This is a genomic window from Isoptericola sp. NPDC019693, from assembly GCF_044389085.1.
Taxonomy (GTDB): domain Bacteria; phylum Actinomycetota; class Actinomycetes; order Actinomycetales; family Cellulomonadaceae; genus Isoptericola.
The window spans coordinates 111,177-221,701 of the sequence record NZ_JBIRXP010000007.1; the positions used below are offsets into that span (position 1 = coordinate 111,177).

95 protein-coding genes are annotated in these 110,525 nt (G+C 74.0%); 42 read left to right on the plus strand and 53 right to left on the minus strand.

All coding sequences use genetic code 11. The annotated features are described in order from the left end of the window. The first annotated feature begins 165 nt into the window (after positions 1 to 165). From ACH436_RS18930 to ACH436_RS18945, 4 genes are read left to right on the plus strand one after another with little or no spacing between them, the layout of a single operon-like run. A complete protein-coding gene (locus ACH436_RS18930; protein ID WP_430561752.1) occupies positions 166 to 1,665 on the plus strand; it encodes a branched-chain amino acid ABC transporter permease in 1,500 nt (499 codons plus the stop codon). A 13-nt stretch (positions 1,666 to 1,678) separates the two neighbouring features. Beyond that, positions 1,679 to 2,680, plus strand: coding sequence for a branched-chain amino acid ABC transporter permease (locus ACH436_RS18935; RefSeq protein ID WP_430561753.1), 1,002 nt, complete (start codon positions 1,679 to 1,681; stop codon positions 2,678 to 2,680). Beyond that, positions 2,670 to 3,677, plus strand: a complete 1,008-nt coding sequence (locus ACH436_RS18940; RefSeq protein WP_430561754.1) for an ABC transporter ATP-binding protein — start codon at positions 2,670 to 2,672, stop codon at positions 3,675 to 3,677. Before ACH436_RS18935 ends, ACH436_RS18940 begins: the two co-directional genes overlap by 11 nt. Beyond that, the gene (locus ACH436_RS18945; protein WP_430561755.1) at positions 3,674 to 4,456 is read left to right on the plus strand and encodes an ABC transporter ATP-binding protein; all 783 of its coding nucleotides are present in this window, start codon (positions 3,674 to 3,676) and stop codon (positions 4,454 to 4,456) included. Before ACH436_RS18940 ends, ACH436_RS18945 begins: the two co-directional genes overlap by 4 nt. A gap of 640 nt (positions 4,457 to 5,096) precedes the next feature. Here the strand turns inward: ACH436_RS18945 and ACH436_RS18950 are convergent. Both ACH436_RS18950 and ACH436_RS18955 read right to left on the minus strand, forming a co-directional pair. Beyond that, positions 5,097 to 6,386, minus strand: coding sequence for an ABC transporter substrate-binding protein (locus ACH436_RS18950; protein WP_430561756.1), 1,290 nt, complete (start codon positions 6,384 to 6,386; stop codon positions 5,097 to 5,099). A 161-nt stretch (positions 6,387 to 6,547) separates the two neighbouring features. Continuing rightward, positions 6,548 to 7,402 carry an aldo/keto reductase gene (locus ACH436_RS18955; RefSeq protein WP_430561757.1) on the minus strand — a complete coding sequence of 285 codons (855 nt, stop codon included), beginning with the start codon at positions 7,400 to 7,402 and terminating at the stop codon, positions 6,548 to 6,550. A 280-nt stretch (positions 7,403 to 7,682) separates the two neighbouring features. Here ACH436_RS18955 and ACH436_RS18960 point away from each other — a divergent pair, with 280 nt between their 5' ends. After that, positions 7,683 to 7,886 (plus strand): transcription antiterminator/RNA stability regulator CspE, encoded by a 204-nt coding sequence (locus ACH436_RS18960; RefSeq protein ID WP_079576569.1) that lies wholly within the window; start codon positions 7,683 to 7,685, stop codon positions 7,884 to 7,886. 131 nt (positions 7,887 to 8,017) lie between these two features. After that, positions 8,018 to 8,794 (plus strand): hypothetical protein, encoded by a 777-nt coding sequence (locus tag ACH436_RS18965; protein ID WP_430561758.1) that lies wholly within the window; start codon positions 8,018 to 8,020, stop codon positions 8,792 to 8,794. Here ACH436_RS18965 and ACH436_RS18970 read toward each other — a convergent pair. Together ACH436_RS18970 and ACH436_RS18975 are read right to left on the minus strand one after the other, a co-directional pair. Next, complete coding sequence (locus ACH436_RS18970; protein WP_430561759.1) at positions 8,791 to 12,507, minus strand: TM0106 family RecB-like putative nuclease; 3,717 nt, start codon at positions 12,505 to 12,507, stop codon at positions 8,791 to 8,793. The two genes, ACH436_RS18965 and ACH436_RS18970, sit on opposite strands and share 4 nt — an antisense overlap. 44 nt (positions 12,508 to 12,551) lie before the next feature. Next, positions 12,552 to 13,787, minus strand: coding sequence for a hypothetical protein (locus ACH436_RS18975; RefSeq protein WP_430561760.1), 1,236 nt, complete (start codon positions 13,785 to 13,787; stop codon positions 12,552 to 12,554). Positions 13,788 to 13,873: 86 nt separating this feature from the next. On the opposite strand from ACH436_RS18975, the gene ACH436_RS18980 reads away from it, so the two are divergent. The 3 genes from ACH436_RS18980 (at position 13,874) to ACH436_RS18990 (ending at position 16,873) form a co-directional block, all read left to right on the plus strand. Then, positions 13,874 to 14,566: a GntR family transcriptional regulator gene (locus ACH436_RS18980; protein ID WP_430561761.1), complete on the plus strand. Its 693-nt coding sequence runs from the start codon at positions 13,874 to 13,876 to the stop codon at positions 14,564 to 14,566. After that, the gene (locus ACH436_RS18985) at positions 14,563 to 15,753 is read left to right on the plus strand and encodes an MFS transporter (protein ID WP_430561762.1); all 1,191 of its coding nucleotides are present in this window, start codon (positions 14,563 to 14,565) and stop codon (positions 15,751 to 15,753) included. The genes ACH436_RS18980 and ACH436_RS18985 overlap by 4 nt, the downstream gene beginning before the upstream one ends. A 106-nt stretch (positions 15,754 to 15,859) precedes the next feature. Continuing rightward, positions 15,860 to 16,873, plus strand: a complete 1,014-nt coding sequence (locus tag ACH436_RS18990) for an excalibur calcium-binding domain-containing protein (protein ID WP_430561763.1) — start codon at positions 15,860 to 15,862, stop codon at positions 16,871 to 16,873. Between the two features lie 19 nt (positions 16,874 to 16,892). On the opposite strand, the gene ACH436_RS18995 is transcribed toward ACH436_RS18990, so the two are convergent. Both ACH436_RS18995 and ACH436_RS19000 read right to left on the minus strand, forming a co-directional pair. Next, positions 16,893 to 17,672 (minus strand): hypothetical protein, encoded by a 780-nt coding sequence (locus ACH436_RS18995; protein ID WP_430561764.1) that lies wholly within the window; start codon positions 17,670 to 17,672, stop codon positions 16,893 to 16,895. Further along, positions 17,669 to 18,202, minus strand: a complete 534-nt coding sequence (locus ACH436_RS19000) for an RNA polymerase sigma factor (protein WP_430561765.1) — start codon at positions 18,200 to 18,202, stop codon at positions 17,669 to 17,671. Before ACH436_RS19000 ends, ACH436_RS18995 begins: the two co-directional genes overlap by 4 nt. A 121-nt stretch (positions 18,203 to 18,323) precedes the next feature. On the opposite strand from ACH436_RS19000, the gene ACH436_RS19005 reads away from it, so the two are divergent. After that, positions 18,324 to 19,067: a hypothetical protein gene (locus tag ACH436_RS19005; protein ID WP_430561766.1), complete on the plus strand. Its 744-nt coding sequence runs from the start codon at positions 18,324 to 18,326 to the stop codon at positions 19,065 to 19,067. Between the two features lie 27 nt (positions 19,068 to 19,094). Further along, positions 19,095 to 19,523, plus strand: a complete 429-nt coding sequence (locus ACH436_RS19010; protein ID WP_430561767.1) for a hypothetical protein — start codon at positions 19,095 to 19,097, stop codon at positions 19,521 to 19,523. Positions 19,524 to 19,538: 15 nt separating this feature from the next. Here ACH436_RS19010 and ACH436_RS19015 read toward each other — a convergent pair whose 3' ends face one another. From ACH436_RS19015 to ACH436_RS19025, 3 genes are read right to left on the minus strand one after another with little or no spacing between them, the layout of a single operon-like run. Next, positions 19,539 to 20,354 (minus strand): amino acid ABC transporter ATP-binding protein, encoded by an 816-nt coding sequence (locus ACH436_RS19015; RefSeq protein ID WP_430561768.1) that lies wholly within the window; start codon positions 20,352 to 20,354, stop codon positions 19,539 to 19,541. Further along, complete coding sequence (locus tag ACH436_RS19020; protein ID WP_430561846.1) at positions 20,351 to 21,307, minus strand: amino acid ABC transporter permease; 957 nt, start codon at positions 21,305 to 21,307, stop codon at positions 20,351 to 20,353. The genes ACH436_RS19015 and ACH436_RS19020 overlap by 4 nt, the downstream gene beginning before the upstream one ends. A gap of 16 nt (positions 21,308 to 21,323) precedes the next feature. Next, entirely contained in the window at positions 21,324 to 22,253 is a 930-nt protein-coding gene (locus tag ACH436_RS19025; protein ID WP_430561769.1) for an ABC transporter substrate-binding protein, read from the minus strand. Between the two features lie 275 nt (positions 22,254 to 22,528). Between ACH436_RS19025 and ACH436_RS19030 the strand changes: the two genes are divergently transcribed. Both ACH436_RS19030 and ACH436_RS19035 read left to right on the plus strand, forming a co-directional pair. Then, positions 22,529 to 23,254 carry an EamA family transporter gene (locus tag ACH436_RS19030; RefSeq protein ID WP_430561770.1) on the plus strand — a complete coding sequence of 242 codons (726 nt, stop codon included), beginning with the start codon at positions 22,529 to 22,531 and terminating at the stop codon, positions 23,252 to 23,254. Between the two features lie 52 nt (positions 23,255 to 23,306). Then, positions 23,307 to 23,732, plus strand: a complete 426-nt coding sequence (locus ACH436_RS19035; protein WP_430561771.1) for a hypothetical protein — start codon at positions 23,307 to 23,309, stop codon at positions 23,730 to 23,732. Positions 23,733 to 23,839: 107 nt separating this feature from the next. On the opposite strand, the gene ACH436_RS19040 is transcribed toward ACH436_RS19035, so the two are convergent. The 7 genes from ACH436_RS19040 to ACH436_RS19070 all read right to left on the minus strand — a co-directional run bounded on the left by ACH436_RS19040 (position 23,840) and on the right by ACH436_RS19070 (position 31,751). Next, positions 23,840 to 24,007, minus strand: a complete 168-nt coding sequence (locus ACH436_RS19040) for a methionine/alanine import family NSS transporter small subunit (protein ID WP_430561772.1) — start codon at positions 24,005 to 24,007, stop codon at positions 23,840 to 23,842. After that, positions 24,004 to 25,587, minus strand: a complete 1,584-nt coding sequence (locus ACH436_RS19045) for a sodium-dependent transporter (RefSeq protein ID WP_430561773.1) — start codon at positions 25,585 to 25,587, stop codon at positions 24,004 to 24,006. The genes ACH436_RS19040 and ACH436_RS19045 overlap by 4 nt, the downstream gene beginning before the upstream one ends. A gap of 112 nt (positions 25,588 to 25,699) precedes the next feature. Further along, complete coding sequence (locus ACH436_RS19050) at positions 25,700 to 26,977, minus strand: FAD-binding protein (protein WP_430561774.1); 1,278 nt, start codon at positions 26,975 to 26,977, stop codon at positions 25,700 to 25,702. Between the two features lie 90 nt (positions 26,978 to 27,067). Continuing rightward, positions 27,068 to 28,228 carry a winged helix DNA-binding domain-containing protein gene (locus ACH436_RS19055; RefSeq protein ID WP_430561775.1) on the minus strand — a complete coding sequence of 387 codons (1,161 nt, stop codon included), beginning with the start codon at positions 28,226 to 28,228 and terminating at the stop codon, positions 27,068 to 27,070. 4 nt (positions 28,229 to 28,232) lie between these two features. Next, on the minus strand, positions 28,233 to 28,601 hold the full coding sequence (locus tag ACH436_RS19060; RefSeq protein ID WP_430561776.1) for an STAS domain-containing protein: 369 nt from the start codon (positions 28,599 to 28,601) through the stop codon (positions 28,233 to 28,235). Between the two features lie 121 nt (positions 28,602 to 28,722). Further along, the gene (locus ACH436_RS19065; RefSeq protein ID WP_430561777.1) at positions 28,723 to 29,283 is read right to left on the minus strand and encodes an aminoacyl-tRNA deacylase; all 561 of its coding nucleotides are present in this window, start codon (positions 29,281 to 29,283) and stop codon (positions 28,723 to 28,725) included. Continuing rightward, the gene (locus ACH436_RS19070) at positions 29,280 to 31,751 is read right to left on the minus strand and encodes a PASTA domain-containing protein (protein ID WP_430561778.1); all 2,472 of its coding nucleotides are present in this window, start codon (positions 31,749 to 31,751) and stop codon (positions 29,280 to 29,282) included. The genes ACH436_RS19065 and ACH436_RS19070 overlap by 4 nt, the downstream gene beginning before the upstream one ends. Before the next feature lie 226 nt (positions 31,752 to 31,977). Here ACH436_RS19070 and ACH436_RS19075 point away from each other — a divergent pair, with 226 nt between their 5' ends. Both ACH436_RS19075 and ACH436_RS19080 read left to right on the plus strand, forming a co-directional pair. Continuing rightward, a complete protein-coding gene (locus tag ACH436_RS19075; RefSeq protein ID WP_430561779.1) occupies positions 31,978 to 32,754 on the plus strand; it encodes a LamB/YcsF family protein in 777 nt (258 codons plus the stop codon). Between the two features lie 2 nt (positions 32,755 to 32,756). After that, positions 32,757 to 34,460: a carboxyltransferase domain-containing protein gene (locus ACH436_RS19080; RefSeq protein ID WP_430561780.1), complete on the plus strand. Its 1,704-nt coding sequence runs from the start codon at positions 32,757 to 32,759 to the stop codon at positions 34,458 to 34,460. 23 nt (positions 34,461 to 34,483) lie between these two features. Here ACH436_RS19080 and ACH436_RS19085 read toward each other — a convergent pair whose 3' ends face one another. After that, entirely contained in the window at positions 34,484 to 35,227 is a 744-nt protein-coding gene (locus tag ACH436_RS19085) for an ankyrin repeat domain-containing protein (protein WP_430561781.1), read from the minus strand. A gap of 190 nt (positions 35,228 to 35,417) precedes the next feature. On the opposite strand from ACH436_RS19085, the gene ACH436_RS19090 reads away from it, so the two are divergent. Continuing rightward, complete coding sequence (locus ACH436_RS19090; RefSeq protein WP_430561782.1) at positions 35,418 to 35,957, plus strand: DUF4822 domain-containing protein; 540 nt, start codon at positions 35,418 to 35,420, stop codon at positions 35,955 to 35,957. Between the two features lie 66 nt (positions 35,958 to 36,023). On the opposite strand, the gene ACH436_RS19095 is transcribed toward ACH436_RS19090, so the two are convergent. After that, positions 36,024 to 36,767 carry a class I SAM-dependent methyltransferase gene (locus ACH436_RS19095; protein ID WP_430561783.1) on the minus strand — a complete coding sequence of 248 codons (744 nt, stop codon included), beginning with the start codon at positions 36,765 to 36,767 and terminating at the stop codon, positions 36,024 to 36,026. A 297-nt stretch (positions 36,768 to 37,064) separates the two neighbouring features. Here ACH436_RS19095 and ACH436_RS19100 point away from each other — a divergent pair, with 297 nt between their 5' ends. From ACH436_RS19100 to ACH436_RS19130, 7 genes are all read left to right on the plus strand, one after another. Next, the gene (locus ACH436_RS19100; protein WP_429734823.1) at positions 37,065 to 37,154 is read left to right on the plus strand and encodes a potassium-transporting ATPase subunit F; all 90 of its coding nucleotides are present in this window, start codon (positions 37,065 to 37,067) and stop codon (positions 37,152 to 37,154) included. Next, positions 37,154 to 38,827 (plus strand): potassium-transporting ATPase subunit KdpA, encoded by a 1,674-nt coding sequence (gene kdpA / locus ACH436_RS19105; protein WP_430561784.1) that lies wholly within the window; start codon positions 37,154 to 37,156, stop codon positions 38,825 to 38,827. Before ACH436_RS19100 ends, kdpA begins: the two co-directional genes overlap by 1 nt. A 1-nt stretch (position 38,828) precedes the next feature. Continuing rightward, positions 38,829 to 40,997 (plus strand): potassium-transporting ATPase subunit KdpB, encoded by a 2,169-nt coding sequence (kdpB, locus tag ACH436_RS19110; RefSeq protein WP_430561785.1) that lies wholly within the window; start codon positions 38,829 to 38,831, stop codon positions 40,995 to 40,997. Between the two features lie 23 nt (positions 40,998 to 41,020). After that, positions 41,021 to 41,647, plus strand: coding sequence for a potassium-transporting ATPase subunit KdpC (gene kdpC, locus ACH436_RS19115; RefSeq protein WP_430561786.1), 627 nt, complete (start codon positions 41,021 to 41,023; stop codon positions 41,645 to 41,647). Between the two features lie 2 nt (positions 41,648 to 41,649). After that, positions 41,650 to 44,181: an ATP-binding protein gene (locus ACH436_RS19120; protein ID WP_430561787.1), complete on the plus strand. Its 2,532-nt coding sequence runs from the start codon at positions 41,650 to 41,652 to the stop codon at positions 44,179 to 44,181. Next, positions 44,178 to 44,876 carry a response regulator gene (locus ACH436_RS19125; RefSeq protein WP_430561788.1) on the plus strand — a complete coding sequence of 233 codons (699 nt, stop codon included), beginning with the start codon at positions 44,178 to 44,180 and terminating at the stop codon, positions 44,874 to 44,876. The genes ACH436_RS19120 and ACH436_RS19125 overlap by 4 nt, the downstream gene beginning before the upstream one ends. 73 nt (positions 44,877 to 44,949) lie before the next feature. Further along, positions 44,950 to 45,441 (plus strand): hypothetical protein, encoded by a 492-nt coding sequence (locus ACH436_RS19130; protein WP_430561789.1) that lies wholly within the window; start codon positions 44,950 to 44,952, stop codon positions 45,439 to 45,441. Between the two features lie 74 nt (positions 45,442 to 45,515). Here the strand turns inward: ACH436_RS19130 and ACH436_RS19135 are convergent, their stop codons facing one another. Then, positions 45,516 to 46,988, minus strand: a complete 1,473-nt coding sequence (locus tag ACH436_RS19135; protein WP_430561790.1) for a dicarboxylate/amino acid:cation symporter — start codon at positions 46,986 to 46,988, stop codon at positions 45,516 to 45,518. A gap of 440 nt (positions 46,989 to 47,428) precedes the next feature. On the opposite strand from ACH436_RS19135, the gene ACH436_RS19140 reads away from it, so the two are divergent. Continuing rightward, the gene (locus ACH436_RS19140; protein WP_430561791.1) at positions 47,429 to 48,355 is read left to right on the plus strand and encodes an arginase family protein; all 927 of its coding nucleotides are present in this window, start codon (positions 47,429 to 47,431) and stop codon (positions 48,353 to 48,355) included. A gap of 4 nt (positions 48,356 to 48,359) precedes the next feature. On the opposite strand, the gene ACH436_RS19145 is transcribed toward ACH436_RS19140, so the two are convergent. From ACH436_RS19145 to hutH, 6 genes are all read right to left on the minus strand, one after another. Beyond that, positions 48,360 to 48,923 carry a TetR/AcrR family transcriptional regulator gene (locus ACH436_RS19145; protein ID WP_430561792.1) on the minus strand — a complete coding sequence of 188 codons (564 nt, stop codon included), beginning with the start codon at positions 48,921 to 48,923 and terminating at the stop codon, positions 48,360 to 48,362. Further along, entirely contained in the window at positions 48,920 to 49,714 is a 795-nt protein-coding gene (locus ACH436_RS19150; protein ID WP_430561793.1) for an ABC transporter permease, read from the minus strand. Before ACH436_RS19150 ends, ACH436_RS19145 begins: the two co-directional genes overlap by 4 nt. 22 nt (positions 49,715 to 49,736) lie before the next feature. Next, positions 49,737 to 50,666 (minus strand): ABC transporter ATP-binding protein, encoded by a 930-nt coding sequence (locus tag ACH436_RS19155; protein WP_430561794.1) that lies wholly within the window; start codon positions 50,664 to 50,666, stop codon positions 49,737 to 49,739. Positions 50,667 to 50,765: 99 nt separating this feature from the next. Continuing rightward, a complete protein-coding gene (hutI, locus tag ACH436_RS19160; protein ID WP_430561795.1) occupies positions 50,766 to 52,043 on the minus strand; it encodes an imidazolonepropionase in 1,278 nt (425 codons plus the stop codon). A gap of 1 nt (position 52,044) precedes the next feature. After that, positions 52,045 to 53,730, minus strand: coding sequence for a urocanate hydratase (gene hutU / locus ACH436_RS19165; protein WP_430561796.1), 1,686 nt, complete (start codon positions 53,728 to 53,730; stop codon positions 52,045 to 52,047). A gap of 34 nt (positions 53,731 to 53,764) precedes the next feature. After that, a complete protein-coding gene (hutH, locus tag ACH436_RS19170; RefSeq protein WP_430561797.1) occupies positions 53,765 to 55,528 on the minus strand; it encodes a histidine ammonia-lyase in 1,764 nt (587 codons plus the stop codon). Between the two features lie 167 nt (positions 55,529 to 55,695). Here hutH and ACH436_RS19175 point away from each other — a divergent pair, with 167 nt between their 5' ends. Together ACH436_RS19175 and ACH436_RS19180 are read left to right on the plus strand one after the other, a co-directional pair. Further along, positions 55,696 to 56,454 carry an IclR family transcriptional regulator gene (locus tag ACH436_RS19175; protein WP_430561798.1) on the plus strand — a complete coding sequence of 253 codons (759 nt, stop codon included), beginning with the start codon at positions 55,696 to 55,698 and terminating at the stop codon, positions 56,452 to 56,454. Between the two features lie 76 nt (positions 56,455 to 56,530). Further along, positions 56,531 to 57,007: a hypothetical protein gene (locus tag ACH436_RS19180; RefSeq protein ID WP_430561799.1), complete on the plus strand. Its 477-nt coding sequence runs from the start codon at positions 56,531 to 56,533 to the stop codon at positions 57,005 to 57,007. 43 nt (positions 57,008 to 57,050) lie between these two features. Here ACH436_RS19180 and ACH436_RS19185 read toward each other — a convergent pair whose 3' ends face one another. After that, entirely contained in the window at positions 57,051 to 58,085 is a 1,035-nt protein-coding gene (locus tag ACH436_RS19185; protein ID WP_430561800.1) for an L-idonate 5-dehydrogenase, read from the minus strand. After that, positions 58,082 to 59,470 carry an MFS transporter gene (locus ACH436_RS19190; protein WP_430561801.1) on the minus strand — a complete coding sequence of 463 codons (1,389 nt, stop codon included), beginning with the start codon at positions 59,468 to 59,470 and terminating at the stop codon, positions 58,082 to 58,084. Before ACH436_RS19190 ends, ACH436_RS19185 begins: the two co-directional genes overlap by 4 nt. 166 nt (positions 59,471 to 59,636) lie before the next feature. Here ACH436_RS19190 and ACH436_RS19195 point away from each other — a divergent pair, with 166 nt between their 5' ends. Next, positions 59,637 to 60,347: a GntR family transcriptional regulator gene (locus ACH436_RS19195; protein WP_430561802.1), complete on the plus strand. Its 711-nt coding sequence runs from the start codon at positions 59,637 to 59,639 to the stop codon at positions 60,345 to 60,347. Positions 60,348 to 60,391: 44 nt separating this feature from the next. On the opposite strand, the gene ACH436_RS19200 is transcribed toward ACH436_RS19195, so the two are convergent. The 4 genes from ACH436_RS19200 to ACH436_RS19215 form a co-directional block, all read right to left on the minus strand. After that, complete coding sequence (locus tag ACH436_RS19200; RefSeq protein WP_430561803.1) at positions 60,392 to 61,240, minus strand: siderophore-interacting protein; 849 nt, start codon at positions 61,238 to 61,240, stop codon at positions 60,392 to 60,394. 12 nt (positions 61,241 to 61,252) lie between these two features. Then, on the minus strand, positions 61,253 to 61,687 hold the full coding sequence (locus ACH436_RS19205; RefSeq protein WP_430561804.1) for a type II toxin-antitoxin system VapC family toxin: 435 nt from the start codon (positions 61,685 to 61,687) through the stop codon (positions 61,253 to 61,255). After that, positions 61,684 to 61,968, minus strand: coding sequence for a FitA-like ribbon-helix-helix domain-containing protein (locus ACH436_RS19210; protein ID WP_430561805.1), 285 nt, complete (start codon positions 61,966 to 61,968; stop codon positions 61,684 to 61,686). The genes ACH436_RS19205 and ACH436_RS19210 overlap by 4 nt, the downstream gene beginning before the upstream one ends. Before the next feature lie 80 nt (positions 61,969 to 62,048). Further along, positions 62,049 to 63,185, minus strand: a complete 1,137-nt coding sequence (locus ACH436_RS19215) for an epoxide hydrolase family protein (RefSeq protein WP_430561806.1) — start codon at positions 63,183 to 63,185, stop codon at positions 62,049 to 62,051. A 130-nt stretch (positions 63,186 to 63,315) separates the two neighbouring features. Between ACH436_RS19215 and ACH436_RS19220 the strand changes: the two genes are divergently transcribed. Together ACH436_RS19220 and ACH436_RS19225 are read left to right on the plus strand one after the other, a co-directional pair. Then, positions 63,316 to 64,266, plus strand: a complete 951-nt coding sequence (locus ACH436_RS19220; RefSeq protein ID WP_430561807.1) for a helix-turn-helix transcriptional regulator — start codon at positions 63,316 to 63,318, stop codon at positions 64,264 to 64,266. A 42-nt stretch (positions 64,267 to 64,308) separates the two neighbouring features. Continuing rightward, positions 64,309 to 64,743, plus strand: coding sequence for a hypothetical protein (locus tag ACH436_RS19225; RefSeq protein ID WP_430561808.1), 435 nt, complete (start codon positions 64,309 to 64,311; stop codon positions 64,741 to 64,743). 16 nt (positions 64,744 to 64,759) lie between these two features. On the opposite strand, the gene ACH436_RS19230 is transcribed toward ACH436_RS19225, so the two are convergent. Next, complete coding sequence (locus ACH436_RS19230) at positions 64,760 to 65,701, minus strand: D-2-hydroxyacid dehydrogenase family protein (RefSeq protein WP_430561809.1); 942 nt, start codon at positions 65,699 to 65,701, stop codon at positions 64,760 to 64,762. A gap of 94 nt (positions 65,702 to 65,795) precedes the next feature. Here ACH436_RS19230 and ACH436_RS19235 point away from each other — a divergent pair, with 94 nt between their 5' ends. Beyond that, the gene (locus ACH436_RS19235; protein WP_430561810.1) at positions 65,796 to 66,578 is read left to right on the plus strand and encodes a class I SAM-dependent methyltransferase; all 783 of its coding nucleotides are present in this window, start codon (positions 65,796 to 65,798) and stop codon (positions 66,576 to 66,578) included. Between the two features lie 12 nt (positions 66,579 to 66,590). Here the strand turns inward: ACH436_RS19235 and ACH436_RS19240 are convergent, their stop codons facing one another. The 6 genes from ACH436_RS19240 to ACH436_RS19265 are packed head-to-tail and all read right to left on the minus strand — an operon-like array spanning position 66,591 to position 73,499. After that, positions 66,591 to 67,298 carry a ferredoxin-NADPH reductase gene (locus ACH436_RS19240; RefSeq protein ID WP_430561811.1) on the minus strand — a complete coding sequence of 236 codons (708 nt, stop codon included), beginning with the start codon at positions 67,296 to 67,298 and terminating at the stop codon, positions 66,591 to 66,593. 7 nt (positions 67,299 to 67,305) lie between these two features. Next, the gene (locus tag ACH436_RS19245) at positions 67,306 to 68,199 is read right to left on the minus strand and encodes a carbohydrate ABC transporter permease (RefSeq protein WP_430561812.1); all 894 of its coding nucleotides are present in this window, start codon (positions 68,197 to 68,199) and stop codon (positions 67,306 to 67,308) included. Next, positions 68,199 to 69,134 carry a carbohydrate ABC transporter permease gene (locus ACH436_RS19250; RefSeq protein WP_430561813.1) on the minus strand — a complete coding sequence of 312 codons (936 nt, stop codon included), beginning with the start codon at positions 69,132 to 69,134 and terminating at the stop codon, positions 68,199 to 68,201. Before ACH436_RS19250 ends, ACH436_RS19245 begins: the two co-directional genes overlap by 1 nt. 56 nt (positions 69,135 to 69,190) lie before the next feature. Further along, a complete protein-coding gene (locus tag ACH436_RS19255; protein WP_430561814.1) occupies positions 69,191 to 70,471 on the minus strand; it encodes an ABC transporter substrate-binding protein in 1,281 nt (426 codons plus the stop codon). A gap of 35 nt (positions 70,472 to 70,506) precedes the next feature. After that, on the minus strand, positions 70,507 to 72,492 hold the full coding sequence (locus tag ACH436_RS19260) for a DUF2264 domain-containing protein (protein ID WP_430561815.1): 1,986 nt from the start codon (positions 72,490 to 72,492) through the stop codon (positions 70,507 to 70,509). Continuing rightward, a complete protein-coding gene (locus ACH436_RS19265; protein WP_430561816.1) occupies positions 72,489 to 73,499 on the minus strand; it encodes a hydroxyacid dehydrogenase in 1,011 nt (336 codons plus the stop codon). The genes ACH436_RS19260 and ACH436_RS19265 overlap by 4 nt, the downstream gene beginning before the upstream one ends. A 208-nt stretch (positions 73,500 to 73,707) precedes the next feature. Between ACH436_RS19265 and ACH436_RS19270 the strand changes: the two genes are divergently transcribed. Then, entirely contained in the window at positions 73,708 to 74,811 is a 1,104-nt protein-coding gene (locus tag ACH436_RS19270) for a substrate-binding domain-containing protein (protein ID WP_430561817.1), read from the plus strand. 10 nt (positions 74,812 to 74,821) lie between these two features. Here ACH436_RS19270 and ACH436_RS19275 read toward each other — a convergent pair whose 3' ends face one another. Beyond that, complete coding sequence (locus tag ACH436_RS19275) at positions 74,822 to 76,522, minus strand: acyltransferase (protein WP_430561818.1); 1,701 nt, start codon at positions 76,520 to 76,522, stop codon at positions 74,822 to 74,824. Positions 76,523 to 76,648: 126 nt separating this feature from the next. Between ACH436_RS19275 and ACH436_RS19280 the strand changes: the two genes are divergently transcribed. The 4 genes from ACH436_RS19280 to ACH436_RS19295 all read left to right on the plus strand — a co-directional run bounded on the left by ACH436_RS19280 (position 76,649) and on the right by ACH436_RS19295 (position 84,047). Beyond that, a complete protein-coding gene (locus tag ACH436_RS19280; protein WP_430561819.1) occupies positions 76,649 to 77,770 on the plus strand; it encodes a LacI family DNA-binding transcriptional regulator in 1,122 nt (373 codons plus the stop codon). A 309-nt stretch (positions 77,771 to 78,079) separates the two neighbouring features. Continuing rightward, positions 78,080 to 78,424 (plus strand): VanZ family protein, encoded by a 345-nt coding sequence (locus tag ACH436_RS19285; RefSeq protein ID WP_430561820.1) that lies wholly within the window; start codon positions 78,080 to 78,082, stop codon positions 78,422 to 78,424. Positions 78,425 to 78,438: 14 nt separating this feature from the next. Continuing rightward, positions 78,439 to 82,941, plus strand: a complete 4,503-nt coding sequence (gene hrpA / locus ACH436_RS19290) for an ATP-dependent RNA helicase HrpA (RefSeq protein WP_430561821.1) — start codon at positions 78,439 to 78,441, stop codon at positions 82,939 to 82,941. A 176-nt stretch (positions 82,942 to 83,117) separates the two neighbouring features. Then, on the plus strand, positions 83,118 to 84,047 hold the full coding sequence (locus ACH436_RS19295) for a lysostaphin resistance A-like protein (RefSeq protein WP_430561822.1): 930 nt from the start codon (positions 83,118 to 83,120) through the stop codon (positions 84,045 to 84,047). Positions 84,048 to 84,063: 16 nt separating this feature from the next. Here ACH436_RS19295 and ACH436_RS19300 read toward each other — a convergent pair whose 3' ends face one another. Next, positions 84,064 to 84,927, minus strand: coding sequence for an endo alpha-1,4 polygalactosaminidase (locus ACH436_RS19300; RefSeq protein ID WP_430561823.1), 864 nt, complete (start codon positions 84,925 to 84,927; stop codon positions 84,064 to 84,066). Positions 84,928 to 84,979: 52 nt separating this feature from the next. Here ACH436_RS19300 and ACH436_RS19305 point away from each other — a divergent pair, with 52 nt between their 5' ends. The 4 genes from ACH436_RS19305 (at position 84,980) to ACH436_RS19320 (ending at position 88,442) form a co-directional block, all read left to right on the plus strand. After that, entirely contained in the window at positions 84,980 to 85,900 is a 921-nt protein-coding gene (locus tag ACH436_RS19305; protein WP_430561824.1) for an aminoglycoside phosphotransferase family protein, read from the plus strand. Positions 85,901 to 85,996: 96 nt separating this feature from the next. Next, positions 85,997 to 86,245 carry a PspC domain-containing protein gene (locus tag ACH436_RS19310; protein WP_430561825.1) on the plus strand — a complete coding sequence of 83 codons (249 nt, stop codon included), beginning with the start codon at positions 85,997 to 85,999 and terminating at the stop codon, positions 86,243 to 86,245. Between the two features lie 39 nt (positions 86,246 to 86,284). Beyond that, complete coding sequence (locus tag ACH436_RS19315; protein ID WP_430561826.1) at positions 86,285 to 86,809, plus strand: O-acetyl-ADP-ribose deacetylase; 525 nt, start codon at positions 86,285 to 86,287, stop codon at positions 86,807 to 86,809. 76 nt (positions 86,810 to 86,885) lie between these two features. After that, positions 86,886 to 88,442 carry a DUF222 domain-containing protein gene (locus ACH436_RS19320; protein WP_430561827.1) on the plus strand — a complete coding sequence of 519 codons (1,557 nt, stop codon included), beginning with the start codon at positions 86,886 to 86,888 and terminating at the stop codon, positions 88,440 to 88,442. 30 nt (positions 88,443 to 88,472) lie between these two features. Here the strand turns inward: ACH436_RS19320 and ACH436_RS19325 are convergent, their stop codons facing one another. After that, on the minus strand, positions 88,473 to 89,966 hold the full coding sequence (locus ACH436_RS19325; RefSeq protein WP_430561828.1) for an APC family permease: 1,494 nt from the start codon (positions 89,964 to 89,966) through the stop codon (positions 88,473 to 88,475). A gap of 203 nt (positions 89,967 to 90,169) precedes the next feature. On the opposite strand from ACH436_RS19325, the gene ACH436_RS19330 reads away from it, so the two are divergent. Then, positions 90,170 to 91,381 (plus strand): beta-ketoacyl-[acyl-carrier-protein] synthase family protein, encoded by a 1,212-nt coding sequence (locus tag ACH436_RS19330; RefSeq protein ID WP_430561829.1) that lies wholly within the window; start codon positions 90,170 to 90,172, stop codon positions 91,379 to 91,381. 75 nt (positions 91,382 to 91,456) lie between these two features. Here the strand turns inward: ACH436_RS19330 and ACH436_RS19335 are convergent, their stop codons facing one another. The 7 genes from ACH436_RS19335 to ACH436_RS19365 form a co-directional block, all read right to left on the minus strand. Continuing rightward, on the minus strand, positions 91,457 to 95,422 hold the full coding sequence (locus ACH436_RS19335) for a LamG-like jellyroll fold domain-containing protein (RefSeq protein ID WP_430561830.1): 3,966 nt from the start codon (positions 95,420 to 95,422) through the stop codon (positions 91,457 to 91,459). 43 nt (positions 95,423 to 95,465) lie between these two features. Continuing rightward, a complete protein-coding gene (locus ACH436_RS19340) occupies positions 95,466 to 97,526 on the minus strand; it encodes a TIM-barrel domain-containing protein (RefSeq protein ID WP_430561847.1) in 2,061 nt (686 codons plus the stop codon). A gap of 68 nt (positions 97,527 to 97,594) precedes the next feature. Then, positions 97,595 to 99,538 (minus strand): glycoside hydrolase family 127 protein, encoded by a 1,944-nt coding sequence (locus tag ACH436_RS19345; protein WP_430561831.1) that lies wholly within the window; start codon positions 99,536 to 99,538, stop codon positions 97,595 to 97,597. Positions 99,539 to 99,551: 13 nt separating this feature from the next. After that, positions 99,552 to 100,370: a carbohydrate ABC transporter permease gene (locus tag ACH436_RS19350; RefSeq protein WP_430561832.1), complete on the minus strand. Its 819-nt coding sequence runs from the start codon at positions 100,368 to 100,370 to the stop codon at positions 99,552 to 99,554. Beyond that, positions 100,367 to 101,332, minus strand: coding sequence for a carbohydrate ABC transporter permease (locus tag ACH436_RS19355; protein WP_430561833.1), 966 nt, complete (start codon positions 101,330 to 101,332; stop codon positions 100,367 to 100,369). The genes ACH436_RS19350 and ACH436_RS19355 overlap by 4 nt, the downstream gene beginning before the upstream one ends. Before the next feature lie 103 nt (positions 101,333 to 101,435). Beyond that, positions 101,436 to 102,710 carry an extracellular solute-binding protein gene (locus ACH436_RS19360; RefSeq protein ID WP_430561834.1) on the minus strand — a complete coding sequence of 425 codons (1,275 nt, stop codon included), beginning with the start codon at positions 102,708 to 102,710 and terminating at the stop codon, positions 101,436 to 101,438. A gap of 81 nt (positions 102,711 to 102,791) precedes the next feature. Further along, positions 102,792 to 103,814 carry a LacI family DNA-binding transcriptional regulator gene (locus tag ACH436_RS19365; protein ID WP_430561835.1) on the minus strand — a complete coding sequence of 341 codons (1,023 nt, stop codon included), beginning with the start codon at positions 103,812 to 103,814 and terminating at the stop codon, positions 102,792 to 102,794. A gap of 232 nt (positions 103,815 to 104,046) precedes the next feature. On the opposite strand from ACH436_RS19365, the gene ACH436_RS19370 reads away from it, so the two are divergent. Then, on the plus strand, positions 104,047 to 104,652 hold the full coding sequence (locus tag ACH436_RS19370) for a DNA-3-methyladenine glycosylase I (RefSeq protein WP_430561836.1): 606 nt from the start codon (positions 104,047 to 104,049) through the stop codon (positions 104,650 to 104,652). On the opposite strand, the gene ACH436_RS19375 is transcribed toward ACH436_RS19370, so the two are convergent. Beyond that, complete coding sequence (locus tag ACH436_RS19375; RefSeq protein ID WP_430561837.1) at positions 104,629 to 105,069, minus strand: hypothetical protein; 441 nt, start codon at positions 105,067 to 105,069, stop codon at positions 104,629 to 104,631. The genes ACH436_RS19370 and ACH436_RS19375 overlap by 24 nt on opposite strands. A gap of 92 nt (positions 105,070 to 105,161) precedes the next feature. Between ACH436_RS19375 and ACH436_RS19380 the strand changes: the two genes are divergently transcribed. After that, complete coding sequence (locus ACH436_RS19380; protein WP_430561838.1) at positions 105,162 to 105,887, plus strand: ZIP family metal transporter; 726 nt, start codon at positions 105,162 to 105,164, stop codon at positions 105,885 to 105,887. Here the strand turns inward: ACH436_RS19380 and ACH436_RS19385 are convergent. The 4 genes from ACH436_RS19385 to ACH436_RS19400 form a co-directional block, all read right to left on the minus strand. Further along, entirely contained in the window at positions 105,884 to 106,360 is a 477-nt protein-coding gene (locus tag ACH436_RS19385) for a CatB-related O-acetyltransferase (RefSeq protein ID WP_430561839.1), read from the minus strand. The two genes, ACH436_RS19380 and ACH436_RS19385, sit on opposite strands and share 4 nt — an antisense overlap. A gap of 226 nt (positions 106,361 to 106,586) precedes the next feature. Then, on the minus strand, positions 106,587 to 106,985 hold the full coding sequence (locus ACH436_RS19390; RefSeq protein WP_430561840.1) for a VOC family protein: 399 nt from the start codon (positions 106,983 to 106,985) through the stop codon (positions 106,587 to 106,589). Positions 106,986 to 107,103: 118 nt separating this feature from the next. Continuing rightward, the gene (locus ACH436_RS19395) at positions 107,104 to 108,978 is read right to left on the minus strand and encodes a glycoside hydrolase family 2 protein (RefSeq protein ID WP_430561841.1); all 1,875 of its coding nucleotides are present in this window, start codon (positions 108,976 to 108,978) and stop codon (positions 107,104 to 107,106) included. A 100-nt stretch (positions 108,979 to 109,078) separates the two neighbouring features. Continuing rightward, positions 109,079 to 110,230, minus strand: coding sequence for a LacI family DNA-binding transcriptional regulator (locus tag ACH436_RS19400; RefSeq protein ID WP_430561842.1), 1,152 nt, complete (start codon positions 110,228 to 110,230; stop codon positions 109,079 to 109,081). Between the last annotated feature and the right edge of the window lie 295 nt (positions 110,231 to 110,525).

Sequence of the window (110,525 nt, forward strand, 5' to 3'; positions counted from 1 at the left end):
CCTGGATCTGTCATTTGGGTCACATTTTCGTGGCTACACTCGCGGCACGCTCGCGAAACGCCGGGGATACATGGGGCCTTTAGTGTCCCTGCATCGACGGGGTGAGCGGGTGGTACCCCGGGCTCGCCCCGGGGGAACGACATCGACACACGGAGGACCCGGCCGATGACGACGGACCGACCGACCAGGGCGATCGCGCTGCGCCGCACGGTGGCAGCTCTCGCGATCGCCCTCGCACCCGCTGTACTCGCCTCGCCACCAGCGCAGGCGACCCCGGGAGCGGACACGGCGCACACCAGCAGCGCCGTCACCAGCACCAGTACCACCGGCACGAGGGTCACGACCGCCGTCGCGACCGACTGCAAGCCCGACGACTCGACCGCCTGCGTCGCCGTCGTCGTCATGAACGACGCCGGCGACCGCATCACCGACGCCCAGGTGACGATCACCGGGCCCGGCGGCTTCGACGAGACCGTCACCACCACGGGGGACGCCCCCGTGTCCGTGGCGGTGCCCGAGGTCGGCCGGTACACCGTGACCCTCGACCCGGCGTCGCTGCCCTCCGACGAGCAGCTGCCCGAGGGTGCCGAGACGGCGCTCGAGGTGACCGCCCAGACGGGCGGCACCGGCCGGGTGGCGTTCCGTCTGGGCGGCGAGGCCGCGGCCCCGAGCCCATCCGCCGACGCGACCTCCTCGGCGCCCGCCGAGGGCGGCACCGACGCTGGTACCGAGGGCGAGGGTGTCGGCACGGCGCCAGAGGGCGACGCCTCCGAGCGGGCCTTCTCCTGGGGTCAGGTGTGGCAGCAGTTCGGCTCCGGCATCCGCTTCGGGCTCCTGCTGGCGCTCGCGTCGATCGGGCTCAACCTGATCTTCGGCACCACCGGGCTGTCGAACTTCGCGCACGGCGAGCAGTTCGCCCTCGGGGCGGCGCTCGGCTTCATCGCCATCAACCAGTGGGGCATGTCGATCTGGCTCGGCGGCCTGGTGACCATCGCGATCTGCGCCGCGACCGGGCTCGCGCAGGACGCCGCCATCTGGCGTCCGCTGCGGCGGAGAGGCACCCCGGTCATGCAGATGATGATCGTGACCATCGGCCTGTCGATCGCGCTGCAGTACGTCATCCAGCTGCTCATCGGTGGCGGGTCCGAGCGCATCCTCTCGAGCAACCCGCGGCCCCTGACGCTCCTCGGCATCACGCTGAGCACGACGTCGTGGATCTCGATGGCGGTCGCGCTGGTGTGCCTGGTCGGCTTCGCGCTGTTCCTCACCCGCACCCGGCTGGGCCGGGCCACCCGCGCCGTGTCGGACAACCCGGCGCTCGCCGCCGCCACCGGCATCGACCCCGACAAGGTGATCCGCATCGTGTGGATCCTCGCCACCGCGTTCGCGGCGCTCGCCGGGCTCATGTGGGGCGTCTCGTACGGGTCGTTCAACTGGCAGCTCGGCGTGCAGCTGCTGCTGCTGATGTTCGCGGCCGTGACCCTGGGTGGCCTCGGCACCGCCTTCGGCGCCCTCGTCGGGTCGCTCCTCATCGGCCTCGTCGTCGAGCTGTCCAACCTCGTGATCCAGAGCGACCTGCGGTATGCGTCGGCGCTCGTGATCCTCATCCTCGTGCTCCTGATCAGGCCGCAGGGCATCCTGGGCCGCCGCGAGCGGATCGGCTGAAGGGAGACCGACCATGGACGAGTTCCTCAGAATCCTCACCCAGTCGCTCGCCGAGCTCATCGCCCCGACGACGGCGGCGTACGCCATCGCGGCGATCGGCCTCAACCTGCACTTCGGGTACACAGGTCTGCTCAACATGGGGCAGGCGGGCTTCATGCTGCTCGGCGCGTACGGCTTCGGCATCGCGACCATCGCCGGCGCCCCGTTCTTCCTCGCGCTGCTGGTCGCACTGGCCGCCGGGCTGCTGTTCGCCCTGCTGCTCGGCATCCCGACCCTGCAGCTACGCGGCGACTACCTCGCGATCGTGACCATCTCGGCCGCGGAGATCATCCGCTGGATCGGCCGGTCCACCTGGCTGCAGGAGTGGACCGGCGGCGCGTCCGGCCTGCAGGGACGTGACTTCAAGGGCACGTTCCAGGACCTGTCGCCGCTGCCCGACGGCCGCACCGTCATCGGGCCGCTCGAATACATCAACACGGGCTCCGACTCGTGGTGGACGCGGATCTTCGCGTGGGGCCTGGTGGCCCTCGTGCTGCTGTTCGTCTGGCTCGTCACCCGCAGCCCGTGGGGCCGCGTCCTCAAGGGCATCCGCGAGGACGAGGACGCCGTGCGCGCGCTCGGCAAGAACGTGTACTCGTACAAGCTGCAGTCGCTGGTGCTGGGCGGCATGCTCGGCGCCCTCGGCGGCGTGGTCTACGTGCTGCCGCTGACCATCGCGCCCGACGCGATGGGCCGCACGATGACGTTCTTCACCTGGACCGTGCTGCTGCTCGGTGGCGCCGCCACCGTCTTCGGCCCGGTGCTGGGCGCGATGATCTTCTTCGGCGCCTACATGTTCATGCGCACCGGAATGCGCGCCCTCGCGGAGAACACCGGGGTGGGAGACATCATCACCACCACCAACGTCGAGCAGATCGGCGGCATGCTGGTAGGAGTCACGCTGATGCTCCTCGTGATCTTCCGGCCACAGGGCATCCTCGGGAACAAGAAGGAGCTGGCCTTCAATGTCCGCTGACATGTCCGCCCACCCGTCCACCGACGAGTCCGGCGCCGCCCCCGAGCCCGAGTCCGTCGTCGACGCTGCGGCCGCCGCCGCCGTCGCCCCCACCTCCGAGGCGGCCGCCGAGGCGCTCGACGAACTCGCCCAGGTCGAGTCCGTCGTCGGCGCGCCGAAGCCGGACGCCATCCTGGTGGCCGACGACGTCGTGCGGCACTTCGGCGGCATGACCGCCGTCGACGTCAAGCACCTGGAGGTGCAGCGAGGTGCCATCACCGCTCTGATCGGGCCGAACGGCGCCGGCAAGACGACGTTCTTCAACCTGCTCACCGGCTTCGACACCCCGCAGAGCGGCACCTGGAGCTTCGAGGGCCGGTCGCTGCAGGGCAAGAGCGGCGCCCGCGTCGCCAAGGCCGGGATGGTGCGCACCTTCCAGCTCACCAAGGCGCTGTCGCGGCTCACGGTGCTGCAGAACATGCTGCTCGCGGAGCCGAAGAACCCCGGCGAGCGGTTCTGGCTGTCGTGGCTGCCGTTCACCTGGCAGGCACAGGAGAAGGCCGCCACCGAGAAGGCGATGGAGATCCTCGCCCGGTTCAAGCTCGACACCAAGGCCGGCGACTACGCCGGGTCCCTCTCGGGCGGGCAGCGCAAGCTGCTCGAGATGGCCCGGGCGCTGATGACGAATCCCACCATGATCATGCTCGACGAGCCGATGGCGGGCGTGAACCCCGCGCTAGTGCAGTCGCTGCTGGGGCACGTGCAGGCACTGCGCGACGAAGGCATGACCGTGCTCTTCGTGGAGCACGACATGCACGCCGTGCGGCACATCTCCGACTGGGTGGTCGTGATGGCCGAGGGCCGGATCGTGGCCGAGGGGCCGCCGGCGACGGTGATGCACGACCAGGCCGTCGTCGACGCCTACCTGGGGGCCCACCACGACACCGACCTCGGGGACGACTCGCTGCTCGACCCCGAGATCCTGGCCCGGCTCGAGGCCGAGGAGGAGAAGCGATGAGCGACACGGCGATCCTGCCCGGGGAGGCCTCGACCGGCGCCCCGAAGGACAAGGAGCTGCTGCTGCGGGCCGACAACCTCGTGGCCGGGTACATCCCGGGCGTGCACATCCTCGACGGGTGCTCCATCGAGGTGGCCAAGGGCGAGCTGGTCGGCATCATCGGCCCCAACGGGGCCGGCAAGTCCACCTTGCTCAAGGCGCTGTTCGGGCTGGTGAAGATCCACTCGGGCACCGTGACGCTCGGGGGCGAGGACATCACCGGCATGAAGGCGAACTCCCTCGTCGCCCGCGGTGTCGGGTTCGTGCCGCAGACGAACAACGTCTTCCCGTCGTTGTCCGTCGAGGAGAACATGCGCATGGGCGTGTACCTGCGCCCGAAGGTCTTCGACGAGCGCTGGTCGTTCATCGGTGACCTGTTCCCGGTGCTGCACGACCGCCGCAACCAGCGGGCGGGCGCCATGTCCGGCGGCGAGCGCCAGATGGTCGCGATGGCCCGGGCGCTCATGATGAACCCGTCCGTGCTGCTGCTCGACGAGCCGTCCGCCGGTCTGTCCCCCGTCCGCCAGGACGAGACGTTCCTGCGCACCCGCATGATCAACAAGGCCGGCGTGTCCGTGGTCATGGTGGAGCAGAACGCCCGGCGCTGCCTGCAGATCTGCGACCGGGGCTACGTGCTCGACCAGGGCAAGGACGCGTACACCGGTACCGGTCGTGAGCTCCAGGCAGACCCCAAGGTCATCTCCCTGTACCTCGGCACCCTCGCGGAGGACACGAAGTAGGACCGCGCATCCCGCTGAGCCAGTCCGGGAAGGTGCACTCGCACGACGACGGCGACCGCTCCACCGAGCGGCCGCCGTCGTCGTGCGAGATCGGTCAGCGCGTCCATGTTCACGCGGTCAGACCGAGCGGGTACGACGGCGAGGCGGGACAGGGAGTCGCACAGCACGGACGAGCCGGGGAGTCCGGTGCGTCGAGGCGCCGTGCAGCATCGCGGCCGTCTCGTGACGGAACCACAGCCCAGCGGACCTCGTCCCGTGCAACGGCGAACCGGAAGGCTTCATCTCGTCGAGAGATCGTGGCGACGCGTCGGATCACCGGAAGGTGTCCGGCCTCTCTCACGCGACGACGATGTCGCGTCGAGAGCGCCGATCAGGCGAACGTTCGCATGCCGGTGGACGGTTCCGGGCCGTGGGCAGGCTCCACGCCAAGGAACTTCTCCGCGCGCCGTCCTCGAGCCACCTCACCGCACCCCGAACGACTTCGCGGCGACCGGAACGACGTCGCCGGGGTGGGACTTCCTCGGCGTGCGACGACGGCCCGGGCGCTCGCCGTGAGCGTCCGGGCCGTCGTCCCGTGCATGTCGATCAGGTGCTGTCGATCGGGAGCTCGATCAGGTGCTGTATCCCGACCCGAGGGGGGTCACTCGGTGGTGCCCTCGATCTCCTTGGTGAAGCTGTAGGTGTTGTCGGCGCCGTACTCGTAGATGCCGATGAATGCCGACGACGGGTCGTTGGCGTCGTTGAGCGGCCCGATGCCGGACTTGCCGACGTACTTGATCTCGTCGCCCGCCTCGAGCGCCTTCACGCCCTCCTCGAACGAGCTGACCTCGGTGGCGCCGTCCTCCGAACCGGAGACCGCACGGATGTTCTTCGAGATCGTCTCGCCGTCGGTGCCCTCGCCCTTCACCGCGGCCAGCGCGGCGAGGACGGTGGCGTCGTACGACTCGGCCGAGTACGAGAAGTCCTCGAGCTCGCCGTCCTCGTTCTCCGTGTACCAGGCCTTGAGCTCCTCACGGAACGCCTCGTCGGCCTGCGCACCAGGCAGGGTGCCCTTGACGCCCTCGAGGGTGCCCTTGTCGAACTTGTCGCCGTAGTTGGAGAGGTTGCCGTCCACGAAGTAGGTGGTCCCGTTGAAGTCCCACCCCTGCGCGACGAGCTCGTTGACGATCGCCACCGTCTCCTCGAAGGCGACGATCGAGATCGCGTCGGGCTTCTGAGCGAGCAGGTCGGTCACCTGTGCGCCGAAGTTGGTCTCGCCCGGGGCGAACTCGTTGCCCTTGCCGTTGCCGCCGTAGACGACCTCGCAGCCGCCGGCGGTGACCGTGTCCTCGATGACGTCGCGCAGGCCGGTGCCGTACGCCTCGTTCTGCACGAGGAACCCGATCTTGCAGTGGCCGTCCTCGAGGATGAGCGACCCGTGCGCCGCACCCTGCACCGTGTCCGGCGGGGCGGTGCGGGCGAAGAAGCTGCCGTACCCGGAGAGGTCGGCCGCGGTGTTCGCGGGCGAGATCTGCATGACGCCCGCCTCCTCGAACTGGTCGACCACGCCGAGGGTCACCGCGGAGGACGCGGCGCCGATCACGGCCGAGACGCCCTTGCCGATGAGGTCGGTGGCGGTGCCGCTCGCGACCGACAGGTCGGTGCTGTCGCCGGAGTCGCCCCACTCGACGGACACGTCGTTGCCGAGGACGCCGCCCGCGGCGTTGATGTCGTCGATCGCGAGGCCGACGCCGGCGATCTCCGGCGGGCCGAGAAAGGCGAGGGTGCCCGTGACCGGCAGGATCGTGCCGATCTTCAGCGGATCGGTCGAGCCGCCGCCGCCCTCGCTGCTGTCGCCGCTCCCGCCGTCGGACGAGGCACATGCTGCGAGGCCGAGGCTGAGGACTGCCGCGAGGGCCATGCCCTTGGCGGCCGTGGTGCGTCGGATCATGCTGCTCCCCTTTTGGAGGTAGGACATTCGCGGCTCAACACCGCATTCAGTGCCGCTGAACGTAGCGAGACTGTATGTCGCCGACGTGTCGCGCGGGTCACTCCCTGCAGATCGTGACGAACCTGTTACCTAGGTCACACTCGGGCCCCCGGGCCACCGCCTCAGGCGCGGAACTGCGTGAACGACGCGGTGGCCGGGTCCGCCCCCGTGCGCCCGTCCGTCCCGGCCTCCAGGGCGTCGATCGAAGCCACCTGCTCGGCCGACAGCTCGAAGGAGAAGACGTCCAGGTTCGTGGCCTGCCGCTCCGCCGACAGCGACTTGGGGATGACGATCCGCCCCTGCTGCACCGCCCACCGCAGCACCACCTGCGCGGGCGTGACGCCGAGCTCCGTCGCCGCGGCGACGACTGCCGGGGCGTCCAGGTCGGCCCCGCGACCGAGCGGCGAGTACGCCTCCACCGCGATGCCGAGCTCGCGGCAGCGCTGCTGCAGCGCGACCTGCTGGAAGGTGGGGTGCACCTCGACCTGGTTCACGGCGGGCACGACGTCGGTCTCCGAGACGAGGCGGTCGAGGTGCTCCACCAGGAAGTTCGACACGCCGATCGCCCGCACCGCCCCGTCGGCGAGCAGCTTCTCGAACGCGCGCCACGTCTCCACGTACAGGTCCTTGCTCGGCACCGGCCAGTGGACCAGGTAGAGGTCCACCTGGTCGACGCCGAGCGCGCGGCGGGAGTCGTCGAAGGCACGCAACGCCTGTTCGTACCCCTGGTCGCCGTTGCGGAGCTTGGTCGTGACGAAGACGTCCTCGCGCGGCAGCCCGGACGCGCGCAGCGCGGCGCCGACGCCGGCCTCGTTGTAGTAGCCGGCGGCGGTGTCGACGTGCCGGTAGCCGAGCTCGAGCGCCTGCTCGACGTTGGCCTGGGTGCCGTCGTCGGGCACCTGGAAGACGCCGAGGCCGACCTGGGGGATCTCGATGCCGCCGGACAGGGGCAGGGAAGGGACGGAGGAAGAGGTCATGAGTCCTTTGTATCGGCTGCCGCCGACCCTGCGTCCATCGGCGTGACCACCCTGTGGACAGGCTGTGCGGCAACACTGGTGCCCGTGCTCGCGCTCGCGTACCGTTGTGCCCGTTGCAGTGCCTCGCTCGATCCGGACGGTCCCCGTCCGCGCCACGGCGATCGCGTCGGAAGGAACGACGCGGTCACCCGGCGGACCTTGGTCTCAAGAGTTGACGACGATTCACCGTGATGCGCGATCTCGACGGTCGAGGTCGTCGACACCTCTTGAAGGAGTAAGCATGGCCACCGGAACCGTGAAGTGGTTCAACAGCGAGAAGGGCTACGGCTTCATCGCCCCCGAGGACGGCTCGGCCGACGTGTTCGTCCACTTCTCCGCCATCCAGTCCCAGGGCTACCGGTCCCTGGACGAGGAGCAGCGCGTGGAGTTCGACGTCACGCAGGGCCCGAAGGGCCCGCAGGCGGAGAACGTCCGCCCGCTCTGATCTCACCTCCTGGTCGGCTGACGCCGGCCGTGTGAGACACCAGTGAGTCGCACGGCCCGCACCCCGTTCGTCGGGGTGCGGGCCGTTGCCGTTCCCGGGAACGGACGCGTTCCGGCGGTCGTTGCACCATCATGGGATTCCTCGACCGACTTCTCGGCAGAACGCCCGACGAGCGCACGTACCACGGCGTGCCCGGCCGGCCCGACGACGCCCGGCCGCACACCGGTGAGGCCCCGGGCAAGCACGGCTACGCGCCGCACCCCGGCGCACAGCCTGCCGGCCGACCCGGTGACGGCTCCGGCACCGCACAGCGCAACCCGGACGAGGTGGCCGTCGAGCGCTACCGCTACCTGCTGCGCACCGCGCCGCCGGACGCCGTCGAGCAGGCGCACACCGAGGCGTTCGCCCGCCTGACGCCCGAGCAGCGGCGCCTGGTGCTCGAGGAGGTCGGTGCGGGCCTCCCCGCGAGCGAGCGGGCCACGTCCGACGACCCGCAGTCCCTGGCCCGCATGGCCACCCGCGCCGAGATGCGCAACCCCGGCACCCTGGAGCAGTCGTTCCGCGGGCAGGGCGGTCCCGGTGCGCCGGGTCGCGGCCCGGGCTTCGGGTCCATGGTGGGCTCCAGTCTGCTCGGCACCGTCGCGGGCGTGGTCATCGGCTCCGCCGTGGCGAACGCGCTCTTCGGTCCGGCGTTCGGCGACCCGTCGCAGGACTTCGCCGGCGACGCCGGGGCCGAGGGCGGCGACGCGGGCTCCGACGCCGGAGGCGATGCCGGGGCGGAGGCCGGCGGCGACGCCGGGTACACCGAGGCCGCCGGCGCGGACCCCGGCTTCGACGGTGGCGGCGACACGGGCGGGTTCGGCGACTTCGGCGGGGACTTCGGGGGCGGCGACTTCGGCGGCTTCTAGACCGCCCGTGCGCACAGCCCGAGGAAGGCTCCGAGGCGCCCGAGCCCCTCGGGGCTGTGCGGGAGGTAGTCGGTGAGCTCGGGAGAGCGCACGACGATCGCGCACCACTGCGCGCGCGAGACCGCCACGTTGATGCGGTGCCGGGACAGCAGGAACCCGGTGCCGCGCGGGACGTCGAGGGGCGACGAGGCGGCGAGGGTGACGATCGCGACGGGCGCCTCTGTGCCCTGGAACCGGTCGACCGTCCCCACCCGCACGCCCCCGAGGCCGGCGTCGTCGAGCGCGCGCCGCACCGCCCACACCTGGGCGTTGTACGCGGCGAGCACGACGACGTCGGCCGGCGCCAGCGGCCGCGGCGCCTGCCCGCCGCCGGGGGACCAGTCCCGCCCGACGACGGCGGCGGCCTGCCGCACCACCTCCTGCGCCTCCTCGGGCGAGGCGACACCGCGGCCCTCGTGCCGCACGGGCACGTGGTGCACGCCCGGGGCGACGCCGTCGAGCCGGCGGGCGGCCGCCGACTCGTGGGCCCGCAGCCGACCCTCGTACGCGAGCTGCGACACGGCCTCGCACAGCGCCGGGTGCATCCGCCAGGAGCGCGCCAGGAAGTAGCCGAGCCCCGGCGGCAGCACGTCGCGCCCGTCGGCAAGCCAGCCGAGGGCCGACCGGTCCACCGGCTCCGGGTGGCGCCCGCGGCTGACCTGCGGGAGCTGCTGCGGGTCGCCGAGGAGGAGCAGGCGGCTGGCCGACCGTGCGACCGCGATCGTGGACGCGAGCGAGAACTGGCCGGCCTCGTCGACGACCAGCAGGTCGAGGTCGTCGTCCGGCCAGCGGCCCGGGTGGGCGAAGTCCCAGGCGGTGCCGCCGACGACGCCGGGGCCGCGGCGGGAGAACTCGGCCAGCTCGTCTCCGGACAGCTCCGCGCACACGCCGCTCGACGACGACGCGTGCGCCGGCCCGTCCGTCGGCCGCTTCCGGGCCACGAGGTCCGCGGGGACGCCCGCCTTCTCGACCACGGCCCGCAGCATGTTCTCCACCGCGGCGTGCGACTGGGCGACCACCCCGACCCGCCACCCCTCGGACACCAGCGCGGCGATCACGTGCGAGCCGACGTGCGTCTTGCCGGTGCCGGGCGGGCCCTGCACGGCGAGGTACGACCGGTCGAGGTCGCGCGTGGCGGCGAGGACCGCGCCGGTGAAGTCGTCGCCGACGACGTCGGGCAGCGGGCCACCCGTCGCCAGGCGCGGGGGGCGGCGACGCAGCAGGTCGGCGGCGGGGCCGTCCGGCAGCGTGCGGTCGGCGTCCCACCGGGTCAGCGACCGCCGCGCCACGTCCTCGAGCGCCTGCTCCTGCGGGTCGGCGCGCGGCCCGCTGGACGGGGTGAGGGCCATCGGGAGCGCGTCGAAGGTCTCCGCCCCGACGCGCACCTGCTCACGCAGCAGCAGGACGTCCCGCTCCCCCGCCTCCGTGGCCCGGCGGACGGCGTCGACGATGGTCGCGCCGCCGTGGAACCCGCGCACGGCGTTCGCGGGGACGGTCACCGCGGCGGGCGCGGGGTCGTCGTAGAGGACGAACGGCACCGCGCCGACGCCGAGCTCCGACCCCTCCGAGAGCCGGCCGACCAGCTCCAGCACCCGTGCGGGCGCACGCCGCCCGTCCTCCACGAGCCAGTCCTGGACGACGGTCGCGCGTTCCACGTGAAACGTGTTCCGGCGCCCCTGCCACTCGTCCGGCGGCAGCTCGAGCCGCGAGTAGTGCTCGTGCCAGAACGGCTTGCTCTCCCGGCGCCAGTAGCCGAGGGACGCGCCGACCATCGCGAGCGCCTGCGCCTCGTCGTCGCGGGCGCCACGGTCCTCGCCGACCCGCCCGCGCACCTCGGCCTCCAGCGCCAGCCGCCGCTCGCGCGCCTCACGGGCCGCCGTCTGCCGCGGCGTCTCCTCGGGCGGCGCGGCGCCGTCACCCTCGGCAGGGGCGGCGACGCCCGGCGCCACCGCGGCCGGGACGCCCTCGCGCGCGTCGACGACGTCGGCGGCGGACCGCAGCCAGTCGAGCAGGCGGAGGGTGGAGACGCAGTCGTACCGGTTGTAGTCGGCGATGTCGCGCAGCAGCGCGGCGGCCTCCTCGTCGCGGCCCGCGTCGCGCAGGGCCGTGTACTCGGCGTACGCGACGATGGACGCGGCCGCGGTGGTGACGTCGCCGGACCGCAGCTCGTCGCCCATGTACAGCGGCTCGAGCTTCTTGATCGACTTGGAGCGGTCCGAGATCCGCAGCGACGAGCGCACCACGGCGTAGAGGTCCACGAGCACGCCGTCGCGCAGCAGCTGGTCCACCTCCTCCTCGTAGACGCCGTGGCGGGCGGCGATGGACAACAGGTGCACCCGCTCGTACGACGCGTAGTGGTACACGTGCAGGTCCGGGTACCTCCGGCGCCGCTCGGTGAGGTAGTCGACGAAGTCGACGAGGGCCTGCCGCTCCTGGGCCAGGTCATGGGCCCAGAACGCGCGGAACGGCGGCGCCTCCCCCGCGGCGCCGGGCCGCTCCACCAGCCCGAACAGGTAGTCGATCCCGGTCTGCTGCCCCCACTGCTCGCCCTGCGGGTCGGACCACAGCGGGTCGCCCTCGAAGTCGAATAAGACGTCGCCCGGGCTGGGCGGCGGGAGCCGGCGGACGGCGGACGTGTCGGGGAGCTGCCAGCGGATGACGGCCCGCTCGCCGTGGTCGTCGTAGGCCACCTCGCCGGCCCGCTCGCCCGTGCCGAGCTGCAGCCGCGCCTGGTCGCGCACGCGCTCGAAGCTGCGGGCCGGCATGCCCGCGGGCGGCTCCTCCGCCTTCGCGAGCTCGTCGATGGTCGTGATGCCGCCCGCGAGGAGGCGGGCGCGCTGCTGCTCGTAGACGCCGCCCACCAGCAGCACGTCACGGTGCTCCGCCGCCTGCTCGGCACAGGCCGGGCATCGGCCGCAGGCGGTGAACCGCTCGTCGCCCCACGCGAGCGGCCCGTCGTCGGCGCGGTGCGCGGCCACGATCTCCCGCAGCCGGTCCCGGCGCTGCCGGAACACCGGCAGCAGCTCGGCGAGCCGGTGCGAGCTGGTGACGCGGGTGCCGAGCACCAGGTGCACGTCGTCGGTCGGGTCGACGTGCGCGGCGGCGAGCTGGTCGGCGTACGCCGCGAGCTGCAGCAGGGCGGTCACCTTGGCCCGCCGCGCCAGCTTGGTGTCGACGACGGCGTAGCGCGGCGGCGCGGCGGCGGCGTGCTCCCCCGGGCGCCCCGGCCCGACGTCGGGGTCGCCCAGCGGGTCGCGCACGAGGAAGTCGGCCCGGCCGTGGAGCTCGCCGTCGAAGAAGGACGCCTGCGCGACGACGTCGGCGCCCCCCTCGACCGCCGCGAGGGTCGCGCCGTGCGCCGCCACCAGCGCGTCCCGCGTGAGGCGGGCCGGCGCCACGATCTCGACCACGCCGCCCGGGCCGCCCTCCGAGCGCCCGTAGCGGGCCACGTACTCGTCGAGCACCCGGCGCTCGTGCGCGGCACCCAGCGCCGCCGCCCGCTCGAGCATCACGTCGGCCTCCTGGTCGGCGCGCGGCACCCGGCCGAGCAGCTCGTCGAGGCGGCGCAGCAGGCGGAACTCGCACTCGGCGGCCACGACCAGGTCGCTCACGGAGTGCACGACGGCGGGCTCGCAGGCGCCGTCGGTGGTGCGGTCCGCGTCCAGGAGGAACATGCCCCCGGTCTACCAGCGGCGACCGACACCGCCGGCCGGGACGGCTACGCTGCCCACTCGCGGTCGAGGCGGAACCGTCTGATCACCACCACGGACAACCCGAGGTAGAACGGGAGCAGCAACGCGCACACGCCGGTGAAGATCCAGTCCCCCACGCTGACGCCCTCCTGGTCCCCGGCGGCGCCGTCCGTCGCGAGCACACCGACCGAGAAGGCCGTCAGGGCAAGGAACACGAGCGTGACGACCAGCACGGCCACGACGCCGGTCAGGCGCCACCCACGGGGTGGGTCGGGAACGAACTCCGCCGACAGGGCGAAGTCCCAGGTCGCGCGCCACCACGACGCCGGCTCGACCCGGTCGAGCGGGGGCGCCTCGGGTCGAGCATCGAGGACGGCCACCGCCTCGCCGGGCAAACCCAGGGCCGCGACCAGCGCGTCGAGCGGGTCACGATCTCCGTCGAGGACGGCGACCAGGTCGCGGAGCGCCTCGGGGTCGTCGACGTCGCCCACCGCCGCGGCGAGGCCCTGGACGCCGGCGGCCCGCGCCTCGAGGTCGGAGCCACCGGGAACCCACCAGCCGGTGCCCCAGGTCGCCTCGGTGCGCTCGAACCTCCTGACGGTCGACGCCCCGCACGCGTCGCCCGTGCCCCGCCACAGGCCGAGCGTGACCGACGTGCGCGACGATCCCTCTGCCAGCCCGATCATCAGGTGGTCGGCGTCGAGCGGGTCCTTTGTGCGCAGCACCGTCCAGCGGCCGTCCAGCTCGGTGACATCGACGGGGCCGAGCTCTCGCGCCGCCACCCGTGCCGCGAGCCGCGCGTCCGCGGGGTCGCCACGGTGCACGACGACGGCCCGACGTACCGACGCGGCGACGAGATCCGGGAGGTCGAACTCGACGTCGAGGGCCTCCACGAGCTGCTGATCGGCGATCGCGAGATCGAGCCGCTCCTGCAGGCCGTCCGGGTGCTTCGGCTGGCCGAGAACTCGGCACAGCGCCTGGGTGGCCGCAAGTACCTCGGCGTCCGTCGCCGGTACCTCCGACCAGTCCCACACGCGCGAGGTCCCGTCGACGGCGACGCGCAGCCACGTTCGGTCGCCGCGCTCCTCGTCGAAACTCTCGTCCACGGCGAGGAGGGTGCCCAGGGACTCGAGCGGGCCGAGCGTCTCGCACCACACCGCGGTCAGGCCCGACGCCGAAGTCGGGCCCACCTCGTCGAGGCCGTCGCTGCCGGGGAGGCCCACGATGTCGGCCTGGGACGCCCGCACGATCGCCAGCAGCATGTGGGCAGCGTAGACGCCTGCCGGGAGACCCCGTGCCATCTGGACGGTCTTGCATGCAAGATGGATGCAAGCGTAAGTTGCCCCGGGTGACCGTCCCCACGACACCCCGGCCGACCCCACAGACGCCACAGAACCCGACCCCGCCGACGACGCCGCTCAGCGCCGCCGAGCGCGCGTACCAGCACACCAAGGCGAGGATCCTCTCGGGCGAGGCGGCCGGCGGCGTGCTGCTCTCCGAGGGCGACGTCGCGGCGGAGCTCGGCATCAGCCGCACGCCCGTGCACGAGGCCTTCCTGCGCCTCGACGCCGAGCGGCTGCTCGCCGTCGCGCCACGGCGCGGCGCCGCCGTCGTGCCGATGGCGCCCGACGAGGCGCGGGACGTGCTCGAGATGCGGGAGGCGGTCGAGCGCTCCACCGCCCGGCGCGCGCTGGCGCACGGGCGCCCCGGGGCCGCCGTCCTCGACGAGCTGCGCGCCCACCTGGACGCGCAGCGGCTCGCGGCCGCGGCGGACGACGTCGAGGCGTTCGTGGTCGCCGACTCGGCGTTCCACGGCGTGCTCGTCCGGGCGTCGAGGAACCAGACGGCCGTCCAGTTCATGGGGCTGCTGCGCGACCGGCAGCTGCGGCTCATGTTCCAGCACCTGCGCGTCGGGGCGGACGAGGTCGGCGCAGCGCTCGCCGAGCACGAGGAGATGCTCGCCGCCGTCGAGCGGGGGGACGCCGACGCCTACTGCGACCTGCTGCACGACCACGTCCGCCGGCACCGGGGGATCCTGTGAGGCGGCCGTGGCTCGGCGCGTTCGCCGCGCTGTTCGTCTCCTCCTGGGCGGGCAACCAGTTCACGCCCGTGCTGCTCATGTACGAGGAGGTGCAGGGCTACGGCGACGCCACCGTGAACGCGTTCCTCGGTGTGTACGTGCTCGGCCTGGCGCCCGCGCTGCTCGTCGCCGGGACGCTGTCCGACCGGTACGGCCGCCGCCCGGTGATGCTCGCGGGCACGGCGATCGGCATGGCCGCCAGCGCGGTGCTGGCGTTCGGCGCGCTCGGCCCGCTCCCCATCTACGTGGGGCGGCTGCTCGCGGGCATCACGGTCGGGACGGCGACGTCGGTCGGGACGAGCTGGATCAAGGAGCTCTCGCAGGTCCCGTACGACCGCCGGGCGGACGCCGGCTCGGGCGCCCGGCGCGCGTCGCTCGCGTTCACGCTCGGGTCGGGCGTGGGCGCGCTCGTCGCGGGCGGCCTCGCGCAGTGGGGCCCGTGGCCGGAGGTGCTGCCGTTCGTGGTGCACCTGGTCGTCACCGCGCCCTTCCTGCTGGTCGTGCTGCGCACCCCGGAGTCGTGCGCGTTCGGCGGTGCCGACGGGCCCTGGTGGCACGGGCTGCGGGTGCCCCCGGCGGGGCACCGGCGGTTCACGCGGGTGGTGGCCGTGGTGGCGCCGTGGATCTTCGTCGTCGCGGCGCTCACCTACGGGTACGCACCGGTGCTGCTGCGCGAGCAGACGCAGGGCTTCGGGGTGGCGTACGCCACGCTGCTCACCGTGGTCGCGCTCGGCGTCGCCGCCGTGGTGCAGCCCGCGGCCAAGCGGCTCGACGCGGTCGACTCCGCGCGCGGGCTCGCGGTCGCCGCCGGGACTCTCACGCTCGCGGTGGCCTGCGTCGGGCTGGTGGTCGCGTCGGGCTCGCCGTGGTGGGGCGTCGGCGCCGCCGTCGTGGGCGGAGCGGGCATGGGGATCGGCCTGTCCTCGGGGCTCCTGGAGGTGCAGCGCATCGCCGGGCCGCGCCATCTCGCCGGCCTCACGGGCGTCTTCTACGCCGTCGCGTACGTCGGCTTCCTCACCCCCGCGGTGATGGCGGCGATCACCCCGCCGTTCACGACGGCGCAGCTCTTCGCCGTCCTCGTGGCGCTCGGCGCGGTGTCCACGGGGGTCGTCGTCGCGCACTACCGCAAGCACCTCCCCGGAGCCTGACGCACGGCTGGCGCACGACGGGCGCACGGCTGACGGATGGCGGGCGCATGGACCGGAACGGGCGGTTTCCGACATAGTGGGGGCCGCTCGACGACGGAGGAGTGTCATGGCTGTGCGTTTCAACCCGCCCCCGGGGTGGCAGGTACCCCCGGGGTTCCGCCCCGACGCGGGGTGGGTTCCCGACCCTGCGTGGCCGCCCGCGCCCCAGGGCTGGGAGTACTGGGTGGACGACGCCGCGCGCCCGGCCCGGCCCGAGACCCCGGTCGAGTCGACCACGGTCATGGCGCCCGTGCCCGCGGCCGTCACGTACGCCCCGGCCGCCGCGACCGCCGTCGCGAGCATGCCTCCCCAGCCTCCGCCGCCCCCGTCACCCGCGCCGCCGACGTCGACGTACTCCGCACCCGTCGGGACGCTCTCCGCACCTCCTCCCCCGCCGCCCGCAGCGATTCCCGCCGCCGCACCGCGGAGCCCGCTCGGCGCGGACGAGGACCGCGGGACGGTCGCGACCGTGTCCGCGGCGCTGCGCACGGTCGGCGACCGGATCCGTACCAGCAGCGGCCGTCGCGCGGCGCGGCTGGCCGCGGACGAGAGCGCCGACGCCGCGGCGGCACGCACCCGTGCAGGGGCCCGCGGGAAGAGCAGGCGCGGTGGCCCGCTCGTCGCCGGCGTCGCGGTCGCCTGCCTGGCCCTCGGGTGCATCCTCGGCGTCTCCATCTCGATGGTGCGCAGCTCCGACGCCGCGCAGGCCCTGGTGGACGCCGACCGCATGGAGGCCGCGGCCGCGCAGGCCCAGGCCGAGGTGGACGCGGCCCGTGAGGACCTCAGCGCCCAGCGGGCCACCCTCCAGGAGCGGGAGGAGGCGCTGAAGGAGCGCGAGAAGGCCGCGGACGCCGCGGAGACCGAGCTCGCGAGCCAGAAGAAGGCGTTCGAGGACCAGCAGGCGCAGGAGGACGCGGCGGCCCAGCAGCAGCAACAGCAGCAGCAGGACAGCGCCTGGTTCTACTGGGACTGCAACGCCGCCCGCCAGGCCGGCGCCGCGCCGATCCAGAACGGCCAGCCCGCCTACCGCGGCGCCCTCGACCCGAACGGCAACGGGATCGCCTGCGAGGAGGGCGAGTAGCGGGCCGGGACGCCGGTCCTCACCGGCCGACCGCGACCTCCGCCGTCGCGCCGTCCGTGAACGTGACCTCCGCCGTCGGGCGGAGGGCCGCCTCGCCCGGCGCCCAGACGGCCCACCAGCCGTCCTGGACGGTCGCCTCGACGCGCTCGCCGGAGGTGGTGGTGAGCGCGAAGGACGCGACGTCCTCCCCGGCGCGCCCGAAGGCCGACGTGAGCGCACCGTCGCCCGTGTCGCCCTCGGACCACGACGCGGTGCCGGACTGCACCGTCGTGACGTCGCGCGGGCCGGGCGCGGCCGGCGCCGAGCCGAGCACCGCGTCGCCGCCGACGACGTCGGTGGCGCCGGACGCCCGGGTCGTGACCAGGCACTCGCCGGTCGCGGCCTCCCCCGTGAGCAGCACGTACGTGTAGTCGCCGCGCTGCTCGGCCAGGACCGGGCTGATCGGCACCTCCGCGACCTGCGGGCCGTCGGCGCCCTCGACGATGTCGTGCGCCACCCGGTCGCACGCCGCGGCACGGGTCTGCACCTCGGCCGGCGTCAGGCCGGTGGGGACGGCGGACCACGACGCGTACGCCGCCTGCGTGGACGGCCACCACACCGTCGCGACCCCGGCCACCGCGACCACGGCGGCGGCCGCGGCACCCGCCAGGACGCCCGCGCGCCCCGAGCGGCGGATCGGGGTGGCCCGCCGTGCCGTGCCGAGGATCGCCTGCAGCGCCTCGTCGTCGGGGCGGCCCGGGGCGCGCAGGTCCCGGGCGGGATCGAGGTCGGCGAGCTCCGCCATCATGGGGGACTTCATCGCGACTCCTGGAGGTTGCGCAGCACCGTGGCCGTGTCGGCCTTCAGCCCTGAGTAGGCGAGCAGCCGCTTGCGGGCCCGGGTCAGCCGGACGGAGAACGTGGACGGCCGGATGCCGAGGACCCGGGCGCCCTCGACCGCGGTGAGCCCGTCCCACGCGACCAGGGCGATGACCTCCCGGTCCGCGTCCGACAGCATCTCCCAGGCCCGGCGCAGGTCGGTCCGGTCGGCGGCGAGGTCGTCGGTGCCCTCCTTGCCGCCCTGCGGCTCCCGCTCGAGGCGGACGCCCAGCGCCCGCCAGCGCCCGTGCGTGCGCAGGTGCGTCGCGAGCACGTTGCGGGCGACGCCGAGCAGCCACGGCTTCGGGTCGTCCGGCACGTCGGCGAGACGCCGCCAGGCGACCAGGAACGTCTCCGACACCACGTCGTCCACCAGGCCCGCCTCCACCCGACGCGCCACGAAGCGTGTGACCACCTCGTGCTGCTCCACCCACATCTGCGTCAGCAGCTCCCGGGCGTCGGCGTCGTCCACGATGAAACCTTTCCGTCCTACCACTGGAGTTGCCGCCAACCCCCCGAGTGCTACACCGTAGTCACCGCGAGAGTCGACGACGACGCCGGAACCGCGCGCCGGAGCCCAACCGAGGAGCGACATGAGCCGAGGCAGGACCGTCAGGAAGACCATCGCCACAGGCCTGGGCACCGCCGCACTCGCGCTGGGGGTGGTCCTCGCCGCGACCGCGCCGTCCCAGGCAGCCACGGACCCCGAGAATCTCCCCGGCGTCCCCGCCCCGGGCAGCCCCGCGAGCGAGTGGGAGGCGTGGGCCGCGCAGGAGCGCGCCGCCGCCGAGGCGACCGACTGGAAGGCCGACTCCGCGGCCCGCGGCTGCACGCTCGAGGACGTCACGATCTCCGAGGAGGTCGACCGCGACTACAACCTCGCGATGGGCGCCCCCGCGGACCTGTCCACCCACCGCGTCGACCTGCTCGAGGACTGCAACGACGCGACGACCGTCGCCGAGGACGGCGCCACCGCCTCGCGCACCGCGACGGCCGGGGCGAGCACGCTGGCGCTGCCGTCCGGCAACCGGTGCGCGTCCACGTCCGGCCCGGGCACCATGTGCCTGTCGAAGAGCAGCGGCCGCGTCTATGCGTCGTGGCAGTACCGCGGGTCCGGCTCGGTGTCCGGCTTCCTGCGCGTCTACCGCGTCTCGTCCGGCGCCAGTGGCTGCCCCACCGGCACCACGTGGCTGACCGGCGCCGGCAGCACGTGGTCCAGCGGCGACACCCGCACCATCTCCAAGACGCGCACGACGGCCGGCGGCTACTCCGCCCACATCTGGAAGAAGGTCACCATCGGCCACACCGACTGGGGCGGTGTCTGCTCGGTGCTGTGACGGTCGGCCGACGACGAGAGGCGCCCGATGACGAGCGACCGGCTGGGAGTGGCGATCTTCGTCGTGTGGACCGTGGTGCTGGTCGCCGTCCCCGTCGTGACGATCGTCCTCGCCGTCCGCCGTCGGCGGCACGTCGGCGCAGGGCTCGTCACGGTCACCGTGCTGGCCTTCGCCGTGCTCGGCGTGGGCTGGTGGCTGGTGCTCGCCCCGGTCGTGATCGACGGCACCACCTGCATGTCGGGGCTGGCCACGGCCGGGCTGCTCGACGACAGCCTCGACATGACCGAGTGGGCGATCCCGCCCGCGGAGCGCACGGCGTGCCGCGACCTCGCCCGGCAGATCGTGGTCGGGTGGTCGGCGGCGGCGCTCACCGCCCTGGCGGCCTGGCTCGTCGCCGTCGCCGGTGCGCCGCGCGCGGCGACCACGTCGCGCGAGGTGGACGCGCCGGCCGCGTGACGGCGCGGCGCCCCGTCAGAGCACGTGGGCCAGGAACTCCCGCAGCCGCGGCTCGGACGGGTTGTCCAGCACGTCGGCGGGGGCGCCCTCCTCCACGATGACGCCGTCGTCCATGAAGACGACGTGGTCGGCGACCTCACGGGCGAACCCGATCTCGTGCGTCACGACGATCATGGTCATGCCGGAGCGCGCCAGGTCCTGCATGACGGCGAGCACCTCACCGACGAGCTCCGGGTCGAGCGCCGAGGTGGGCTCGTCGAACAGCATGAGCTCGGGGTCCATCGCGAGCGCCCGCGCGATCGCGACGCGCTGCTGCTGACCGCCGGACAGCTGCGCCGGGTAGAACTCCGCCCGCTCGGCGAGCCCCACCCGGTCAAGCAACTCGAGGCCCCTGCGGCGGGCCTCCGCCTTGGACAGCCCGCGCACCTGGACGGGCGCCTCCATGACGTTCTCCAGCGCCGTCATGTGGGGGAACAGGTGGAAGCGCTGGAAGACCATCCCGATTCGGGAGCGCTGCGCCGCGATCACCTTGGGGTGCAGACGGTGCAGCACGCCCTTGGCGTCGCGGCGGTAACCCATGAGGTCGCCGTCGACGTGGATGGAGCCGGAGGTGATCTCCTCGAGCTCGTTGACGCAGCGCAGCAGCGTGGACTTGCCGGAGCCGGACGGGCCCAGCACCACGGTCACGGAGCCGCGCGGGACGTCGAGGGAGACGCCCTTGAGCACGTGCACGGCGTCGTGCCCGCGGCCGAACACCTTGTGCACGTCGCGGACCTCGACCATGGTCTCGGCGGACTCGGCAGGCGCGGAGGCCGCGGCCGACGCGATCATGGGGTCACCTCCAGGAAGGGGTCGTCCTTGGTGGTGCCGGACGCGCCGATGAGGTCCTGCTTGCGGGGCTTGCGACCGACCCGGGGGCCACGACCGCCGCGACCACCACGGCCGGTGCGGCCGCCGTCGAACCCGCGGCCGTAGTACCGCTCCAGGTAGTGCTGGCCGATCATCAGCACCGACGTGATGAGCAGGTACCAGAGCGCGGCCACGATGAGCAGCGGGATCGGCTGGAAGATGCGGCTGCCGATCTGGTTGGTGGCGTACGTGAGCTCGAGCGTGAACGGGATCGCCAGCACCAGCGACGTCGTCTTGAGCATCGAGATGGTCTCGTTGCCCGTGGGCGGCACGATGACGCGCATCGCCTGGGGCAGCACGATGCGGCGCAGGATCTTGCCGTCCTTCATCCCGAGCGCCTTCGCGGCCTCGGTCTGCCCGGGGTCCACCGACGACAGGCCGGCGCGGACGATCTCCGCCAGGTACGCGGACTCGTTGAACGCGAGGCCGATCAAGGCCGCCCAGAACGCGGTGATCACGTCCTGGGTGGTGAACGTCCAGAACTCGGGCCCGAACGGGATGCCGAGGGAGAGCCGCGGGTACAGCACCGACAGCAGGCCCCAGAACACGAGCTGCGTGTAGATGGGGGTGCCGCGGAAGAACCAGATCCAGAACCACGACACCGACCGCATCACGGGGTTGTCGCTGCGCCGCATCACCGCCAGCAGCACGGCCAGCACGACGGCGATGGCCATCGAGCCGAACGTGAGGACGAGCGTCCAGCCCACGCCGCGCACGACGACGACGTCGCGCAGGTAGAGCCAGACGGTGTCCCAGCGGAAGTTGGGGTTGGTGACGAGCGCGTTGACGGCCATCGCCACGAGGACGAGGACGACCACGGCCGACACCCACCTGCCCGGCCGGGGCACCGGCCGGGCGTGCAGGGGTTCGGGCATCTGGTCGGTCACGGCATCAGCCTGCCGGGTTCAGCTCGGCCGTGTCGAGCACGGCCGCGCCGGAGCCCCAGGTGTCGGCGACCTGGGCGAGCACACCGTCGTCCATGAGCTTCTGCAGCCCGGCCTGCACGGCCTTCGCGAGCTCGGCGTCGTCCTTCGCGACGGCGACGCCGTACGGCGCGGCGTCGGTGATCTCGCCCAGCGCCTCGACGGCGCCGTCCGTCTGCTCGGCGGCGTAGGCGATGATCGGCGAGTCCGCGGACATGGCCTGCAGCTTGCCGCCGGCGAGGTTGGTGGTGACGTCGGACTGGGAGTCGTACGGCAGCACGTCGATCGCCTCCTTGCCGGCGTCGGTGCACTCCGTGCTCATCGCGGTCAGGTCGTCCTGCTGGATGGTGCCGGTCTGCACGCCCACGGTGACGCCGCACAGGTCGTCGGGCGACACGCCGTCCGGGTTGCCCGTCGCGACGGCGAGCTGCGTGCCCGCGGTGAAGTAGCTGACCATGTCGACGGTCTCGAGGCGCTCGGGCGTCACCGAGAACGCCGACATGCCGACCTCGTACTTCGTGCCGATCGCCGGGATGATCGAGTCGAAGCCCGCGTTCTCCACCTGGAGCTCCAGGCCCATCGTCTTCGCGAGGGCCGTGGCGATGTCGATGTCGAGGCCCACCGGCGTCTTGCCGTCCGCGTCGAGGAACTCCACCGGGGCGTACTGGAGGTTCGAGCCCACCGTCAGCACGCCGTCCTCGGCCACGGAGGCGGGGACCAGGTCGGCGACGGCGTCGTCCTGCTGGATGGCGTCGAGGTCGACGGCCGCGGCCGTGCTGTCGCCGGACGCGCCCGGCGTCGAGCCGGTCTCCTGCGAGGCCGTGGTGCAGCCGGTGAGGGCGAGGGCGGCGACGGCCGAGGTGACGACGGTCGCCGCGAGGGTGTGGCGGGTGCGCATGGTGGGCTCCGGGAGTCGTGCGAGGGGTCGATGCATGAGTATGCAGCCCGAGGAATTATTCTCCAAACCGGCTGGTGGCCGGGACGTCCCCGCACCAGTGTGCGCCGCCGAGTACCGTCGTGGCCGATGTCGCCCGCCTCGCTCGCCCTCGTCCTCGTCGCGGCCGTGCTGCACGCGGTGTGGAACGTGGCCGCCAAGCGGGTGGACGGGGACTCGCGCGTCTTCGTGTGGCTGTACGGCACGGCCTCGGCCGTGCTGTGGGTACCCGTCGGCTGGTGGTCCTGGCGCGCGAGGGCTGGCCCGACCTCGGCCCGCTGGTCCTGGCCGGGGCCGTCTCGGGCGTGCTGCACAACCTGTACGGCGTGGCGCTCAACACCGGGTACGCGCGCGCCGACCTGGGGATCGTCTACCCGACGGCGCGGGGCACCGGGCCGCTGCTCACCATGCTCGTCGCGCTCGTCGCCCTCGGGGAGCAGGCGGACGCCGTCCACGTGGCGGGCGGGCTCGTGGTGATCGCGGGCGTCGCGGTGGTCGCCAGCTCCGGGGCGCACGGCATCGACGCCTCGCGCGGCCTCGTCGGCGTGCGCTGGGGGCTCGCGACCGGCGCCACCATCGCCGCGTACACGCTCTGGGACGGCTACGCCGTCACGAGCCTCGCCCTCGCCCCCGTGGCCTACTACGCATGCACCGCTGTGTGGCAGTCGCTCACGCTGGCGCCCGTCCTGCGCGACCGGGACCGGCGCGCGGAGGCCGTGCGGATGAGCCGGCGGCACGCGCGGGAGATCGCGCTCGTGGCCGTGCTGTCGCCGCTGGGATACATCCTCGTGCTGGTCGCGATGCAGACGACGCCCGTCGCGCTCGTGGCCCCGGCCCGCGAGTCGAGCATCGTCATCGGCACGCTGCTGGCCTGGTGGCTGTTCAAGGAGCCCCGCCCGGCCGTGAAGATCGTCGGTTCGCTCGTCGTGCTGGCGGGCATCGGGCTCCTGGCCGTCCCCGTCTGACGTCGCATCCCCTCGACGTGCCGCGCGTGCCGCCCGGACCTACGCTCCGAGCATGATCAGGTTCCTGCTCCGCACGGCCGTGTTCCTGCTGGCAGCGGCGGTGGGCGTGCTCGTCGCCGCGTGGATCTTCGCCGCCTTCGACCTGGAGACGTTCTCCATCACCTGGTCCGAGCCGCTGGGCTTCGTGCTCACGATCGTGATCTTCGCCGTCGTCCAGGCGATCATCTCGCCGTTCCTCACCAAGGTGGCCCGCAACAACGCGCCCGCCCTCGTCGGCGGCGTCGGCCTGCTCTCGACGTTCGTCGCGCTCCTGATCGCCGTGATCTTCACCGACGGGCTCGACGTCGGCGGCGTCGCCGGCTGGATCGTCGGCCCCGTCATCGTGTGGCTGGCGGGGATGCTCGCCGCGTTCCTCCTGCCGCTCTTCCTGCTCAAGGAGGGCGTGGAGAAGGTCCGCGAGAACCGCGACGACGAGTAGCGCCGAGGTAGTTCGCATCTCGCCGAGGTAGTTCGCAGGGCGGCCCAACCAGTGCGGGCCGCCCTGTGAACTACCTCAGCGAGTCTCGAACTACCTCGGCATGGAGGTCAGGTGTCGCGCTCGGTGATGGCGTCGTCCGCGCGGTGGTCGTCGTCCCCGCCGGGCGGGAAGTCGGCCCGCTCGGGGCGGGCGCGCAGGGCGAGGATGCTGACCAGCAGGCCGCCCCAGACGACCGCCAGCGACAGCACCATGAGCAGGATCGCGTCGGTGTTCATCGGGACGCCCCCTTCGTCGTCGAGGCCGTGACCGGCGGGTAGGCGGGCCAGGCGACGAAGTCGTCCGGGCTGCGCCGCCAGCGCGGCAGCGTCAGCAGGACGGCGCCGACGACGAGCACCACGAGCGTGCCCCACCCGGCGTACAGCAGGTAGGTCTCGTCGTAACCCTCGTACCCGTTCTGCACGAGGTCGACGATGCGCGAGACCAGCATGTACGCGAGCACCGCCGGCACGATCGCCCCGACGCAGACGTACCACCAGCGCCCCACCTGCACCGTGGACACGGCGTTCATGTGGTAGCGCAGCTCCGGGCTGGTGCGCAGCAGCCACACGAGGAACACGCACATGAGCACCGCGGAGGCCACGATGCCGACCTGGTTCGACCAGTTGTCGATCGTGTCGAGGGCGATGAGCCCCGTCGTCGTCGAGAAGCCGACCACGGACAGGACGGCGGCGACGACGCCGATCCACAGCACGGCCTTGCGGCGCGTGAGGCCGAACTTCTCCTGGAAGCCGGCCGCGACCACCTGGAGGATCGAGATCAGCGACGTGAACCCGGCCATCGCCAGCGACCCGAAGAACAGCGCGCCGAACAGCTGGCCGGCCGGCATCTGCGAGACGACGGCGGGGAACGTCACGAACGACAGGATCGGCCCGGTGATGCCCTCGAGGTCGCCGACGCCGACGCCCTGCTCGTGCGCGAGGAAGCCGAGGGCGGCGAACACGCCGATGCCCGCCAGCATCTCGAAGCCCGAGTTGGAGAACGCCACGACCAGGCCCGGAGACGTGAGGTTCGCCTTGCGCTTCCGGTACGACGAGTACGTGATCATGATGCCGAACGCGACCGAGAGCGAGAAGAAGATCTGCCCGTAGGCGGCGATCCACACGTTCATGTCGCCCAGCGCGCTCCAGTCGGGCGTGAAGAAGGCGTTGAGGCCGTCGGTGGCGCCGTCCAGGAAGATCGCCCGCACCACGAGCACGGTGAACGCGATCACCAGCAGCGGCAGGAAGATCACGTTGGCCTTCTCGATGCCCTTCGCGACGCCGCCCACGAGCACGGCGATGGTCGCGACCCACACCAGCAGCAGCGGGATCAGCACCGCGGGCACGAAGTCGAGCGTGAACCACGCGCCGCCGTTCGCGGTGTCGGAGAGCTGCAGGTACTCGCCGGTGAAGAAGCCCGCGGTGTCGTCGCCCCACTTCAGCGTGAAGGAGTAGACGAAGAAGCTCAGCGCCCAGCCGATGATCGCCGCGTAGTAGATGGCGATGACGAAGCAGATCATCACCTGGAACCAGCCCAGGGTCTCGAGCCACTTCCGCACCCGGCGGAGCACGGTGGGCGGGCTGCCGCGGAAGCGGTGCCCCAGCGCGTAGTCGAGGAACAGGATCGGGATGCCCGCGGTCAGCAGCGCGATCACGTAGGGCACCAGGAAGGCGCCACCGCCGTTCTCGTACGCGACCCCGGGGAAGCGCCAGATGTTGCCGAGCCCGACGGCGGAGCCGATCGCGGACAGGATGAAGCCGACCTGCCCGGTGAACTGCTCCCGGGGAGGCGAGTGGTCAGTGGTCGTAGTGCTCACAGGCGTCGAACCTCCACGGTGAGCGTCGTCGCGTCAAACGTGTCTCACCGGACGATGCTGCCCGACGACGGCGGCCAGGGCCAGCCGCCCGGCGCGCCGCTCCTCGACGGCGTCAGCCGGCGAGGAGCCGTCCCACCAGCCCGCCGTGCAGCCGCCCGTCCGGGTCGAACCGCGCGGCCAGGTCGCGGAAGTCGTCGAACCGGGGGAACAGCGCCGCCGTCGTGCGCGCGTCGAGCGTGCTGACCTTGCCCCAGTGCGGCCGCGCCCCCAGCGGCACCAGCGCCTGCTCGACGGCGGGCAGCACGGCCCGCACGTCGTCCTCGCGCGGCAGCCACGTGAAGTGGAACCCGATCGACGGCTCGTCGAACGGGCTGAGCCACAGGTCGTCGGCCGCGACCGTGCGGATCTCGCTGGTCTGCAGCAGCGGCGCGACCGTCGGCCCGAGGCGACGCATCGCCTCGATCGCCGCGGCGGCGTTGCGGCGCGGCAGCAGGTACTCCGACTGCACCTCCTCGCCGGCCGACGGCGTGAACTCCAGCCGGAAGTGGCTCAGCCGCTCGTGCCACGGCCCGTCCACCCCGAGCTGCTCCGTGCACGCCGACGGGTCCACGCCCGGCAGCGGGTGCACCGGCACGTCCGCCCAGCGCAGGAAGTCGGGGCCGAGCCCGCGCACCTCCGGCCGGTCGGCGCGGGCCACGGACTTGAACCACACGTGCCGCACCGCCGGCTCGTCCCAGCTCGTGAAGGCGCTCACCGAGTACGCCGCGGAGGTGATCGCGTCGAAGCTCGCGACGAAGGTGTCCCACGGGACGTCCGCCGCGACGTCCTGCCGCACCACGTACGCCGGCACCGTGCGCAGCTCGACGCGGGTCACGACGCCCAGCGCACCGAGCGACACGACGGTGCCCGGGAAGACGCCGGGGTCGCCCACGCGGGTGATGCGCCGCAGCTCGCCGCCCGGGGTCATGATCTCCAGGCCCTCGACGGCGCTCGCCAGGCTCTGGTTCGTGTCGCCGGAGCCGTGGGTGGCCGTCGCGACGGCGCCGGCCACGGAGATGTGCGGCAGGGACGCGAGGTTGCCCAGCGCGCGGCCGGTCGCGTGCAGGGCGCGCGACACCTCGCCGTAGCGCAGGCCCGCGTTCACGGACACCACGTCGCCCTCGACGCCGCCCTCCGGCGTCAGCGGCTCCACGGCCGGCCGACCGTCGTCGAGCCCGTCCACCTGGACGTGCACGCCGTCCGTGTCGGCGACGTCGTTGAACGAGTGGCGCGAGCCCAGCGCGCGCACCTGGCCGCCGCCCGCGAGGACGTCGGCCAGCTCCTCCAGCGACGCGGGGCGCGCGACGGAGCGTGCGGAGTAGGTGAGGTTCCCGGCCCAGTTGTGATGCACGGGACCACCCTGCCACCTGGAGCCGCGCAGCGGCGGCCTCGTCCATGTCCGGCGCTGTCCGGCGACGTCCGGCCCGGGTGCGTCCCCCGCTCAGGCCAGGTACGCGTCGAGGTCGGCCACCGCGGCGTCCAGCGCGACGCGCTCGGCCGCCGTGGGTTCGCGCAGCCACTGCACGTCGAGCGCGGTCCGCCCGGCCGGCCACCGCCAGCGGCCCGCGACGACGCCGTCCACCGCCAGCGAGTGCACGTACGCCCCGGCCCGGTCGGCCGGCGGGAGCGCCGGGTCGAGCACCACGTGCCGGGTCTCCCGGTAGGACATGAGGAGCTCGTCGTACGCCTGGAGCAGGTCGGCGACCGGCCGTCCTCCGGCGGCCTCCTGCCCGCCGTCGTCCACCGTGCCGCCGTCGGCCCACGCCTGCGCGGTGGCCGCCGTCGCCACGAGCGTCAGCCCGTCGAGGTCGCCGACGCCCGGCACCTGGACCACGTCCCCCGCGTCGACCAGCGCGGCGAGCGCGGGCGCGAGGTCCCGCACCGTGACGTCGCTCCACAGGCGGAGGTCGTTGACGGTCGCGAACGCGCGCCCGGGCAGGTAGCGGCGCCACAGCTCGACGACGGCGTCCTCGGCGTCGAACCGCTCGCCCAGCGGGCCGTAGCCCGCGCCGACCCGGTCGTCGAACGCCGCGTACGACTGGTGCTGCAGCTCCTTGCCCGCCGGGGGCGGGCCGCTGATCACCAGGCGCTGCAGCTCCGCGTGCATGAGCATCTGGGTGAACGCGAGGCCGGGCGCGTCGGAGGCCAGCACGCCGCGGGCGACCAGCTCGGCCTTGATCTCCGCGCGGGTGCGCGGACCGTCCGCGACGACCGCGGCGACGGCGTCCGTCCCGGGGCCGAGGTCGCCGAGGTCCCACGACCGCTCCGTGGACGCCATGAGCCTCTCGACCCGGGGCGCGGTGAGCTCGAGCAGCCACCGCGCGTCCCGGGGGCACACCAGGTGCCAGGTGGGGCGCAGCACGTGGGTGCGCAGCAGCTCGCCGTCGGCGAGCGCCGCATTCAGCGCGGCGCGGCCCGGGCGCGACGCCGGCGCCACGCGCCGCGAGACCCCCCAGAGGGCGGGCTGCAGCTCCTGCCCCTGCACGGCGAGGAGCGCGTCGACGACGGCGGGCGCGTCCCCCGGACCGGCGCCGCGCAGCCCTGTGGCGGCGAGGCGCGCGGCGCGGACGACCCCGCTGTCGACGCCCGCGGGGAGGCGCACCCGGTCAGCCCGCGCGGCCGGCGGGCACGGCCTCCGCGAGGGGGATGCGGCCGCCCATGCCGACCATCTCCAGCACCTCGGCGACCGCCTCGGACGGCTGGTACAGGCTCACGGACGTCCCCGTCTCCTGACCCAGCATGTACACCTGCAGGATGAAGGCGACCCCGGAGGAGTCGATGAACGTGACGTCCCGGGTGTCCAGCACGACGGGTAGCGCGGTGGCGCGTGCCGCGAGCCCCGCCATCGCGTCGCTCGCCGCCTCGCGCAGCGCCGCGTCGACCTCGCCCCACAGGGTGAGGACCGTCGCCTCGTCGGTGGTACGGGATGCGATCCCCGAGCTCGGCCCGGGGTCGCTGCTGCTGTCGATGTCCATGTGGTCGTGATGCTCCCGTGCGTGGGGCCCGTGCGGCCTGGGGACGCGGTCGGCGTCCTCTCCATCAGCACACGGCCCGCGTCGAGTGTTCCCCCGTCAGGCGAATTCGTCCAGCATCCGGTCATTCCCGGCGGGTCGACGCCGGACCGGCCGGCGTCGTGCGGGCGGGGCCCGCGGGTCCAGGGTCGTCCAGGTCCGTGACGTCCGCGACCCGTGCATCGAGCGCACGCACCAGGTCGGCGCCGTCGACCGTGGCGGAGACCCCGTGCCCGCCGCCCCCGACGGACACCGGCCCCCCGTCCACGAGACGTGCGTCCGCGACCACCGGCCAGGCGGTCAGCGAGCCGAACGGCGTGATCGTGCCCCGCTCGTACCCGGTGACGTCGCGGGCCACCTCCTTGTCCGGCATCGACAGCCGGGACACCCCGAGGAGGGCGCGCAGCCGCGGCCAGGAGATCGTGCGGTCGCCCGGCACCAGCACGAACAGGAAGTCGCCGTCGCCGCGACGCACCACGATCGTCTTGACCACCTGCGCCGGCGTGACGCCGCGGGCGGCGGCGGCCTCCGCGAGCGAGCGCACCGGGCCGTGCCGGACGATCCGGAACTCGATGCCCGACGCCTCCAGCGCCTCGCGCGTCCGCCGTTCGCCCGGGGTCTCCGTGGCCGGCGGGGTCGACGTCACTCGTCCTCACCCGTCCGCACGACGAGGGTGATCTCGGTGCCCAGGAGCACGACCTCGCCCGCCGCGACGTCGGTGCCCTCGACCTCGGCGTCGTCCTCGACGCCCTCCTCGGTCACGACGTCGAACCCGTGCTGCTCGAGCTCCTCGCGGGCGGCGGCGACCGTGGACCCGGCGACCTCCGGGACCGGCGCGGCCGCACCCCCCGTGATGAGCACCGTCGAGCCCTTGTCGGCCTTCTCCCCCGCGTCCCGGGTCTTGACGACCAGGTCGTCGTCCCCGACGTCGCCGGACGTCTCCACCGCGAACCCGAGCTCCTCGAGCTTCGCCCGCGCGGCGGCCACGGTCATCCCGGTGACTTCGGGGATCGTCACCTGCTCCACCGGCTCCTCCTCCGGGCCGCTCGAGACGACCAGGGTCACGGTCGACCCCGGCTTGACCTCGCTCCCGGCGCCCGGGTCGGTGCGCAGCGCGACCCCGGCCGGCTGCTTCGTGCTGTGCTCCTCGACCCTGGTCACGTCGAGGCCCGCGTCCTGCAGCGCCTGCTCCGCCGCCTCGCCGTCCTGGCCGGCCACCGACGGGACGGCCACCTGCTCCGGCGCCGGCGTCGCGCCGGGCCCGCTCGAGACGACGAGGGTGACGGTCGAGCCAGGCCGGACCTTGGTGCCGGCACCCCGCGTCGTCACGACCGTGCCCTTGCGGACGTCGTCGTCCGCCCGCGTCACGGTCGTCACCTTCAGCCCGAGCGACTGGAGCTTCTTCTTCGCCGTGGCGACGGTCTGGCCGGCGACGTCCGGCACGGTGACCTTCGCGGTCGTGCCGGGCTGCTCGGACGAGCCGCCGCCCTGGCCCTTGCCGTCCTGCCCACCGCCGGTCGTGGCGCCGGGCGCCTTGCCGCCCTGGCCGGAGGCGTTGCCCTTCGCCGTGCCGCCGCCGGCCTTCGCCGCCTTGCCCTTGCCGTCCTTGTCCGCGGCGGAGCCCTGACCGGAGCCGCTGCCCTTGCCGGAGCTCGTGCCCGTGCGGTCGCCGGCGTCGTCGCCGCGCCGCTCCGCCGGAGCCGTGGGACCGCCGGCTCCCGCCGCGACGTCGTCCGCCTTCCACGCCCGGTCGGGGACGGGGCCGGCGGCGAAGAACTCGAAGTGCCACGGCTCGGGCTTCGCGCCCGTGGAGCGCGCCCACGACGGGTTGTCCCAGCCGTAGTCGGGGCCGTGCACGCGCATCCAGGCGTGCTCCGCGGACGTGAAGGTGGAGATCGGGTAGCCCAGGTCGACGGCGATCCCCCACCCGTGGTTCGACGTCCCCGGCGTCGCCGCGAGCCAGCCCTTCGTGGCCTTGACGCGGATCTGCAGCTCCAGCGAGCGGTACGAGTCGGTCATCGGGATGGGCACCCCGAACTCCTTCTCGTACGCCCTGCTGAGCGCGGAGAGCTGCTCGGCGGCGTCGCAGCGCAGCAGGTGGCCGGGGGCGAAGTCGAGCGGGCACAGCGCCGACGCCGGGATGCGCCCGTTGGCGAAGCCCGCCGTGCTCCTGCCGTACCGGTCGACGACCTCGCGCAGGCTCGCGGTCAGCGTGGCGCGCGCGGCGACCGTCCCGTCGGCCCCTGCCGGCAGGATGCCCGCCTCGAGCGTCGTGGTCGCCGGGTCCAGCAGCGTGGCCAGGCGCGTCGCGGCGACGACGAGGTCGTCGAACGTCACCTCGTCGTCCGCGTGCGCGTCCTCGACTGCCGGCTGCTCGGTGTCAGGGTGTTCCGTGTCTGGCTGCGCGGCGTCCGGCTGCTCGGCGTCCGGCTGCTCGGCGTCCGGCTGCTGGGTGCCCGGCTGCTCGGCCGGGGCCGCCGGGGCGGGCTCGTCGTCGGGGTCGAGCGCGATCTGGCGCGCGACGGGCACTGCCTCGGGGCCGTCGACGGTCGCCGGGGGAACGAGGTCGGGCGTCGTCACCTCGGGCCCGGTCTCCTCGGGCACGATCTCCTCGGGCCCGGTCACCTCCGGCTCTGTCACCTCGGGCTCTGTCACCTCGGGCCCGGGCGCGGGGAGGACCGGCGCGGGCACCTCGGCGTCCGCCGCCGCGAACGGGCGGTCGGACGACGTCGCGGCCTGCTGCGCCAGGTACGTGCTGAGGAGCATGCCGAGCTCGGCGGCGGCCTGCTCCACCGCGGGCGTCACCCTCCTGCCCGCGTCCTGGCCCGCGAGCTCGGCGCGCTCGAGGACGCCCAGCACCTCCGGCAGCGTGGTCGGGCCGGTCGACGCCGACGCCCCCACGACGCCGACGGAGACCCCCTCGCCCACCGGGCTCCCGGCGCCCACGTCGGGGGTGTGCTGGTCGGCCGCGAGGGTCTGGAGGCGGTCACCGTTCCACGGGAGGCCGGCGACGGGCGCCGCGACGAATCCGGCCGCGAGCACGCACGAGGCCGTCGCCGTCGCGAGCATCCTGCCGACACGCACGCCCCGCACGGTGTCCTTCGGAGACCTCACGACGACGAACCTCCCCCATCGGCACTGCTCAGGCGCTCGGATCCTGCCACAACCTGGGGTCGTCGTGTGACACGGGCGACAGGACCGTCCTCTCACTCTGCGGCATGCCTCACGCGCGTGCCACCCCTGCGGCAAGAGTTCACTCGACAGTCATGCGGAACGCCCCGAATGCCCGCCCCGCCCCCTGGTACGCCCCGCCTGCCGCGGCTCGCGGCAGACTGGGCGCATGACCACCGTCGACCTCAACAGCGACCTCGGCGAGGGCTTCGGCCGCTGGACCCTCGGCGACGACGAGGCGATGCTCGACGTCGTGTCGTCCGCCAACGTGGCGTGCGGCTTCCACGCGGGCGACCCGGTGTCGATCCGGCGCACGCTGCACCTGGCCGCCGACCGCGGCGTCGCGGTCGGGGCGCACGTCGGCTACCGCGACCTGGCGGGCTTCGGCCGCCGCGACATCGACGTCCCGTCGGCCGAGCTGCGGGCCGACGTCGTCTACCAGGTCGGTGCGCTCCAGGCCCTGGCCCGAGCCGAGGGCACCCGCGTCACGTACGTGAAGCCGCACGGGGCCCTCTACCACCGGGCGGCGACGGACGAGCGCGTCGCGACCGACGTGGCCGCCGCCGTCGCCGCCGTCGACCCGACGCTCGTGCTGCTCGGGCTGCCCGGCACGCTCGCGCTCGACGCCGCCGGGGCCGCCGGCCTGGCCACGGCCACGGAGGCGTTCGCCGACCGTGCCTACACGCCCGCCGGCATGCTCGTGCCGCGCAGCGAGGCGGGCGCCGTCCTGCACGACCCGGACGTCGTGGCCCGCCGGATGCTCCGGCTCGTCACCGAAGGCGTGGTCGAGGCCGTCGACGGCAGCGTGGTGCGGGTGCCCGCCGACTCGGTGTGCGTGCACGGCGACACCCCCGGGGCGGTCGACATGGCCCGCCGGGTGCGGGCGGCGTTCGACGACGCGGGTGTCACCCTCGCCGCGTTCGCCCCCGCGGCCCCCGGGGCCTGACGGTGGGCGGGGCGCGCGTCCTGCCCGCGCGCGACGACGCCCTGCTCGTCGAGGTCGACGACCTCGCACACGCGCTCGCGCTGGACGCGTCGCTGCGCGCCGACCCGCTGCCCGGCGTCGGGCAGCCCGTTCCCGGCGCGCGGACGCTGCTGGTCCCGTTCGACCGGTGGCGGCTGCCCGCGGCCCGGCTCGCGGAGCGGCTGCGGGCGCGCGCCGCCGCGGTGGCGCCGCTGACCGGCGGGCCGACCGGCGGGCGGCTCGTCGAGATCCCCACGGTGTACGACGGCGAGGACCTGGCCGACGTCGCGCGCCTGCTCGGGTGCAGCCCGGAGGAGGTGGTGCGCCGGCACGCGGGGGCCTCGTGGGTCGTGGGGTTCGTCGGCTTCGCCCCGGGGTTCGCCTACCTGACGGGGGACGACGCGACGCTGGTCGTGCCGCGGCGGGAGTCCCCGCGCACGCGGGTGCCCGCCGGGGCCGTGGCGCTGGCCGGCCCGTACTCGGGCGTCTACCCGCGCGCCAGCCCGGGCGGCTGGCAGCTGGTCGGCCGCACCGACGTCGTCACGTGGGACGCCGACCGCGACCCGCCGACCCCGTGGGCCCCCGGCGACCGGGTGCGGTTCGTCGCCGTGCGCGAGTCGGCCCGGGGCGGCGGGGTCGCTCACGGCGGCAGTTCGGGCTCGGCGCGGCAGTCCGAACTGCCGACGCGAACCCGAACTGCCGCGCCGACGACGTCGGGCACCGGGTGGACGGGGACGTCGGACGCCGGGCTGGAGGTCGTGACGCCCGGGCTGCAGGCGCTGGTGCAGGACCTGGGCCGACCGGGGCTCGCGCACCTCGGAGTCTCGGCCTCCGGTGCCGCCGACCCCCGCAGCCTGCGCGCCGCGAACCGAGCCGTGGGCAACCCCGTCTGGGCCGCCGCCGTCGAGGCCGTGGGCGGCGGGCTGCGGCTGCGCGCCCGGGCCGACGTCGTCGTCGCGCTCGCCGGGGCCGACGCGGGCGCCGTCGTGCACCGCGGCGGCGACCCGGACGACGCCCGCCGCGCACCCCGGGCGCGGGCGTTCCGCCTGCGCGCCGGCGACGAGCTCGCCCTGGGCGCCCCGGCGCGTGGGTGGCGCTCGTACGTCGCCCTCCGCGGCGGGGTCGGCGTGCCGCGCGTGCTCGGCTCGCGCGCGACCGACACCCTCGCCCACCTGGGCCCGGACCCCCTCGCCCCGGGCACCCCCCTGCGTTGTGGGCGCAATTTCGGCGGGAATCCAGGGTCGGATACCCGCCGAAATCGCGCCCACAACACCTCGGCGGTGGCGGTGGACGACGTCGGGGCGCCGGACCCCGCGGCGCTGCCCGCGCCGGGCGAGGTCACGACGCTCCCCGTCGTGCTCGGCCCGCACGACGACTGGTTCACCGCCGACGCCGTCGCCCGGCTCGCGTCCCAGGTGTGGCGCGTGACCGACCGCTCCGACCGCGTGGGGCTGCGGCTCGACGGCGCGCCCCTGACGCGGACGGCCGGCACCCGGCAGCGAGAGCTGCCCAGCGAGGCGTGCGTGACCGGCGCGCTGCAGGTGCCGCCGGACGGGCTGCCGGTGCTGTTCGGCGCCGACCACCCGCTCACGGGCGGCTACCCGGTGGTCGCGGCGGTGGCCTCGACGCACCTGTGGCTCCTGGGGCAGCTGGCGCCCGGGGCGCTGCTGCGCCTCGCGCCTGCCTGAGCCCGCCTGAACCCGCCTGAGCGTCAGGCGGCGGCGTCGAGCAGGGCGACGATCTCGTCCTGACCGGCCCGGGCCGCCAGGTCGCGGGGAGCCACGCCCTCACGGTCCGGGAGCGTCGGGTCGGCGCCCGCCTCGAGCAGGAGCCGGACCGTCTCGACGTGGTCGGCGGAACCGTTGCCGAGCACGATCGCCTCGTGCAGGGCGGTCCACCCCAGGCCGTTGACGTGGTCGAGCGGGACGCCAGCGTCGATGAGGAGCGCGACCGTCGAGACGTGGGCGTGCTCGCTGGCCGGGATGAGGGCGGTCCCGCCGAAGCGGTTCACGCTCGCCACGTCGGCGCCGTGCTCCAGCGTCGCCGCGAGGATCTCGTCGAGCCCCTCCGCACCCGCGTACAGGAACGCGGAGTCCTCCATCGCGTCCTTCGCGTCGGGGTCGGCGCCGGCGTCGAGCAGGGCCAGGGCCACGTCCGTGCGCCCCGCCTTGGTCGCCGCGACGAGGGGTGTCGCGTCGCCGTCCCCGCGCGCCTCGAGGTCGGCGCCGCCGTCGATCGCCTGCCGCACGGCGTCGGCGTCGCCGCTCTCGACGGCCCGCCACAGCTCGGCGGTGGCGGTGCCGGCCGACGCCGTCCCCTCGTCGGCGACCTCAGGGGCGGGGTCGTCGCCGGCGGAGCACGCCGTCAGCGTCACCGCCGCGGCGAGGGCGGCGGCGAGGACGGCCAGCCGTGCTCGTGCGCGACGGGCTCCGGCCCGGTGGGGGCGAGCGGTCATGAGGTTCCTCCGGTGCTGGACGACGCCTGCCAGGCTCGCAGGCTGCCCCGGGCGGGCGCATCATCCGTTCGGCTGAGACCCGCCGCGACCACCAGGCGATGCCCCCGGACGACGGCCGGAACCACGATGGCTGCAGCACCACGACGTCGCGGACGCACCGCCACGTCCGGCCACGAGAGAAGGACACCGCATGAGGACCACCACGCCGAAGAAGCCCGTCACCCTCGCCGTCTCGGCGCTGCTCGCCCTGGGCGCGCTCACCGCCTGCAGCACGGACGAGGCCGACGCCGCGGCCGCCTCGGACACCGCCGCTGCGGAGGAGGCCGCGGCGGCCGACGACGCGCAGACGCCGTCCGACGTGCTCGCCTCGACCGCGTGGGAGACCACCGGCGCGACCGACGCCGAGGGCGACGACGTCCCGCTCGACGACGAGAACGTCAGCACCTTCGTCGGCTGGGCGTACTTCGACGCCGACGGCACGTTCTCCATGTACAACCTCGACGACACCCCGAAGATGCAGGGCGACTGGACGGTCGACGAGGAGGGTACGACCCGCCACATCGTGGCGAAGGACGACGCCGGCGAGGTGCTGTTCGAGCGCGACTCGGACATCGTCACGCTCACCGACGAGGAGTTCACCTACCGCGTGTTCCCCGAGGAGGGGAACACCGACGTGTACTACGACATCGTGCACACCCCGACCGACCACGAGGAGCCCGCGGCGTCCTGACCCGCCGGCCCGCTGAGCGCCCGTTCCCCTCCCGGGGAGCGGGCGCTCCGTCGTGCGCGACGGCGCTCACGCCAGGCGGGCGAGCAGGCTGAACGCATTCGGGACGCGGCCGTCCCAGGCGGCGGCGTCGATACCGGCAGGGAGCCAGAACGGGTCGGGGTGCTCCTCGAGGTGCTCCAGCGCGAACCCCGCGCCCAGGCACGCCATGACGAGCTCGGCGAGCGTGTGCTGCCGCTCCACCGCGCCGTGGCCGGGGAACGTGTCGTTGACGTGCGACCGTTCGAAGTACCCCCGGTCCGGGCGCACGCGGATCTCGTCGGTGTCCCAGGTCCACAGCGGCACCAAGGGGTGGGCCTCGTAGACGTAGAACCATCCGCCCGGGCGCAGCAGCCGGCGCACCTCGGCGAGGAACGCGGGCAGGTCCGCCACCCAGATGAGCGCGCCCTTGCCGGTGTAGACGAGGTCGGCGCACGCGTCGTCGAGCCCGCTGTCGGGGAGCGTCGCGCGGGTGTACCGGCAGGGCAGTCCGAGCTCGTCGGCCCGGCGCTGCGCGCTCGCCACCGGCGCCGGGCTGTAGTCCAGCCCGTGCACGGACCGCGCGCCGAGGCGCGCGAGGGCGAGGTCGTCCAGGCCGTGGCCGCTCATCGGGTGCACGACGTCGGCGCCCTGGACGATCGGGCGCAGCGCCGCGACCTCCGCGGGCAGCAACTCGACCGTGCGGGCCTCCTCCAGGTGCTCGTCGTACTCGTCGGTGTACTTGCGCGAGGCGAGAGCCCACGCGGCCCGGGTGTCGTCGTCGACGGTGTCCATGCGAGCACCCTGGCACGGCCGGGGCGCCGCGGACCCCCGTTTTTCCGGGACCTCGGGCCCGTGCCGTAGGGCTTCCGTCAGGGTCCGGACGATCGCCGTATGGATCCCGTGAGGACGGGCCTGCGGGGCTTCCGGCGGGTGTTGCATCGACGTCGGCACCCAGGACGGGCGCCCGGCCCGCCTCGGCGGCCGTCGGAATCGAAGTGGGGACGTGCTGGTGCTCGACGTCGTCTACGTGCTGGGCGTGATCGCCCTGTTCGCGCTGGTGGCCGGGATCGCGAAGGCGGTGGAGAAGCTGTGATCGTCGTCGAGCTCCTCGCCGCCGCGCTCGGTGTGGCCGCGCTGGTCTACCTCGTGGTGGCCCTCGTGAAGCCGGAGAAGTTCTGATGGGCTGGGTCGGGGCGGTCCTCGCGCTCGCGACCGTCGCCCTCGTCCTCGCCGCCGTCCACCGGTCCTTCGGGGACTACATGGCGACCGTGTACACCACGCCCCGGGACTGGCGTGCCGAGCGGGTCCTGTACCGCGTGCTGGGTGTCGACCCGCGCTCCGGGCAGACCTGGCAGGCCTACGCCCGCAGCGTGCTGGCGTTCTCGGTCGTCGGGCTGTTGCTCGTCTACGCCCTGCAGCGCACGCAGCAGTGGCTGCCGTACTCGCTGGGGCTGCCCGCCGTCGCGCCGGACCTGTCGTTCAACACGGCCGCGTCCTTCGTGGGGAACACCAACTGGCAGTCGTACTCCCCCGAGCAGACCCTCGGGTACACGGTGCAGCTCGCCGGGCTCGCGGTGCAGAACTTCGTGTCCGCGGCGGTCGGCATGGCCGTGGCCGTGGCGTTGGTGCGCGGGTTCGCCCACCGCCGCACGGGCACGATCGGCAACTTCTGGGTGGACCTGGTGCGCGGCTGCCTGCGCATCCTGCTGCCGATCTCGGTGCTGGCCGCGGTGGTGCTGATCGCCGGCGGCGTGGTGCAGAACTTCGCCGGCTTCACCGACGTGACGACCGTCGCCGGCGGCGCGCAGAGCATCCCCGGCGGGCCGGTGGCCTCGCAGGAGGCGATCAAGCTGCTCGGCACCAACGGCGGCGGGTTCTTCAACGCGAACTCGGCCCACCCGTTCGAGAACCCGACGGCGTGGACGAACGTCGTCGAGGTCCTCCTCATGCTGGCCATCCCGTTCTCGCTGCCTCGCACGTTCGGGCGGATGGTGGGCGACCTGCGGCAGGGCTACGCGATCCTCGCCGCGATGGGGGTCATCTTCGTGGCGTCGTTCGCCGCGCTGACGGCGCTCGAGTCCGCCGGGAACGGCAGCGCCCCGCAGCTCGCGGGCGGCGCGATGGAGGGCAAGGAGGCGCGGTTCGGCATCATCGGCACCACGCTGTTCGCGACCACCAGCACGACGACGTCGACCGGCGCCGTCAACGCGATGCACGACTCGTTCACCGCGCTGGGCGGCATGCTCCCGATGCTCAACATGATGCTCGGCGAGGTGGCGCCCGGCGGCGTCGGCTCGGGGCTGTACGGGATGCTCGTGCTCGCCGTCGTCGCCGTGTTCGTCGCGGGCCTGCTGGTGGGACGCACGCCCGAGTACCTGGGCAAGAAGATCGGGCCGCGCGAGATCAAGCTCGCGAGCCTGTACATCCTCGTCACGCCGACGCTCGTGCTGGCGGGGACCGCGCTCAGCTTCGCGATCCCGGCGGTGCGCGAGAGCGTCGTGGAGACGTCGATCTGGAACCCGGGCGTGCACGGCCTGTCCGAGGTCCTGTACGCGTTCACCTCCGCCGCCAACAACAACGGCTCGGCCTTCGCCGGCATCACGGCGAACACCCCGTGGATGAACACCGCGCTCGGCGTCGCGATCCTCCTCGGCCGCTTCGTGCCGATCGTGCTCGTCCTCGCCCTCGCCGGGTCGCTCGCCCGGCAGGACAAGGTGCCCGCCACGGCAGGGACGCTGCCCACCCATCGACCGCAGTTCGTCGGGCTGCTCGTCGGGGTCGTCGTCGTCCTCACCGCGCTCACCTACTTCCCCGTTCTCGCGCTGGGTCCCCTGGCGGAAGGGCTCGTCTGACATGTCCACCCTGATCGACACCTCGTCGTCCCCCGCTCCCTCGTCACCGCAGACCGCCCGCACGCCCGGCGGCGCCTTCTCCTGGGCCCAGGTGCGGGACGCCCTGCCGGGCGCGTTCCGCAAGCTCGACCCGCGCCGGATGTGGCGCAACCCCGTGATGTTCGTCGTGTGGGTCGGCGCCGCGCTCACCACCGTGCTCGCCGTCGTCGAGCCGTTCCTCGGCGGGCCCGTGACCTCGGGCGGCACGGTCGTGCCGGGCTCCTTCACCGTCGTCATCGCGCTGTTCCTCTGGCTCACCGTCGTGTTCGCGAACCTCGCCGAGTCGGTCGCGGAGGGTCGCGGCAAGGCCCAGGCGGACACGCTCCGGCAGACCCGTACGGCCACCGTCGCGCACCGCGTCGCCGGCTACGACGACGCGGACGACCCCGAGGCCCTGCGCGCCGCGATCGACGACGTGTCGTCGGCGGACCTGGACCTCGGTGACGTCGTCGTGGTGTCCGCCGGCGACCTGGTGCCGGGAGACGGCGAGATCGTGCGCGGCATCGCGTCGGTGGACGAGTCCGCCATCACCGGCGAGTCCGCGCCCGTGATCCGCGAGTCCGGCGGCGACCGGTCCGCCGTCACCGGCGGCACGCGCGTGCTGTCCGACCGGATCGTCGTGCGCATCACCTCGAAGCCCGGCGAGACGTTCGTCGACCGGATGATCGCGCTCGTCGAGGGCGCCAGCCGCCAGAAGACGCCGAACGAGGTCGCGCTGAGCATCCTGCTGGCGTCGCTGTCGATCGTGTTCGTCGTCGTCGCGCTCACGCTCAACCCGATCGCGTCGTACGCGGCGAGCCCGGTGAGCGTGGCCGTCCTGGTCGCCCTGCTCGTCTGCCTCATCCCGACGACGATCGGCGCGCTGCTGTCCGCCATCGGCATCGCCGGGATGGACCGCCTGGTGCAGCGCAACGTGCTGGCGATGTCCGGACGCGCCGTCGAGGCGGCCGGCGACGTCACGACGCTGCTGCTCGACAAGACCGGCACCATCACCTACGGCAACCGGCAGGCGAGCGAGTTCCTGCCGCTCGCCGGCGTCGACGCCCGCGACCTGGTGCGCGCCGCCGCGTGCGCGTCCCTCGCCGACCCGACGCCGGAGGGCGCCTCCATCGTCGCCCTGGCAGCCAGGGCCGGCGTGGACCTGGGCGGCCAGGAGAGCACCGCGGTGCCCGGCGAGGTCGTGCCGTTCACGGCGCAGACCCGCATGTCCGGCCTCGACGAGCCCGACGGGACACAGATCCGCAAGGGCGCCGGCAGCGCGGTCATGGCCTGGCTGGGCGACGGCGGCACCTCCGCCGCGGTGGCCGCCCAGGTCGAGGACACCGTCGAGCGGGTGGCGCGGTCCGGCGGCACGCCCCTGGTCGTGGCGGTCCGGGCGCCCGGCGGGGCGGGGCGCGTGCTCGGCGTCGTGCACCTCAAGGACGTCGTCAAGGAGGGCATCGCCGAGCGGTTCGCCGAGCTGCGCGCCATGGGCATCCGCACCGTCATGGTCACCGGGGACAACCCCCTGACCGCCGCGGCGATCGCCGCCGAGGCCGGCGTGGACGACTACCTCGCCGAGGCCACGCCGGAGGACAAGCTCGAGCTCATCCGGCGCGAGCAGGAGGGCGGCAGCCTCGTCGCGATGACCGGCGACGGCACCAACGACGCCCCCGCCCTGGCGCAGGCCGACGTGGGCGTCGCGATGAACTCGGGCACATCGGCCGCGAAGGAGGCCGGCAACATGGTCGACCTCGACTCCGACCCCACCAAGCTCATCGACGTGGTCCGCATCGGCAAGCAGCTGCTCATCACCCGCGGCGCGCTGACCACCTTCTCGATCGCGAACGACATCGCGAAGTACTTCGCGATCATCCCGGCGATGTTCATGGGCGTGTTCCCCGGCCTCGAGGCGCTCAACATCATGGGCCTGAGCTCGCCGTCGTCCGCCGTGGTCTCGGCGATCGTGTTCAACGCGCTCGTCATCGTGCTGCTCATCCCGCTGTCCCTGCGCGGCGTGCGGTACCGGCCCATGGACGCGTCGAAGACCCTCGGGCGCAACCTCCTGGTCTTCGGCCTCGGCGGCATCGTCGCGCCGTTCGTCGGCATCTGGCTCATCGACCTCGTCGTGCGCCTCGTCCCCGGGTTCTGAGCAGGAACGAAGGAGAAACATCCATGAACGCCACCACCCGCAGCACCGGCCGCGCCCTCGGGGTCGCGGTCCGGGCGATGATCGTCCTCACCCTGCTCCTCGGCGTCGGCTACACGGCGGCGATCACCGGCGTCGGGCAGCTCGTGCTGCCGGCGCAGGCCGACGGTTCGCTCGTGCACGACGCCGACGGCGACGTCGTCGGGTCCGGGCTGATCGGCCAGGGCTTCGTCGACGCGGACGGCGCGCCCCTGCCGCAGTACTTCCAGCCGCGGCCGTCGGCCGCGGGCGACGGGTGGGACGCCGCCGCGTCGTCCGGGTCGAACCTCGGCCCCGAGAACCCGGACCTCGTCGCCGCGATCGCCGAGCGGCGCGCGGCCGTGGCCGCGCTCGAGGCCGTGGAGGAGGCCGACGTCCCGCCGGACGCCGTCACCGCGTCCGCCTCGGGGCTGGACCCGCACATCAGCCCGGAGTACGCCGACCTCCAGGTGGCGCGGGTCGCCGCTGCGCGCGGCCTGCCGGAAAAGGAGGTCGCGGCCCTCGTCGCGGGGCACACTGAGGGTCGCGCCCTGGGATACCTCGGGGAGCCCGTGGTCGACGTGCTGGAGCTCAACGTGGCCCTCGACAAGAGCACGGCCGAGCTCGGGAGGTGAGCATGGGTCGCGGCAGGTTGCGCGTCCTCCTCGGCGCCGCGCCGGGCGTGGGGAAGACCTACGCCATGCTCGAGGAGGGCCGGCGGCTGCGCGACGACGGCAAGGACGTCGTGGTGGCGCTGGTGGAGACACACGGGCGCGCCGCGACCGCCGCGATGGCGCAGGGCCTGGAGCTCGTGCCCCGCACGACGGTGACGCACCGCGGCGTCGCGCTCGGCGACCTGGACCTCGACGCCGTCCTGGCGCGGCGGCCGGAGGTCGCGCTGGTCGACGAGCTCGCGCACACCAACGCGCCCGGCCTGGCGCACGCCAAGCGCTGGGAGGACGTCGACGCCCTGCTCGACGCCGGCATCGACGTCCTGTCGACCGTCAACATCCAGCACATCGAGTCGCTCAACGACGTCGTGCAGAAGATCACCGGGGTGGCGCAGCAGGAGACCATCCCCGACGCCGTGCTGCGCGCCGCCGACCAGATCGAGGTCGTGGACCTCGCCCCGCAGGCGCTGCGCGACCGCCTCGCGTCCGGCGTCGTCTACCCGGCCGAACGCGTGGACGCGGCGCTGTCCAACTACTTCCGGCTCGGCAACCTCACGGCGCTGCGCGAGCTCGCCCTGCTGTGGCTGGCCGACGAGGTCGACGCGGCGCTCCAGCACTACCGCACCGAGAACGGGATCGACTCCACGTGGGAGGCCCGCGAGCGGGTGGTCGTGACGCTCACCGGCGGCCCCGAGGGCGAGACGCTGTTGCGGCGCGGGGCGCGGATCGCCGCGCGGTCGGCCGGCGGCGACCTGCTCGCGGTGCACGTCACGAGCCAGGACGGCCTGCGGGCCGCGACACCCGGTGCGCTCGCCCGGCAGCGGCTGCTGGTCGAGGAGCTCGGCGGCACCTACCACCAGGTGGTGGGCGACGACGTCCCGACCGCCCTGGTCGAGTTCGCCCGCGGCGTCAACGCGACGCAGCTCGTCATCGGCGTCTCCCGCCGCGGACGGCTCGCCGCCGCGCTCAGCGGGCCCGGCATCGGCGCCACCGTGACGCGCGAGGCCGGGAACATCGACGTGCACATCGTCAACCACGCGGCCGCGGGCGGCCGGGCCCGCCTGCCCCGCATGGGCGGCGCCCTGTCGGCGCGGCGGCGCCTGGCCGGCTACCTCCTCGCGGTCCTGGGCGGCCCGCTGCTGACCTGGGGCCTGGTGTCGTTCCGCAGCGCGGAGTCCATCGTCTCGGACGTGCTGGCGTACCAGCTGCTGGTCGTCGTGGTGGCCCTGGTCGGCGGGGCGGGGCCCGCCGTCTACGCCGCGATCCTGTCCGGGGTCACGCTCGACTTCTTCTTCGTCGAGCCGCTCCACACCGTCACCGTGGGCGAGCCCCTCCACGTGGTCGCCCTCGTCCTCTACGTCGTCACCGCCGTCCTGGTGAGCGTCGTCGTGGACCGCGCCGCCCGCACGACGCGCGCCGCGCGCCGGGCCGCCGCCGAGTCCGAGGTGCTGGCGACGGTCGCCGGCAGCGTGCTGCGCGGGCAGGACGCCGTCCAGGCGCTGGTGAGCCGCGCGCGCGAGGCATTCGGCCTCACCGGGGCGCGGCTCGTCGCCGACGGCGTGGTGCTGGCCGCGGACGGCGAGGACGGCCCCGCCGGCCCGCGCACGACGATCGACGTCGGCGACCGCGCCGTCCTCGAGCTCTCCGGGGGCGACCTCGCGGCCTCCGAACGCCGCCTCCTCAACGTCATCGCGGTCCAGCTGCAGGCCGCGCTGGAGCGCAGCGACCTGGCCGAGGTCGCGAGCGAGGTGGACCAGCTCGCCGAGTCCGACCGGGTGCGCAGCGCCCTGCTGTCCGCGCTGAGCCACGACCTGCGCCGCCCGCTGAGCTCCGCGGCCGCCGCCGTCAGCGGGCTGCGCTCCGCGCGCGGGGCGCTGAGCGAGGCGGACCGGGACGAGCTGCTGGAGACGGCCGACGAGAGCCTCAGCGCACTGGCCACCCTCATCACCGACCTGCTCGACGTGAGCCGCCTGGAGGCCGGCGTCCTCGCCGTCTCGACGGCGCCCGTCGAGACCGCCGACGTCGTGCTGCCCGCCCTCGACGAGCTCGGCGTCGGCCCCGGCGAGGTGGAGCTGGACCTCGACCTCACCGTGCCGAGCGTCGTCGCCGACGCCGTGCTGCTGCAGCGCGTGCTGGTGAACCTGCTGGCCAACGCGCTGCGCCACTCCCCCTCCGGGCGGCGGGTGCGCGTGGCCACCAGCGCGTTCGCCGGCACGGTCGAGGTCCGCGTGGTGGACCACGGCCCCGGCATCCCCGCCGACCGGCGCGCGGACGTGTTCGTGCCCTTCCAGCGGCTCGGGGACACCGACAACACGACCGGCCTGGGGCTCGGCCTCGCGCTGTCCAAGGGGTTCGTCGAGGGCATGGGCGGCACGCTCACCCCCGAGGACACCCCCGGCGGAGGCCTCACCATGGTGGTCGCGCTCCCCGCCGCGGGGGCGACCCGTCAGCCCGACGACCCCGATCACCCCGACGCCCCGGAGGCGACCGCCCCGTGAAGATCCTCATCGCCGACGACGACCCGCAGATCCTGCGCGCCCTGCGGATCACGCTCACCGCGCAGGGGTACGAGATCGTCACGGCGACCACCGGGACGCAGGCGATCGCCCGCGCCGTCGACCACCGTCCCGACGTGTTCATGATCGACCTGGGCATGCCGGAGCCGGAGGGCATCGACGTCATCCATGCCGTGCGCGGCTGGTCCGACGCCCCGATCCTCGTGGTGTCCGGGCGCACGGGCGCCGCCGACAAGGTGGAGGCGCTCGACGCCGGGGCGGACGACTACGTGACGAAGCCGTTCTCGATCGAGGAGCTGCTCGCCCGCATCCGGGCCCTCACCCGCCGCGTCGCGCACGAGGACTCCGAGCCGGTGGTGCGGTTCGGCGACGTCACGGTGGACCTCTCCGCGCACAGCGTAACGCGCGCGCGTGGGGGCCAGGCGGAGCACGTGCGCCTCACGCCGACCGAGTGGCAGATGCTCGAGCGCCTGGTGCGCAACCCCGGCAGGCTCGTCACCCGCCAGACCCTCCTCACCGAGATCTGGGGCTCCGAGCACGTGACCGACACCGGCTACCTGCGGCTGTACGTCGCGCAGCTGCGCAAGAAGCTCGAGCCCGACCCCGCCGCCCCGCGCTACCTCGTCACCGAGGCGGGGATGGGCTACCGGTTCGACCCGGACGGCGAGAAGTCGTGAGGATCGGGCCCGTGCGCGTATGCGTTCCGTGAGGCCCGGGTCCCGCGGCCCCGCACCGCAGTAGACCGGAGGCATGAGCCTCACGACGCTGTTCACGACCCTGGCCCACCCTCGGCGTGCCGCGCTCGAGGGGTGGCCGGAGGACACCGAGCTCACCGCCGACGACGTGCTCGTCGACCGCACCAGCCTGGCCCGGCTCGCCGAGCACTGCCCGACGCCGCGCGTCTACGTCCCCGTGGGCGCCGACGTCGCCCGCGTCGACCGCTACTGGGGTGAGGCCGCGCCACGGACGGTCGTCCTGGCGCGGGTGGTGGACGCCGTCCCGCGGCTCGGGGAGGACGCGCGGCAGGCCTGGCTCGACGCCGACCTCGACGGGTGCGCCGTCCTGCTCGACCGGGCGCGGCTCGTGGGCCGGGCGACGCCGGAGCCGCTGCGCCCGTTCACCGTGCACCCGGCCCCGGGCCGCGGCGGGCCGGTGGCCCGCCTGCCGCGCGACCTGCGCCGCGGCGACGTCCTCGCGATCCCCTGCACCGGCATCGTCGAGGCCGCCGCCCTGGCGCGGTAGCCCGGGCCAGACCCAGCACGTGACGAAGGCCCGGCGGGTTCCCCCGCCGGGCCTTCGTCACGTGCCGGCGACCGTCAGGCCTTCGCGCCGGCTCCCACCGGCTCGCGGCCGGCGTCGTCCTGCGCGGCCTCGGTCTGGGCGGTGTCGTCCTGCGCGCCGTCCTGCGTGGCGTCGTCCTCGTCGAACAGGTGCTCCGACGACGCGGCGCGGTACTGCTCGAGGTCGAGCAGGCCCTCGCGCTTGGCGACGATGGTCGGGACCACGGTCTGCCCGGCGACGTTCACGGCGGTGCGGCCCATGTCGAGGATCGGGTCGACGGCGAGCAGCAGGCCCACGCCCGCCAGCGGCAGGCCCAGCGTGGACAGCGTGAGGGTCAGCATGACCATCGCGCCGGTGAGGCCCGCGGTCGCGGCCGAGCCCACCACGGAGACGAACGCGATGAGCAGGTAGTCCGTCACCGACAGGTCGATGCCGAAGATCTGCGCCACGAAGATCGCGGAGATCGCCGGGTAGATCGAGGCGCAACCGTCCATCTTCGTCGTCGAGCCCAGCGGCACGGCGAACGACGCGTACTCGCTCGGCACGCCGAGGTTCCGCTCGGTGACGCGCTGCGTCACGGGCATCGTGCCCACCGACGAGCGGGACACGAACGCGAGCTGGATCGCCGGCCACGCGCCCTTGAACCAGGCGATGACGCCGAGGCCGTTGGCCTTGAGCAGCACCGGGTACACGACGAACAGCACGAGGGCGAGGCCCACGTAGATCGCCACGGAGAACGACGCGAGCGAGCGCAGCGACTCCCAGCCGTAGGTGGCGACGGCGTTGCCGATGAGGCCCATCGTGCCCAGCGGCGCGAGGCGGATGATCCACCACAGCACCTTCTGCACGATGGCGAGCGCGGACTTGTTGAACGCGAGGAACGGGTCGGCCTTGGCGCCCGACTTCAGGGCGGCGATGCCGATGACCAGCGCGACGACGAGGATCTGCAGCACGTTGAAGCTGACGCCGGTCTCGGCGCTCAGCGCGCCGTCGGCCCCCGCCTCGACGGACGTGGAGGCGCCCAGCCCGAGCACGTTGGTCGGGATGAGGCCGTTGAGGAAGTCCATCCAGGTGCCGGTGCTGGACGGCTCGGCGCCGTCGGCCACCGACAGGGTGGTGTTGTGGCCCGGCTGGAAGACCAGGCCCAGGCCGATGCCGATCGCCACGGAGATCGCGGCGGTGATGGCGAACCAGAGCAGCGTCTGGCCGGCGAGGCGGGCCGCGTTGGTGACGGTGCGCAGGTTCGCGATCGACGCGACGATCGCGGTGAAGATCAGCGGCGGCACGATCGCCTTGAGCAGCGTGACGAACGACGAGCCGATGGTGTCGAGCGTCGTGGTCAGGCCGTTGGGCGTCTCCCCGTCGGCCTGCGGGCCGAGGGAGAGCGCGAGCCAGCCGAGCAGCACGCCGAGGGCGAGGCCCAGCAGGATCTGCACGGAGAACGACGGGAAGCGCAGCTTCTTGCGTTCGCGCGGCGGGGTGCCGGGGACCTTGGTTGCGGAAGACACGGGGGAACCTTTCACCTGAGGCGCGCGGGAGCGCCTGGGGGTGGACGACGGCGGCACGCTGTCGTCCGGGAGATCAGGGGTGCACGGAGTGCGGGGACGCGCCACGGCCGTCGAGGTCGGGCTGGTGGGCGTCGCGGGGCGTCGTCGGCGTCGACGACGGTCGTCGTGCGGTCAGCGACAGAGCGCGCTGGCGACGCGACGGAAGTCGACATCGAGGCGCAGGGTGAGGAGGTGCCTCACGGGGACGCTGACAGTCACAGGAGCTCCATGCACGATCGGAGTGGGGGTGTTCAGGTTCTCGATCCATCGACGTCGTCGAACGTCGTCATCGAATCCATGAATGAACCTACGAACATCGGACCATAGCAGCGCGGCATCGCCGTGCACAGCGGTCTGCGTGCGGGTGTGAGGCACCTCATGGAGGCCGTACCGTCGGCGAGGTGACCCCTGTCCCCCTGCCTCACGACCCGCTCTGGCCCCGCGCGGGCGGCTGGCCTGAGCCGACGCCGTCGCGCGCCGACCTGGCCGTGCTCGGCGTCCCCACGTGGCGCACCTCGCTGTCCCCGACGGGCGCGCACGCGACCCCCGCCGCCGTGCGCGACGCGCTGCGCCGGTACAGCCCCGCACTGATCGCGGGGCCCGACGGCGAGCCCGTCGACCTGGGCGGGCTCGCCGTCGTCGACCACGGCGACGTCGACGAGCCCGACGGGCCGGACGGCGAGGCCCGCGCGCGTGCCGCGGTCGCCGCGGCGGCGGCGGGGGCGAACGTCGTCGTCGCGCTGGGCGGGGACAACGCGCTCACCGTCCCGGTGGCCCTCGGCGCGTGGGGCGACGACCTCCCGGCGGCGGGGCTGGTCACCCTCGACGCGCACCACGACCTGCGCGACGGCGTCTCCAACGGCTCGCCGGTGCGGCGGCTGATCGAGGCCGGCCTGGACCCGACGAGGATCGTGCAGGTCGGCATCGCGGACTTCGCCAACTCGGCCGCCTACGCGCGGCAGGCGCGCGACCTGGGGATCACGGTCGTGACGCTGGACGACGTCCGGCGGCGCGGTCCGGGCGGCCTGGGCGACGTGGTCCGCGAGGCCCTCGACGTCGCGGGGGCGGCCGGCGGCCCGGTGCACCTCGACGTCGACGTGGACGTCTGCGACCGGTCGGTGGCGCCGGGCTGCCCCGCGTCCGTGCCGGGCGGGCTGGCGGCGTGGGAGCTGCGCGCGCTGGTCCGCGCCGCCGCGGCAGACCCGCGCGTCCGCTCCGTCGACGTCGCGGAGGTGGACGCCACCGCCGACGCCCCCGACGGCCGCACCGTCCGCCTCGCGGCCCTGTGCGTGCTGGAGGTGCTGGCGGGCGTCGCCCGCCGCGGGTAGGCGCCTACCGGGTGCGCGCCCCGTTGAGGAAGAGGTCGACGATGCGCTGGGCGTCGTCCGGCGTGCGCATGAGGTCGGTCGCCCGAGCCATGTGGAGGAAGGCGTTCATGAGCAGCTCCGGCGCGCCGCTGACCTCGCCGTTCTCGACCGCACGGGCGAAGAGCCCGGTCACGGGCGCGAGCACCCCGTCGACGTAGCGCTGCGAGACGAGGTCCCGCGTCGGCTGGGCGACGTGGTCGAGGGCGTCGTAGATCCGCTCCTCGAACGAGATCGTGCGGGCGGTGCGGCCGGCGGACGCCTGGGCGAGGGCGACGAGCCGGTCGGCGAGGTCACCGTCCGTCGTGACGGCGGCCTGGACGCGGGAGCCCAGGTCGTCGATGAACCGCAGGGCGACGCTGGTGTAGATCTCCTCCTTGCCGCCGGGGAAGTGGTGGTACATCGACGGCTTCTGGATGCCGGCGGTCCTCGCCACGCCGACGAGGGAGATGCCGGCGAACCCGACGGTGGCGAGCTGGTCGGCGAAGGCGTCGAGGATCTGGTCACGGGTGGTCGGGGCGGTGGCGGTCAACGGTTCCTCCTGGCGTAGTTCTGGGCAAAGGTGCAGGCGACGACCCCGGCGACGACGATCGCCGCGAGGACGACGAGCGCGAGGGGCAGCGCGGTCGGCGGCACGCCGCTCTCCAGCTGGCGGGCCGCGTCGATGACGTAGGTGAGCGGGTTGAACGTGGCGATGGTGCGCATCCAGGGCGCCAGCTCGTCCACCGGGGCGAACACCCCGGTGAAGAACGAGAGCCCGAAGACGGCGAGCGGGACCAGCCCGGTGCTGGCGGCCGACGTCGTGCGCACGGCGACGGCGATGCTGAGCAGCGCGATCCCCAGGGTGAGCACGACGAGGAGCGCGAGCATCCCCAGCAGCCCCGGCCAGTCGGCCGGCCGGTAGCCGATGACGGCCGCGCCGGCGAGGGTGAGGACGGTCTGGATCACCACCCCGGCCAGGGCCGCGACGACCGCGCCGGCGAGGAACGGTCCGGTGGCGCCGTGCGCCAGGCGGAGCCGGTCCAGGTACCCGCTGGTGAGGTCGCCGAGGACGAGGGTGCCCGCGGCACCGGCACCGGTCGCGGCGCCCGTGAGCAGGATCAGCGGCAGCAGGAAGGCGACGAAGCTCCCGCCCTCCAGGTACGAGCCCCCGACGGTCCCCAGCTGGCCCGCGTACACGACGAGGAAGAACAGGGACTGGGCGAGCGGCGAGACCAGGAGCGCGGGCGACCGGAGGATCGTCCGGGTGGAGCGTCCGGCGGCGGCGAGCGTGACGGGCAGGGCGGAGCGGCGGGTTGGTGCGGCGAGGGCGACGGCGGTCACGGCGGATCCTTGAGGTGGGTGGTCAGCGGGCGGCGAGGGCGACGAACACGTCGTCGAGCGAGGGTTCGGCCAGGCGCAGCGCCGTCACCTCGTCGCCGTGCGCCCCGAGGTCGCCCAGCGCGGCGCGCAGGGCGTCGGGGCCGTCGGCCAGCGGGAGGTGGAGCGTGCGCTCGTCGTCCGGGTCGGGGCGGAAGGGCTCGGCCGCGGCGGCGGCGAACCGGTGCGCGGCCGGGGCGGTGCTGAGCCCGATCGTGAGGGCGCGCTCGCCGACCTGGCGCTTGAGCGCCTCCGGCGCGGCATGGGCAGCGACCTTCCCGTCGCGGAGCACGACGACGTCGGTCGCCAGGACGTCGGCCTCGTGGAGGTCCTGGGTGGAGACGAGCAGGGTCCGGCCTTCCGCGTTCAGGCGGCGCAGCTCGTCCCAGAACCCCAGGCGGCTCATCGGGTCCAGTCCCGTGGTCGGCTCGTCGAGGATCACGATCGGCGGCTCGGCGACGAGGGCGACGGCGAGGTCGACCTTGCGGCGGGTCCCGCCGGAGAGCTTCGCGATGCGGGTCCTGCGGTGCTCCGCGAGGCCCAGCAGCTCGAGCAGCTCGTCGCGGCGGCGGGCGGCGGCGGACCTGCCCATGCCGAGCGCGGCGCCCTGGAAGTCGAGGACCTCGGCGGGCGTGACGAGGGGGTCGAGCGCGTTGGACTGCGGGGTGAGGCCGATGAGGCGCCGCACGTCGCGCGCCTGCGTGACGGCGTCCCGACCGTCGATGCGCACGGTGCCCGAGGTGGGCACCCGCAGCGTGGCGACGATCTCCAGCAGGGTGGACTTGCCCGCGCCGTTGTGGCCGAGCACCGCGGTGCGGCTGCCCTGGCGGATGTCGAGGGACACGCCGTCGAGGGCGCGGCGCTGCCCGTAGGTCTTGGTCAGGTCGACGATGCTGACGGCGGGGGATGAGGTCATGCCATCACCCTACCTACCGGTCGGGCGGCCCCGCCAGCCGCGCGGGCGTGACCCTCGTCTCCCCTTCCCTCGCGGTGCGCCGTCCGGGCCGGAGGTGCGCTACCTCGGCGGGTGGACGACCTCGTGGCCGTCCTTCCACACCGCGTGCACCAGCGGGACGCCGGGGCGGTAGGCCAGGTGGGTGCGGCCGGGGGCGTCGAGCACGACCAGGTCCGCGCGCGCCCCGGGGCCGAGGTGCCCGACGTCGTCGCGACGCAGCGCGAGGGCACCGCCCGCCGTCGCCGCCCAGACCGCCTCGGCGACGGTCATGCCCGTCTCGCGGACGGCGAGCGCCACCATGAGCGGCATCGAGCTCGTGTACGACGAGCCCGGGTTGCAGTCGCTGGCGAGCGCGACGACGGCGCCCGCGTCGAGCAGACGGCGCGCGTCGGGGTACGGCTGGCGGGTGGAGAACTCGACGCCGGGCAGCAGCGTCGCCACGGTCCCCCGCGCGCCGCCGGACCCCGCCCAGGAGCCCGCGAGCGCCGCCACGTCGTCGTCGGACAGGTAGGTGCAGTGGTCGACGGCGGCGGCGCCGAGGTCGACCGCGAGCCGCACTCCCTCCCCCGGGCCGAGCTGGTTCGCGTGCACCCGCACTCCCAGCCCGGCGGCGGCGCCGGCCTCCAGCACGCGACGCGACTGCTCGGGCGTGAACGCGCCGGTCTCGCAGAACACGTCCACCCAGCGCGCGTGCGGGGCGCACGCGGCGAGCATCTCGCCGCAGACGAGGTCGACGTAACCGTCCGGGTCGTCGGAGAGCTCCGGCGGCGCCACGTGCGCGCCGAGGAACGTCACCTCGCCGGTGACCTCCGCCGCGAGCCGCACGGACCGCTCCTCGTCGGCGACGGACAGCCCGTAGCCGCTCTTGGTCTCGAGCGTCGTGGTGCCCTGCGCGAGCGCCTGGTCGACGTGACGGCGCAGGTTCGCCCGCAGCTCGTCGTCCGACGCCGCGCGCGTCGCCGCGACGGTGGTGCGGATGCCGCCCGCGGCGTACGGGCGGCCGGCCATCCGGGCCTCGAACTCGCCCGACCTGTCGCCGGCGAAGACGAGGTGGGTGTGCGAGTCGACGAAGCCGGGCACGACGGCGCGGCCCTCCACCCCGACGACGCGGTCCGGCGCGCGGCCGAGGGCCGCCTCCACCCCGGCGGCGCAGTCGCGTTCCGGGCCCGCCCAGACCACGCGACCGCCGTCGAGCAGCAGCGCGGCGTCCCGGACCACCCCCGTGGGGTCGTCGACGGGGTCCGTGCCGACCGCCTCGGGGGCGTTGGTCGTGAGCTCGCCGATCCCGAGGACCAGCGTGGCCGGGTGCGACCCGCCGGGGTGCTCCACCTCGCGCACGTCACACCTCCGTGTCGGGGTCTGTCTCCAGCATGGGCACGAGCAGCCCGCCCCGCGCGGCGGCGGCCGCGGCGTCGTCGTACCCGGCGTCGACGTGCCGCAGCACGCCGAGGCCCGGATCGTTGGACAGCACGCGGGCGAGCTTCTGCGCGGCCAGGTCGGTGCCGTCCGCGACGGAGACCTGCCCGGCGTGGATGGACCGCCCCATCCCGACGCCGCCGCCGTGGTGCAGCGACACCCAGGTGGCGCCCGACGACGCGGCGGTGAGTGCGTTGAGCAGCGGCCAGTCGGCGATGGCGTCCGAGCCGTCGGCCATGCCCTCCGTCTCCCGGTACGGGGAGGCGACGGAGCCGGCGTCGAGGTGGTCGCGGCCGATGACGACCGGCGCGCTCACCTGTCCGCTCGCGACGAGGTCGTTGAACGCCAGGCCGGCGCGGTCGCGCTCGCCGTGCCCGAGCCAGCAGATGCGGGCGGGCAGGCCCTGGAACGCGACGCGCTCCTGGGCGGCGCGGATCCACCGGTGCAGGTGGTCGTCGTCGGGGAACAGGTCGAGGACGGCCTTGTCCGTGGCCGCGATGTCGCGCGGGTCGCCGGAGAGCGCGGCCCACCGGAACGGGCCCTTGCCCTGCGCGAACAGCGGCCGGATGTACGCGGGCACGAAGCCGGGGAAGTCGAAGGCGCGGTCGAAGCCGCCGCGGCGCGCCTCGTCGCGGATCGAGTTGCCGTAGTCGAACACCTCGGCGCCCGCGTCGAGGAAGCCGACCATGCCCTCCACGTGCCGGGCCATCGACTCGCGCGCCCGTTCGGTGAACTCCTCCGGCTTGGCGGCGGCGTAGTCGTGCCACTCGTCCACCGAAACGCCGACGGGCAGGTACGACAGCGGGTCGTGCGCCGACGTCTGGTCGGTGACGACGTCCACGGCGACGCCGCGGCGCAGCAGCTCCGGCACGACCGCCGCGCTGTTGCCGACCACGCCGACCGAGAGCGCCCGCCGCTCGGCCTTCGCCGCCTCGACGCGGCGGACGGCGTCGTCCAGGTCGTCCGCCACCTCGTCGAGGTAGCGCTCGCGCACGCGCCGCTCCAGGCGCGACCGGTCGACGTCGACCACCAGGCACACGCCGCCGTTGAGCGTGACGGCCAGCGGCTGCGCGCCGCCCATGCCGCCGCAGCCACCCGTGAGCGTGAGGGTGCCGGCGAGGGTGCCGCCGAACCTCTTCGCGGCCACCGCGGCGAGCGTCTCGTACGTGCCCTGGAGGATGCCCTGCGCGCCGATGTAGATCCACGACCCGGCCGTCATCTGGCCGTACATGGTCAGGCCCTGGGCCTCCAGGCGGCGGAACTCGGGCCACGTCGCCCAGTCACCCACGAGGTTGCTGTTGGCGATGAGCACCCGCGGCGCCCACTCGTGCGTGCGCAGCACGCCCACCGGCTTGCCGGACTGCACCAGCAGCGTCTCGTCCTCGGCCAGCGTCGTGAGGGTGCGGACGATGGCGTGATAGCTCGGCCAGTCGCGCGCCGCCCGGCCGGTGCCGCCGTAGACGACGAGGTCGTCGGGGCGCTCCGCCACCTCCGGGTCGAGGTTGTTCATGAGCATCCGCAACGGGGCCTCGGTCTGCCAGCTGCGGGCGGTGAGCGTCGTGCCGCGCGGGGCGCGCACGGGCACCGGGGTGCCGAGGTTGTGGGACATCGTCGTCTCCTTCGGGCTGATCAGGGGCGGCGGGTCAGGCGAGCGGGCCGACGGCGGCGCTCGCGGCGGCGACGACCTCGCCGCCGGCCACGAGCCGCGTCACGACCTCGATCTCGGGGGCGAGGAACCGGTCCGGCCCGGGGCCGGGGACGGCGGTGCGCAGCAGCGCGTGGACGGCGCCGGTGCCGGCGGCGGCGCCCGGGGTCGGCGAGTTGTCAGACGTACCGCGCACCCGAGTGGCGTGAGCGTCTGACACGTTCTCCACGTCCTGCGAGTTGTCAGACGTAGGGGTCGCTCCGGTGGTGTACACGTCTGACAGGTCGGCGAGGCGGAGGTCGAGGGCGCGGGCGGCGGTCATGAGCTCGACGGCGAGCACGCGGCCCAGGCCGTCGACGGCGCGGCGCAGCTTGCGCGCCCCGGCCCAGCCCATGGACACGTGGTCCTCCTGCATCGCGGACGACGGGACGGAGTCGACGCTCGCCGGCGCCGCCAGGCGCTTGAGCTCCGACACGATCCCGGCGGCCGTGTACTGCGCGATCATCAGGCCCGAGTCGACGCCTGGGTCGTCGGCGAGGAACGCGGGCAGGCCCTCGTTGCGCGCGACGTCGAGGAACCGGTCGGTGCGCCGCTCGCTCATGCTCGCGACGTCGGCCACCGCGATCGCGAGGAAGTCCAGCACGTACGCGACGGGCGCGCCGTGGAAGTTGCCGTTCGACTCCACCCGGCCGTCCACCGTGACGACGGGGTTGTCGATCGCGGAGGCGAGCTCGCGGGTGGCCACCGTCCCCGCGTGCTCGACCGTGTCCCGCGCCGCACCGTGCACCTGGGGTGCGCAGCGCAGCGAGTACGCGTCCTGCACGCGGGTGCACTCCGGCCGCCCGTCGGCGTCGACGGCCCGGTGGCTCGCCACCACGGGCGACCCGGCGAGCAGGGCACGCAGGTTCGCGGCCGACGCCGCCTGCCCCGGGTGCGGCCGCATCCCGACCAGGTCCGCCGCGAACGGGGCGTCCGAGCCGAGCAGCGCCTCCACGCTGGCCGCGGCCGCGACGTCCGCCGTCGTGAGCAGGCGGTGCAGGTCGTCGAGCGCGAGGCACAGCATCCCGAGCATCCCGTCCGTGCCGTTGATGAGGGCCAGCCCCTCCTTCTCGCGCAGCTCCAACGGCGCGATGCCGGCGGCCTCGAGCGCGTCGGCGGCGTCGACGAGCTCGCCGTCCGCGTCCCCCGAAGCCGCAACACGCACCGGGCCCTCGCCGAGCGCGGCCAGGGCGACGTGCGCCAGCGGCGCGAGGTCGCCCGAGCAGCCGAGCGACCCGTACTCGTGGACGACGGGCGTGACCCCCGCGTTGAGCATCGCGGCGTACGTCTCGGCGACCACGGGTCGCGCGCCGGTGCGGCCGGTGGCGAGGGTCGCCAGGCGCAGCAGCTGGAGCGCGCGGACCACCTCCCGCTCCACCTCGGGGCCGCTGCCCGCCGCGTGCGACCGCACCAGGCCGAGCTGCAGCTGCGCGCGCTTCGCGGTGGGGATGTGGCGGCGGGCCAGCGCCCCGAAGCCGGTGGAGACGCCGTAGTGCGGGCGGTCGTCGTCGGCCAGGGACTCGACGACGGCGCGGCTCGCGGCCATCCCGGCCAGCGCGCGGTCGGTGAGGCGCACCCGTGCGCCGTGGCGGGCGACCGCCACGACGTCCTCGACGGTCAGGGGGTCTCCCGTGATCTCGACGACGACGTCGGCGCTCGGCGGGACCAGGTGGGTCGTCGTGCGACCGGCGGGGTCGCCGGCCTGCTGCAGCGTTGCGGACATGTCGCCAGCACACACCGTCGACGGGCCGCTGGACACGGGGAGCGGCGAGGTTCAGTCTGGGATCCCAGACACAGCCCCCGCGAGATAGAGAGGCGTGACCGCCGAGATAGAGGGGCTCTCTATCTCGCGGTCTGGGGTTCTCTATATCGCGGAGGGGGGAGGGCACGATGGCGGACGTCCCGGCCGCGCGCAGCACGCTCCGGGTGCTGACGTTCCTCGCCGCGCAGGCGGGCCCGGTCCCGGCGGCGGCGGTCGCGCAGCACCTGGGCCTGCCGCGCTCCACCGTGTACCACCTGCTGTCCGTGCTGGTGCACGAGGGGTTCGTGACCCATCTGCCGGAGGAGCACCGCTACGGGCTCGGGACGGCGGCGCTGTCGCTCGGCTCCGCGTACGCGCGGCAGGCGCCGCTCGCGCGGCTGGCGCGCCCCGTCGTCGCGCGGCTGGTCGAGACGACGGGCGAGAGCGCGCACCTCGCCGTCCTGCACGGCCGCGAGGTGCTGTACCTCGTGGAGCAGCGCGCGCCGCACCGCCCCAGCCTCGTGACCGACGTCGACGTGCGCCTGCCCAGCCACCTCACGGCGAGCGGCCGCGCCGTGCTGGCGCTGCTGCCGGCGGCGCAGGTCCGCGCCCTCTTCCCGACGGCGTCGGCGCTGGCGGACCGCACCGGCGTCGGCCCCCGCACGCTCCGCGACCTGCGCGAGGTGCTGCGCGACACGCGCCGCCGCGGCCACGCCACCGAGGACGGCGAGGTCACGACCGGCCTCGCGTCGGTGGCGCACGCCGCGCTGGACCACACCGGCCACCCGGTGGCGGGCGTGGCGCTGACGTTCTGGTCGGACGACGTGGACGACGCCCGCCGGTCGGAGCTCGCTGCCGCCGCCGGCCGCGCCGCCGCCGAGATCAGCCGGCGCCTGGGCGCCCGCTGACCCGCCGTCGCGCTGTGTCCAAGATCTCCACACGTCTGTGGGCAAACGTTCAGGTAGACCGTGCACAATCGTGGCCATGACGTCAACGACGACGAGCACCACGAAGGGCAAGACGACGACCCGTCTCGCCGCGGCGAGCCTCCTCGCTCTCGCGATGATGCTCGGCGCGTGTTCCGCCCCCGCCGACGTCGAACAGTTCATCGCCGACGCGCAGAGCCAGGCAGAGGCCATCGACGACGACCTGCAGCGCATCGAAGAGCAGGTGACCGGTATCCCTGACGAGCTCCGCACCGACGTCACGAACGCGATGGCCTCCGCGCAGGCCGCGACCGACGAGGCGCGCGCGGCGCTGGGGCGGGCCGAGCAGTCCCAGGACGGCGCGGTCGTGGCGCTCGAGGACGCCCAGGTGGCGCTCGAGGCGGCGTCGGCCGAGGTGAAGCACGTGACCGACGAGGCGCGGGAGAACGGCGCCGCGCAGGTCGCGGACCTGCTGTCCACGCTGCAGGAGCAGATCGACGCCCTCCGCGGCGAGACGGAGAGCGCCGCCGCCTGAGCGACGGCGCTCCCGGGGTTCCCCGACCGGGGGCTGGGTAGGGCTAGGCGGGCTCGCCGAGCCGCAGCATCACCTTGCTGGAGCCGGTCGACCGGTCGGCGGCGACGGCGAGCGCCTTCTCGGCGTCGTCGACGTCGAAGACGTGCGAGACGACGGGCGAGACGTCGAGCCCCGCCGCCATCGCGTCGATCGCGTCGGAGATCTCGTCGACGAACCGGTAGGAGCCCACCCAGGTGATCTCCCGGGTGACGAGGTCGCCGAGCGCGGCCGTGACCTCGCCGCCGGGCAGGTTGCCGACCTGCACGACCGTTCCGCCCCGCGCGGTCGCGTGCAGCACGCCCGCGAGCGCGCCCGGCGCGCCGGACGCCTCGATCACCACCTCGACGTCCTCGGGCAGGGCGTCGCCCTCGGAGAGCACGCGGACGTCGTCCGCCCCCATGCGGGAGGCGACCGCCGCCGACGCGGACGCGACGTCAGCCGCGACGATCCGTGCCGCCCCGGCGCGTCGGGCCGCCGCCACGGCGAGCGCCCCGATCGGGCCGCACCCGTTGACGAGCACCTGCCGGCCACGCAGGTCACCGGCGCGCGCGACGGCGTGCATGGCGACGGCGAGCGGCTCGGCGAGCGCCCCGTGCTGCGTGCTCACGCCGTCGGGCAGCGGGCGCAGCTGGTCGGCGCGCACGACGACCCGCTCGGCGAACCCGCCGTCGGTGTGCGGGTCGAACGCCGCCGAGCCGAGGTATCGGACGCGCGCGTGCAGGTTGGTGCGTCCCGCGAGGCGCGCCGGCAGCGGATCGGAGCCGACCGGCGTCGCGGGGTGCACCGCGGCGCGCAGGCCGACGTCGACTCCCTCGACGCCGGGGCCCGTCGCGGCGACCTGCCCCGCGATCTCGTGCCCGAGCACGAGCGGCGCGCGCAGGACGGCGGTGCCGGAGGCGCCGTGGCGCCAGTAGGAGAGGTCCGATCCGCAGACGCCGCCCCACTCGACGGCGAGCAGCACCTCCCCCGGTCCGGGGACGGGCTCGGCGCGGTCGTCCACCCGGACGTCGCCGGCGCCGTGCACCACGACGGCCCTCATACCGCGTCCTCCAGCCGCACGAGGTCGCGCCCGCGCACCTCGGGCGCGATCCGGGCCGCGACCAGGGTGATGAGCGAGTACGCGACGAGCATCGCCGCGATCGGCCACCAGTGGCCCGTCAGCGCCGTGAGGCTCGCCGCGACGACCGGGCCGATCGCGGTGGCGAGGATGCCGCCGAGCTCCTTGGCGAGCGCGAGCTGCGTGAACCGCGTGCGCGCGCCGAACAGCTCGGCCATGGTGACGCTCTCGAGCGAGAACAGGCTCAGCACGGCGACGTTGAGCAGCAGCGCCACGGCGACGACGACGAGCACCGGGTTGCCGGTGGTGACGAGCAGCATCCCCGGCACGGAGACCAGCACGGACAGGATCGTCATCGCCGTGTACACCGGTCGGCGGCCGAAGCGGTCGCCGAGCAGGCCGACCACCGGGATGGTCACGAAGCCGACGAGCGAGCCGATGGCGATGGCCGTGGTGCCCACCGACTCGTCCACGAGCACGGTGGTCGCGATGTAGCCCACGAGGAAGGTCTGCACGAGCCCGGAGTTCCCGGCCTGGCCGAAGCGCAGGGCGAGCGCCAGGAAGAAGGCCTTGCCCTTGCGCTGGTGCAGCGCGGCCTCGAGCGTGCTGCGCTCCCCCTCCGTGGCGGCGGCGCGGTCGGCGGCCGCGAGCTCGTCGCGGGAGAGGGCCACGCCGTCGACGACGTCGGACCGCTGCTCGAACACCGGGCTCTCCTTGAGGCGGCGGCGCAGCCACACGGCGAAGATCATGAGCACGAAGCTCAGCAGGAACGGGAGTCGCCAGCCCCAGGACAGGAGCTGCTCCTCGCTCAGCACGGCGAGCAGCAGCGCCCAGAGCGCGGAGGCCGCGAGCGTGCCCGAGTTGGTGCCGAGGCAGACGAGGGACGCGATGAGGCCGCGCTTCTTCGCCGGCGCGTACTCGGCGAGCATCACCGTCGCCCCCGCGATCTCTGCCCCGGCGCCGAAGCCCTGGATCATCCGCAGCGCGACGAGCAGGATCGGTGCCCAGATGCCGATGACGGCGTGGGTGGGCAGGGCGCCGATGAGGGTGGTCGAGACGCCCATGAGCGTGATGGTGATGACGAGCACCCGCTTGGCGCCGATACGGTCGCCCATCCGCCCGAAGTAGATCGCGCCGGCGAGGCGTGCCACGTACCCGACGCCGTACGTGCCCATCGCGGCGATGAGCCCGATGGCGGGGCTGACGTCCGGGAAGAAGATCCGGTTGAAGACGATCGCGGCGGCGAGCGAGTAGAGCTGGAAGTCCATGAACTCCATCGCGGTGCCGAGCCATCCGGAGACGGCGGCCCGCGTGAGGTCCTTGGTGGACCGCTGCCCCGGCGGGCTGGCGGTGGTCTCGTGCGTCACGGTCTGCTCCTTCGCGTCGCCGACCGTCGTGGTCGACCCTCGTGGCCGGCTGCTGCGCCGGCAGGGTGCACAGCACCCACTTTCATGGCAGTACTGGTATACAAGTACTGGAACCCCAGTCTGTCAACCGCCGGTCCGCACGGGGGGGTCGATTAGAGTGGCGGCCATGAGCCTTCCGGGCGGTCGCCGCACCGCACGCCGCGCGGTCCACGAGACGCTGCGCCAGAAGGTGGTCACGCTCGAGCTCCCCCCGGGCTCGGCCCTCTCCGAGAACGAGCTCGCGGCGAGCCTCGGCGTCAGCCGCACGCCGGTGCGCGAGAGCCTGCTCCTGCTGTCCGAGGAGGGCTTCGTCCAGGTGTTCCCGCAGGTGGGCTCGTTCGTCTCGCGCGTCGACCCGCAGCGCGTCGCCGACGCCCAGTTCGTCCGCGAGGCGGTGGAGCTGGCGTCCCTCGCGGCCGTCCCCGACCCGCCGGACGCCGACGCCGTCGCCGCCCTGCGCGAGAACCTCGAGCAGCAGCACCGGCCCGGCATCGACGTGGAGGAGTTCTTCCGCCTCGACGAGGAGTTCCACCGCGGGCTGCTGGGCCTCTCCGGCCACGCCAGCGCGTGGAGCACGGTGGCCTCCGCGAAGGCGCACCTCGACCGGGCCCGCCGCCTCGGCCTCAACGAGACCCCGCCGGACGCGTTCGTCGCCCAGCACCAGCAGATCCTCGACGCGCTCGTCGCCGGTGACCGCGCCACCGCGCACGACGTGCTGCGCTCCCACCTGCGCGCGGTCTTCGACGACATCGAGCAGGTGCGGGCCCGCTCCCCCGAGCTCTTCGCGTCCGACGCCGACTCCGTCCCGGTGCGGCGCAGCGTCGCCGTCTGGACCTGACGACCGGAATCGACGTCAGGACGTGACGCGCGGCCCGAGCCGGGTCAGTCCGGGTCGCTCGGGTCCAGCGGCAGGTGGTGGTCGAGGTTGGTGACCCCGCGGCGCCAGTACCCGGAGACCTGCACCTGCTCGGCCGGCAGCCCCAGCTCGCGGCGGAGGTAGCGGCGCACGGGCACGAGGTCTCCTGCCTCCCCGAGCCCGACGAACAGCTCGTCGGACTCCAGCCCGCCGAGGGAGCGCACGGCCTCGGCGAGCTGCCCGGGACCGTCGGTGCGGTAGAGGATCTCGACGGTCGCGCCGTCCAGCTCGTCCTCGACGTACGCCTCGTCGACGTCGTCGCCGATCTCGACGACCGCGGTCATCCGCACGTCGTTCCCGACGGCGGCCACCCAGCGGGCGAGTGCCGGCAGCCCGGTCTCGTCGCCGACGAGGGTCAGGCGGCCGATCCCGTCCGGCACGCCGACGCTGCCTCGCGGCCCGGCGAGCACCACCTCGTCGCCCTCGGCCGCGCGGGCGGCCCACGCGGACGCCGGCCCCTCGTCACCGTGCAGCACCCAGTCGACGTCGAGCTCGGCCACGCCGTCGACGGTCCGTGTGGCGCGCACGGTGTAGTCGCGCGAGATGGACACGACGCCCGTGGGCCGCTGCAGCCCGCCGTCCGCAGCAAGAGCGGGGGCGTGCAGCTCGCCGGTGGCCGGGTCGGGCAGGAAGACCTTGACGTGGTCCTCCGGGCCGGGCGCCCGCAGCGCCGCGAGGGACGTCGGGGCGGCGGGGTCCGCGCCGTCGACGTCGCGGAACGTGGTGCGGCGCAGCGTGCCCGTCAGCTCGGTGACGGCGTGCACGCGCACGCGGCGGGGGACCAGGTCGAAGCGGGTGCGGGGTCGCGTGAACACCCCTCGATCACATCACGAACGCCCCGCGATGGGCGCGGTCCACGGGTCCACGACCCGCACCCCGGTGCCGAGGAAGTCCCTGACGTTCCGGGTGGCCAGCGCAGCGTCATGGACCCGGCAGATGGCCGCGATCTGCGCGTCCGCGGTCGCGACGGGACGGCCGGCGCGGTCCCGCTCCGCGACGATCGGGCCGAAGGCGCGACCCGCCTCCTCGCCGAACGGGAGGACCCGGCCACCGAACCCGACGATGACGCGCTCCACCCGCTCCGCGATCTCGTTCCGTCGCCGCCCCGACGGAAGTCGGGCCACGCCGTAGGCCATCTCGGCCACCGTCACCGCGCTGAGACAGAGGTCTGCTGCCGCACGCCCCTCGAACCAGGCGAGCACCGCACGGTCCGGCACGCGCCGCGCCAGTTCCGACAGGACATTGGTGTCGAGGACGATCACGCGGTGCTGTCCCGGTCGACGCCGCCGGCCTCGTCCAGGTCGACCGGGCGGACCCGGTCGTCACGACGAACGTCGAAGAGGCCTGGCTCGTCGTCCTCGACGCCGCCGAGCTCCTCGGCGATCCATGCCCCGAGGCTGCGTTCCACCGCACTCGAGGACCGGACGGCGTCGGCGAGAATGAGGCGAATCTCTGCCTCCATGGACCGGCCCGCCGTCGCCGCGCGCACCCGCAGTCGGCGCCGCACCTCGTCGTCCAGGTCTCGCACCGTGATCGTGGACATGCACGTCTCCCGTCGTCAATGACAGCAATGCTAGCACTGCTGTCATTGACGACGGGAGAGGTCAGCGTTCGGGCGACGACTCAGCCGAAGAAGGCCCGCAGGTCGGCGACGACGTCGTCCGGCACCTCCAGCGCGGCGTAGTGCCCGCCGCGCGGGAACTCCGACCAGTGCTCGATGCGCGCGTTGTCGCGCTCGGCGAAGGCCCGGATCGTCTGGAAGTCGTCCCGGAAGACGGCCACGCCGGTCCGCCCGGTGCTGACGACCGGCTCGGCGCCGGCGCGCTGCTCGGCGTAGTGATACCGCGCGGCCGTGGCGTAGGTGTTGGTCACCCAGTACAGCGTCGCCTGGGCCAGCACCTGCTCCGGGCTCACCAGCGACGTCCCGTTGCCAAAGCTTTCGAAGAGCTCGTGGTAGGCCAGCGTCGCGACGGGCGAGTCCGCGAGGCCCGCGGCCATGGTCTGCGGCCGCGACGCGTTCATGACGTTGTACGCCCCGACGGACTGGAACCACTGCAGGTGGCCGAGCGCGGCGAACTCCTTCTCGCCGAACCCGTCCATCTCCCCCTCGGCGCCGGACGGGAAGGAGAAGAGCTGCAGCACGTGCGCCCCGAGAAAGCCCTCGGGTTCGATGACGGCGAGCTCGCGCGACACCATCGCCCCGCCGTCGCTGCCGTGGATGCCGTACGACGCGTAGCCGAGGCCCCGCATCAGCGTGTCGTAGGCCCGGGCGACGCGGGCCATCGTCCAGTCCCCGCCGACGACCGGCGTCGAGAACCCGAAGCCGGGCATGGACGGCACGACGACGTCGAAGGCGTCCTCGGCGCGGCCGCCGTGGGCGACCGGGTCGACCAGCGGGTCGATCATGTCGAGGAAGTCGAGGACCGACCCGGGGTAGGTGTGCGCGAGCAGCAGCGGCGTCGCGTCCGGGTGGGGCGACCGCACGTGCAGGAAGTGGATCGGCTGGCCCTCGATCTCCGCGAGGAAGCCGGGGTAGGAGTTGACGCGGTCCTCGACCGCGCGCCAGTCGAAGTCCTTCCACCGCGCGACCATGTCGCGAAGGTACGACTCGGGCGTGCCGTAGTCCCAGGAGTCGCCGGGGGCGGCCGGGGCGAAGCGGGTGCGCTCGAGACGCTCGCGCAGGTCGTCGAGGTCGGCCTGCGGCACGTGCACGGGGAAGGGGCGGAGCTCCAGGGTGGTGGCGGGCGTCGTGACGTCCATGGCGGTCTCCCGAGGTCGTGAGCCGGGCCCTCGCCCAGCTCCTGAGACCACCGTAGGAAGGGTTCAGGAACGCTTCTTTCCGTTATTCTCGACGAGTTCCGGCGAGTTTCCCCCGATCCCGGGAGTCGCGATGGCCTCCACCTCCGCACGGCTGCTGGCGCTGCTCGGGCTGCTCCAGTCACGGCAGGACTGGTCCGGCGCCGAGCTTGCCGACCGGCTCGACGTCACCGCCCGCACGGTGCGCAACGACGTCGCGCGGCTGCGCGAGCTGGGCTACCCCGTGCACGCCGTCCGCGGCCCGGGCGGGCGCTACCGGCTCGGCGCGGGCGCGCGGCTGCCCCCGCTGCTGCTCGACGACGCCGAGGCCGTCGCGGTCGCCGTCGGCCTGCGGGCAGCGACCGGCACCGCGGGGTTCGAGGAGTCGGGGCAGTCCGCGCTCACCAAGCTCGAGCAGGTGCTGCCGGAGCGCCTGCGTCGGCAGGTCGCGGCCCTCCGGTCCGCCTCGACGGCGGGGCCGGCCAACACCGGCCCGTACACCGACGAGCCCGCTGTCGACCCGGAGGAGCTCACCGCGCTGGCCGCCGCGATCCGCGACCACCAGGGCCTGCGTTGCTTCTACCAGGACGAGCCGCTCGAGCTCGAGCCGCACCACCTGGTCGCCTGGCAGCACCGGTGGTTCCTCGTGGCGCGCGACCCGGCGTCCGGCACCTGGGCGCCCTACCGGGTCGACTGGCTGCGGCTGCGGACTCCCGGCGGCCCGCGGTTCACCCCGGAGGACTTCCCGGGGGACCTCACGACGTTCGTCGTGCAGGAGGTGGCGCGGGCGGGGTGGGCCTTCCACGCCCGCATCGTGGTCGACGCGCCGGCGCAGGAGGTCCTGGACCGGATCAACCCGGCGGTGGGAACGGTGCAGCCCCTCCCCGACGGCCGCAGCGTGCTCGTCACCGGCGGCGACCGCGTGGAGGTCGTCGCGGTCTGGATCGGCCTGCTGGGCCTCGACTTCCACGTGACCGAGCCGCCCGAGCTGGTCGAGCACCTGCGTGTGCTGGCCGAGCGTTACGACCGAGCGGCTGACGGCTGACGAGGCTGGCGCGACCTGACGTCGGTCGACGACACTGGTCCGGTGAGCGACCCGTACCCGGCCGGCGAGCCGTACCAGCAGCAGACCCCGCAGGACCAGGCCCAGCCCGGCTCCCCGCAGTCCGGCTACGCCCAGCCTGGCTACCCGCAGGCGCCGTACGCCCAGACGCCCTACCCGCAGGCGGGCTACCCGTACCCCGCCTACGCGCCCGAGCCACCCGGCAAGACGATGGGCATCGTCGGGTTCGTCCTCGCGTTCATCGTCGCGCCCGCAGGGATCGTCGTGTCCGCGATGGCCCTGTCGGAGTCGAAGAAGGTCGGCTACCCCAACACGCTCGGCAAGTGGGGGCTGTGGCTGTCCATCGCCTTCACGGCACTGTGGGTGCTGTACGTGCTCTTCACGGTGCTCGCCGTGTTCGGCGGGATGTTCGCCTTCCTCTCGACGACCACCTACGGGAACGCGGGCCTGTCGGTCTGACCCGCGCCGAGGGCGCTCAGGCGAGCACCCGCAGCGGGGTCCCCGCCGCCCACGCGGCGACGTCCTCGACCGCCTGGCCGTAGAACGTCCGGTAGGTGGCCTCGGTGACGTACCCGAGGTGCGGTGTCAGCACGGTGCGCGGGGCGGACCGGAGCGGGTGGTCGGCGGGCAGCGGCTCGACGTCGAACACGTCGAGCCCGGCCCCGCCGATCCGGCCGTCGTGCAGCGCCGCCAGCAGGGCGTCAGTGTCCACGAGCGGACCGCGCGAGGTGTTGACGAGCACCGCGGTGGGCTTCATCCGCGCCAGGTCGTCGGCGCCGACGATCCCGCGGCTGCGGTCGCTGAGCTTGTAGTGCACGGTGACGACGTCGGACGTCGCGAACAGCTCGTCCTTGGCGACGGCGCGCACCCCGGCCTCCTCGGCCGTCGCGGGGTCGAGGCGCTGGCTCCACGCGACGACGTCCATCCCGAACGCCTGCCCGACCCGCGCCACCCGCGCGCCGAGGCGCCCGAGCCCGACGACGCCCAGCCGCCGCCCCTCCAGGTCGCCGCCGACGGTGTGCTGCCAGCCGCCGTCGCGCATCGCACGGTCCTCGGCCGGCACGTGCCGCAGGACGGCGAGGATCAGGCCCCACGTGAGCTCCGGCGTCGCGTTCGCCGGCGACTCGGTGCCGCACACGACGACGCCGAGCCCTCGGGCCGCGTCGAGGTCGATCGCCGCGTTCTGCCGCCCGGTCGTCACCAGCAGCCGCAGGTCGGGCAGCCGAGCCAGCCGGGCCGCGGTGAAGGGCGTCCGCTCCCGCTGGGCGACGACGACGTCGTAGCCCGCGAGCGCCGCGGCGACCGCGTCGTCGTCGGGCAGCGGACGGTCGAGGAAGTCGACCTCGGCCCCCAGGCTCCCCCAGTCCGCGAAGCGGTGGGCGACCCGCTGGTAGTCGTCCAGGACGGCGACGCGCATCGATGACCTCCTAATTCTGCCCGACTCTCGGCGGGGCCGACGCTACCGGGGACATGGCAGCGCGCTCGCGGCCGCCCGCAGCTAGCCTCGCCGGATGATCGACGACCGTGCCGACGACCTCGCCGACGACCTCGTGGCCGCGCTGTCCGACGTGCATCGCCGCACCACGATGGTCGGCTGGGACTTCGCCGTCCTCGCGGGCTCGACGACCTCCGACGACCCTCCGTGGGACTTCGAGGCGGACTCCCTGGACGCGCTGCGGCGCGCGCGCCGCGCCGTCGACCTGGGCACGGGCGGGGGCGAACGCCTGTCGGCGCTGCTGGACCGGCTGCCTGCGGGGTGTGCGCCCTCGGTCGTCGCGACGGAGGGGTGGGAGCCGAACGAGCCCGTCGCGCGCGAGAGGCTCACCCCGTACGGCGTGCCGGTGGTGGCGTACGACGCCGAGGCGGAGCCCTCGCTGCCGTTCGCCGACGGCTCGGTCGACCTCCTCATGGCGCGGCACGAGTCGTACGACGCCGCCGAGGTGGCGCGCGTCCTCGCCCCGGGCGGGGTGTTCCTCACGCAGCAGGTGGACGGGCGCGACACGGCCGAGCTCCGCGACTGGTTCGGCGGCGAGGCTCTCTATCCGGACGTCCGGCTGGACCGCGCGCGCCCGGACCTGGAGCGGGCGGGGCTGACGGTCGACGTCGCCGACGAGTGGCGCGGCCGGCTCCGCTTCGCCGACGTCGAGGCGGTGGTCACGTACCTCGCCCTCACACCGTGGACGGTGCCCGGGTTCGACCCCGCCGACCACGCCGAGCGGCTCGCGGAGCTGCACCGCGCCGGCCCGGTCGACGTCACCCAGGTCCGCTTCCGCTGCTCGGCCCGCAAGGCCTGACGCGGCCCGGGGTCAGGCGTCCACGATCAGTCCTCCGTCCCGGTTCCGCACGGGCGGCTCCCGGTCCGCGGACCGCACCACGTGGCGCGAGTTCGCCCAGACCACGTAGAGCAGCGGCGCGGCGAGCACGCCGACGGCCAGCGCGGGCCGCAGGGCGAACGCGCCCGCCAGCGTCAGCAGGCTCACCACGCTGAGCGCGCCGAGGTACCACCGGCGCACGCCCAGGTAGAACGTCGCGCTCAGCACGGCACGCCACCCGAGCCCCGGCCGGTCCACCACGAGCACCAGCGCCACCGGGGCGCAGACGAGGGTCAGCGCGACGAGCACCACCAGCACGGGGATCACGACGGCGCCCAGCCGCTGCCCCCAGAGCCCCACCGCGTCGACGACCACCACCACGCCGACCGCGCCGACGATCGCCCCGAGGGCCGCCGCCCGGACACCGGAGTCCCGCAGGGCGCGCAGGTACGTCCGCACGACGCCGATCCGGCCCTGCGCGGAGAACTCGCGGAACACCGTCATCGCCGCGGCGACGCCGGGGAACGCGAGCGCGAGCGCGACGGCCAGGGCCGGCCACGACGCCAGGGGGTCGGTCGTCACCAGGAGCACGAGCAGCGGGAGCGACGACAGCGCCAGGAGCCCGTTCGTCGCCAGGACGACGTAGGCGAACTCGAAGACCGTCGTCAGGGTCGCGTGCGAGAGCAGCGTGCGGGCGCGCATCCGGCCGTCACCCCTTCAGCCCGCTGGTCGCGATGCCCTCGATGAAGTACCGCTGGCCCAGCAGGAAGACGATCGCGATCGGCAGCACGGAGATCACCGAGCCGGCCATGATCAGCGCGTAGTCGGCGTTGTACTGGCCGATGAACGTCTTCAGACCGATCTGCAGCGTCCACAGGTCGGGGCTGCGCAGGTAGATCAGCGGCCCGAGGTAGTCGTTCCACGTGTTGGTGAACGTGATGAGCACCAGGCTGGCGATCGCCGGGACGGACAGCGGCACCATGATGCGCCGCCAGATCCCGTACTCCGACAGGCCGTCGATGCGCGCCGCCTCCGACAGCTCCTCCGGCACGGTCTCGTAGAACTGCTTCATGAGGAACACGCCGAACGCGCTGAACGTCTGCAGCGCGAGCATGGCCCACAGCGTGTTCGACAGGCCCATCTTCGACAGCATGACGAACTGCGGGATCATGTACGCCTGCCACGGCACCGCGATGGTGGCCACGTAGAGCAGGAACAGGGCGTCGCGCCCCGGGAACCGCGTCTTGGAGAACCCGTAGGCGGCGAAGCTGCCCGTGAGCACCTGCAGGAACGTCACGCCCACCGACAGGATCAGCGTGTTCTTGATCCACGTCGCCATGTCGGACTTCTGCCAGATCTCGACGTAGTTCTGCCAGACCACCGGGTCCGGGACCCACTGGATCGGCACGGTGAAGACGCTGTTGTTCTCCTTCAGCGACGAGATCACCATCCACACGAACGGCAGCAGGACGGCCGCGGCGGCGACCACCAGCGCCACGTGCGCCAGCACGCGGCCGACGCCGGGACGCGTGCGGGACGGGGTGGCGGGGACGGCGGGCGTGGCGGCGGGGGCCGGGCGCCGGACCTCGGTCGTCGTCGACATCAGTCCTGCCTCCTTCGGTTGATCACGAACTGCACGGCGGTCACGGCCAGGCAGAGGAGGAACAGGGCCACCGAGACCGCCGAGGCGTACCCGAACTCGTTCTCGACGAAGCCCTTCTTGTAGATGTACTGGGACAGCACGAGCGTGGACTGGCCGGGCCCGCCGTCGGTCATCAGCAGGATGAGGTCGAGCACCTTGAGGCTGCCGATGGTGAGGATGACGGTGACGAAGAACATCGTGGGCCGCAGGCACGGCAGCGTGATGTTCCAGAACCGCTGCCACGCGCCCGCGCCGTCCATGCGGCCGGCCTCGTACAGCTCCCGCGGGATCGTCTGCAGGCCGGCGAGGAAGAGCACCATGAAGTAGCCCATCTCGCGCCAGACGCTGACGATCACCACGGCGGGCATGGCCCAGGTGGCCGACGTCGTCCAGCCCGGTCCCTCGATCCCGAACAGGGCGAGGAACTGGTTGATCGGGCCGGACTCGGGGCTGAACAGCATGTTCCACACGACGGCGATGGCCACCATCGAGGTGATGTACGGGAAGAACGCCGCGGTCCGGAAGAACGCCACGCCCCGCAGCTTCTGGTTGAGCAGGAGCGCGAGCCCGAGCGAGGCCACCAGGGTGAGCGGGATGTGCAGCCCGGAGTAGTACAGCGTGTTGAGCAGGGCGCGGTGGAAGCTCGCGTCGCTCAGCAACCGGGTGTAGTTGTCCAGCCCGACCCAGGGCGCCTTGCCGAAGACGTTCCATCCCGTGAGGGACAGGTAGAACACCGCGATCACGGGGATCAGGGTGAGGATCGCGAACCCGAGGAAGTTCGGCAGGACGAACGTCCAGCCGATGAGGGCGTTGCGTCGCTTGAGCCGGGCGCCGGGGCGCCGGGCACCGCGGACCGGCGTCGGCGCCGGGGCGGCAGGAGAGGTCGTGGTCGCCATGGGAAGCTCCTTCGAGAGCGCGGGGGGCCGGCGGACCGGCCCCCCGCTGCATCCGGTCAGCCGGTGATGCCGGCCTCGTTCGCCGCGCGCTGCTCCGCCTCGGCGATGGCGTCGTCGACGGAGGTGCTCCCGGACATCACGGCCGAGTGCAGGTCGCCCAGGATGGTCTGCACCGTCGCGATCTTCGGGTGCACGGGGTTCTCGGGGCGCGTGTCGTGCACCTGGAACGTCTGGCGGGAGAGCTCGTCCTCGGGCGCACCCTCCGCACCGAAGTACGCCTCGGTGACGGCGTCGGACTGGTAGGCCGGCGTGATCCCGGTCGCCGCGAGGGCCACGGCGGCGTCCTCGCTCGCGATGAAGCCGAGGAACTCCTTGGCGGCGTCGAGCTTGCCCTCGTCGACGGCGGCGTTGATCCCGATGGAGGTCGGGTCGCCGAACGTCACCGGCTCCTCGAGCGTGCTCTCGTCGTACTGCGGCACCGGGGCGAGCCCCCACGCGAAGTCGTCGGCCTCGCCGTCGGCCTGCTGCGCGAGCAGCATCGCGACGTACCAGCTGCCCATCGGCATCATGGCGGCCTTCTGCTTCCCGAACTGCGCCTGGTAGGTGAGGCTGTTCGTGGTCGCGGTGCCGTAGTCCACCTGGGCGCCCGCGTCCTGCATCGCCAGGGCGCGCTCGTAGTACGGCTCGAGGTAGCCGTAGTCGCCCGACAGGAGGTCGGCGCCCGGCGTCTGGTTGGTGGCGAAGCCCTGGAGCGCGGCCTGCCACACGTGCTGGTAGGCGCCGTCGGCGTCACCCGCGTCGCTCAGCGCCTGCGCGGCCTCGGCGTAGTCGTCCCAGGTCCAGGTGCCGTCGGGGGCGTCGACCCCCGCCTTCTCGAACAGGTCCTTGTTGTAGAAGAGGAACCACGAGTCCTGCCGGAACGGGACGGCCCACGTGCTGCCGTCGACCTGCCACGAGCCGAGGCCGGTGACGTTCTCGTCGAGGCCGTCCGCCACGTCGGAGACGTCCACGAGCTGACCGCCGGCCTGGTAGGTGACGAACGCCGACACGGTCTTCTGGGCGTAGAGGTCGGGCGCCGCGCCGGCCGCGAGGTCGGCCGTCATCTGCGTCTCGTAGTTGTCGGTGTCGTACTCCCGGATCGAGACCTCCACGTCGTCGTGCGACGCGTTGAACTCGTCGACGAGGAGCTGGAACTCGGGCGCGTTGCTGAGGGCCCAGGTGCCGAGGGTCAGGTCGACGACACCGTCCGCGTCGGCGGCGGAGTCGGAGCCGCCGCACGCGGTGAGGGTCAGGGCGACGGCAAGGATGCCTGCGGTCGCGGTGAGGGGGCGCTTCATGTCGATTCTCCTTCGAATGCGATCGGTGGTGCGGGTCACGGGCGGCGGTGCCCGGGGAGGTCCGGCGACGTCCCGGGGGCCAGGTCGTGCCGGGTGGTGCGGCCGTCGGGCCAGGTGACACGGACGACGGTGCCGTCCAGGTCCACGTGGGCCGGCCCGGGCGCGACAGGGGCCGCGGACAGCCCGAGCAGCACCCCGGACCAGGCCCCGGTCTCGGCGGGCCGGGCCGCCCACGGGACGGCGGCCGGTCCGAGCGGGGACGCGTCGGCCCGGGTGGCGACGCCGGACTGCCAGGCCCCGAGGACGGGCGCCAGGACGGACGTCACCTCGCCGGCGCTCGCGGCGACCGTGCCGGGACGGGCCTCGTCGGGAGCGGCGGTCGCCGGGGCGGCGTCGTCCCCGGACACCGGCCACCCGCCCACCCGGAGCGTCGGTGTGGCGCCGGCGGCGGGCTCGAGGCTCTCCACCCGCACGAGGCGGACCTCCCACGGCCCGCGGACCAGGGAGACCACGCGCAGCTCGCCGACGGGGCGCGGCGTGCCCGGCACGCCGAGGGCGTGCCCGATGCCGAGCCCCCGCGACTCGTCCTCGTCGACCCGGTGGACCGGCCCGCCCGAGGCGACGACGCCCACGGCGTCGCGGCCCTCGCCGTCGATCCGCGGGGCGTCCGACCGCATCCCGGTCCGGTGCGTCGGGCGGCCGTGCTCGTCGAGCAGGACGACGGCCTGGTCCAGCGGGGCCGACCAGGACTCGCGGTCGAGCAGGGGGAACGTCGCCGTGGAGTACCCGAACCGGGCGTACAGCGGGGAGTCGGAGCCGGCCTCCCCCTCGACGCCGTGGTCGGTGCCGTGGTTCACGACGCGCACGAGTCCGTCTGTGGCGGTGCCGGAGACGATCCAGCCGGCCGGCGCGACCGCGGTGAGCGTGTCCGTCTCCTCGACGGGCAGCGGCTCCGCCGGGGCCGTCCACACCGGGTCGTCCTCGTCCAGCGCCAGACCGAGCAGGCCCTTGGCCGCCCAGTACGGCGACCCGGTGCCCGAGTAGGACTGCGCGAGCGGGCGCCACGGCCGGTACCAGCCGATCGAGAGCAGGCCGTCGGGGCCCGGGGCGCCCCGCGAGACGAAGTGGTCCACCGTGCTCAGCGCCGCGTGGCGCAGCAGGCCGGGCGGCGTCGACGGGACGCGCGCGACCGCGCCGGCCCAGAACGGGGCCGCGGACGCGAAGCGGTAGATCAGGCTGCGCCCCTGGACCAGCGGCGACCCGTCGGCGCCCACGAGGCGCACGGCGTCCTGGACGTAACGGTCCAGGCGCTCGACGTCGGTCGCGCGCCGCGGTGCCGCGAGGTCCTCGGCGCCGCGCATCCGCGCCCACAGCACGGGGTACAGCTGCATCGCCCAGCCGGAGTAGTGGTCGAAGGCGCGGCTCGCGCCGTCGGCATACCAGCCGTCGCCGCGGTAGTACGAGTCGTGGCGGGCCAGGTCCTCCTCGACGTCCTCGCGGGACCACGGGCCGTCGACGGAGCGCAGGAACGTCTCGACGGTGATGCGGAACCAGAGCCAGTTGTTCGCCGGGTAGGTCCGGTCGCCGACCACCTCGGACAGGTAGTCGACGACGCGCTCCTGCACCGCGGGGCTCAGCCTGTCCCAGAGCTGCTCGCGCGTCAGGTCCAGCACCAGCGCCAGGGACGCGGCCTCGACCTTCGCCTGCCCGTGCTCCGAGGGGCGCACCCAGCGCTCGGGCGACGCCGGGTCGGTCCCGGCGTCGAAGCCCGCCGCGTACCACTCGGCCAGGCCGTCGGGGTCCTCGCCGCGCGAGCCCGCGAGCCGGAACCCGGCCACGAGCAGCGTGCGGGCGAAGCCCTCGAGACCGTCGACGTCCGTGCCGTACCCGCCGGGGTCCCCCGGCAGCGTGATCCGGGCGTGGCCGGGCGAGCCGTGGGCGCGGGCCGCGCGCAGCATCCGGTCGGCGAGGCCGGCGAGGTCGGCACGGGTCTCGATGCGCGGTGTCGGCTCGGTGCTCATGCGCTGACCTCCAGGTGCTCACGGTGGACGGGAGAGAGCGGGGGCTCGCCCCGCACGAAGCGTTCGAGCTCCCCGAGGGCCGCGTCGCTCATGCGCCGCACCTCCGAGCCGAGCGAGCCGGCCACGTGCGGGGTGATCAGGACGTTCGGCAGCGCCATGAGGGGCGAGCCGACGGGCAGCGGTTCGGGGTCGGTGACGTCGAGCAGCGCCTGCAGGCGGCCCGTGACGCACTCGCGCTCCAGCGCCGCCGTGTCGACGAGCGACCCGCGGGCCGTGTTGATCAGGGTGGCGCCGTCCCGCATGAGGGCGAGCTCGGCGGCCCCGACCAGGTGGCGGGTCGACGGCAGCGCCGGGGCGTGCAGGCTGACGACGTCGGCGCTCGCGAGGAGCTCGGGCAGCCCGACCAGCCGGGCGCCGGCGGCCGCCACCTCCTCGGCGGTGACGGTCGGGTCGCTGACGAGGACCTCTCCGGGCTCGAGGACCTCCTGGACCAGGCGGGTCACCCGGCGGCCGATGCGCGAGAAGCCGACGACGCCGATCGTCCGGCCGCGGTTGGACAGGTCGTCGTGCAGCCGCCACCCGCGCGGGGTGGCGCCGGCGCGGGCCGCGACCGCGGGGACGCCCTTGCCCGCCAAGATGATGGCGGCGAGGGCGAACTCGGCGACGGGGCGGGCGTTCTCCTCGGCGGCCGTGGTCACCCGGATCCCCCGGTCCCACGCCTCGGGCGGGACGAGGTCGCGCACGCTGCCCGCGGCGTGGAGCACGGCGCGCAGCCGCGGCGCGGCGTCCAGGTGCTCGACGGTGAGCGCGGGCGCGCCCCACGAGGTGAGCAGGACGTCGGCGGTCGCCAGGCGACGCCGGGCCTCGGCGCTGTCGAGCTCGTCGAGCACGATCGGGTCACCGACGCGGGCGAGCGCGCGCAGCCGCTCCACCTGGGGCGCGTGGAACTGGAGCCCGAAGGTGTGCCGGCTCATCAGGACCACGACGTCGTGCTCGCGTGGGACCACGCCTACCTCCTCGGCCGCGACGACCCCGTCGCGGCATGTCTGATTCCGATCGACTGCGATCGAATAGTGCGTTCGGATCGCTCATGCGATCACGATCGACGAGTGAACCGGAGCGTTTCCGTCCTGTCAAGACCTGGACTCGCTCCTGTACGATCAGAATCGATCATTCGTCGGCCCCGCTGACGTCGCCCGACCCGGAGGACCCACCGTGACCGCACCCGCCCTGGCCAGCGAGCGCCGTGAGCAGATCCTCGGGATCCTCGGCCGGGAGGGCTCCGCCCGGCTCAGCGCCCTCGCCCACCGGCTCGGGGTCACGCCCGTCACCGTCCGGCGCGACGTCGCCCAGCTCGCCGAGCAGGGCCTGGTGCAGCGGGTGCACGGCGGGGTGTCGCTCACCGCCGACGCCCGACCGGAGGCGGCGCACGGGGAGCAGGGGGAGCACGAGCGGCTCGCGCACCGCCAGGACGGCACGACGATCGGCATCGTCGTGCCCTCGATCGACTACTACTACCCCGGGGTCCTCAGCGGTGCGCGGGCCGCCGCCGAGGAGCGCGGCATCCGCCTCGTGCTCGGTGTCTCCAGCTACCGGATCGACGAGGACCGCCGCCAGATCCAGCGGCTGGTCGAGGACATCGGCGTGGACGCGGTGCTCACGGCCCCCGCGATCGACCAGCCGGACGGTGGCGAGCTCGCCACGTGGCTGACGGGGCTCCGCACCCCCGTCGTCCTGCTCGAACGGACCCCGCGGCGGCCGACGCAGCACGCCCTGCTGGAGTCGGTCGTCACGGACCACGCGCTGGGCGCCGGTCTCGCCGTCGAGCACCTCGCGAGCCTCGGACACCGTCGCATCGCCCTCGCGTCGCGCACCAGCCCGACGACGGCCGCCCTGCGGGAGGGGTGGCAGGCCGGCGTGCGCGACCTCGCGCTGCCGGAGGGCCCGGAGCTCGACCTCGTCACGTACAACGAGCCGGGCAGCCGCGAGTCGATCGACCGCGCGCTCGACGCCCTCCTCGACGCCCGGTCCACCGCCGTGCTCGTGCACGCCGACCCCGAGTCGATCGCCCTGCTGGAGCGGTGCGACGAGCGCGGGATCTCCGTCCCCGAGGACCTGTCCGTCATCGCCTACGACGACGAGGTCGCGGCCATCGCGCCGCGACCCATCACCGCGGTCCGGCCGCCGCGCCGGACCGTCGGCAGCACCGCCGTCCGCCTCGTCGCCGAGCGGCTCGCGGACCCGGACCGCCCGGCCCAGCGGGTCGTCCTCAGCCCGCAGCTGCACACGAGGGCGACCACGGCGCCGCCGCGCCGGTGACCCGGTCGTGTCACGCCGGCACGAGGAGACCCGCCGGTTCGGGCCGGTGCACCCCGCGCGGGCGGTAGCCGAGCTCGCCGGCCAGGCCCGCGAGATCGGCGAGCAGCCACACGATCGCGAGCCACATCTCCGTGCCCTGCAGCCCGGGCGCCGTCGCCGAGGTCCCGGCGGTGGAGGGGTGCGGGGCCTGGAAGCCGAGGCCCGCGCCGGACGACCAGCGGCGCACCGCCTGCCCAAGGAGGCCCCGCGCCAGCTCGACGACCTCGTCGCCGCGGTGGCCCGACCCGCGCGTGAGCCACAGGGGGTGGGCGACGTCGAGCACGTTGCACGCGTTCTGCCGCTCCGGCCGGAAGAACCTCGGGTCGCGGGCGTGCTCCAGCACCGTGTCGACCACCCGCTCCGGGTGCGGCACGGGCAGCCCGAGCTGCGCGAACGTGCCCCGCGACGCCCGGTAGTAGCCGTTGACGACCTGGAGCAGCCCGTCGGGCCCGCCCGGCATGCCCCACAGGCCCGTGCGCGGGCTCGCGTGCGTGAGCAGCCACCCGAGCAGCGCCTCCTGCGCCCCCGGGGCACCGGCGACGCCGGCGCGGGCGTTCCAGTGCATCGCGGTGCCGAGGACGTCGACCCAGTGGCCGGCCGACCAGGCGCCCGTGCGCCAGTCCTGCCGCTCCAGGCCGTGGATCACGTCGGCCGGGGTCGCGTCCGCCACGACGGCGACCGGGTGCTCGAACGCGCTGCCGAGCAGGTCCAGCGCGTACCCGACGGACAGGACGTGATAGTCGGCGGCCGGGTCGAAGAGCCCCGGCCGCGGCGGCACCGGCTCGAGGTCGGCGCCGAGCTCCCCCACCATGCCCGTGGCCGGGTCCTGCCAGGACCTCAGCCGCTCGACCTGCTCCTCGGGCGTGAGCTGCGGGGGCGCGGCGCCGAGCAGCAGGTCGGCGATCTCGACGGCGTCGCACTGGGCCCGGACGGTCGGGGCCTTGCCGGGGGCGTCGACGAACAGGCCGGTCGCGGGGTCCCAGCACCGGTCGAGCAGCGCCCGCGCCTGCTCGCGCGCCGTGGCGCCGAGGTCGCGCACCGCCTGCGCGAGGCCGCCGACGTCGGCCGTCCCGGCTGCCGGGGGCACCCGCCAGCGGATCAGGCGCGCCGGGTTGCCGCCCACGACCGCGCCGGCGGGCACGTCCTTGGTGACGACGGCGCCCGCCGCCAGCACGGCCTTGTCCCCCACGGTGACGCCGTCGAGCACGACGACGTGCGAGCCGATCCACACGTCGTCGCTGACGGTGATCCCCGTCGACGTGAGCGGCTGCCGGTGCACCTCGGTGTCCGGCTCCATGGAGTGGTTGAAGCCGAGCACGGACGTGTGCGAGCCGATCCGGACGGCGTCGCCGAGGCGCACGTCGCCGCGCACGACCGTGTACGGGTTGAGGCTGCAGTCGCGGCCCGCCCGCAGGGTCCCGCTGACGTAGGCGCCGGCGGCCACGTACGTGCGGTCGCCCAGCTCGAGGACGTCGTTCGTCACCGAGGCCAGCTCGGACACGAAGCACCGCTCGCCCAGGACGTAGCCCCGCTCCCGGCCCAGCTCCGCCTGCAGGGCGAGCTGGCGGTCGCGCCGCTCCTCGTCGGCGTCGGACCAGAACCGCCAGGGCGTGAAGTCGAGCGCGCTCCGGTCGAGCTCGGTCGTCGCCGGTTCCTTCGTGTGCGTTCGCACGGCCATCACCATTCCTGTTCGTCGGCGCGGACGGGCACGAGTGTCGGACGGCGACCGCCCCGAGACGGCGTCGTCGGCTAGAAATGAACAGACTCGAACACGCAGTTCCGGCCCGAGGAGGCACCGGTGGCACCCGCGCCCGACCCAGCGCCCGGCCCAGCATTCGGCACCGTGCGGCGTGAGCACGTCATGCGGGAGCTGCGCACGCACGGGACCGTGGCCGTCGCCACGCTCGCCGCCCAGCTGGGCGTGTCCGCGATGACGGTGCGGCGTGACGTGAACGCCCTCGCCGCCAAGGGGCTCCTCGTCCGCGTGCACGGCGGCGCCGCGCTGCCGGAGCCGTCCGCGGGCGTCGCCCCGGCGCTCGCCCCCGAACCCGCCGCGCGCGGTTCACGCCTGACGATCGGCCTCGTCGTCCCGCAGCTCGACTACTACTTCCCCCGGGTGGTCGCCGGCGCCCGGGCCGCCGCCGCGCGCGCCGGGGTGCGGCTGGTGATCCGCACCACCGCCTACGACCCCGACGAGGACCGGCAGCAGTGCCGGCGCCTCGCCGAGTCGGGGGTGGACGGCCTCGTCGTGACGCCGACGCTGGACGGACCGCACGTCGGAGAGCTGCTCGGCTGGCTCGACCGGCTGGGCACGCCGGTGCTGCTCGCCGACCGGCGGCCGCCGGAGATCAGCCCGTTCCGGCACCTGGAGTGGGTGGTGTCCGACCACGCGTCCGGCGCGGCGACGGCGGTGTGGCACCTGCACGCCCAGGGTCACCGGCGCATCGGGCTGCTGTCGATCGCGGGCACGACGACGTCCCGCGCCCTGGGCCGCGGGTGGCGCGACGCGCTGCGCGCCCTCGGGATCGACCCGGCAGAGCAGGTCGTGGGGCACAGCGACGGGTTCGACCGCCCGGGCCGGGCGGAGCGGCTCGCGTCGACCCTCGCCGAGATCCGCCGCACCGGCACCACCGCCCTGCTGCTGCACTCCGACCCGTTCGCGCTGACCTTCGCGCAGTACTGCCAGGACCAGGGCGTCCGCGTGCCCGACGACCTCGCGATCGTCGCGTACGACGACGAGGTCGCCGAGCTGGGCGACCCGCCACTCACCGCCGTCCGGCCGCCGACGTACGACGTGGGCCGGCTGGCCGTGGAGACGATGGTCGGCCGGCTCACGGAGGGCGACCGCCGTCCCACGCACCGGCTGCTGCTCGACCCCACGCTCACGGTCCGCGCGTCGAGCGTGCGCCCACGGCGGTGACCGCCTCCCGCATACGCTCCCGCAACACGGCGGCCGGTGGACTGGGCCGATGACCTCCGTCTCCCCCGCCCCCGCGCCGCGCCGGCGTCTCCTCCTCTCCTTGCTGTTCGCGGTGTACCTGGTGGTCCTCACGTGGCTCGTGCTGTGGAGGCTCGGGACGCCGTGGGTCGGCGGGGGCGCGCTGCGCGTCGTGAAGCTCGTGCCGTTCGCCGCCACCGCCGAGGCGGGCGCCAGCGACCCCGTCGAGGTCGCCCTGAACCTCCTGCTCTTCCTGCCCTTCGGCCTCTATCTCGGGCTCCTCGCGCCGTCGTGGCCGTGTGGCGCGCGGCGGCCGTGCTCGCGGGCGCGAGCCTGGCGCTGGAGGTCGCCCAGTACGCCCTGGCCCTCGGGAGCTCCGACGCCACCGACGTCGTCGTGAACACCGCGGGCGGCCTGGCCGGTGTCGGCGTCGTCGCCCTCGCGCGCCGCGCGCTGCGGGCCCGGACGGCGGTCGTCATGACCCGGTGGTGCGCCGGCGGGACCGTGCTGGCGCTCCTCGCGGTGGGGCTGTTCGTCGCCTCGCCCGTGCGCCTCACCGGGCCCCCTCCCGGTGATGTCGCGGTCGGCTGCGGGGCCGGTGCGGCGGTCGCGCACGAATCACCTTGCCGGGGTTGAGAGAATGGGACGTCGTGAGCACCGAGCCCAGCCCCGCACCGCAGTCGTCGTCGGACGACGGCGGTGCGCGTCGTCCCCAGGACCGGGCGCACCGCCGGGGCCGAGGGCGGGGCCGGGGGAACGGTCGCGGGCAGGGCCGCGGCCCCCGGCAGGCGGGGCCGCGCCGCGTCAGCCGCGAGCAGCTCGAGAAGGCCGCCGCCCGGCGCGCCGCCGTCGAGGTGCCGCCGATCGTCTACCCCGAGCAGCTGCCGGTCTCGGCGCGTCGGGAGGACATCGCCGCCGCGATCCGTGACCACCAGGTCGTGGTCGTCGCGGGCGAGACGGGATCGGGCAAGACGACGCAGCTGCCCAAGATCCTGCTGGAGCTGGGCCGCGGCCGGAAGGGCCAGATCGGGCACACGCAGCCGCGGCGCATCGCGGCGCGCAGCGTCGCCGAGCGGGTCGCGGAGGAGCTCGGCACCGAGCTGGGCGGCGTCGTGGGCTACCAGGTGCGGTTCACCGACCAGTCGTCGGACGAGACGCTCGTCAAGGTCATGACGGACGGCATCCTGCTGGCCCAGATCCAGCGCGACCCGGACCTGCTCGCCTACGACACGATCGTCATCGACGAGGCGCACGAGCGGTCGCTCAACATCGACTTCCTGCTCGGCTACCTGTCGCGGCTGCTCCCCCGCCGCCCGGACCTCAAGCTCGTCATCACGTCGGCGACGATCGACTCGGAGCGCTTCGCGGCGCACTTCTCGCCGTCGCACCTCGCCGAGGTCGGCGGGGCCCCCGAGGCCGTGGTCGACGTCCTGCCCGACGCCGCGCCCGTCGTCGAGGTCACGGGCCGCACGTATCCGGTCGAGATCCGGTACCGACCTCTGTCCCCCGACACGGACCCGGACGCGCCGGCGAAGAAGAAGGGCGAGGAGAAGGACCTGGTCACGGGCATCGTCGAGGCCTGCGACGAGCTGATGCGCGAGGGCTCAGGCGACATCCTCGTGTTCCTGTCCGGCGAGCGGGAGATCCACGACGCCGAGGACGCCCTGGAGGGCCACCTCAAGGACCGGGTGCGCGACGCCAAGCGGCCCGACTTCGTCGAGATCCTGCCGCTGTACTCGCGGCTGTCCGCGGCCGAGCAGCACCGCGTCTTCCAGTCGCACCCCGGCCGCCGCATCGTGCTGTCGACGAACGTCGCCGAGACGTCCCTGACGGTGCCGGGCATCCACTACGTCGTCGACCCGGGCACGGCGCGCATCTCGCGCTACTCCAAGGCGACCAAGGTGCAGCGGCTGCCGATCGAGCCGGTCAGCCAGGCGTCGGCCAACCAGCGCTCCGGGCGCTCGGGCCGCGTGGCGGACGGCGTCGCGATCCGCCTCTACTCCGAGGAGGACTTCCTCGGCCGGCCCGAGTTCACCGAACCGGAGATCCTGCGCACGTCCCTCGCGTCCGTGCTGCTGCAGATGATCAGCGTCGGCGTCGTCACGACGCCCGACGACGTGGCGAAGTTCCCGTTCGTCGAACCCCCGGACACGCGGGCCGTGCGCGACGGCGTGCAGCTGCTCTCCGAGCTGGGCGCGCTGGAGACGACAGACGGCGCGACGCGGCTGACCGACGTGGGGCGCACGCTGGCGCAGCTCCCGATGGACCCGCGCCTGGCGCGCATGATCATCGAGGGCGCGAAGCGCGGCGTCGCGCGCGAGGTCGCGATCATCGCGGCCCTGCTGTCCATCCAGGACCCGCGCGAGCGCCCCGCCGAGTCCCGCGCGCAGGCCGACCAGCTGCACGCCCGCTTCACGGACCAGAAGTCGGACTTCCTCACGGCGCTCAACCTGTGGGAGTACGTGCGCGGCCAGCAGCACGAGATGGGCTCCTCGGCGTTCCGCCGGATGTGCAAGGCGGAGTACCTGAACTTCCTGCGCATCCGCGAGTGGCAGGACGTCGTCGCGCAGCTGCGCGAGATGGCCAAGCCGCTCGGCATCGACATGCGCTACCAGCCTCGCGAGTTGTCAGGACCAGCGCGTGGTATCCCCGGCGCGGAGCCTGACGACTCCGTGGACCACCGGCTCACCTGGGACGACGACACGATCCACCGGTCGCTGCTGGCCGGGTTGCTCAGCCAGATCGGCATGCAGGACACCGGCGAGATCAAGGCATCGTCGGTGGCGCACCTGCGCGGCGAGGCCCGCGCCCGCGCGCTGCGGCAGGCCGCCAAGCGCGCCCGGAACGAGTACGTGGGCGCGCGCGGCGCCCGGTTCGCGATCTTCCCCGGCTCGCCGCTGAGCAAGAAGCCGCCGGAGTGGATCATGGCCGGCGAGCTCGTCGAGACGTCCCGCCTGTGGGCGCGCGACGTCGCCCGCATCAAGCCCGAGTGGGCCGAGGAGCTCGCGGGCCCGCTCGCCAAGCACACCTACTCCGACCCGCACTGGTCCACCAAGCAGGGCGCGGCCATGGCCACCGAGAAGGTGCTCCTGTACGGCGTGCCGATCGTCGCCGACCGCCCCGTGCTCTACGCGAAGGTCGACCCGGAGGCCGCGCGCGAGATGTTCGTGCGGCACGCCCTCGTCGAGGGGCAGTGGACGACCCATCACCGGTTCTTCGCCGAGAACCGGCGCCTGCTCGCCGAGGCGGAGGAGCTCGAGGCCCGCTCGCGCCAGCGCGGGCTCGTCGCCTCCGAGGACGACCTGTTCGCGTTCTACGACGAGCGCGTGCCCGACGACGTCGTCAGCGCCGCGCACTTCGACCGGTGGTGGAAGACGGCGCAGCGCGAGACGCCGGACCTGCTGACGTTCACGCTCGATCAGCTGGTCGACGCGGACGCCGTGGACACGTCCGAGTTCCCGGAGACGTGGACGCAGGGCGAGGTCACGCTGCCGCTGACGTACCAGTTCCAGCCCGGGACGGCGGCCGACGGCGTCACCGTGCACGTCCCCCTGTCGATCCTCAACCGGGTGGCGCCCGAGGGCTTCGACTGGATGGTGCCTGGCCTGCTCGACGAGCTGTGCGTCGCCACCATCAAGTCGCTGCCCAAGGCCGTGCGCGTCCAGCTCGTGCCCGCCCCCGACGTGGGCCGCGCCGTCGCCGGCTGGCTGCGGGAGAACACGCCGGCGTGGGAGGACATGACCCGCGCCGGGGACATGGCCGAGCCCTTCCACGTCGCGTTCTCGCGCGCCGTCCGCGCCTTGCGCGACGTCGTCATCCCCGACGACGTGTGGGACGCCGAGCGCGTCGAGCGGCTGCCCGCGCACCTGCGCATGACGTTCCGGGTCGAGGACGCAACACCCGCGGGCTCGAAGGACACGGCGAAGGGCACGCCGAAGGGCAAGGGCCGTGGCAGGAGCAAGGCCAGGCGACCTGCCCCCACCCCGCTCGACGAGTCCAAGGACCTGCTGTCGTTGCAGAGGCGCCTCGCCGCGCAGGCCGAGGCGGCCGTCCGCGCGGCCGTGAAGGGCGCCGTCGGGCTGGCTCTGGAGGAGGCGCGACGCACCGCCGGCGCGCCGCCGACCGCAGCGGCCGCGCCTGCCCCGGGCAAGCCTGCGCCCCGCGCCCCTGCACCATCCGCGACCGGCGGCTCGACCGCCGTCGTCCCCGAGCGGACGGCCCTCACGACGTGGCCGGACGAGCTGCCCGACGGGCGGCTGCCGGACGCCGTGTCCACGGATCTCGGCGGTGGGGTCGTCGTCAAGGGCTACCCCGCCCTGGTCGAGGAGGAGGACGCGAAGCGCAAACCGTCGGTCGCGCTGCGCGTGCTCGCCGACGCGTCCGGCCGCGACGCCGCGCACGCGCGCGGGGTGCGCCGTCTGCTGCTGGCGGAGACGGCGCTGCAGCCGGGCCGCATCACGTCGCGCTGGACGTCGAAGCAGTCGCTGACGCTCGCGGCCGCGCCGTACGGCAACACCGAGGCGCTCGTGGCCGACCTCCAGCTCGCCGCCGTCATCGCGCTGACCAGCCCGGACGCCGAGAAGGCGCCCGGCACCCCGACGGGCGGCCCGGTCGCTGTACAGATCCGCGACGCCGAGTCGTACACGGCGGCGCGCGAGTTCGTGCGACGGCACCTGGAGGACGAGGTGCACCGGGTCGTCGGGCACGTCGTCGCCGCGCTGACCGCGTGGCGCACGGTGGAGGGCGAGGTGCGCGCGTCGTCGTCGCTGGCCCTGCTCAACACGCTGCAGGACGTCCGCGACCACGTCGCCGGGCTGATCCACGACGGATTCGTCGCGCAGACACCCCCGCGGCGCGTGCCGCACCTGGTGCGCTACCTGCGCGCCGCGTCGTACCGGCTGGAGAAGGCGCAGACCAACCCCGCGCGCGACGCCGAGCTCGCCTGGCGCGTGCACGACGTCACCGAGGCCTACGACAAGGCCCGCGCCGCCTACGCCGCCGGCCCCGCCGACCCGGCCCGCGCGGCGGAGCTCGCCGACGTGCGCTGGCTGATCGAGGAGCTGCGCGTCTCCCTGTTCGCCCAGCAGCTCGGCACCGACGGCGCCGTCAGCGAGAAGCGCATCCGCAAGGTGCTCAGCCCGAACGGCTGGTGACCGGCCGGAGGACCCGGCGGTCACGAGGGTGACCGGCGCCCCACCTGCGGGCTCGCCGCGCGGTCGCGACGGCACCGGGTTAGCGTCAGCGCGCCGGAGCGTCGCACCCGGCCCGGAGCCGTCGCCGCGCGGACGGAGGACCGCCGCGCCGCCCGGCCGGCGAGAAGGGCTCGACCATGGCACTCATCCGATCCCTCCCGTGGGTACAGGCCATCACGGAAGGAAGGCGCCGGACACCCATCCTTCTGACCTACGTCATCGGCATCCTGGTGGCGGTGTTCGGCGTGCAGATCATCATCGGCGCCGGGCTCCGCCTCGCGACCGGCACCGCCGAGGAGATGACGAGCTTCACCTCACAGGTCGTCGAGGCGCTGACCGACGTGTGGCCGATCGTCGTCATCTTCCTGTGGGTCGCCTTCGTCGAGAAGCGTCCGGTCTCGTCGCTCGGTTTTCGTGACCGGTCCGGCTGGCTCAAGCTCCTGCTCGGATTCATCCTCGGGGGCGCGCTCATCGCGCTCGCCGCCGCCCCGGCGATGGTTTCGGGCGCCCTGGTGACCGGCGCCGGGAGTCCCACGTCGGTGCAGGGTGCCGCGGCACTGGGGATCGTGGTCGCGACGGTCCCGATCTGGCTGATCCAGGGCAGCAGCGAGGAGATCGTCTTCCGTGGCTTCCTGCTCCAGCGTCACCTCTTCTCGTGGCCCTCCTGGCTCGCGATCGTCTTCCTCGCTGCGCTCTTCGCGTTCGTGCACCCCGGAGGGAATCTCCTGGGCAAGCTCAACATCACGCTGTTCGGGGTGCTGGCCGCGCTCATCGTGCTCCAGCAGGGGTCCCTGTGGGTCGCCATGGGTGTCCACGCAGGCTGGAACTTCGTGCAGGGGAACGTCCTGGGCCTCGCGGTCAGCGGCGAGGGACGCGACTACAGCATCTTTCGGTTCGTCTCGACCGACGGAGCCGACGGCATCACGTCGGGTGGCGAGTTCGGCACCGAGACAAGCTACTGGGCCACGATCGTGCTGCTGATCTCCATCGGCGTCGCCTGGGCGCTCCTCCGCCGCCGTCTCCGCGCTCCCCGCCCGGCTCCGGCCGACGAGCTCAGCCCGGTGTGACCGCGCGCTCCTCGCCTCAGCACGCGTCGTACACGTACCCGTCCTCATCGGCGGCGACGAGGTCCCGGTCGCGCAGGACGGTGAGCGGAGCGCGGTCGTCCAGGGCGCACACGTCGTCGAACGTCAGGCCCGCCTCCTCCAGGGCGTCCGGGTACTCGACCTGCAGCACGTGGTCGCCGTAGACGTCCGTGTAGGCGGCGCACTCGTCCCACGCGGCGCACTCCTCCGTGACGGCGAGGTCGAACCCGAGGTCGTCCCTCGCGACCTGCGTGATCTCGGCGGCGTTCTTCTGCGCGACGGCGAGCCCGGCGTCGTGCGCGAGGTCCACGTACGCGCGGGCCAGCGCGTGGGCGCCCGCCTCGTCGATCGCGTCGAACCGCGTCCACGTGTCGAGGTTGTCGAGCTCGACGGCGTCGAAGCCGTCGTCCGCGCACCCCGTCACCACGGGCCCCAGCACCTCGAGGATGCCGTCGCGCTGCTCCTCCGTGGACGGGTCGAGCACGTGCTCGTCGGGCCAGTCCGGGTCGACGACGAGCTCGCCGTCGGCGTCGTGCAGCAGGAGGTCCTGGTGGTCCGCCCACAGGTCCGCCTGGTCGGGCTGCGTCTGGAAGCCGTTGACGTAGCAGAGGTTGTACGCGTCGGGCAGAGGCTCGGCCGTCGCGTCGCGCACGACGACGTCGATCGATGCGCCCGCCACCTCGTCGTACGCGCCGCCGAGCTGGTAGTCGAAGGTGCCGCTCGTGGGCGGCAGGGCGACCGACGGCGTCATGCCGGTCGGGGCGGACGACGAGGCCGCCTGCCCGGCCGCGCAGGACGCCGTCGCCGCGAGCGCCAGCACGGCCGTGCACGCCGACCTGAGCACCGCCGTCGTCCGTCGCATGCCCCGAGTATCACCTGGCCGCGGCGACCGGCGCGCACCTACGGTCGACGCCATGCCCCTGCACGACGACGAGGTCTCCGTCACCGCCGACGACGTCCGCCGCCTGGTCGCGACGCAGCACCCGCGGTGGGGGTCGCTGCCAGTGTCTCCGGTGCGGGAGTCCGGCACGGACCACCTGCTGTTCCGCCTGGGCGACGGGCTCGTGGCTCGGATGCCGAAGGTCGGCTGGGCGGGCGAGCACGCCCTCGCCGACGCGCGCTGGCTGCCGCGCCTGGCCCCGCACGTGCCGCTGACGGTCCCGGCGCCCCTCGCGGTGGGCGTGCCCGACGACGCCTACCCGTTCCACTGGTCGGTCGTGCCGTGGGTGCCGGGCGCGGCGACGTCGGACCCGCTCGACCCCGAGGCGGTGCCGAACCTCGACCTGCCTCGCGCCGCAACCGACCTCGGCGCGTTCGTCTCCGCGCTGCGCGCCGTCGACCCGACGGACGGACCGGTCAAGGAGGGCACGGGCCGCGGCGTCCCGCTCGCCCGCCTGGACGACGCGGTGCACAGCGCCACCGCCGAGGCCGGCGACCGCGTCGACGGCCCCGCGGTCCTCAGGGCCTGGGACCGCGCCCTGGAGGCGGCGTCCGACCCCGTGCCCGGCGCCTGGCTGCACGGCGACCTCATGCCCGGCAACCTGCTGGCCGACGGCGGCCGGCTCACCGCCGTCATCGACTGGGGCGCGCTCGGCGTGGGCGACCCGGCGGCCGACCTCCCGCCGGCGTGGTGGCTGTTCGCCGGCCGCGACCGCGACGCCTTCCGCGAGGCGTCCGGCGCCGGGCCGGGCGGCGCCCTGGACGACGGCGCGTGGGACCGCGGGCGCGGCTGGGTGCTGGTGCAGGGCGTGATCGCTCTCCCCTACTACTGGGATCGGTGGCCCGCGTTCGCCCGGGCTTCCCAGCGGCGGGTGGCGGCCGCCGTCGCCGACTGACGCTCCGGGGCCCGCCGCCGTGGGTCAGGGTCGCTCAGGGTCGAACGGGGGGAGAACCCGATACCGAGCGCGCGGCGCCGCTCGTACGGTCGAAGCATGACCACACCGACCCCGACCCCGTATCCCCAGCCCGCTCCCGCCCCGAGGCGCAAGCTGTTCCGCCCCAAGCACGGCCGGGTGCTCGGCGGCGTCTGCGCCGGCCTGGCCGACTACCTCGGCTGGAGCCGCGGCCTCGTCCGCGTGCTCTCCGTGGCGTCGATCCTCATCCCCGGCCCGCAGGTGCTCGCGTACATCGTGCTGTGGATCCTCATGCCCGACGAGGACAAGGCCCTGCGCTCGGCCTGACGCCCCGCCCGACACGCACGAGACCCATCAGGAGGAGCCGTGCAGCTCACCCTCGAACGCGGCGACATCACGACGGTCGCCACGGACGCGATCGTCAACGCCGCGAACTCGTCGTTGCTGGGCGGCGGCGGGGTCGACGGCGCCATCCACGCCGCGGCGGGCCCGCGCCTGCTGGAGGCGTGCCGCGAGCTGCGCCGCAGCACCCTTCCCGACGGCCTGCCGGTCGGCGAGGCCGTCGCCACGCCCGGCTTCGACCTGCCCGCCGCGTGGGTGATCCACACCGTCGGGCCGAACCGGCACGCCGGGGAGACCGACCCCGGGCTGCTCTCCTCGTGCTTCACCCGCTCGCTGGACGTCGCGGCCGACCTGCGCGCCCGCACGGTCGCCTTCCCCGCCGTGAGCGCGGGCGTCTACGGCTGGGCGCCCGACGACGTCGCGCGGATCGCCCTGGAGGCCGTGCGGTCGTGGGACGAGGCCAACCCCGCGGCCGTCGACGAGGTCCGCTTCGTCCTCTTCAACGACTCCCTGCTCACGTCCTTCCAGCAGGCGCTCGCCGCCGTCTGACCTGCCCGGACGGTTGTCCACAGGCGGTTGTCCACACCCTTGTGGCGGGATCTCCATGGGCGCTAGGGTCGAACACATGTTCGAACTCCTGCCAGGTGTCGCCCGCGACCTCGGCCCGGTCGCGCCGCGCCCGGCGGGGCCGTCGCTCGCGACCGTGTCCTCCGCGATCGACGACGTCGTCGAGATCCAGCGGCGGGTCGACGCTCTCGAGGCGACCAGGCTCGTCGCGATCGAGCGTGCCCGCGTCGCGGCCCTGCGCGCGGAGGACGCGCTGCTCGCCCACGACGACGTCGAGCTGAGCCGAGCCGGAGCGGCGCGGCGGCACGACCTCGCGCGCCGCGCCTTCACGGCCGACCTCGCCACGGCGCTGCACCTCACCGAGCAGGCCGCCTCCCATCTTCTCGACACCGCGCGCACCCTGGTGGTGGAGCCCGGCGCGCCGGGCCACGCCACCCTCGACGCCCTGCGGCACGGGCGCCTCACGCTGGCGCACGCCACCGCCGTCGCCGACACCCTGGCCGATCTCCCGGACCCTGATGCGCGCGCTCTGGTCGAGGCTGCGGTGCTGCCCCGTGCCACGACCTGCACCGTGCCACAGCTGCGCCGGCGCCTGCGGCGCGCCCGGGACGTCGCCCACCCGGAGCCGTTCGTCGAGCGGCACCGTCGGGCGGCGGAGGCGCGAGCCGTCTACGTCGACCCGGGTGCCGACGGCATGGCCTGGCTCACCGCCCACCTGCCCGCGCACGTCGCGCACGCCGCCTACGACCGGCTCACCCGCGCCGGCCTCCGCACGAAGGAGGCCGGGGACGGACGCACCCTCGCGCAGCTTCGCGCGGACGCCGCCGCCGACCTGCTCCTCGCAGGGCAGGACGGCGACCAGGACCTGCGCGACGACGAGACCACGAGCGGCGGCAACCCCCGCACGCGCAACGGCCGGGGCGACGCACCGACGACCGACGAGACGCCGCCCCGCACACCCCTATCCCACGGGCCGCAGCACCGCGCGCCGGTGCCGGGGCTGGCTCAGATTGCCCGACGCATCGTCCCGAAGGTGGCGGTGACGGTCCCCGTGCTGTCCATGCTGGGCGCGTCCGACGCGGCGGCCGACCTCGACGGCCACGGGCCTGTCGACGCGGAGACCGCGTCCGTGCTCGCCGCCGCGGCGCCCTCGCTACGCCGGCTGCTGGTCGACCCGGTCGACGGGCGGGTGCTCACCACCGACCCCGGCACGTACGCCGTACCCGCCGCGCTGCGCGCGTTCCTCCAGCAGCGCGACGGCGTCTGCCGGTTCCCGGGCTGCACGCGCACGGCGGCGCGGTGCGACGTCGACCACGTGGTCGCGTGGTCCGCCGGCGGGCGCACCGTCGCCGACAACCTGACGCACCTCTGCCGCCACCATCACGTGGTCAAGCACCAGACGGCGTGGCACAGCCGGCTCGCACCGGACGGCACCGTCACCTGGACGTCACCGACCGGGCGCACTCACCACGACCCTCCGACAGACCCCACCGGCCCGGGCGCGCCCGTCGCCCGCGCGGCCGAGCGTCCAGCCCCCGAACGTCCAACCCCCGGGCGCTCAGCAGCCACCGATCCCGAGAAAGCTCCGCCCGATGCCGACACGCCCTACCTCTGACGGTGCTCGGCCGATCAGGCCCCCGCGCGCTCAGCGCTTCGGGTAGCCCGCCTGCGGCTTGTCGGCGTCGAGCTCCTCGACGTCCTCGAAGTGGATCTGCCGGTGCTTCACCGTGCGGTTGTACAGCCAGGTGATGAAGGACAGCACGAGGCCGACGGCCAGCAGGCCGCCCGCGATGACGTACTGCTCCTGCTGCTCCTCGCTGCGCGCCCACGGGCCCGCGAGGAAGGCGCAGGTGACGGCGCCGAGCAGCGCGATCCACGTCTTGGTGCGGAAGTGCTCGTGCTGCACGGGCTTGCGGCGCAGCACCAGCAGCGCCACGTTCACCACCGCGAACACGGTGAGCAGCAGCAGCGACGTCGTCCCCCCCAGCAGGCTGATCGCGTCCGCTCCGGCCTCGGTCGCGCTGGCCCGGACCACGTAGATGATGAGCCCGAACGAGATCAGCGTGGTCACGATGATCGACACCCACGGCGTCTTGCGGGTGCGGTGCACCCTGCCGAAGCTGCGCGGCAGCACGCCCTGGTGCGCCAGGCCGTACAGCAGGCGCGACGCCATGAGCATGTTGATGAGCGCGGAGTTCGCGACGGCGAACATCCCGATGAACGGGAAGATCGTGTCGAACGGCAGGCCCGGCGCGCCGGCGGCCACCACCTGGGTGAGGGCGGAGCCCTTCGAGTCGTCGGCCAGGTCACCCACCGGCACCAGCGCGACGGCCGTGATCGCGACCAGCACGTAGATCAGCCCGGTGATCGACAGGCCCGTGAGCATGGTGCGCGGGAAGTCCTTCACGGGGTCGCGGCACTCCTCGGCCATGTTCACCGAGTCCTCGAAGCCGACCATCGCGAAGAAGGCCAGCGTCGTCGCCGCCGTCACGGCCAGGAAGACGCTCTTGTCGTCGGCGCTCTCGAAGACGACCACCCGGGAGAAGTCGGCGCGCCCCTGGGTCATGCCCCACATGCCGACGAAGATCACCATGAGCAGGCCGGACAGCTCCACGAGGGTGAGCACCACGTTCGCCTTGACGCTCTCGCCGACGCCGCGGAAGTTCACCAGCGCGACCAGCGTCATGAACCCCAGCGCGATGAGCAGCAGCCCCGCGCCGCCGGGCTCGAGGCCCAGGCCGAAGCCGTCGTTGAGGAACCCGGCGAACGCGTTCGACGCCGTCGACGCCGACGTGATGCCGGAGCACATCACCATGAACGCGATGATGAAGGTGACGAAGTGGATGCCGAACGCCTTGTGCGTGTACAGCGCGGCGCCGGCGGCCTGCGGGTACTTCGTGACCAGCTCCAGGTAGGAGAACGCGGTGAGGGTCGCGACCACGAACGCGATGAGGAAAGGCGCCCAGGCGGCGCCGCCCACCTCGCCGGCGACCTGCCCGGTGAGCGCGTAGACGCCGGTGCCGAGGATGTCGCCGACGATGAAGAGCAGCAGGAGCTTGCGGCCCATCACCCGCTTGAGGCCCGGCTCGGGGGCGGCGCCGCCCGTCCCGCCGCCGGCCTGGTCGATCGTCTGGCTCATCGCGACCTCCTGGATCCTGCTGTGGACCGTGCTCTCGCGTGGCGCGCCCGCCCCCCTCGCGTCGTCGCGCGGGCCGGCCGTCCCCCCATGGAACCGCGCCGGGGCCGGACCTGCATGGGCGGCGCGCGGACGGGCAGGGCAGAGTGGCGCCCACAAGGTCTCGCACGGTGCGGGTGCAGGGGGCAACCGGACTGACGAGGAGCATGCGGGTGCGACGAACGGTGGTCACGGGTGCGGGGGCGGTCACGCCCGTCGGCGGCACGGTCGAGGAGACGTGGGCGGCCCTGCGGGCCGGCGCGAACGGGGCCGGCCCGATCACGGAGGCGTGGGCCGGCGCGCTGCCGGTGCGCATCGCCGCGCGGGCGGACGACGCCTTCGCGGAGGGACTGAGCGTCCCCGAGCGCCGCGCCCGCGACCGGGTCGAGCAGCTGACGCTCGTCGCGGGGCGCGAGGCCTGGGCGTCGGCGGGCCTGCCGGAGGTGGACCCCGCCCGGGTCGGCGTGTCCGTGGGCACGGCGCACGGCGGCATCGCGACCACCGTCGCCATGCAGGACGTCCTCGGCACGGCCGGCTACCGCCGGGTCTCGCCGCACACCATCACGATGGCGATGGCGAACGGACCTGCGGCCTACCTGTCCCTCGCCCTGCGGGCCAAGGCCGGCGCCCGCGCACCGGTGAGCGCGTGCGCGGCGGGGGTCGAGGCGATCGCGCAGGGTCGCGACCTGATCCGGTCCGGGGCGGCGGACGTCGTCGTCTGCGGTGGGGCGGAGGCCAGCATCGTGCCGCTGTCCCTCACCGGGTTCGGCCGCGTGCGGGCCCTGTCGACCCGCAACGAGGAGCCGCTGCGCGCCTCCCGCCCGTTCGACGCCGACCGCGACGGCTTCGTCATGGGCGAGGGGGCCGTCCTGTTCGTCCTCGAGTCCGAGGAGCACGCCCGCGCCCGCGGCGCGACCGTGCTGGGCGTCGTCGAGGGCGCGTCCCTCACCTCCGACGCGTTCGACATCGTCGGCGGCGACCCCGTCAACCAGGCCCGGACCATCACGCTCGCGCTGCGCGACGCCGACCTGGACCCGGGCGATGTCGGGCTGGTGCACGCCCACGCGACGTCCACCCCCGCCGGCGACGTCACCGAGGCCCGGGCGCTGCGCGCCGCCCTCGGCAGCCCGCCCGCCGTGACCGCGACGAAGGCGTCGACCGGGCACCTGCTCGGGGCGTCCGGGGCCCTGGGGGCGCTGGTCGCGCTGCTCGCGCTACGCGACGGCGTCGTACCGCCCACCCTCAACCTCGACTCGATCGACCCGGGCGTCGACCTCGACGTCGTCACCACGCCGCGCCCGACCGCGGCCCGGCACGCCCTGGTCGACGCGTTCGGGTTCGGCGGGCACAGCGCCGCGCTCGCGCTGTCGCGGGACTGACCTCGACGTCGTACCCGCTGACGGCTCGCGCAGGGGCAAGCGACAGCGGGTACGACGTCGATCAGCGGCGAGCGGTCAGCGGCACGCCTCCGCGTCGTAGGCGTGCGTCGTCGAGACGCCCCCGGCGGTGACGGTCACCTCCCCGGCATCGAGGGACCGGCCGCTCGCGGGGAACGGCTGCGTCCAGGACTTCCCCGGCCGCAGGCCGTCCCTGCTCCGCTCCGCCCCCAGCGCGGCGACGGTCACGCCGGTCCGCTCGTCGGACTCGTTGGTCACCGTGACCTCGACGAACGGCTTGGCGCCGCGGCACTGGGCCTCGACCTCGACGGAGACCGGGCTCGTCGCCGACGGGAGCGCGGCGCTCAGCGGCGAGACGGTGATCCGGTCCACGATCGGCGCCTCGTCGGCCTCCAGGTTGTAGTCCGCCGGCCACGTCTCGGACGCGTACGACTCGCCGTCCCAGTTGGTCGCCTCCTCGGAGCGCCACGTCACCGTGTTCTCGCCCTCCGCCAGCTCGAGGACGACGGTGCGCTCCCAGAAGTTGTTCGCGTGGAACGTCGGCACGAACATCTCGCGCTGCGGCTCGCCGCCGTTGACGATCAGGTCGGCGTGCCGGGCCACCGGGTTCGGGTTGTAGTGCGTCCCGTCCACCTGCTCCGGGTTGGAGAACCGGACGACGACCGCGTGCGGGCCCGCCTGGTCGGCCGTGACCCGGAAGGTCAGCGTGTTGTCGTTGCCGGGCTCCCCGCCGACGCCGGAGACGGCCTTGCCGCCCTCGGCCAGCGGCAGGTCGACGACGGCCGCGTCGCCCGCGAGCTCGGCGTCCTCCGCCTGGTAGGCGGTGACCGCGAGCGCCCCGGTCCCGGCGGCGACGGTCAGCCGGTCGAGGACGAGCCCCCCGGCGCCGCCCGTGACGACCACCTTGTTGACCCCGCCGCGCAGGTGCGCGGCGACCTGGCGTGCCGTGTCGAGGTCGAGCACGTCGTGGCCGTTGACGGTCAGCGTGCCCGCGCCTGCACCGAGCAGGTCCGCGCCGAGGGTCGCCTCGGCGTCGGCCGCCCCGTACACCCAGAACGTCGCGCTCTCGCCCTCGGCGAGCGCCACGGCGCCCGCGCCGGAGAGGTCGCCGGGAACGACGCCGTCGGGCAGGTCGTCCGCGGCGAACACCGTCCGCCCGCCATCGAGCGACGCGTGCTCGGCCTCGTAGACCGACGTGGCGGCGTCGGGGTTCGGCAGCGCCAGCGTGATCCGGTCGACGATGGCGTCGCCCTGTGTCGCGCCGCCGTCGAGCCCCTGCGCCGCGAGGGAGATGGTGTGCGTTCCCGCGGTGAGCTCGACGGTCGTGTCGGCGTGGTCCCAGACCACCCACTTGTAGCCGAGCGGCAGGAACAGCTCCTGCTCGGCGGCGCCGTCGACCCGCACGAACACGTTGGTCGGGCCCTGCTCCGTCACCCGGTCGAAGGTGTTGAGGCTGTTCGCGAAGACGGACAGGTCGTAGGTGCCGTCCTGCGGCACGGTCACCTCGAAGTCGAGCACCCCGTCGGAGCCGGTGCGCAGGCCGCCGACGTCGTAGCCGCCGGAGGTGTAGAACTTGCCGACGTCCGCGGGCGAGCCCTCGGGGCCGTTCTTGGAGTAGCCCGAGCCGGTGTACGTGGCGTCCTCGGCCTCGTAGCTGCCGTCCCACAGCGTGGGCGCGGCGCTCGTGGAGTGCCCGACGCCGGCGGGAGTCACGACGATCTCGTACGCCGACGCCTCGCGCAGCAGCGGCAGCCCCTCGCCGTCGAAGGCCACGGACACCTTCCCGTCCACGACCTGGGCGGTGGTCTCCGCGAGGTGGCGCGGCTGCGTCGCGTCGCCGAGCTGGCCGGTCCAGGGGATCTCCCGGACGGTGACGCGGACCTCGTCGCCGAACACGTCCGCCGGCACGTTCACCAGGTCCACCGGCGCGGCGCCGTCGGCCCCGCCGAGGATGGTGCGCGAGACCTTGCGCTCCTCGTCCAGGCTCGACACGCCCTGGAGGGTGTAGTTCTGGCCGGGGAACGGCGGGGTGACCTCGACGGTGTGCCCGCTCATCTGCGCGTACGCGTTGTACAGCCACCACTGCCCGTTGCCGCGGTTGGACTGCACGGCGGAGTCCGACAGGTTCCCGTTGATGTTCCAGAAGGCGATCATCGCGTCCACCTTCGAGTCCTCGATGGCGGACATCCACTGGATCATCTGCCCCGGCACGGACGTGTGGTAGTTGAACGCGTACTCGTTGACGTTGACGGGCAGCTCGGTGCCCTCGTGCTCCGTCCCGGCGAACGCCTCGGCCTCCCACCCCCGGTAGGTCGCGACCGAGGTGCGGATCTTCTCCGGGTGGGACAGCTCGTGCCAGGTGATGATGTCGGGCACGGTGCCCGCCTCGACCGTGTGCGCGAGGAAGCCCTGCATCTGGTCGAACAGCACGCTGGTGCCGGGCCCGGCGACCCGCATGTCGGGGTAGCGCTCCTTGATGGTCCGGTACGTGGTGTCCCAGGCGGCGAAGTAGTCGGTCGGGTCGTCGAGCCAGGACGTGCCGTCGAGGCTCCACTCGCCGGTGCCGAACATGTTGCCCTCGGGCTCGTTGAACGGCTCGATGACCAGGTTGTCGCGGACGTCGGGGTCGAGGTCGGCGATCATGTCGAGCTGCCCGTCGAGCACGCGGGCGTAGTCGGCCAGCTTTTCGTCCGGGGTGTCGCCGGGCCACTGGTACGGGAACCCGCGGTAGTAGTCGGTCACCCGCAGGTAGACGTCGCCGTCGGTGGTCTCGGCGAGCTGCCGGGTGACTTCCAGCGCGTCGGAGCCGGGGTGCTGCGCCCCGTCCTGGGCCTTGGTCGCCACCGAGCGCACCCCCATGCCCTCGACGAGGTTGTCCGTGGGCATCCCGTCCGCGTACAGCCCGTACAGCAGGCCGGACGCCCCGCCCTTGAACGCGCCGGTGTCCGAGCCGAGGTCGACGGTCAGCTCGCCGCGGTGCACGGTCACGGTGGCGGTCACCGCGACCGCGTCCTCACCGGACCCCGCCTCCCCCGGCACGGTGAACTCGCCGGGCTGCGCGTACTGCGCCGGGTCGACGTCGTCCCAGGTCACGGGCACGTCGCGGTCGTAGCCGTCGGAGAAGGACGCCCGGACGGCGGCGGGCAGGTCGGGCGCGGCCTGCACCATGGTGCGGACCTCGAACGTGTCGGTGGACAGGGCGGTCATGGGCGGGGACTCTCCTACGAGCTCGGCCACCTGGTCGGGCGCGAGCGCGCTGCGGTAGACGCGGAAGTCGTCGACGGCGCCGTCGAACAGCGGGTCCGGGTAGAACGACTTCCCCAGGAACCCGGCGGCCGTCGCGCCGTCGGCGAGGAGCTGGCCGGCGCTGATCGAGGTGGGCGACGACGCGACGGCGACGCCGTCCAGGTACGTCGTCACGCGCCCCGCCCCGGGGTCGGACGAGGTGTCGAGCGTGGTGGTGAGGGTGACCCAGTCCCCGGCCTTCAGGGGGCCGTGGCCGTTCACCGTCGCCTCGCCGCCCCCGCCGTTCGTCGTGACGGCGGTGCGCAGGTTCCCGTCGCCGTTCGACGGCGTGGTGAACAGGTAGCGGGTGGTGTCGGTGCCCAGGTCGTAGACCCGCTGCCACGCGCCGCCCTCGCCGTCCCAGCGCACGCGGGCGGACACCGTGAGGTCGGTGGCGCCCTCCAGGGCGCCGCGGGGGATGGTCACGTAGCCGCCGCCGGAGCCGCCGGGCAGCTCGAGCGCCTGCGTGCCGTCCTCGGCGTCGACCAGGGACGACGCGCCGCTGATCGTGCCGTCGAGCCCGTTGCCCGACGAGTCGGGGACGGTCGTGCCGTCCACGTCGTCCATCGTCCAGTGCAGGTCCGGCGCGGGGAGCGCCGTCTCGGCTCCGGCCGTCGGGGCGGCGAGGGCCGCCGTCCCGCCGGCCAGCGCGATGCTGACCGACAGCGCCGCGGCGGTGCGCCGCTGCGTGCGTCGTGCGGGGTGTCGCGCAGTGCGACCTGAAGGTGTCGTGCTCATCGTCGAGTGCCTTCCTTCTCGGGGTGGTGTCTCTCGGCGGTGCTCAGGCTCCGGGTGCCACGCGGCCGGTGGTCCGTCCCACGACCTCGGGGAGCGCGCCGTCGCGCAGGAACACGGGGACGACGTCGAGCGGCGCGTCCACGCGGACCGTCGCGCCGCCGTCGTGCACCGTGCCCGTGGCGGCGTCGGTCCACCGGGCGCCCGTGGGCAGGTAGACCTCGCGCTCGCGCGCCCCGGCGGTGATCACGGGGGCGACGAGGACGTCGGGTCCCAGCAGGTACTGGTCGTCGACGTCCCACGCGCGCGGGTCGTCGGGGAAGTCGTGGAACAGCCCGCGCATGACGGGTTGGCCGTCGGTGTGCGCGGCGCGCATCACCTCCCGGAGGTAGGGGCGGAGGGTCTCGCGCAGGTGGACGTACCGCTCGAGCACCCGGTACACGTCGTCGCCGAAGCTCCACAGCTCGTTGGGCCCGCCGGAGCGCAGCCGCCGCGAACCGTCCGCGGCGGTGACCTCCTCGTACGGGAGCCGGTCGCCGTGCAGGCGCATCACCGGGCTGAACGCGCCGACCTGGAACCAGCGCACCAGCAGCTCGTGGAACGCCGGGTCGGCGCCGTCCCCGGCGTGGAAGCCGCCGATGTCGGTGGTGAACCACGGGATCCCGGCGACCCCCATGTGGATGCCGGCCGTGATCTGCCGCGCCAGGTCCTCCCACGTGGAGGAGATGTCGCCCGACCAGACCAGGGCGCCGTAGCGCTGGCTGCCCGCCCAGGCGCAGCGCAGCAGGTTCACGACCTCCTGCTCGCCGGCCGCCGTCTGCCCCTCGAACACCGCCCGCGCGAACGCCTGCGGGTAGACGTTGCCCACCCGCTGGTACGGGCCGAGGTGCGTGCGGTAGGCGTCGTGGTCGTAGACGCCGAACTCGGGCTCCGCCTCGTCCAGCCAGTAGGTGCGCACGCCGTGCGCGCCGTAGTTGCGGGCGAGCGTGTCCGCCAGCCAGGTGCGGGCCTCGGGGTTCGTCACGTCGAGGAAGACGCTCGGGCCCTCGAACGACATCTGGACGTCGACGCCGCGGTCCGAGCGGACCAGGAGGTTGTTCCGGCGCAGGTGGGCGAAGTTCTCCGACTCCAGGGAGACCTGCGGCCAGACCGACACCATGAGCTCGACGCCGAGCTCGCGCAGCTCGTCGACCATCGCGGCCGGGTCGGGCCAGAACTCGTCCTCGAACCGGTAGTCGCCCATGTGCGGCCAGTGGAAGAAGTCGGCCACGATGACGTCGAGCGGCAGGCCGCGGCGCTGGTGCTCCCGCGCCACCTCCAGCAGCTGTTCCTGATTCCAGTACCGCAGCTTGCACTGCCAGAACCCCAGGCCGCGCTCCGGCATCATCGGCGCGTGCCCGGTGGCGTCGGCGTAGTTCCGCGCGATCTGGGACGGCGTGGCCCCCGCGGTCACCCAGTAGTCGAGCTGGCGCGTGGACTCCGCGTGCCACTCCGTACGATTGCGTGCGAACGTCGCGCGCCCGATCGCCGGGTCGTGCCACAGGAAGCCGTAGCCCGCGCTCGAGACGACGAACGGCACGCTCGCCTGCGAGTTGCGGTGCGCCAGCTCGAACGTGGAGCCCTTGAGGTCCAGCACGTGCTGCTGGTACTGCCCCATCCCGGCGAGCCGCTCGTGCGGGTCGGCCTCGAACGACGCCGTGAGCACGTGGCCGTCGTCGCCCGGCCGGGGCCGCAGGTGCCGCGCCCGCAGGTCGAGCGAGCCGCCGCGGCCCAGCTCACGGAAAAGGAGCCGCCCGTCGGCGTCGTAGAACGCGAGCTCGCAGCGGGACACCTCGTAGCCGACCGGCTCGTGGAACCACGACGACGTCGTGAGCTCGACGCGCAGGGCGCCGTTGACGAGGGTCGCGCCGTCGTCGCGGACCTCGACGGTCGCGCCGGCGTGCGCGGCCGGGTCGGGCGGCAGCAGCGCCCAGTCGGCGTCCTCCACGTCGCCCATCACCGTGGCGCGGACCCGGACGCTGTCGCGGCCCCACGGCTCGACGACGAGCGTCTCGCCGCCTCCGCGCCAGGTCAGGCGGGCGCCGTCGGCGGTGAGGTCGGGGGTGATGTGGGCGTTGACGTCGGCGCTGGTCTGCTGGTCGGTCCGGGACACCGGCTCTCCTTCGGGCAGCTCTGTCAGACGGTCGGGACGAAGACGCGCATGGTCGACGGGCCGCGCTCCGCCCAGCGGTGGTAGGGCACCAGCGGGACGTCCACGGCGTCGGACGACGTCGCCGGGCCCGCCGGTCCCGTGGCGGACGGCGGGGTGCCGTCGGAGCCCTCGGGCAGGGGCACGACCCGCGCCCGCACGAGCGCGCCGTCGTCGTGCGCGCGGGGGGCGACGTCCGGGTCGAGCCGCACCTGTTCCAGCGCGACGCCGTCCGGCAGGTCCACCGACTCCAGCGCCAGGACGAGAGGCCCGCGCTCGACGGCGACCGTGCCGCGCTGGGCGTCGACGCGCGGGTCGGGCCAGGTCAGCCGCGGCGCGACGGGCAGGTCGAGCGTGACGACGTCGCCCGCGCGCAGCGGGCCGGGCACCTCCGCCCAGCCCGGCGCGACCGTCGTCGTACCGCCCCCGGGGACCGAGAGCGTGGCGCCCGCCGCCCAGTGCGGCACCCGCAGGCGCAGCCCGACCGGGCCCGCCGGGACCTCGACGACCGTGACGCGCACGGCGCCGTCGGCCGGGTACGCCGTGTCGACGCGCAGCGCCAGGACGCCGCCCGCGACCTCGGCCCGCAGGTCGCCGGCCGCGTACTGGGCGAGGGTCACCACCGGCGCGTCGCCGCCGGCCGTCCCGCCGCCGTCGTCGACGAACGCCGCGTACGCCTGCCACGACGCGAGGGTGCGCGCCACGTTGGTGGGGCAGCAGGAGACGTCGAACCAGGGCGCGCGCACGCCGCCCTCGGCGCGCGGGTTGACGGCGTCGGGCAGGACGTCCGCGCCGGGCTCGCGCTGCTGGAGCGGGTTCGCGTAGAAGAACGCCCGGCCGTCGGCCCGCGGCGACGTCGCGACGACGTTGAACAGCGTGCGCTCGACGAGGTCCGCGTACCGCACCTCGCCTGTGGCGAGCAGGAGCCGCCACGACACCATGACCGACGCGACGCCCGCGCACGTCTCGCAGTACGCGCGGTCCGGCGGCAGCTCCCAGTCGTCGCCGAAGCCCTCGTCCTGGTGCCGCGAGCCCATGCCTCCCGTGAGGTAGGTGCGGCGCTCCACCGAGCGCGCCCACTGGCGCTCGACGGCGGCGCGCAGGTCGTCGTCGTGCGTGTCCACCGCGACGTCCACCGCACCGGCCGCGAGGTACAGCGCCCGCACGGCGTGCCCCCGCCAGACGTCGGCGTGCCGCACGGGCACGTCGTCCTGGAAGTAGGCCGGGCCGAGCAGCGCGACGGGCGCGAGCGTGCCGTGCCCCCGCCGCTCGACGAACAGGCGCGCCTGCTCGGTGTACCGCGGCTCGTCGAGCGCCCGCCCGAGCTCGGCCAGCCCCACCTCGATCTCGGGGTGGCCGCAGATCCCCGGGGCGCCGTCCGCGCCGAACTCCCGGCAGACGTGGTCGGCGGCGCGGCGCGCCACCTCGACGAGGCGGTCGTCCGGCCCCACGGCGCGGACCCTGGCGACGGCCGCCTGGAGCAGGTGGCCGGTGCAGTAGAGCTCGTGCCCGGACGACAGGTCGGTGTACCGGCCGGGCCGACCGGGGTGCCCGAAGCAGGTGTTGAGGTAGCCGTCGTCGTCCTGCGCGGCCGCCACCCGGTCGACGACCTTGCGGAACGTCGCGTCCACGGCGGGGTCGCCCGTCCGGCCGTGCTCCCAGGCCAGCGCCTCGAGCAGCTTGTAGACCTCCGAGTCGGAGAACTGCCAACCGGGCCGGTCGGGCCCGGTGGTGCCGGCGGCGACCCGGTCGAAGTTCGCGAGCCAGCCGAGCCGCTCCATCCAGTCCAGGCAGTGCTGGAAGGTGGCGCGCGCATTGGTCTCCTGGAGGCGGCCCCAGAAGCCGCCGTCGAGCGTGAGGTCGCCGACGCCGAGGCCGCGGCGTGGTCCGGGCGCGTCGACGGGGCGGACGCGGGAGGAGGTGAGGGTCATCGGGCTTCTCTCGTCAGTCCTTGACGGCACCCGCGGTGACGCCCGCGGCCACGTAGCGCTGCGCGACGACGAGGAGGATCGCCGCCGGCACGGAGGCGACGACGGCCGTGGCCATGATCGCGTTCCACTGCGTGGTGTTGTTGCCGATGTAGTTGTAGATGCCGAGCGTGATCGGGATGAGGTCGCCGTTGCGGTTGAGCGTCGAGGCGAAGATGAAGTCCGACCAGGCCCACAGGAACGCGAACAGCGACACGGTGATCGTGGAGTTGCGGCTCAGCGGCACGACGACGGACCAGAAGGTGCGCCATGCGCCCGCGCCGTCCACCCGCGCGGCCTGCAGCAGCTCGCGCGGGATGCCCGACATGAAGGCGGTGAACAGCAGCACGCCGAACGGCACCGCGATCGTGGAGTCCGCGACGATCAGCCCGCCGACCGTGTTGAGCAGGCCGAGCCGGTTGTAGATCGCGTAGAAGCCCATCGCCATGACGACGGCGGGGATCATCTGCGCCACCAGGAGCAGGAAGTTGAGCGTGCGCCCGCCGCGCAGGTGCAGCAGGCCGAGCGCGTACCCGGCCGGCGCCGCGATGAGGACGGTGAGCACCACGCACCCGAGGCCCACGAGCAGGCTGGTGCCGAGCGCGGGCAGCTGCTGGTCCAGGACGGCGGAGTAGCCCTCGAACGTCGGCTCCCAGGGGAACCAGTGCGGCGGGTCGGAGCGCAGGTCCCCGGTCTGCGTGAGGGAGACGTTCACCATCCAGTAGACGGGGAACAGCATGATCGCGGTGAAGAGGACGCCGAGCGCCGTCTTCCACCAGCTGCGACGCGTGCTCATGAGTCCTCCTGTCGACGCTGGAGCTGCAGGTGCAGGAACCCGAAGACGAGCGCGACGAGGATGAGCACGTTGCCCACCGCCGCGGCCGGGGAGAAGTCGGGCTGGCCGGTGCCGAACGCCTCGCGGTACGACCAGACGGCGAACGTCGTGGAGGCGTCGCCCGGCCCGCCGGTCGTCATGATCCAGATGACGTCGACGACCTTGAGCGTGTAGATGAGGCCGAGCAGGATCGTGATGAGGGAGACGGGGCGCAGCAGCGGGAACGTGATGCTCCAGAACTGCCGCCACGCGCCGGCGCCGTCGAGCGACGCGGCCTCGTAGACCTCACCGGGGATGTTCTGCAGCCCCGAGTAGAGGATGACGAGGTTGAACGGGATGCCGAGCCAGATGTTCGCGATCGTCACCGACAGCAGCGCCGTGTCGGGCGAGGTGAGCCAGTTGATCTGCTCCGCGCCGAACGCGCCCAGCACCGAGTTCACGATGCCGTTGTCGCTGTTGAGCATCCACGCCCAGGTGGACGCGGAGACGATGAGCGGCAGCAGCCACGGGACGAGGAACATCGCGCGCAGCACGCCCGAGAGCCGGAAGCTCGACCGGAAGAAGACCGCCAGCGCCAGGCCGATCGCGAACTGGAAGACGATCGAGCCCACCGTGAACAGCACCGTGTTCGTCAGCGCGGTCGGGAACGTCGACGAGGCGAACACCTCGGCGTAGTTCTCGAAGCCGACGAACTCGGCGTTCCCCTGCACGAACGCGCGGATCGTGTAGTCGTGCAACGACAGGTCGACGTTGCGCCACAGCGGGTAGGCGTAGAAGAGCACGAGGTAGACCAGGAGCGGTGCGGCGAAGCCGACGGCCGCCCACTGGGTTGCGCTCGGGCCATGACGTCGGCGCGGCCGGGGCGGCGCCTGACCCGCGCGCGGCGGCTTGCCCGCCGCGCGCGTGACCTCGGTGGTGGTCATACAGGTTTCCTTCGTCAGTCCTTCGTCACGGTCGTCGATCGCGCCCGGAGCGACGTGTCAGGCGTACGGGGCACCCGGGTGCCCCGTACGTCTGACAGGTGCGTCACTTCGTGCCGGACTCCGCGTCGGTCTGCGCCGTCTTCAGCGCGTCGGCCGGCGTGGCCGAGCCGGACAGGGCGTTCTGCACCGCCGTCCACAGAGCCTCGGAGATGATCGGGTAGTCGGTGCCGAGGCCGTCGCTGGTGCGGCCCTTGGCGTTCTGCACCGCCTCGACCCACGGCTCGAGCTCCGGCTTCTCCTCCAGCAGCGCCTGCTGCCCGTCCGCCGTCGGCGGGATGTAGTAGGCGAACGTGTTCGCCGTCTCGACGAAGCCCTCGGGCGTCGTCATGCACTCGACGATCTGGCGCGTCGTCTCGTAACGTTCCGTGTCCTGCTGCACCGGGGCCACGATGAACTCGCCGCCCGTCGGCGCCGGGGCGACGCCGCCGTCCTTGGCCGGCAGCTGGACGATGCCCGTCTCGAAGTCGGCCTCGGCCGCGCTGTTCACCTGCCACGTGCCGTTCTCCACGAAGCCGAAGTCACCGGTGAGGAACTCCTCCCACGTGGTGTTCTGCGAGTTCTGGATCACCGAGTTCGGCGCGTAGCCCTCGTCGAGCCAGCCCTTCCACAGCTCCAGCGCCTCGACCGCCTCCGGCGAGTCGAGGTCCGTGAGGTCGGCCCCCGAGCCCCAGAACCAGGGCAGGAACTGGAAGGAGCCCTCCTCCGTGCCGATGCCCGCGAAGGTGATGCCCTTGTGGCCGGCGTCGGTGACCTTCTTCAGCGCCGCGGTGAGCGAGTCCCAGTCGGTGACGGACGCCGGGTCCACGCCCGCGTCCTTGAGCACGTCGGCGTTGTAGTAGAGCGACAGCGTGTTGGCGCCGATCGGGATGCCGTACGCCGCGCCGTCGACGACGCCCGCGTCGAGCAGGTTCTGGTCGATCGCCGAGGTGTCCAGGCCGAACTCGTCGACCGTGGTGAGCATGCCCGTGTCCGCGAGGGTCGAGACGGCCGGGTTGTCCAGCAGGATGACGTCGGGCGACGTGCCCTCCTGCGCCGACAGCAGCGCCTGGTTGGTCAGCGCGGTGGTGTCGTAGGCGGTGCGCTCGATGGTGACGCCCGCCTCTTCGCCGCACGCCTGGACGCGCTTGGTCCAGTCCGAGGCCTCGTCGTGCTGGGGGTACGGGTCCCACCAGGTGTAGGTGTCGTCGCTCGCCCCCGACGCGCCGGTGCCGGGCGAGTCGGACGACGAGCAGGCCGTCAGCGAGCCGACGGCCGCGAGGGCGGTGAGCGCCGCCAGGGCGACGGTCCTGCGCGGGGCGGAGCGGGTGAGGTGGTGCATGGCGGTTCCTCCTTGAACGGGCCTCGAACCGTCGAACCGGTTCGACGGTGTACGTCGGTGCTGGGGTCGTCTGGTCGGTGGTCAGCCCTGGCGAGGGGCTGCGGTGCTGCCCCGGTCGACGAGCTCGGGCGAGACGAACCGCACGACGTGCGGCTCGGCGGGTCCCGCCTGCCCCTCGATCCGGCGCACCAGCTCGCGCACGGCCATGCGGCCGAGGCGGTCGGGGGCGCTCTCGATGGACGAGTAGGGCAGGGAGAAGGTGCGGGCGAACTCGTCCGAGTAGCGCCCGACGACGGACAGGTCCGCCGGCGCGGACAGCCCGCGCTCGTGCAGCACCGTGGGCAGCGCCGCGGCCGCCGCCTCGTTGTTGATGAGCAGGCCGGTGGCGTGCGGGTGCGCGTCGAGCAGCGCGTGCAGCTCGCGGCCGACGTCGGGCTGGCTCGACGGCGCGAAGACGGCGTGCAGCGTGATCCCGCGCACCCGCGCCGCCTCGAGGGCCGCGTTCTGCAGGCGCCACACGTAGGCGCCGCCCCGCTCGACGACGTGCTCCGGCTGGGAGACCAGCACCAGCTCCCGGTGCCCCAGGCGGTGGAGGTGGTCGACCATGAGCCGGCCGGCCTCCTCGAAGTCGAGGTCGAACACGTCGACGCCCGTGCAGTCGGCGGGGAGGCCGACCAGGGCGCCCGGCTGAGGTGCGTCGCGCAGGATCGGCAGGCGGTCGTCGTGCTCGGCCACGTTGAGCAGCACGATCCCGTCGACCATGCGCGAGTCGGTCATGCGCCGCAGGGCGTTGCGCCCGTCGGACTCCGTGGCCAGCAGGATGTCGTACCCGAGCTCGCGGGCCGTGTTCGAGACGCCGAGCATGTACTGCAGCATCGCGGGCGCGAACTCGTCCTCGAGGAACTGCGCGAGCAGCCCGATCACCCGCGTCTGGGACGTGGCCAGCGCCCGGGCCCCTGCGTTCGGGGTGTAGCCGAGCTCGCGGACGGCGTCCTCGACGCGGCGGCGCACGTCGGTCGAGATCGCGCGCTTGCCGGACAGCGCGTACGACGCCGTGCTGCGCGAGACCCCCGCGACCCGCGCGACGTCCCCGATGGTGGCCACCGTGCCTCCTGATCGTCCTCGACTGTTCACATCCTTGCGAACCGGTTCGACAGTAGCGTGGGCGGCGAGCTCGGCACAAGAGGTCGCGAGGGGTGAGTTTCCGCCGCTGCCTCTCGCTGGGGCCCGTGCGCCGTCGAACCGATTCGCTCGTTGGCCGATGCCTTTCGGTGCAGGAAGCGTCGCCTGTGGATGACCGGCGCCCGGTGTCGGCAGCAGCGGGCAGGCTGGGGGCATGACGACGACCACCGACCCGGATCCCGTCGCCGCCCGCTGCTTCGGCGACGGCGACCCGCTGTACGAGGCGTACCACGACACCGAGTGGGGCGTGCCGGTGCACGGCGAGGCCGCGCTGCTCGAGCGGATCGCGCTGGAGGGGTTCCAGTCCGGCCTGTCGTGGATCACCGTGCTGCGCAAGCGCCCCGCGTTCCGGGAGGTGTTCCTCGACTTCGAGCCCGAACGCGTCGCCGCGCTCGGCACGGACGACGTCGAGCGGCTCCTCGGCGACGCCCGGATCATCCGCAACCGGCAGAAGATCGAGGCCACCATCGGCAACGCGAGGGCCGTGCTCGCCCTGCACGACGACGGCCGCACGCTCGACGAGCTGTTCTGGTCGTTCGCGCCGCCCGCCCGCGAGCGCCGGCTCCACGGCTGGGACACCGTCCCGGCCAGCACCCCCGAGTCGGTGGCGCTGGCCAAGGCGCTCAAGAAGGAGGGCTTCCGCTTCTTCGGCCCGACGACGGCGTACGCGGCCATGCAGGCCTGCGGGCTCGTGGACGACCACCTCGCGACGTGCCCGGTGGTCACGGGCCGCCGGTCAGCGGCCGGCAGCGCGGCGTAGCGCGGCGAACGCCCCCGTCGACCAGAGCGCGAGCGCGACGAGTGCCGGCTGGAAGAACAGCCGGGCGAACCGCTTGGCGTCGGTGTCGAGCCCGAAACCGTCCTGGTGCTCGAGCCACTGGCCGACGTTCCCGGGGAAGATCACCACGAAAAAGGCTGCGACGAGCAGCCCGACCGCGACCTTCCACCGGGGCAGCAGGACCAGGGAGCCTCCCAGCACGATCTCGACCACGCCGGACGCGAGGACGGTGACGTCCTCGTCGACGGGGAACCAGGACGGCACCTGAGCACGGAACTCCTCGCGGGCGACCGTGAGGTGCGTGACGCCTGCGCCCGCGAGCGCCAGCCCCAGGGCCACCCGGCCGAGGGTGCGGGGCGTCGAGGTGCGGGCCGGGCGGGCGAGCTCCTGCAGGTCCATGTCGCGATGCTCGCAGCGCCGCCGCCGGTCCGCACCCGCGACGCCGGGGTTCCGGCCGGGCGGGGGCAGCGCCGACCTGGTGCAATGGCCGGGTGCTGGGATTCTGGTGGGGCCTGGTCGGCAGCTCGTCGCTGCTGATCGGCGCCGCCCTCGTCCTGTGGCGGACGCCGAGCCGGCGGCTCACGGGCCTCGTCATGGCGTTCGGCGCGGGCGTGCTCATCAGCGCGGTCGCGTACGACCTGGTCGAGGACGCGTCACGGGCGGCGAGCGGCTGGGTGCTGCTCGCCGGGCTGGCCGCGGGGGCGCTGACGTTCTTCGTCGGCGACCTGCTCATCGACCGGCGCGGCGGCCGCGACCGCAAACGGTCCACGGGGGCGCAGTCGGCGGGATCGGGCGGCGCCATCGCGCTCGGCACCGTGCTGGACGGGGTCCCCGAGTCGGTGGTGCTGGGTTCCACGCTGGTGGGCGGCGGCGGGGTGAGCGTCGCGGTGCTCGCCGCGGTGTTCATCTCCAACCTGCCCGAGGCGATGTCCGCCACGGTGGGGCTGCGCCAGGCGGGCACGTCGACCGCCCGGCTGGCGTTGCTGTGGGGCGGCACGACCGTCGTCTCCGCCGTCGCCGCGGGCATCGGCTACGCGGTGCTGGGCGCCGCCGACCCGGTGACCATCGCCGTCGTGCAGGCCTTCGCCGCCGGCGCGCTGCTGACCATGCTCGTGGACACGATGATCCCCGAGGCGACCGAGTTCGGCGGCCCCGTCACCGGGCTCGTCACCGTGCTCGGCTTCGCCACCGCCTTCGGGCTGTCGGCCCTGGGCTAGGTCCTCGGGCCGGCGCTGCCGACCTGCGCCGCCGCCTCCTCGAGCTCGGCGACGGTGCCCGCCATGATCGTCCGCACGTGCGCGGTCACGTGCTCGACCGGCCAGTCCCACCACGCCACGGCGAGCAGCCGCGCGACGTCGTCGGCGTCGTGACGGGTCCTCAGGAGCCGGGCAGGATTGCCGCCGACGATGCCGTAGTCGGGCACGTCGCGCGTGACCACGGCGCCCGCCGCGACGATCGCCCCGTGGCCGATGCGGACGCCGGGCATGACCGTGGCCCCGTGGCCGAACCAGACGTCGTTGCCGACCACCGTGTCGCCGCGGCCGGGCAGGCCCGTGATGAGGTCGAAGTGCTCCGCCCACGCGCCGCCCATGGTGGGGAACGGGAAGGTGGACGGCCCGTCCATGCGGTGGTTGGCGCCGTTCATGATGAAGCGCGTGCCCGTCCCCAGCGCGCAGTACCGGCCGATCACGAGCCGCTCCGGGCCGTAGCTCCGGGCCGTAGTGGTAGAGCACGTTGCGCGTCTCGAAGGCGGTCGGGTCGTCCGGGTCGTCGTAGTAGGAGAAGTCCCCGACGTCGACCAGCGGCGAGGTCACGAGCGGCTTGAGCAGGACGACGCGCGGCTGGTCGGGCATCGGGTGGAGCACCGTGGGGTCGGGCAGGACGGGAGGCATGACGACGACAGCTCCTCTCGTGGGTCAGGACTCGGTGGGCGCGAGCGTGCGCACGACGTCGAACTCGTTGCCCTCGGGGTCGGCCATGACCACCCAGGTCCGGTCGGCGCCCTGGCCGACGTCCGCCCGCGTGGCGCCGAGGTCGAGCAGCCGGGCCACCTCGTCGGCGGTGCTGCGGTCGACCGGGCTGATGTCCAGGTGGAGGCGGTTCTTCACGGTCTTGCCCTCCGGCACCCGGGTGAACACCATCGTCGGCGGCATCTGACGGGCTCGGATGTCGTCGACGGTCGGCACCCACGAGGCGATCTCGACCATGCCCTCGCCCCGGTCGAGCACGGTGAAGTCCAGGACGGCGCACCAGAAGGCCGCCAGGCGCTCCGGGTCGTGGCAGTCGATGTTCAGCTCGGTGAACCTGCTCGTCATGACTCTCCCTCGAGCGCGTGCCTGCGGCGACGGACGTCGCGGGAGCGATCCTGGCACACCCGATGGCGGACGGCGGCCGGGGACAGGTGGCCCCGGCCGCCGTCGGGCGGCGACGGCGTCAGACCGCCGCGCGGTCCGCCTCCTCGACGGCCGCGACCTGCTGCTGCACCTCGCGGACGCGGGCGACGTCGAGCTTCTCGGAGCGGTCGAAGCGGTAGATGCCGTTCTGCTCCTGGAAGACGTCGGTGAGCTGCGTGTAGCAGTAGCCGAACATGAGCGGGTCGCCGAGCAGCACGTCGGTGAGGCCGCGGAACCGGGCGTGGAACTCCTCCTCGTCCGCGACCCGCTGGCCGTAGCCCCACGACTCGGCGGTGTCGTTACCCGCGGCGGCCGCCGCCTGCGGGTTCCACCAGATGCCGCCGTACTCGGAGACGAAGTAGGGCTGCCCGCGGTAGGGCAGCGACATCGCCGCGTCGGGGCGGCGGTTCTCGTACGGCGCGCCGTCGGCCAGCCCGGACATCTGCCGGGCGAACTCGGCCGGGTCCTGCTCGTAGCTGTGCGAGTCCCAGACGTCGGTCTCCAGCACGCGGTGCGAGTAGCCGCTGGCGTCGATCACCGGGCGCGACGGGTCTGCGAGCTTGGTGGCGAGGAACATGCCACGGGTGACGTCGTCGAGCACGGTCAGCCGGTCGTGCAGGTCCTGGTGCGTCTCGTTGAGGGGGCACCAGCCGACGATCGACGGGTGCGAGTGGTCGCGCTCCAGCACCTCCAGCCACTGGGTGGTGAACGACGCGGTGGGCTGCTGGTTGTGGCCGACGGTGCCCTGCCCGCTCACGCCCCAGTCGCCGAACTCGCCCCACACGAGGTAGCCGAGGCGGTCCGCGTGGAACAGGAAGCGTTCCTCGAAGACCTTCTGGTGCAGGCGCGCGCCGTTGAACCCGGCCTCCAGGCCGAGCTCGATGTCGCGCACCAGCGCGGCGTCGGACGGCGCCGTCATCAAGGACTCGGGCCAGTACCCCTGGTCGAGCACCAGGCGCTGGAAGACGGCGCGCCCGTTGATCCGCACGGCCTGGCCGTCGATCGCGACGGACCGCAGGCCCGCGTAGGAGTCGACGGCGTCGACGAGCAGGCCGTCGCCGTCGCGCAGCTCCACGCGCAGGCCGTACAGGTGCGGGTCCCCCGGGCCCCACAGGCGCACGCGGTCGTCGGGCACGACGACGCGCAGCGCGGGCGCGAGGTCGACGTCGGCGCGCGCGGTCGCGGTGGCGACGACGCCGTCGGCGTCGGTGAGCGTCGCGGTCACGGTGTGGCCGGGCCGGTTCGCGGAGAGAGGCAGCACGACGTCGAACGCGCTGCTCGCCACGTGGGGCGTGATGCGCGGGCGGCGCAGGTGCGCGGCGGGCACGGGCTCCAGCCAGACCGTCTGCCAGATGCCGGTGGTGCGCGTGTACTGGCAGTGCGTGTTCGCGTACCAGGTGGCCTGCTTGCCGCGGGCCTGGCGGGCGTCGCGCGGGTCGCGGGCCCGCACGATGACGGTGACCGTGTCCCCCGGGGCGGCGACGCCGTGCAGGTCGGCGGTGAAGGGCGAGAACCCGCCGCGGTGGCGCACCACCTCGGTGCCGTCCACCCACACGGTGGTGTCGTGGTCCACGGCACCGAAGTGCAGCAGCACGTGCGTGTCGGCGCCGTCGACGGCGGCCCACTCGGCGGGGACGGTCACCTCGCGGCGGTACCAGACCGCCTCGAGGAAGTCGGTGTCGCCGACGCCGGACAGCTCCGACTCCGGGGCGAACGGCACGGTGATGGCGCCGGTGAGCTCGCGGTCGCGGAGCCCCCGCTCGAGCCCGGAGTCGCCGCGGTCCAGCTCGAACTGCCAGGTGCCGTTGAGGTTGAGCCAGCGCTCACGCACCACCTGCGGGCGGGGGTACTCGGGGCGAGGGACGTCGATGCCGCCCGGAGCGGACGGCGGGTCGAGGTGGGGCGGGAAGGACATCGCGGGCTCCGTTGCATCGTCGTCGAGAGAGCGGCGGCCGGGTCCAGCGTCGCCGCTGCCCTGAGTGGACCACAGGACCACCCGACGATGCAACGTTGAATCAGCCTCGTGCTGCGCGCGTGCTCTCGCGGACCAGCAGCCGGTGCGGCACCACCAGGTCCACGACGTCGGGGCCACCGCCACCCGGCGCGGCCGCGCCGGAGGCCAGGTCGAGGTCAGACGTCGAGGCGGGATCGATCCGGCCCACCAGCCGCTCCACGGCCGCCTCCGCGATCGCGCTGACGTCCGGGGCCACGGTCGTCAGCGACGGGTTCGCGTATCGTCCGTCCTCCGTGTTGTCCCAGCCGGCGACCGCCACGTCGTCGGGCACGCTGATCCCGTTGGTCCGCAGCGCGAACACGGCACCCAGCGCGAGCTCGTCGTTGGCGCACACGAGACCGTCGATCTCGCCCGTGCGAGCGAGCACGGCCCCGACGGCAGCGGCCCCGTCCGCGCGCGAGAACCTGCCGCCCGGCAGGATCCAGCGCTCGTCGACCGTGACCCCCGCCTCCGCGCAGGCGGCGCGGAAGCCTCGCAGCCGCGGCGCACCGGTCCGGGCGAGCGCCTCGGGCTCCGCACCCAGGAAGCCGAGCCGACGCCGGCCCGACGCGACCAGGTGCCGGGTGACCTCCTCCGCCGCCGCCACGTTGTCGATGCTCACGTGGTCGGTGCGGCGGCCGCCGGCCAGCCCGGGATCGTCCCGCTCGCCCAGGAGCACCATCGGGGTCGCCCCTCGGAGCCCCGAGATCTCGGCCGGACCGAGGGACAGCGGCGAGAAGACGATCCCGTCGATCGCATGGACGGCGAACCCGCGCGCGACCTCGAGCTCGACGTCCCGGTCCCCACGGGTCTCCTCGATGAGCACGCGGTAGCCCCGGGCCCCGGCGACCTCGATCATGACGTGGGCCAGCTCGGCGAAGTACGGGGCGTGGATCCACGGGACGGCCAGGGCGAAGGTCCGGGTCCGGCCCTGGCGCAGCTGCCGGCCCGCGAGGCTCGGGCGGTACCCGAGCTCCGCGATGACCCCCTCCACCCGCGCCCGGGTGGCCTCACCGACGCGGCCCGTGCCGTTCACGACGTTCGACACCGTCTTCCACGAGACCCCGGCGGCCGCGGCGACGTCCTTGATCCCCGGCGACCTGACCCGCCCGCGCCCTGCGCCCCGGCTCGCGCCGTCCGTCGTGCCCTGCTCGACCACTCGTCCCCCTCGCACCCGCCGGCCACCTGGGCCGGTCCGCGCGTCACCTCTTGACGGCGACGCCTTCCGTAGTTCATCGTGATCCAACGTTAGACCGCAACGTTGCACCACGGGTCGAGGACGACCCCCGAGAGATCGGATGCGCAGTGACCGTGACCGGTGAGCCGATGGCGGCGACACCCGACGCGCCCCGCCAAGACAGCGTCCGCGGCGCCGCCAAGCGCCGTCGTGAGGCGGGTGCGGGGTTCGCGTTCTTGTCGCCGTGGTTGGTGGGTTTTGTGGTGTTGACGGCGTTCCCGATGGTGGCGTC

Bases quoted from the DNA above. Each gene is read 5' to 3' on its own strand.
- ACH436_RS19010 (WP_430561767.1), top strand. From the start codon at position 19,095: ATGACGAGCGACCGGCTGGGAGTGGCGATCTTCGTCGTGTGGACCGTG.
- ACH436_RS19060 (WP_430561776.1), bottom strand. From the start codon at position 28,601: ATGGACATCGACAGCAGCAGCGACCCCGGGCCGAGCTCGGGGATCGCA.
- ACH436_RS19295 (WP_430561822.1), top strand. From the start codon at position 83,118: ATGGCACTCATCCGATCCCTCCCGTGGGTACAGGCCATCACGGAAGGA.
- ACH436_RS19215 (WP_430561806.1), bottom strand. From the start codon at position 63,185: ATGGACGTCACGACGCCCGCCACCACCCTGGAGCTCCGCCCCTTCCCC.
- ACH436_RS19255 (WP_430561814.1), bottom strand. From the start codon at position 70,471: ATGAAGCGCCCCCTCACCGCGACCGCAGGCATCCTTGCCGTCGCCCTG.
- ACH436_RS19025 (WP_430561769.1), bottom strand. From the start codon at position 22,253: ATGCGCACCCGCCACACCCTCGCGGCGACCGTCGTCACCTCGGCCGTC.
- ACH436_RS19370 (WP_430561836.1), top strand. From the start codon at position 104,047: ATGACGACGACCACCGACCCGGATCCCGTCGCCGCCCGCTGCTTCGGC.
- ACH436_RS19300 (WP_430561823.1), bottom strand. From the start codon at position 84,927: ATGCGACGGACGACGGCGGTGCTCAGGTCGGCGTGCACGGCCGTGCTG.
- ACH436_RS19330 (WP_430561829.1), top strand. From the start codon at position 90,170: ATGCGGGTGCGACGAACGGTGGTCACGGGTGCGGGGGCGGTCACGCCC.
- ACH436_RS19245 (WP_430561812.1), bottom strand. From the start codon at position 68,199: ATGTCGACGACGACCGAGGTCCGGCGCCCGGCCCCCGCCGCCACGCCC.
- ACH436_RS19015 (WP_430561768.1), bottom strand. From the start codon at position 20,354: ATGATCGCGTCGGCCGCGGCCTCCGCGCCTGCCGAGTCCGCCGAGACC.
- ACH436_RS19020 (WP_430561846.1), bottom strand. From the start codon at position 21,307: ATGCCCGAACCCCTGCACGCCCGGCCGGTGCCCCGGCCGGGCAGGTGG.
- ACH436_RS19040 (WP_430561772.1), bottom strand. From the start codon at position 24,007: ATGAACACCGACGCGATCCTGCTCATGGTGCTGTCGCTGGCGGTCGTC.
- kdpA (WP_430561784.1), top strand. From the start codon at position 37,154: ATGGGCTGGGTCGGGGCGGTCCTCGCGCTCGCGACCGTCGCCCTCGTC.
- ACH436_RS18935 (WP_430561753.1), top strand. From the start codon at position 1,679: ATGGACGAGTTCCTCAGAATCCTCACCCAGTCGCTCGCCGAGCTCATC.
- ACH436_RS19175 (WP_430561798.1), top strand. From the start codon at position 55,696: ATGGCGGACGTCCCGGCCGCGCGCAGCACGCTCCGGGTGCTGACGTTC.
- ACH436_RS19310 (WP_430561825.1), top strand. From the start codon at position 85,997: ATGACCACACCGACCCCGACCCCGTATCCCCAGCCCGCTCCCGCCCCG.
- ACH436_RS19240 (WP_430561811.1), bottom strand. From the start codon at position 67,298: ATGCGCGCCCGCACGCTGCTCTCGCACGCGACCCTGACGACGGTCTTC.
- ACH436_RS19085 (WP_430561781.1), bottom strand. From the start codon at position 35,227: ATGACCGCTCGCCCCCACCGGGCCGGAGCCCGTCGCGCACGAGCACGG.
- ACH436_RS19230 (WP_430561809.1), bottom strand. From the start codon at position 65,701: ATGCGCGTCGCCGTCCTGGACGACTACCAGCGGGTCGCCCACCGCTTC.
- ACH436_RS19305 (WP_430561824.1), top strand. From the start codon at position 84,980: ATGCCCCTGCACGACGACGAGGTCTCCGTCACCGCCGACGACGTCCGC.
- ACH436_RS19320 (WP_430561827.1), top strand. From the start codon at position 86,886: ATGTTCGAACTCCTGCCAGGTGTCGCCCGCGACCTCGGCCCGGTCGCG.
- ACH436_RS19095 (WP_430561783.1), bottom strand. From the start codon at position 36,767: ATGGACACCGTCGACGACGACACCCGGGCCGCGTGGGCTCTCGCCTCG.
- ACH436_RS18945 (WP_430561755.1), top strand. From the start codon at position 3,674: ATGAGCGACACGGCGATCCTGCCCGGGGAGGCCTCGACCGGCGCCCCG.
- ACH436_RS18970 (WP_430561759.1), bottom strand. From the start codon at position 12,507: ATGTTCCTCCTGGACGCGGACCGCACCACCGACGGCGCCTGCGAGCCC.
- ACH436_RS19235 (WP_430561810.1), top strand. From the start codon at position 65,796: ATGATCGACGACCGTGCCGACGACCTCGCCGACGACCTCGTGGCCGCG.
- ACH436_RS19130 (WP_430561789.1), top strand. From the start codon at position 44,950: ATGAGCCTCACGACGCTGTTCACGACCCTGGCCCACCCTCGGCGTGCC.
- ACH436_RS19325 (WP_430561828.1), bottom strand. From the start codon at position 89,966: ATGAGCCAGACGATCGACCAGGCCGGCGGCGGGACGGGCGGCGCCGCC.
- ACH436_RS19120 (WP_430561787.1), top strand. From the start codon at position 41,650: ATGGGTCGCGGCAGGTTGCGCGTCCTCCTCGGCGCCGCGCCGGGCGTG.
- ACH436_RS18940 (WP_430561754.1), top strand. From the start codon at position 2,670: ATGTCCGCTGACATGTCCGCCCACCCGTCCACCGACGAGTCCGGCGCC.
- ACH436_RS18990 (WP_430561763.1), top strand. From the start codon at position 15,860: ATGGCTGTGCGTTTCAACCCGCCCCCGGGGTGGCAGGTACCCCCGGGG.
- ACH436_RS18975 (WP_430561760.1), bottom strand. From the start codon at position 13,787: ATGCTGCTGGCGATCGTGCGGGCGTCCCAGGCCGACATCGTGGGCCTC.
- ACH436_RS19005 (WP_430561766.1), top strand. From the start codon at position 18,324: ATGAGCCGAGGCAGGACCGTCAGGAAGACCATCGCCACAGGCCTGGGC.
- ACH436_RS19360 (WP_430561834.1), bottom strand. From the start codon at position 102,710: ATGCACCACCTCACCCGCTCCGCCCCGCGCAGGACCGTCGCCCTGGCG.
- ACH436_RS19180 (WP_430561799.1), top strand. From the start codon at position 56,531: ATGACGTCAACGACGACGAGCACCACGAAGGGCAAGACGACGACCCGT.
- ACH436_RS19260 (WP_430561815.1), bottom strand. From the start codon at position 72,492: ATGAGCACCGAGCCGACACCGCGCATCGAGACCCGTGCCGACCTCGCC.
- ACH436_RS19035 (WP_430561771.1), top strand. From the start codon at position 23,307: ATGATCAGGTTCCTGCTCCGCACGGCCGTGTTCCTGCTGGCAGCGGCG.
- ACH436_RS19185 (WP_430561800.1), bottom strand. From the start codon at position 58,085: ATGAGGGCCGTCGTGGTGCACGGCGCCGGCGACGTCCGGGTGGACGAC.
- ACH436_RS19075 (WP_430561779.1), top strand. From the start codon at position 31,978: ATGACCACCGTCGACCTCAACAGCGACCTCGGCGAGGGCTTCGGCCGC.
- ACH436_RS19335 (WP_430561830.1), bottom strand. From the start codon at position 95,422: ATGAGCACGACACCTTCAGGTCGCACTGCGCGACACCCCGCACGACGC.
- ACH436_RS19210 (WP_430561805.1), bottom strand. From the start codon at position 61,968: ATGTCCACGATCACGGTGCGAGACCTGGACGACGAGGTGCGGCGCCGA.
- ACH436_RS19350 (WP_430561832.1), bottom strand. From the start codon at position 100,370: ATGAGCACGCGTCGCAGCTGGTGGAAGACGGCGCTCGGCGTCCTCTTC.
- ACH436_RS19195 (WP_430561802.1), top strand. From the start codon at position 59,637: ATGAGCCTTCCGGGCGGTCGCCGCACCGCACGCCGCGCGGTCCACGAG.
- ACH436_RS19155 (WP_430561794.1), bottom strand. From the start codon at position 50,666: ATGACCTCATCCCCCGCCGTCAGCATCGTCGACCTGACCAAGACCTAC.
- hutU (WP_430561796.1), bottom strand. From the start codon at position 53,730: ATGTCCCACAACCTCGGCACCCCGGTGCCCGTGCGCGCCCCGCGCGGC.
- ACH436_RS19090 (WP_430561782.1), top strand. From the start codon at position 35,418: ATGAGGACCACCACGCCGAAGAAGCCCGTCACCCTCGCCGTCTCGGCG.
- ACH436_RS19375 (WP_430561837.1), bottom strand. From the start codon at position 105,069: ATGGACCTGCAGGAGCTCGCCCGCCCGGCCCGCACCTCGACGCCCCGC.
- ACH436_RS19355 (WP_430561833.1), bottom strand. From the start codon at position 101,332: ATGACCACCACCGAGGTCACGCGCGCGGCGGGCAAGCCGCCGCGCGCG.
- kdpB (WP_430561785.1), top strand. From the start codon at position 38,829: ATGTCCACCCTGATCGACACCTCGTCGTCCCCCGCTCCCTCGTCACCG.
- ACH436_RS19220 (WP_430561807.1), top strand. From the start codon at position 63,316: ATGGCCTCCACCTCCGCACGGCTGCTGGCGCTGCTCGGGCTGCTCCAG.
- ACH436_RS18995 (WP_430561764.1), bottom strand. From the start codon at position 17,672: ATGAAGTCCCCCATGATGGCGGAGCTCGCCGACCTCGATCCCGCCCGG.
- ACH436_RS18930 (WP_430561752.1), top strand. From the start codon at position 166: ATGACGACGGACCGACCGACCAGGGCGATCGCGCTGCGCCGCACGGTG.
- kdpC (WP_430561786.1), top strand. From the start codon at position 41,021: ATGAACGCCACCACCCGCAGCACCGGCCGCGCCCTCGGGGTCGCGGTC.
- ACH436_RS19345 (WP_430561831.1), bottom strand. From the start codon at position 99,538: ATGACCCTCACCTCCTCCCGCGTCCGCCCCGTCGACGCGCCCGGACCA.
- ACH436_RS18950 (WP_430561756.1), bottom strand. From the start codon at position 6,386: ATGATCCGACGCACCACGGCCGCCAAGGGCATGGCCCTCGCGGCAGTC.
- ACH436_RS19390 (WP_430561840.1), bottom strand. From the start codon at position 106,985: ATGACGAGCAGGTTCACCGAGCTGAACATCGACTGCCACGACCCGGAG.
- hutH (WP_430561797.1), bottom strand. From the start codon at position 55,528: ATGTCCGCAACGCTGCAGCAGGCCGGCGACCCCGCCGGTCGCACGACG.
- ACH436_RS18960 (WP_079576569.1), top strand. From the start codon at position 7,683: ATGGCCACCGGAACCGTGAAGTGGTTCAACAGCGAGAAGGGCTACGGC.
- ACH436_RS18955 (WP_430561757.1), bottom strand. From the start codon at position 7,402: ATGACCTCTTCCTCCGTCCCTTCCCTGCCCCTGTCCGGCGGCATCGAG.
- ACH436_RS18965 (WP_430561758.1), top strand. From the start codon at position 8,018: ATGGGATTCCTCGACCGACTTCTCGGCAGAACGCCCGACGAGCGCACG.
- ACH436_RS19250 (WP_430561813.1), bottom strand. From the start codon at position 69,134: ATGGCGACCACGACCTCTCCTGCCGCCCCGGCGCCGACGCCGGTCCGC.
- ACH436_RS19395 (WP_430561841.1), bottom strand. From the start codon at position 108,978: ATGTCCTTCCCGCCCCACCTCGACCCGCCGTCCGCTCCGGGCGGCATC.